At 47.4% G+C, this 105,516-nt stretch carries 101 protein-coding genes, 1 tRNA gene and 3 pseudogenes (1 of these 105 running past the window's edge); 46 read left to right on the forward strand and 59 right to left on the reverse strand.

Annotation, left to right across the window (positions count from 1 at the left end; translation table 11 throughout):
• The 4 genes from G5S52_RS02370 to G5S52_RS02380 all read left to right on the forward strand — a co-directional run.
• Positions 1–972, forward strand: partial view of a xanthine dehydrogenase family protein molybdopterin-binding subunit gene (locus G5S52_RS02370; RefSeq protein WP_165011623.1) — the end only. It extends 1,233 nt beyond the left edge of the window; the window shows 972 of its 2,205 coding nt (coding positions 1,234–2,205); its start codon lies off the left edge, out of view; the stop codon is at positions 970–972.
• A 24-nt stretch (positions 973–996) separates the two neighbouring features.
• The gene (locus G5S52_RS23730; protein ID WP_235956052.1) at positions 997–1,518 is read left to right on the forward strand and encodes an XdhC family protein; all 522 of its coding nucleotides are present in this window, start codon (positions 997–999) and stop codon (positions 1,516–1,518) included.
• A 62-nt stretch (positions 1,519–1,580) separates the two neighbouring features.
• Positions 1,581–2,018, forward strand: a complete 438-nt coding sequence (locus tag G5S52_RS23735; protein WP_368737442.1) for an XdhC family protein — start codon at positions 1,581–1,583, stop codon at positions 2,016–2,018.
• Between the two features lie 2 nt (positions 2,019–2,020).
• On the forward strand, positions 2,021–2,629 hold the full coding sequence (locus G5S52_RS02380) for a nucleotidyltransferase family protein (protein ID WP_046305360.1): 609 nt from the start codon (positions 2,021–2,023) through the stop codon (positions 2,627–2,629).
• A gap of 18 nt (positions 2,630–2,647) precedes the next feature.
• On the opposite strand, the gene G5S52_RS02385 is transcribed toward G5S52_RS02380, so the two are convergent.
• The 6 genes from G5S52_RS02385 to G5S52_RS02410 form a co-directional block, all read right to left on the reverse strand.
• Positions 2,648–4,183 (reverse strand): BCCT family transporter, encoded by a 1,536-nt coding sequence (locus G5S52_RS02385; protein ID WP_165011624.1) that lies wholly within the window; start codon positions 4,181–4,183, stop codon positions 2,648–2,650.
• Positions 4,184–4,453: 270 nt separating this feature from the next.
• Entirely contained in the window at positions 4,454–4,888 is a 435-nt protein-coding gene (locus G5S52_RS02390; RefSeq protein ID WP_002536029.1) for a hypothetical protein, read from the reverse strand.
• A 249-nt stretch (positions 4,889–5,137) separates the two neighbouring features.
• A complete protein-coding gene (gene modC, locus G5S52_RS02395; RefSeq protein WP_165011625.1) occupies positions 5,138–6,244 on the reverse strand; it encodes a molybdenum ABC transporter ATP-binding protein ModC in 1,107 nt (368 codons plus the stop codon).
• Positions 6,241–6,933, reverse strand: coding sequence for a molybdate ABC transporter permease subunit (gene modB, locus G5S52_RS02400; protein WP_002536033.1), 693 nt, complete (start codon positions 6,931–6,933; stop codon positions 6,241–6,243). Before modB ends, modC begins: the two co-directional genes overlap by 4 nt.
• Complete coding sequence (modA, locus tag G5S52_RS02405) at positions 6,933–7,703, reverse strand: molybdate ABC transporter substrate-binding protein (protein ID WP_165011626.1); 771 nt, start codon at positions 7,701–7,703, stop codon at positions 6,933–6,935. The genes modB and modA overlap by 1 nt, the downstream gene beginning before the upstream one ends.
• A gap of 123 nt (positions 7,704–7,826) precedes the next feature.
• A complete protein-coding gene (locus tag G5S52_RS02410) occupies positions 7,827–8,126 on the reverse strand; it encodes a DUF6916 family protein (protein WP_002536037.1) in 300 nt (99 codons plus the stop codon).
• Between the two features lie 211 nt (positions 8,127–8,337).
• On the opposite strand from G5S52_RS02410, the gene G5S52_RS24150 reads away from it, so the two are divergent.
• The 3 genes from G5S52_RS24150 (at position 8,338) to G5S52_RS02420 (ending at position 10,880) form a co-directional block, all read left to right on the forward strand.
• Positions 8,338–8,460 carry a hypothetical protein gene (locus tag G5S52_RS24150; RefSeq protein WP_268895496.1) on the forward strand — a complete coding sequence of 41 codons (123 nt, stop codon included), beginning with the start codon at positions 8,338–8,340 and terminating at the stop codon, positions 8,458–8,460.
• Positions 8,461–8,916: 456 nt separating this feature from the next.
• Positions 8,917–9,348 carry an RNA-binding S4 domain-containing protein gene (locus tag G5S52_RS02415; protein ID WP_165011627.1) on the forward strand — a complete coding sequence of 144 codons (432 nt, stop codon included), beginning with the start codon at positions 8,917–8,919 and terminating at the stop codon, positions 9,346–9,348.
• Between the two features lie 581 nt (positions 9,349–9,929).
• On the forward strand, positions 9,930–10,880 hold the full coding sequence (locus tag G5S52_RS02420) for a TDT family transporter (protein WP_165011628.1): 951 nt from the start codon (positions 9,930–9,932) through the stop codon (positions 10,878–10,880).
• Between the two features lie 50 nt (positions 10,881–10,930).
• Here G5S52_RS02420 and G5S52_RS02425 read toward each other — a convergent pair whose 3' ends face one another.
• Positions 10,931–11,827: a LysR family transcriptional regulator gene (locus tag G5S52_RS02425; RefSeq protein ID WP_165011629.1), complete on the reverse strand. Its 897-nt coding sequence runs from the start codon at positions 11,825–11,827 to the stop codon at positions 10,931–10,933.
• 200 nt (positions 11,828–12,027) lie between these two features.
• Here G5S52_RS02425 and G5S52_RS02430 point away from each other — a divergent pair, with 200 nt between their 5' ends.
• Complete coding sequence (locus tag G5S52_RS02430) at positions 12,028–12,555, forward strand: NADPH-dependent FMN reductase (protein ID WP_165011630.1); 528 nt, start codon at positions 12,028–12,030, stop codon at positions 12,553–12,555.
• Positions 12,556–12,579: 24 nt separating this feature from the next.
• Here G5S52_RS02430 and ureG read toward each other — a convergent pair whose 3' ends face one another.
• The 13 genes from ureG to urtA all read right to left on the reverse strand — a co-directional run bounded on the left by ureG (position 12,580) and on the right by urtA (position 23,695).
• Positions 12,580–13,200 carry an urease accessory protein UreG gene (gene ureG / locus G5S52_RS02435; RefSeq protein ID WP_046305351.1) on the reverse strand — a complete coding sequence of 207 codons (621 nt, stop codon included), beginning with the start codon at positions 13,198–13,200 and terminating at the stop codon, positions 12,580–12,582.
• Between the two features lie 11 nt (positions 13,201–13,211).
• Positions 13,212–13,880, reverse strand: a complete 669-nt coding sequence (locus G5S52_RS02440; protein WP_165011631.1) for an urease accessory protein UreF — start codon at positions 13,878–13,880, stop codon at positions 13,212–13,214.
• A gap of 2 nt (positions 13,881–13,882) precedes the next feature.
• Positions 13,883–14,074 carry a hypothetical protein gene (locus tag G5S52_RS02445; protein ID WP_046305348.1) on the reverse strand — a complete coding sequence of 64 codons (192 nt, stop codon included), beginning with the start codon at positions 14,072–14,074 and terminating at the stop codon, positions 13,883–13,885.
• Positions 14,075–14,111: 37 nt separating this feature from the next.
• Positions 14,112–14,579, reverse strand: coding sequence for an urease accessory protein UreE (gene ureE, locus G5S52_RS02450; RefSeq protein ID WP_002536048.1), 468 nt, complete (start codon positions 14,577–14,579; stop codon positions 14,112–14,114).
• A gap of 8 nt (positions 14,580–14,587) precedes the next feature.
• The gene (gene ureC / locus G5S52_RS02455; protein ID WP_062664477.1) at positions 14,588–16,294 is read right to left on the reverse strand and encodes an urease subunit alpha; all 1,707 of its coding nucleotides are present in this window, start codon (positions 16,292–16,294) and stop codon (positions 14,588–14,590) included.
• Position 16,295: 1 nt separating this feature from the next.
• Positions 16,296–16,652 (reverse strand): urease subunit beta, encoded by a 357-nt coding sequence (locus G5S52_RS02460; protein WP_165011632.1) that lies wholly within the window; start codon positions 16,650–16,652, stop codon positions 16,296–16,298.
• A gap of 9 nt (positions 16,653–16,661) precedes the next feature.
• Positions 16,662–16,964 carry an urease subunit gamma gene (ureA, locus tag G5S52_RS02465; protein WP_002536054.1) on the reverse strand — a complete coding sequence of 101 codons (303 nt, stop codon included), beginning with the start codon at positions 16,962–16,964 and terminating at the stop codon, positions 16,662–16,664.
• Positions 16,965–17,035: 71 nt separating this feature from the next.
• A complete protein-coding gene (locus G5S52_RS02470) occupies positions 17,036–17,911 on the reverse strand; it encodes an urease accessory protein UreD (protein WP_165011633.1) in 876 nt (291 codons plus the stop codon).
• A 10-nt stretch (positions 17,912–17,921) separates the two neighbouring features.
• A complete protein-coding gene (gene urtE / locus G5S52_RS02475) occupies positions 17,922–18,617 on the reverse strand; it encodes an urea ABC transporter ATP-binding subunit UrtE (RefSeq protein ID WP_165011634.1) in 696 nt (231 codons plus the stop codon).
• Positions 18,618–18,628: 11 nt separating this feature from the next.
• The gene (gene urtD, locus G5S52_RS02480; protein ID WP_062664485.1) at positions 18,629–19,522 is read right to left on the reverse strand and encodes an urea ABC transporter ATP-binding protein UrtD; all 894 of its coding nucleotides are present in this window, start codon (positions 19,520–19,522) and stop codon (positions 18,629–18,631) included.
• Positions 19,519–20,598 carry an urea ABC transporter permease subunit UrtC gene (urtC, locus tag G5S52_RS02485; RefSeq protein ID WP_205743737.1) on the reverse strand — a complete coding sequence of 360 codons (1,080 nt, stop codon included), beginning with the start codon at positions 20,596–20,598 and terminating at the stop codon, positions 19,519–19,521. The genes urtD and urtC overlap by 4 nt, the downstream gene beginning before the upstream one ends.
• Positions 20,599–22,263 (reverse strand): urea ABC transporter permease subunit UrtB, encoded by a 1,665-nt coding sequence (gene urtB / locus G5S52_RS02490; protein ID WP_165011635.1) that lies wholly within the window; start codon positions 22,261–22,263, stop codon positions 20,599–20,601.
• Between the two features lie 136 nt (positions 22,264–22,399).
• Complete coding sequence (gene urtA / locus G5S52_RS02495; RefSeq protein WP_165011636.1) at positions 22,400–23,695, reverse strand: urea ABC transporter substrate-binding protein; 1,296 nt, start codon at positions 23,693–23,695, stop codon at positions 22,400–22,402.
• A 334-nt stretch (positions 23,696–24,029) separates the two neighbouring features.
• Here urtA and G5S52_RS02500 point away from each other — a divergent pair, with 334 nt between their 5' ends.
• Entirely contained in the window at positions 24,030–24,476 is a 447-nt protein-coding gene (locus G5S52_RS02500) for a DUF4174 domain-containing protein (protein WP_165011637.1), read from the forward strand.
• A 59-nt stretch (positions 24,477–24,535) separates the two neighbouring features.
• On the opposite strand, the gene G5S52_RS02505 is transcribed toward G5S52_RS02500, so the two are convergent.
• Both G5S52_RS02505 and phhA read right to left on the reverse strand, forming a co-directional pair.
• Entirely contained in the window at positions 24,536–24,877 is a 342-nt protein-coding gene (locus G5S52_RS02505) for a 4a-hydroxytetrahydrobiopterin dehydratase (RefSeq protein WP_165011638.1), read from the reverse strand.
• Between the two features lie 10 nt (positions 24,878–24,887).
• Positions 24,888–25,679 carry a phenylalanine 4-monooxygenase gene (gene phhA / locus G5S52_RS02510; RefSeq protein WP_046305326.1) on the reverse strand — a complete coding sequence of 264 codons (792 nt, stop codon included), beginning with the start codon at positions 25,677–25,679 and terminating at the stop codon, positions 24,888–24,890.
• Between the two features lie 432 nt (positions 25,680–26,111).
• Between phhA and G5S52_RS02515 the strand changes: the two genes are divergently transcribed.
• Together G5S52_RS02515 and ylqF are read left to right on the forward strand one after the other, a co-directional pair.
• On the forward strand, positions 26,112–26,876 hold the full coding sequence (locus G5S52_RS02515; RefSeq protein WP_235956053.1) for an EAL domain-containing protein: 765 nt from the start codon (positions 26,112–26,114) through the stop codon (positions 26,874–26,876).
• A 147-nt stretch (positions 26,877–27,023) separates the two neighbouring features.
• Positions 27,024–27,968 (forward strand): ribosome biogenesis GTPase YlqF, encoded by a 945-nt coding sequence (gene ylqF, locus G5S52_RS02520; RefSeq protein WP_046305320.1) that lies wholly within the window; start codon positions 27,024–27,026, stop codon positions 27,966–27,968.
• A gap of 195 nt (positions 27,969–28,163) precedes the next feature.
• On the opposite strand, the gene G5S52_RS02525 is transcribed toward ylqF, so the two are convergent.
• From G5S52_RS02525 to G5S52_RS02605, 15 genes are all read right to left on the reverse strand, one after another.
• A complete protein-coding gene (locus tag G5S52_RS02525) occupies positions 28,164–28,577 on the reverse strand; it encodes a GNAT family N-acetyltransferase (protein WP_165011640.1) in 414 nt (137 codons plus the stop codon).
• Between the two features lie 172 nt (positions 28,578–28,749).
• The gene (locus G5S52_RS02535; protein ID WP_165011642.1) at positions 28,750–29,865 is read right to left on the reverse strand and encodes an FRG domain-containing protein; all 1,116 of its coding nucleotides are present in this window, start codon (positions 29,863–29,865) and stop codon (positions 28,750–28,752) included.
• 91 nt (positions 29,866–29,956) lie between these two features.
• Complete coding sequence (locus G5S52_RS02540; RefSeq protein ID WP_165011643.1) at positions 29,957–31,228, reverse strand: DUF6602 domain-containing protein; 1,272 nt, start codon at positions 31,226–31,228, stop codon at positions 29,957–29,959.
• A gap of 523 nt (positions 31,229–31,751) precedes the next feature.
• Complete coding sequence (locus G5S52_RS02545; protein WP_165011644.1) at positions 31,752–32,168, reverse strand: SMI1/KNR4 family protein; 417 nt, start codon at positions 32,166–32,168, stop codon at positions 31,752–31,754.
• A 133-nt stretch (positions 32,169–32,301) separates the two neighbouring features.
• Positions 32,302–32,694 (reverse strand): DUF5958 family protein, encoded by a 393-nt coding sequence (locus G5S52_RS24335; RefSeq protein WP_368737437.1) that lies wholly within the window; start codon positions 32,692–32,694, stop codon positions 32,302–32,304.
• A 600-nt stretch (positions 32,695–33,294) separates the two neighbouring features.
• Positions 33,295–33,645, reverse strand: a complete 351-nt coding sequence (locus G5S52_RS02550) for a toll/interleukin-1 receptor domain-containing protein (protein WP_235956054.1) — start codon at positions 33,643–33,645, stop codon at positions 33,295–33,297.
• A complete protein-coding gene (locus tag G5S52_RS02555; protein ID WP_165011250.1) occupies positions 33,642–34,103 on the reverse strand; it encodes a hypothetical protein in 462 nt (153 codons plus the stop codon). Before G5S52_RS02555 ends, G5S52_RS02550 begins: the two co-directional genes overlap by 4 nt.
• A gap of 172 nt (positions 34,104–34,275) precedes the next feature.
• The gene (locus tag G5S52_RS02560) at positions 34,276–34,563 is read right to left on the reverse strand and encodes a ribonuclease E inhibitor RraB (protein WP_235956055.1); all 288 of its coding nucleotides are present in this window, start codon (positions 34,561–34,563) and stop codon (positions 34,276–34,278) included.
• A 161-nt stretch (positions 34,564–34,724) separates the two neighbouring features.
• Positions 34,725–35,015 (reverse strand): hypothetical protein, encoded by a 291-nt coding sequence (locus tag G5S52_RS02565; protein ID WP_165011646.1) that lies wholly within the window; start codon positions 35,013–35,015, stop codon positions 34,725–34,727.
• A 143-nt stretch (positions 35,016–35,158) separates the two neighbouring features.
• A complete protein-coding gene (locus G5S52_RS02575; protein WP_165011647.1) occupies positions 35,159–35,941 on the reverse strand; it encodes a hypothetical protein in 783 nt (260 codons plus the stop codon).
• Positions 35,942–36,092: 151 nt separating this feature from the next.
• Positions 36,093–36,437, reverse strand: coding sequence for an antibiotic biosynthesis monooxygenase family protein (locus tag G5S52_RS02585; protein ID WP_165011648.1), 345 nt, complete (start codon positions 36,435–36,437; stop codon positions 36,093–36,095).
• A 185-nt stretch (positions 36,438–36,622) separates the two neighbouring features.
• Complete coding sequence (locus tag G5S52_RS02590) at positions 36,623–36,907, reverse strand: DUF7684 family protein (RefSeq protein ID WP_205743740.1); 285 nt, start codon at positions 36,905–36,907, stop codon at positions 36,623–36,625.
• Positions 36,908–37,350: 443 nt separating this feature from the next.
• Positions 37,351–38,178 (reverse strand): helix-turn-helix transcriptional regulator, encoded by an 828-nt coding sequence (locus tag G5S52_RS02595; protein ID WP_165011649.1) that lies wholly within the window; start codon positions 38,176–38,178, stop codon positions 37,351–37,353.
• Positions 38,179–38,295: 117 nt separating this feature from the next.
• Entirely contained in the window at positions 38,296–38,610 is a 315-nt protein-coding gene (locus G5S52_RS02600) for a PTS fructose-like transporter subunit IIB (RefSeq protein WP_039849953.1), read from the reverse strand.
• Positions 38,611–38,646: 36 nt separating this feature from the next.
• Positions 38,647–39,699, reverse strand: a complete 1,053-nt coding sequence (locus G5S52_RS02605; protein WP_046303262.1) for a PTS fructose transporter subunit EIIC — start codon at positions 39,697–39,699, stop codon at positions 38,647–38,649.
• A gap of 349 nt (positions 39,700–40,048) precedes the next feature.
• Here G5S52_RS02605 and kdgK point away from each other — a divergent pair, with 349 nt between their 5' ends.
• Together kdgK and G5S52_RS02615 are read left to right on the forward strand one after the other, a co-directional pair.
• Entirely contained in the window at positions 40,049–40,963 is a 915-nt protein-coding gene (kdgK, locus tag G5S52_RS02610) for a 2-dehydro-3-deoxygluconokinase (RefSeq protein WP_165011650.1), read from the forward strand.
• A gap of 9 nt (positions 40,964–40,972) precedes the next feature.
• Positions 40,973–41,596, forward strand: a complete 624-nt coding sequence (locus G5S52_RS02615) for a bifunctional 4-hydroxy-2-oxoglutarate aldolase/2-dehydro-3-deoxy-phosphogluconate aldolase (RefSeq protein ID WP_165011651.1) — start codon at positions 40,973–40,975, stop codon at positions 41,594–41,596.
• A 46-nt stretch (positions 41,597–41,642) separates the two neighbouring features.
• On the opposite strand, the gene G5S52_RS02620 is transcribed toward G5S52_RS02615, so the two are convergent.
• Positions 41,643–42,257: a cytochrome b/b6 domain-containing protein gene (locus tag G5S52_RS02620; RefSeq protein ID WP_165011652.1), complete on the reverse strand. Its 615-nt coding sequence runs from the start codon at positions 42,255–42,257 to the stop codon at positions 41,643–41,645.
• A gap of 150 nt (positions 42,258–42,407) precedes the next feature.
• Between G5S52_RS02620 and G5S52_RS02625 the strand changes: the two genes are divergently transcribed.
• Positions 42,408–42,863, forward strand: a complete 456-nt coding sequence (locus G5S52_RS02625; protein ID WP_368737438.1) for a c-type cytochrome — start codon at positions 42,408–42,410, stop codon at positions 42,861–42,863.
• Positions 42,864–43,091: 228 nt separating this feature from the next.
• On the opposite strand, the pseudogene G5S52_RS02630 reads toward G5S52_RS02625, so the two are convergent.
• The 4 genes and pseudogenes from G5S52_RS02630 to G5S52_RS02645 form a co-directional block, all read right to left on the reverse strand.
• Positions 43,092–44,251, reverse strand: a pseudogene (locus G5S52_RS02630) (MalY/PatB family protein).
• Positions 44,252–44,384: 133 nt separating this feature from the next.
• Positions 44,385–45,368 (reverse strand): alpha-L-glutamate ligase-like protein, encoded by a 984-nt coding sequence (locus G5S52_RS02635; protein ID WP_165011653.1) that lies wholly within the window; start codon positions 45,366–45,368, stop codon positions 44,385–44,387.
• Positions 45,369–45,371: 3 nt separating this feature from the next.
• On the reverse strand, positions 45,372–46,877 hold the full coding sequence (locus G5S52_RS02640) for an inactive transglutaminase family protein (protein WP_165011654.1): 1,506 nt from the start codon (positions 46,875–46,877) through the stop codon (positions 45,372–45,374).
• A 41-nt stretch (positions 46,878–46,918) separates the two neighbouring features.
• The gene (locus G5S52_RS02645; protein ID WP_165011655.1) at positions 46,919–47,680 is read right to left on the reverse strand and encodes an ATP-dependent zinc protease family protein; all 762 of its coding nucleotides are present in this window, start codon (positions 47,678–47,680) and stop codon (positions 46,919–46,921) included.
• Positions 47,681–48,434: 754 nt separating this feature from the next.
• Here G5S52_RS02645 and kdgR point away from each other — a divergent pair.
• Complete coding sequence (kdgR, locus tag G5S52_RS02650; RefSeq protein WP_165011656.1) at positions 48,435–49,214, forward strand: DNA-binding transcriptional regulator KdgR; 780 nt, start codon at positions 48,435–48,437, stop codon at positions 49,212–49,214.
• Between the two features lie 255 nt (positions 49,215–49,469).
• Here the strand turns inward: kdgR and G5S52_RS02655 are convergent, their stop codons facing one another.
• The 3 genes from G5S52_RS02655 to cmoA form a co-directional block, all read right to left on the reverse strand.
• Complete coding sequence (locus G5S52_RS02655) at positions 49,470–50,453, reverse strand: porin (RefSeq protein ID WP_165011657.1); 984 nt, start codon at positions 50,451–50,453, stop codon at positions 49,470–49,472.
• 345 nt (positions 50,454–50,798) lie between these two features.
• Positions 50,799–51,770 (reverse strand): tRNA 5-methoxyuridine(34)/uridine 5-oxyacetic acid(34) synthase CmoB, encoded by a 972-nt coding sequence (gene cmoB / locus G5S52_RS02660; protein WP_165011658.1) that lies wholly within the window; start codon positions 51,768–51,770, stop codon positions 50,799–50,801.
• Positions 51,771–51,872: 102 nt separating this feature from the next.
• Positions 51,873–52,601, reverse strand: a complete 729-nt coding sequence (cmoA, locus tag G5S52_RS02665) for a carboxy-S-adenosyl-L-methionine synthase CmoA (protein ID WP_165011659.1) — start codon at positions 52,599–52,601, stop codon at positions 51,873–51,875.
• A gap of 277 nt (positions 52,602–52,878) precedes the next feature.
• Between cmoA and G5S52_RS02670 the strand changes: the two genes are divergently transcribed.
• From G5S52_RS02670 to G5S52_RS02685, 4 genes are all read left to right on the forward strand, one after another.
• A complete protein-coding gene (locus G5S52_RS02670; protein WP_165011660.1) occupies positions 52,879–53,664 on the forward strand; it encodes a TetR/AcrR family transcriptional regulator in 786 nt (261 codons plus the stop codon).
• Between the two features lie 247 nt (positions 53,665–53,911).
• Positions 53,912–56,233, forward strand: a complete 2,322-nt coding sequence (locus G5S52_RS02675) for an efflux RND transporter permease subunit (RefSeq protein ID WP_165011661.1) — start codon at positions 53,912–53,914, stop codon at positions 56,231–56,233.
• Positions 56,234–56,280: 47 nt separating this feature from the next.
• A complete protein-coding gene (locus G5S52_RS02680; protein WP_205743756.1) occupies positions 56,281–57,066 on the forward strand; it encodes an outer membrane lipoprotein-sorting protein in 786 nt (261 codons plus the stop codon).
• Positions 57,067–57,074: 8 nt separating this feature from the next.
• Positions 57,075–58,250: a hypothetical protein gene (locus G5S52_RS02685; protein ID WP_165011663.1), complete on the forward strand. Its 1,176-nt coding sequence runs from the start codon at positions 57,075–57,077 to the stop codon at positions 58,248–58,250.
• 111 nt (positions 58,251–58,361) lie between these two features.
• Here the strand turns inward: G5S52_RS02685 and G5S52_RS02690 are convergent, their stop codons facing one another.
• On the reverse strand, positions 58,362–59,231 hold the full coding sequence (locus G5S52_RS02690) for a DUF72 domain-containing protein (RefSeq protein WP_165011718.1): 870 nt from the start codon (positions 59,229–59,231) through the stop codon (positions 58,362–58,364).
• A 471-nt stretch (positions 59,232–59,702) separates the two neighbouring features.
• Between G5S52_RS02690 and aspS the strand changes: the two genes are divergently transcribed.
• From aspS to ruvC, 3 genes are all read left to right on the forward strand, one after another.
• Positions 59,703–61,487: an aspartate--tRNA ligase gene (gene aspS, locus G5S52_RS02695; RefSeq protein ID WP_165011664.1), complete on the forward strand. Its 1,785-nt coding sequence runs from the start codon at positions 59,703–59,705 to the stop codon at positions 61,485–61,487.
• A 177-nt stretch (positions 61,488–61,664) separates the two neighbouring features.
• Positions 61,665–62,411, forward strand: a complete 747-nt coding sequence (locus tag G5S52_RS02700) for a YebC/PmpR family DNA-binding transcriptional regulator (RefSeq protein ID WP_165011665.1) — start codon at positions 61,665–61,667, stop codon at positions 62,409–62,411.
• Positions 62,412–62,417: 6 nt separating this feature from the next.
• Positions 62,418–62,939: a crossover junction endodeoxyribonuclease RuvC gene (gene ruvC, locus G5S52_RS02705; RefSeq protein ID WP_165011666.1), complete on the forward strand. Its 522-nt coding sequence runs from the start codon at positions 62,418–62,420 to the stop codon at positions 62,937–62,939.
• 26 nt (positions 62,940–62,965) lie between these two features.
• On the opposite strand, the gene G5S52_RS02710 is transcribed toward ruvC, so the two are convergent.
• Positions 62,966–64,246, reverse strand: coding sequence for a leucine-rich repeat domain-containing protein (locus G5S52_RS02710; protein ID WP_165011667.1), 1,281 nt, complete (start codon positions 64,244–64,246; stop codon positions 62,966–62,968).
• 295 nt (positions 64,247–64,541) lie between these two features.
• Here G5S52_RS02710 and G5S52_RS02715 point away from each other — a divergent pair, with 295 nt between their 5' ends.
• From G5S52_RS02715 to G5S52_RS02815, 21 genes and pseudogenes are all read left to right on the forward strand, one after another.
• Positions 64,542–64,967: a hypothetical protein gene (locus G5S52_RS02715; RefSeq protein WP_165011668.1), complete on the forward strand. Its 426-nt coding sequence runs from the start codon at positions 64,542–64,544 to the stop codon at positions 64,965–64,967.
• A gap of 73 nt (positions 64,968–65,040) precedes the next feature.
• The gene (locus G5S52_RS02720) at positions 65,041–66,852 is read left to right on the forward strand and encodes an ABC transporter transmembrane domain-containing protein (RefSeq protein ID WP_368737439.1); all 1,812 of its coding nucleotides are present in this window, start codon (positions 65,041–65,043) and stop codon (positions 66,850–66,852) included.
• Between the two features lie 93 nt (positions 66,853–66,945).
• Complete coding sequence (locus G5S52_RS02725) at positions 66,946–67,104, forward strand: DUF3012 domain-containing protein (RefSeq protein ID WP_002538453.1); 159 nt, start codon at positions 66,946–66,948, stop codon at positions 67,102–67,104.
• Positions 67,105–67,268: 164 nt separating this feature from the next.
• Positions 67,269–68,683: pseudogene (locus tag G5S52_RS02730) on the forward strand (cytochrome ubiquinol oxidase subunit I).
• A complete protein-coding gene (cydB, locus tag G5S52_RS02735) occupies positions 68,683–69,681 on the forward strand; it encodes a cytochrome d ubiquinol oxidase subunit II (RefSeq protein ID WP_165011670.1) in 999 nt (332 codons plus the stop codon). Before G5S52_RS02730 ends, cydB (G5S52_RS02735) begins: the two are co-directional and overlap by 1 nt.
• Complete coding sequence (locus G5S52_RS02740; protein ID WP_165011671.1) at positions 69,674–69,793, forward strand: DUF2474 family protein; 120 nt, start codon at positions 69,674–69,676, stop codon at positions 69,791–69,793. Before cydB (G5S52_RS02735) ends, G5S52_RS02740 begins: the two co-directional genes overlap by 8 nt.
• Positions 69,794–69,895: 102 nt before the next feature.
• Entirely contained in the window at positions 69,896–70,525 is a 630-nt protein-coding gene (gene ruvA / locus G5S52_RS02745; protein WP_062662400.1) for a Holliday junction branch migration protein RuvA, read from the forward strand.
• A 14-nt stretch (positions 70,526–70,539) separates the two neighbouring features.
• Positions 70,540–71,547 (forward strand): Holliday junction branch migration DNA helicase RuvB, encoded by a 1,008-nt coding sequence (gene ruvB, locus G5S52_RS02750; RefSeq protein ID WP_002538447.1) that lies wholly within the window; start codon positions 70,540–70,542, stop codon positions 71,545–71,547.
• A gap of 458 nt (positions 71,548–72,005) precedes the next feature.
• Entirely contained in the window at positions 72,006–73,592 is a 1,587-nt protein-coding gene (gene cydA / locus G5S52_RS02755) for a cytochrome ubiquinol oxidase subunit I (protein WP_165011672.1), read from the forward strand.
• A 14-nt stretch (positions 73,593–73,606) separates the two neighbouring features.
• On the forward strand, positions 73,607–74,743 hold the full coding sequence (gene cydB, locus G5S52_RS02760; protein ID WP_002538445.1) for a cytochrome d ubiquinol oxidase subunit II: 1,137 nt from the start codon (positions 73,607–73,609) through the stop codon (positions 74,741–74,743).
• 15 nt (positions 74,744–74,758) lie between these two features.
• Positions 74,759–74,869, forward strand: coding sequence for a cytochrome bd-I oxidase subunit CydX (cydX, locus tag G5S52_RS02765; protein ID WP_039849945.1), 111 nt, complete (start codon positions 74,759–74,761; stop codon positions 74,867–74,869).
• Positions 74,870–74,879: 10 nt separating this feature from the next.
• Positions 74,880–75,164, forward strand: coding sequence for a cyd operon YbgE family protein (locus G5S52_RS02770; RefSeq protein WP_002538444.1), 285 nt, complete (start codon positions 74,880–74,882; stop codon positions 75,162–75,164).
• Positions 75,165–75,330: 166 nt separating this feature from the next.
• Positions 75,331–75,744, forward strand: coding sequence for a tol-pal system-associated acyl-CoA thioesterase (gene ybgC, locus G5S52_RS02775; protein WP_046306750.1), 414 nt, complete (start codon positions 75,331–75,333; stop codon positions 75,742–75,744).
• Entirely contained in the window at positions 75,734–76,420 is a 687-nt protein-coding gene (tolQ, locus tag G5S52_RS02780) for a protein TolQ (RefSeq protein WP_046306749.1), read from the forward strand. The genes ybgC and tolQ overlap by 11 nt, the downstream gene beginning before the upstream one ends.
• A 3-nt stretch (positions 76,421–76,423) precedes the next feature.
• Positions 76,424–76,870, forward strand: a complete 447-nt coding sequence (gene tolR / locus G5S52_RS02785) for a protein TolR (RefSeq protein ID WP_165011673.1) — start codon at positions 76,424–76,426, stop codon at positions 76,868–76,870.
• A gap of 8 nt (positions 76,871–76,878) precedes the next feature.
• Positions 76,879–77,973, forward strand: coding sequence for a cell envelope integrity protein TolA (tolA, locus tag G5S52_RS02790; protein ID WP_165011674.1), 1,095 nt, complete (start codon positions 76,879–76,881; stop codon positions 77,971–77,973).
• A gap of 12 nt (positions 77,974–77,985) precedes the next feature.
• Positions 77,986–79,338, forward strand: a complete 1,353-nt coding sequence (gene tolB / locus G5S52_RS02795; protein ID WP_039849943.1) for a Tol-Pal system beta propeller repeat protein TolB — start codon at positions 77,986–77,988, stop codon at positions 79,336–79,338.
• Between the two features lie 32 nt (positions 79,339–79,370).
• Entirely contained in the window at positions 79,371–79,892 is a 522-nt protein-coding gene (gene pal, locus G5S52_RS02800) for a peptidoglycan-associated lipoprotein Pal (RefSeq protein WP_002538438.1), read from the forward strand.
• Positions 79,893–79,907: 15 nt separating this feature from the next.
• A complete protein-coding gene (ybgF, locus tag G5S52_RS02805; RefSeq protein WP_165011675.1) occupies positions 79,908–80,642 on the forward strand; it encodes a tol-pal system protein YbgF in 735 nt (244 codons plus the stop codon).
• 155 nt (positions 80,643–80,797) lie between these two features.
• A complete protein-coding gene (nadA, locus tag G5S52_RS02810; RefSeq protein ID WP_165011676.1) occupies positions 80,798–81,859 on the forward strand; it encodes a quinolinate synthase NadA in 1,062 nt (353 codons plus the stop codon).
• 71 nt (positions 81,860–81,930) lie between these two features.
• On the forward strand, positions 81,931–82,788 hold the full coding sequence (locus G5S52_RS02815) for a bile acid:sodium symporter family protein (protein ID WP_165011677.1): 858 nt from the start codon (positions 81,931–81,933) through the stop codon (positions 82,786–82,788).
• Between the two features lie 45 nt (positions 82,789–82,833).
• Here the strand turns inward: G5S52_RS02815 and G5S52_RS02820 are convergent, their stop codons facing one another.
• Together G5S52_RS02820 and G5S52_RS02825 are read right to left on the reverse strand one after the other, a co-directional pair.
• Positions 82,834–84,327, reverse strand: a complete 1,494-nt coding sequence (locus G5S52_RS02820) for a CoA-acylating methylmalonate-semialdehyde dehydrogenase (RefSeq protein WP_165011678.1) — start codon at positions 84,325–84,327, stop codon at positions 82,834–82,836.
• Positions 84,328–84,338: 11 nt separating this feature from the next.
• Positions 84,339–85,499 carry an iron-containing alcohol dehydrogenase gene (locus tag G5S52_RS02825; RefSeq protein ID WP_165011679.1) on the reverse strand — a complete coding sequence of 387 codons (1,161 nt, stop codon included), beginning with the start codon at positions 85,497–85,499 and terminating at the stop codon, positions 84,339–84,341.
• A 413-nt stretch (positions 85,500–85,912) separates the two neighbouring features.
• Here G5S52_RS02825 and G5S52_RS02830 point away from each other — a divergent pair, with 413 nt between their 5' ends.
• The gene (locus G5S52_RS02830; RefSeq protein ID WP_235956057.1) at positions 85,913–86,926 is read left to right on the forward strand and encodes a LysR substrate-binding domain-containing protein; all 1,014 of its coding nucleotides are present in this window, start codon (positions 85,913–85,915) and stop codon (positions 86,924–86,926) included.
• Between the two features lie 148 nt (positions 86,927–87,074).
• The gene (locus tag G5S52_RS02835) at positions 87,075–89,573 is read left to right on the forward strand and encodes a CoA transferase (RefSeq protein ID WP_165011680.1); all 2,499 of its coding nucleotides are present in this window, start codon (positions 87,075–87,077) and stop codon (positions 89,571–89,573) included.
• A gap of 66 nt (positions 89,574–89,639) precedes the next feature.
• On the opposite strand, the gene dbpA is transcribed toward G5S52_RS02835, so the two are convergent.
• Together dbpA and G5S52_RS02845 are read right to left on the reverse strand one after the other, a co-directional pair.
• Entirely contained in the window at positions 89,640–91,025 is a 1,386-nt protein-coding gene (gene dbpA, locus G5S52_RS02840; RefSeq protein WP_165011681.1) for an ATP-dependent RNA helicase DbpA, read from the reverse strand.
• 147 nt (positions 91,026–91,172) lie between these two features.
• A complete protein-coding gene (locus G5S52_RS02845) occupies positions 91,173–91,748 on the reverse strand; it encodes a UPF0149 family protein (RefSeq protein WP_165011682.1) in 576 nt (191 codons plus the stop codon).
• Between the two features lie 204 nt (positions 91,749–91,952).
• Here G5S52_RS02845 and G5S52_RS02850 point away from each other — a divergent pair.
• Positions 91,953–92,040, forward strand: a tRNA-Ser gene (locus G5S52_RS02850).
• Positions 92,041–92,175: 135 nt separating this feature from the next.
• Here the strand turns inward: G5S52_RS02850 and G5S52_RS02855 are convergent.
• The 8 genes and pseudogenes from G5S52_RS02855 to G5S52_RS02890 form a co-directional block, all read right to left on the reverse strand.
• The gene (locus G5S52_RS02855) at positions 92,176–93,558 is read right to left on the reverse strand and encodes an O-antigen ligase family protein (RefSeq protein WP_165011683.1); all 1,383 of its coding nucleotides are present in this window, start codon (positions 93,556–93,558) and stop codon (positions 92,176–92,178) included.
• Between the two features lie 61 nt (positions 93,559–93,619).
• Positions 93,620–94,642: a hypothetical protein gene (locus G5S52_RS02860; protein WP_165011684.1), complete on the reverse strand. Its 1,023-nt coding sequence runs from the start codon at positions 94,640–94,642 to the stop codon at positions 93,620–93,622.
• The gene (locus G5S52_RS02865) at positions 94,632–95,441 is read right to left on the reverse strand and encodes a tyrosine-protein phosphatase (protein ID WP_165011685.1); all 810 of its coding nucleotides are present in this window, start codon (positions 95,439–95,441) and stop codon (positions 94,632–94,634) included. The genes G5S52_RS02860 and G5S52_RS02865 overlap by 11 nt, the downstream gene beginning before the upstream one ends.
• Positions 95,434–96,129: a hypothetical protein gene (locus G5S52_RS02870; protein WP_165011686.1), complete on the reverse strand. Its 696-nt coding sequence runs from the start codon at positions 96,127–96,129 to the stop codon at positions 95,434–95,436. Before G5S52_RS02870 ends, G5S52_RS02865 begins: the two co-directional genes overlap by 8 nt.
• Positions 96,129–98,336 carry a GumC family protein gene (locus G5S52_RS24340; protein ID WP_165011687.1) on the reverse strand — a complete coding sequence of 736 codons (2,208 nt, stop codon included), beginning with the start codon at positions 98,334–98,336 and terminating at the stop codon, positions 96,129–96,131. Before G5S52_RS24340 ends, G5S52_RS02870 begins: the two co-directional genes overlap by 1 nt.
• 18 nt (positions 98,337–98,354) lie before the next feature.
• Positions 98,355–98,905, reverse strand: a pseudogene (locus tag G5S52_RS02880) (polysaccharide biosynthesis/export family protein).
• A gap of 13 nt (positions 98,906–98,918) precedes the next feature.
• Positions 98,919–100,166, reverse strand: coding sequence for an outer membrane beta-barrel protein (locus G5S52_RS02885; RefSeq protein WP_165011688.1), 1,248 nt, complete (start codon positions 100,164–100,166; stop codon positions 98,919–98,921).
• 982 nt (positions 100,167–101,148) lie between these two features.
• The coding region (locus G5S52_RS02890) for a beta strand repeat-containing protein (protein WP_165011689.1) at positions 101,149–105,516 on the reverse strand (4,368 nt) is incomplete at its 5' end.

The following is a 105,516-nucleotide window of genomic DNA, read 5'->3' on the forward strand; positions in this document are numbered from 1 at the left end:
AGTTTCGGACGTCGAGCTAACCCTCAGGCAGACTACGTTGTTGAAGCGACAATGATTGCCAAAACGCAGCCTGGTGTGCCCGTCAAATTAGTGTGGACGCGTGAAGATGACATGCGCGCAGGTTATTACCGCCCAATGTATATTCACAAAATTCGTGGTGCCGTCGACAATGAAGGCAACATCACGGCATGGGAACAACGTATTGTTGGACAATCTATCGCCGCAGGTACCGCATTTGAGGACTTCATGGTGAAAGATGGTGTCGACTCATCTTCGGTCGAAGGTGCCTCTACCCTGCCTTATGCTATTCCCAACTTAGCCGTTGAGCTGCATACCGTTCAGCAACCTGTTCCTGTTTTGTGGTGGCGCTCAGTGGGACATACGCACACCGCATTTTCAACCGAAACCTTCTTTGATGAACTGGCATACAAAGCAGGGAAAGATCCGGTCGAACTGCGCCGAGCTTTGCTCAAAAACCATCCTCGACATCTTGGTGTTCTGAATCTGGCCGTTGAAAAGTCAGACTGGGGCAAACCACTACCGAAAGGTAAAGGCCGCGGCGTTGCCGTTCATGAGTCGTTCCGCACCTTTGTTGCTCAGGTTGTCGACGTCACCGTCGAAAATGGCCAAATCACTGTCGACAAGGTCGTTTGTGCCGTTGATTGCGGCGTTGCCATCAACCCGGACATCATCAAAACCCAGATGCAAGGCGGTATTGGCTTTGGTCTGTCACCTGCGCTTGTCAGCGAAATAACACTACAAGATGGCGCCACGGTGCAGTCAAATTTCCATGACTATCTGGTGCTAAGGGAAATGCAGATGCCAGAGATTGAGGTACACATAGTACCGTCAGCCGAAGCACCAACCGGTGTTGGTGAACCTGGCACACCACCTATCGCCCCCGCTGTCGCAAACGCCGTGTTTGTTGCAACAGGCCAGCGATTACACGATCTGCCAATGAAGCTGTCTTAATCTCAACGTCATCAAGGAAGGATAATGGCAAACCACCTACATTACTTGCTGAACGAGTGGTATCCGGAGAGAGACAATGCCGAGTGGGTACTCGGCACGGTTTATGAAACGGAAGGACCTTGTTACCGAAAAGCCGGTGCAATGATGCTTTTCAGTAGTTTGGGTCAACAACTCGGTATGCTTAGCGGAGGATGTCTGGAATCAGACATCCAACGTCATGCCAAAAAGGTGATGATGACAGGTGAAGCCTGCACGTTAACTTATGACAGCCAGGATGAAGACGATTTGTCTTTCCAACTTGGTATTGGCTGTGGCGGCACCGTTCATATCATGCTGCAGCCAATCCACGCGGGTAACGGCTATTTAAGCCTCGATGTTATTCGCGCTCAGTTGGAACAAAGAAGATCCGGCTTCTACTATCAGCGTATCGTCACGAACGGCGCTGAAATTGAAGCGAACTATATCCCCTCAGAGAAGATTCACCAGCTAGAGGCTGATAAAACACCATTGGTGAACGACTTGATGAAGGTGATCAGCGCTGGCTGAAAACCTTCATTCAACCCCCTACTCACCTTCTTGTTTGTGGTGGAGGGTTTGATGCCAAGCCGATAGTCTCCCTTGCTCATCAATTAGGTTGGCGCGTCACGCTTTGGGACCCCCGTCCTGCAAATGCAAGACGCGATTACTTTCGAACCGCGCATCACATCCTGCGAGAAGAAGCAGAGACCTTGGGGTATTTCTGCAACGAAAAGCATGTCGATGCTGCAGTAGTGATGACGCACAGTGTTTCTCTCGACGCCTCCGTGTTGAAATCGCTCACGGATACGCGTCTACGTTATCTTGCCCTACTTGGCCCAACGCATAGAAAAGAAGACGTTCTGCAAACCGCAGAGTTACAGGAATCACAATTACCGTGCAAACTTGCAGGACCAGCAGGGTTGCAACTGGGTGCAGCATTGCCAGAAGGGATTGGACTTTCTATTCTGTCAGAATGTATGGCGGCTCTTAACGATTCAAACGCCAAATCTTTCAGTGGAATATTATAAGAATGATAAAACTTGCCGCAGTGATCCTCGCTGCTGGCCGCGCTTCACGTTTTCGCGAATGTAAAGCGCTGGCTGAAATCAATGGCTCTCCGCTCATCAGCTTCCCTATCAACGCAGCGGTTCCAGTCACTCAAGACATATTCATCACAACAGGGTTTTGGCATAAGGAACTTGAAGCTGCCTGCAAAGACAACGATTGGCCAGCAGAAATCTTATATATCGACTGCTGGAAAGAAGGGATTGGCAGCGTGATATCTTCTGTGACCGAGAAGCTTGAGAACGACTATGATGCCATTTTATTTATGCTTGCCGATCAACCTGCAGTAAGCAGTGACAACGTCGAACTGCTTTGGAAAGTCTTTATCGAACACATTAACGACGCAGTTTGTTGCCAGTATCACGATACAGTGGGTGTGCCTGCAATTGCATCGAAAACCATGTTTGAAGAGCTTAAAACATTGAAAGGCGATGCGGGCGCAAAACATCTTCTAAACAATGGCAAGCATGTGGTGAATGTGGTTGCTATTGATCAATGCAACATAGATATCGACACTCAGGAAGACCTAGATAACTACATTCATTACCTGAATCACATGGCGTCGCTGTGGTAACGACGCCATATGAGAGTATTAAGCGCTCCCTTCCTGACGCAAGATTTTAGCCGCTGACATACCCTTCAACGCCACTGGCGCAGAAATCAGTGTCGTGGCTATCAACAACGAAACTGGCACAGCTGTAATCACGATAAATGACTGCAATGCCGCCAAGCCACCGTTTCCAGCTGTTAGCAATACGGCTGCAACCACACCCAGCATCACCGCCCAAAACAGTCGCTGATACTTTGATGGTGCCGCATCTTCGGACGTGACGACAGCAATGGAATACGCCATAGAATCGCCCGTTGTCGCCACAAAGGTCGTGGTGAGAATCAGGAATGCAGGCACCAATATAAATTGCAGTGGGAGTTGCTGAAGCGTCGCAATCAACACACCGGGTAAACCCGCGCCTTCCATTGGGCCGGATATCGCGCCCGGATTGGTCAGCTCAAAAAAGATGCCCGTCCCACCCAGTGCAGTAAACCAGAAGTTAGTCACGATTGGAGACCCAACAGCGACCGCCAGGATCAACATGCGAATACTCCTGCCACGAGAGATCTTCGCAATGAAAATCGCCATCATGGGCGCGAAGCCAATGAACCATCCCCAAAAAAACCACGTCCAATTGGTCATCCAAGCTACTTTTTCAGTATCCAGACTCATGGAAGAAAAATGCTCTAAATAACTACCAAATGCGGTGACAAACGAACCGAAGATGAAAGACGTCGGCCCCAATGCCAATACAAACAGAAGCAAAGCCAACGCGCCAAGCACATTGAGTTTAGAAAGCCACTGAAGTCCCTTATCCATTCCCGTAAAGGCAGACAGCGAGTAAATGGCTACAACCGCCATAAGAATCATCACTTGTGTGCTCATGGTGTTTTCGATGCCAAATAAAGCTTCAATACTGAAACCCAATTGGCTCGCCAAAAAACCGATGGGACCAATGGTCCCTGCTGCCACACCGACAATAGAACAAGCATCTACGACAGCACCAAACCAATGCTTTTCGAAACGTTCGCCAAACAGGGGATATAGCAATGCGCGGGGCCTTAGTTTCAGTCCCTTTTCATAATGGGCATGCATCAAAACAATTGTTGCAAGCGTGCCTAAAACCGCCCAAGCGAGAAATCCCCAATGAAGAAAGCTCTGACTCAGGGCTGCAGTTGCTGCGGCTTCGGTGTGCTGTTCAATGCCAGAATAGGAGGGAGAAGGCGAAAGGAAGTGATACACCGGCTCAGCGGCTGACCAAAATACGCCCCCACCAGCCAGTAGGGTACACATGATCATCGAGATCCAGCGAAACGCGCTGATATCCGGTTTTTGTTTATCGCCAAGCTTCAACTTACCAAATGGAGAAACAGCAATAAGCAAAGCCAGAGCGAGGTTTGCTACCATCAGCCATTGCCAGAAAACGCCGAATTCATTTGCCGCTAACCAGAATATTTGGTTGATGGTCTGAGAGAAGAGCGACATGTCATAGATGGCCGCAAAGAGGAACAGCGCGAAAAAGCTAATGGTCAGTGTCGACACCAGCTTCTCGGCCTTAAAAAGAGAAGTAAAAGTCATTGTGCTCTCACATTGTGTGTGAGGGGCGACACCTTAGCAAAACCATTATGTGATATCTATCACTTTTATTTGATCACTAAGCTTTCCATTACATTGGGATTCCAGAACAATAAACCCATATATATTTTAACTCATTGTATTTATGTGGATTAATGAACTCGTAGCGTTTATCACCTAAGTCAAAAAGGAAGATAAACACCTCGCTCTCTAACGATTTATGATGAGCCGATATGGTGGGCATTTGGGAGCATACATAAAAAGCCTGATTCCTCAGGCTTTTTCTTTGGTCTTTTTCTTCTTCGAGCTCGCGTGAGCTTCAATAATTTGTTTGTGAAGCGAGGTGGCTGCGCGGACCAACCTAGGATGAATCTGCACTTTCTTTCCTTCCAGCAGCATCTTGTTGTAATTGATGACAGATGCCGTCAGACACGCCGCAACTTTGATCTGGTTAAGCTTGTGCGCATACATCGCGGTCTTAATCGCAATAAACGCACGCTGGTCGTCCTTCTTGTAGCTTTGAATAGCAAAGCGTTCGAATCGCTGAAAGTCTTTGTGATAAGACTGATGGATACGGGTGACATGCTTGTCATAGTACTCGCTATATTTTCCGTAGCTACCAGAACGATTGGCTTGCATGAGCTTCTTAACCCAATCCGTAGACTTGAGCTTTTCTTTCTTAAACAGGCCGGTTAGCCATGCAAACATTTATCTCTCCTACTACTCATCACGAGCCATCTACTCAACGAGAGTATCTAATCTGCTCATGAAAATTATGCTGTTGCTTGTTTTTAGGAGGTATTTTTGCGACGCATGATACAAGTCGCCCTCCCAGCGCGTTTCATTCGCACACCTTATCGTTTAACAGCAAAAAATACAGTTAACGAATGTCACACGGTATACGGCAAACACTGAGGAATTCTACTTCAATTTGCGATAGAAACGGCATAGAAATTATTAAAAATTCTTGTGCTGGTATGCCAAATCGCCTTTGGTTACGCTCACGCCCTTAAGCTGCGCATAGACTGTATCGCCTTGTGATAGATGAAGATCATCGACTGCCCATTGGGTTATATTTGCCAGTAATCTTTGGTTACCAATTCGTAACGCGACCTGACAATATCCCGAGGCATTCTCTTCGCACTCGGACACACACACGTCTTCGACGATAGCGGGCAGTACATTTCGGATACTGGTATCGACAGGGCGGGATTTCACAATAGAAATGTCATTGGCAAAAATCCGAAGGCGAAGCAAGGCACCTTCCGCATCGTCAACCTTAGTGACCCAAATGGTCTCACCTTCCAAGTCCAATTGAGCCATCCCATAAGTAGCGTGATGCCCTACCAACTTCGCGCTGACAAGAGCACTCTGTTCTTTCGCCGAAAGCCAAGGGCGCATTGGCGCAGAGCCCCATACATCATGAAGCGGTCCATTGGCAACAACCTGACCTTCATTCAAGATCAGCATATTGTCTGCAATCTGAAGGATTTCATCCAAACTGTGACTAACGTAGAGCACAGGAATATTTAACGAAGCCGCCAATCGGAGCAAATACTGAATCAATTCTTGCCGACGCGGCCCGTCCAGGGAAGCAGTCGGCTCATCCATGATCAAGAGTTCAGGTTCAGACAAAAGCGCGCGCCCAATCGCCACGCGTTGTTTTTCACCACCAGATAGCACGGCGGGATGCCTTTTCAGTAAGTGTTCAATCCCCAACAACTCGGTGACTTCTTCAAACTTAGCGCGGTTTTCTTTTGGCTGACCGTATTTGAGGTTCTTCTCGACCGACATGTGAGGGAACAGACGCGCTTCTTGAAACACATAACCGATACGTCTGCGCTCAGGTGCGAGGTCAATGTTGGCTGCGCTATCGAACAGCACTTTATCCCCAAGCGCTATTTGTCCGGATTCAGGTTTGACCAAACCACTGATGGCATTGATGAGTGACGTTTTACCCGCGCCGGAACGACCAAAAACCGCGGTAATACCCGATGAGGGGATCGTTTCATTCACCCTAAGCCGAAAAGGCTTGTGATCAACGTTTAGCGACAGCGTAATCATGACAGCCCCATCTTCTTTTTCATTCGACGGCTCAGCCATTCAGAGCCAAACAGCGACAGTAACGCAATCACAATAGAAAGGATGCAAAGACGTGCCACGCTCTCTTCTGCTCCGGGCGTTTCAAGAAACGCAAACATCGCCAAAGGAATGGTTTGGGTTTCTCCGGGAATGTTCGACACAAAGGTAATCGTCGCACCAAACTCCCCCAAACTGCGGGCAAAAGCTAACACCACACCAGAGAGAATACCCGGTGCGATAAGTGGCAACGTAATGGTGAAAAACACACGCCAGGGAGATGCCCCCAAGGTGCGGGCAGCTTGTTCAAGCTTGCTATCCACCAGCTCAATGGAGAGCCTGACAGCGCGCACCAATAGTGGAAATGCCACCACAGCAGACGCTAATGCAGCGCCTTTCCAACTGAACGAAAAAGAAATGCCAAAGGTGTCATACAACCAACTTCCCACCGCGCCACGACGTCCCATCACAACCAATAGCAAGTAACCAATCACGACAGGTGGCAGCACCAAAGGCAGGTGGATAAAGCCATCTAACAGAGATTTTCCTGCAAACTCTTTTCTTGCCAATAACCAAGCCATCGCGATGCCCAATGGCAAACTTGCAGCCACAGCGACAAACGATATTTTCAGGCTGAGTGTCAGCGCTTCCCATTCAACAGGTGTAAGTAACATTAGTGATCATTGCTCTGTTTTGGCGTCACCACAAAGCCATTGTGGGTGACAATTTTCGTCGCAGCATCTGAATTCAAAAATCGGAAGAAGGCCTCAGCCTCTGAGTTTGCTTCTTTCGTTAGCGCTTTAGGGAATACGATAGGCGCGTGCGCGTTGGCAGGGATCTCAGCGGCAATTTTCACCTGCGAAGAAGCATTAGCATCAGAAAAATACACAATACCAAGCGGCGCCTCGCCTCGCTCAACCAGCGCTAGTGTGGCTCTGACACTGTTAGAAAGAGCCAGCTTATTTTTCAGGCTATTCCAAAGACCCAGTGTTTCCAGCGATTCTTTGGCATAGATGCCCGCAGGCACATGACCAGGGTCTGACATTGCCAGTCGACTATTGTCGATGGCAGCAACAAGATCTTGCTGATTGAGGCCATCGAGGGTTTTACCATCACGTCCTGCCACGAAAACCAATTGGTTTTCCACCCAAGGTGTTACCGCAGTGGGTTCAATCACGCCTTGCTCAACGGCATAAGCCATCCACTTTTCATTCGCCGAAATATAGATATCTGCTGGTGCACCATAGGTCAGCTGCCTTGCAAGTGCTGAAGAAGAAGCATAAGAAACAACCACCTTCTTTCCTGTTTCAAGCTCGTATTGATCAACAATGTCATTCAGCGCTGTTGTCATTGAAGAAGCCGCAAATACCAAGACCTCTTCGCGGGCGAAGACCGGAGAAGACAACAGAGTGAGCGAGAGAAAACTGAGAAGAATGCGTTGCATACCGCCTCTGGTAAATTGAAGACAGAAAGGCAGTATCATAACAACGAATCTATCAAGACGGGAATTCAATACGAGAGACAACAACTTACTTGGCGAGTAAGCGTACAAAAGAGGCGTAAGCCTTTACGCCTCGGTGTTAATAGTGATGGTGTAGCGATTGTTACCAGCTTGCATCATATAAAGAATTTGCTGTCCCATTGAGTGGTGGGAAATCAGATAATTCCCTTGAGGAAATTCAGTTTCATCAGGGCCAACCAGTACCATGGTGAAGTTTTCAACAAGACGGTCATTTTTCGTCGTGCCATTGCCTTCGCCTTCATTGACGGCCTCAACCAACACATCGTATTCGTTTTCTGCACCATCGATCAGTTGAACAGTATGTCCGGCTAACTTGGAGATATTCTCCCAAGACAATACATTCATTTTCTCTCTCCCGACATCCATGTTAGTTATTGTGTTGCGTCCTGATTGAATCGCTATTTTTGTGTATCAACAGGTATGGTTAAAGTGTAGCCAGCAACGGGTTGGGATACTGATTTTAAATAGAATTTTCTGACAGTTGCCCCACTTTTTCTCTGCAAGTATCAATAAAGCGAGGATGTAATCGGGATAGAGAGAAATTTGGAGGGAGTTTATGGAACCAGAAACGCCGCATGGCGTTTCTGGTATCTTTGCGATTAACGCAGTTTTGATGGACGCGTCTTTTGCGTTTTACTTTGATGGTAAAACCACAGGCGTCTTGCTTTATTACTCATAGAGAACACCTCTTTTTTTTATCAGGTTAAAATGAGCCGACCTCCTTGAACGAAGGTGCGCACGCATTACATTCCTGAGTGTTTAAAATACACTTCATCCGCATTTGCCAGCTTATTGGCTGTCTCCCCTTATTCGTTTACCTCAAGGAGCACACTTCTTAAGAATGAAAGATTCATTCATAGATGCAGGATGAAGCTAATGATATGACAGTGGAAATTGAAAAAAATTCCAGAACTTGTCACAACGAAAGTATTTTTATTACATCCCTTTTCAAGTTTCAAGAGATTCCGAACGTGTGCATGACGTACAGGTCACAGTTCTGTGCCACTGCAGCTCACCTGAATAAAGTATCATTAATTCTATCTATACCACGTCATTCGTACGTTTCAGAGTGCACAGGCATCGAATCTTACGCTAAACTCCCAGCGAGCAAATTACAAAGAAATGAGTAGCGAACATGTCGCACGAAGAAATTGAAGTAGAAGCGCTAGGTATCGAAGTCTCCTCCCAGCCAGTAGAACTTTATAAAGTATTAAAGATCGCCAACGCCGTTAGCGGTGGTGGTGAAGCCAAAATGGCGATCGCTGAAGGCTATGTCTTTGTGAACGGCGAAGTAGAAACACGTAAACGTTGCAAAATCTATGATGGCGACGTGATTGCTTTTAACGAAGAGTTTTACGTGGTGCTTTGTGACACGCCACCTGCACCGATTGAACCAAAGCAGAAAAAGCCTAAACAGCAGCAACCACAACAGGCAATTCAAAAGCCAAAAGCACACAAGCAAACAGCTAAAAAGCAAACGGCAAAACCAACAAAACCAGCAAAAGGAAAAGCGAAGCCTCAAAACGAAGAGCGCGCGGAAAACGGCAGAAGACGCATTTCTTTCTGAATCCCAACTTTACAAAGAAACACCACACGAAGAAAAGCCACCTACACGGTGGCTTTTTGCTTAACTCTAAAGGTTGAAATCGAATACTGTGGTGTTGTCGTAGATATAGCGTGCCTCACATTGCTCACTACGTTGAGCTACCGTGCCTCGTGCATTTGCATCTCATGGGCTATGTGGTATGTAAGGACTTTTTCAGTTTTGGTGTATTTCTACACGGGTGTAACATTCCAAATTGTTGTGCGACCCAAACTCGTCGCCAGCACTCTTTTGCCCGGCGAACTCGAGCTTCAAAGCTCATCCTCATTCGTCTAAATTTCTGGGTGCAATTTGAGTATAGGTAACCTTGACGAAGGGGCTAGATTGCATTTCTGTGATTGTGATCAGGTTTCCGCTTTCGACAATATCAGTCTTTTGGGGTGATTTTTCGGCAGGAATTATGCTTTAAACCCTTGCCACACAAGGCCTGAACGACATCCTCGGAAATTCTCTGCCCCTATTGTTTGAAATTAATAAAGAAATTTCGCAAACCCACTCACAACCATAAATCAGCAGGCGTATAATGCCCACTCAGTAACAAGCGCATGGATGTTAGATTGACGGCTTTTCACTCCCCATTTCGATTTATACCTACCGCCCAGTCATCCCTTGCGATGGCATTTTTTGGGCTAGGTGTCGCATGGTCTCTCTACCACCCAATAACTGGGCATCTCACCCGCCCCATTCTTTCGACAATCGGCATTTTGTTGATTGGTCCTGTTTGGCTCAAATATATCTTTGAGCCAAAGCGTTTCTTCCAGGATCTCAGAGACCCGCTTTACGGTAGCTTGATGGCGCCCATGACTATGTCGCTATTGTTGATGGCAGATTTTCTGGCGGAAGTGAATGTCAGCGTGGCAGCCGTTGTCTGGTATCCCGCGATGGCGATGCACATCTTCATGATGTGTTATTTCTTCTTTCACCAGTTGAAGAACTTCGAGAAGTGCAACATCTACCCAAGTTGGTTCCTATATCCAGTCGGGTTAATCAGCAGCACATTAGCAGGCCCAAAGCTGGGATTTGACAACGAGTCTGCCCTACTCGCTCACATCTGCATCGGTGCGTATTTCTCCATGCTGCCGTTTGTGCTTTACCGACTTTGCTTTTTGGAAAGTTTGCCGAGGAACTCACGTCCGGTACTGGCGATCATGGCGGCACCGGTGAACCTCGCACTCACCGCTTATTTGGTGAACATGCCATCCCCTGATCCTGTCTTGGCTGGCGCGTTGGCGGGAGTGGGTATCATGATGACCCTGTTCGTCTATCTCTGCTATATCGACCTACTCAAAGAGCCCTTCCAGCCCACGCTCGCAGCACTGACGTTTCCTTCCGTTATCAGCGCCGTCGCCATGGAAAGATTGATTCTTTGGCTCGGAAAGGACTTTCCCCATTGGACCTGGTTAGAACGTTTGGGACTCGTCGAACTGACGGTCGCAACATTACTGGTGAGTTGGGTGAGTTTCTGTTACTTACGCCACTATGGCTTTGGTAAGTAGATTAAGTCCCTCATGAAAACGACTACCCCTCCCAATGCGGAGGGTTAGTTCTATTCGCCAATCTCCTCGAGGACGAAATCAATAAAGCTACGCACTTTAGAAGACATGTGTTTTCGACTTGGATAAACCAAATTCATTTCTACATTCACTCGCTGGTAATTAGTAAACAACTCCACCAACTCACCGGATTCTAATTCCCCGTTCAGGTTAAACAGCGGCATTCTTGTAATCCCAAGCCCCGCGACACATAGTGCCACTTCCAGTTGCGAACTGTTGGTTGTGACGAAACTATCCAACTCCACCTCGACCACATTGCCATCTTGTTCGATGTAGCGCCAAACTTCGTAGTTGGTCAGGTTGCTGTAGCAGAGTACTTTGTGGTTTTTTAGCTCATGAGGATGGGTCGGAGTGCCGTTCTTCGCTAAATAGCCTGGTGAAGCGATAGTGACTCCTTGAAAAGTCTTTATCTTGCGGCTAATCAGGCTGGAATCGTTCATGAACTGAGAGGCACGAATAGCCACATCAATTCCTTCAGCCACCAAATCGACTTTCCTGTCATTGAGGTCAACATCAAAGGTGACATCTGGGTACTTCTCTGAAAACTTCGCAAGAAGAGGCGTCAAGGTGTTTAAACCAAAATTGGTCGGACAACTTATCTTAAGGTTTCCTTTAGGAATGGTTTGATGCCCTAGCATCGCACTCTCTAGCGTTTCTGCATCTTCAACTATCTGTCTGCACTGGGCGTGATAGATTTCGCCTTCTGCCGTTAGATTAAGCGTTCTCGTGGTACGGTGTAAAAGCCGGACACCCAACCTTTCTTCCAGCTTGTTGATTTCCTTACTGATGTAAGAGGTCGAATGCCCGGTTTTGTCTGCGGCTTTAGTGAAACTCCCGCACTTAACGACTTCGTTAAACACCACCATGCCATCAAGAAGTTGTGTGTTCATTTCGTGTTTCCAAATTGGCTTTAATCTTTACCACCATAATTGATTAAGTGTCATATGGAAACAATGCTTATCCGTTCACCCCATTAATCAACGAACGGAAAGGACGTAAAGTTAACCCATCAAAACGAACTCTTCGTTAGCGGGAATTCCCATCACGGGTAAGGCGTTAACGAACAATCAGGTTTTATTAAGGGGTCACTATGAAAGTTCTCGCATTTGCCGCATCAAGCAGCACCCAATCTATCAATAAACAACTGGCACTTTACGCAGCGGGCTTTCTGGAAGGCGCTGAAGTAGAAACATTGGATCTGAATGATTTCGAAATGCCCATCTACAGCTCAGATCGTGAAACGAACGAAGGTATTCCAGAACAAGCAAAAGCTTTCTACAACAAGATTGGCGAAGCAGATGCGATTATCGTGTCTCTGGCTGAGCACAATGTTACTTATAGTTCCGCATATAAGAACATTTTTGACTGGGCATCGCGCATTGATATGAAGGTGTATCAGGATAAGCCTGTAGTGTATCTAGCAACTTCTCCTGGTCCACGCGGCGCGGCATTTGTGTTGGATTTCGCGAAGAACACCGCGCCATTCTTCGGTGTGGATTTGAAAGGCACGCTGTCTATTCCTAGCTTCTTCGATAACTTCGACATGGAGAAACAGGAACTGCGTAACCCTGAACTTTTAGAAGCGTTGAAAACCACCGTTAGCGCCCTGAAAGCATAATCGGCATAAAGAAAAAGCGGGTTATCAACCCGCTTTTTTCAACATTCCTTCCGTCTCGAGAAAGTGAATCACTTCCGCCAACCCCACACCCTCTTTGAGGTTGGAGAAGACATAAGGTTTCACCGGACGCATTCTTTTGGTGTCTGAATCCATCACATCGAGGTTCGCGCCAACGTAGGGTGCCAAGTCGATTTTGTTGATAACCAGTAAGTCAGAACGCGTAATTCCTGGTCCACCTTTGCGTGGGATCTTCTCTCCTTCTGCCACATCAATTACGTAGATTGTCAGATCAGCGAGTTCAGGGCTAAACGTGGCACTCAGGTTATCGCCACCGCTTTCGATAAATACCAAATCCAGATCTTTGTGAAGCTTCGCCAACCCCTCAACAGCTTCAAGGTTCATTGATGCATCTTCACGAATCGCGGTGTGCGGACAACCGCCTGTTTCCACCCCAACAATGCGTTCTGCAGGTAACGCCTCGGCCTCGGTCAGAATGCGCTGATCTTCACGGGTATAAATATCATTGGTGACGACAGCCACTGAATAAGTATCACGCATGGCTTTACATAGCACTTCTAAAAGCGCCGTTTTTCCTGACCCAACCGGGCCACCCACACCGACTCTTAGCGGTTGTTTATAATCCATCTTCATTCTCCTTATGAGCGGAATAGCCGCGTGTATTGTGTTTCATGGCAGCTCGACGCGATGGCCTGTGCAGGTGCAAAAGAGCCAACCTGTTCGTCAGCGATGAAACGCGACGCTTCGACGACTTCCTGCAACGCATCTGCCACTTCCATCAACACACGCTGTCCCGCGGTCTGTCCTAACGGCACCATTTTCACGCCAGCGACGACACAGTTTTCCAACCAGCTCCATGCATAACCGTGGCAAAGGGCTTCTTCTTCTATGCCCCATTTCATTCCGGCATACGCAAAGCCAGCGACCTGACTTTTCGACAACACCACATCCAACTGGCTTTCGGCTTCAACCAGCTCAAGCTGCTGTAACAGCTTCAGCATGGTGCGTCCACGCTGAAGCTCTTCCGTTCTTAGTTCCATCGTTTCGCGGCTGGCATACAGCCAATCACACCAATGATTTGCCGTCACAACGTCATCTAACTTCAATGCAGCGAAAACGCGGCGCAGCACGGGCAGTTCGAGCTGTTGCAAACTGTCTGTTGCCAAACTCACCAGCCAGTCCTTCAATGCAGATTCACTGTCGACCCAGCCTGTTTCTATCGCCCACTCCAAACCTTGTGAGTAGCTAAATGCCCCCACAGGCAAAGAAGGGCTAATCAGTTGAAACAGACGATAATCGGATTGCATGACTAGCGGCCGTTGAACATGCGGTGAATCATGTAGCCAATACCTGCCGCAGCCACCAGCATTAATACAGTTTCAAATGGGTGTGCCTGCGCGGTGGCCAAGATATGATGCGGCGTCTCAGCATGTGGTTCGCCAGTGATGTGTGCAAACGCGGGAAATGGCAATGCCAACGCAGCGATAAGTAATTTTTTCATATTCCTGTCTCCTTTACTGAATGTGTTAAATCTAAAATCAATGATGATGGTGATGACCGGATGAGTGGCCGCCATAAGCGCCCGCCTCTGGCTCAAAAGGGGCCATTTCAACTACCACACGGCCTCCGAGTAATCCCACCATTTCGTCTAAAACGTGGTCATGCTGATAACGTACCCACCAATCACCCACTTGCAGCGGCACATGGCGGTTACCCAAGTGGTAAGCGAGTCTTGCCAATAAAACGCCATCATCAGCGTGTACGGTTGATACTTTTTCCTCTGCCGCGATAACACGAACTTGGTGGCCGCAGGTTGATACCAATACATCACCACCGCGAAGCGTTTGCCCACGAGGAAGAAACAACCCAGCCTCACTGCCGTTGTCCAACGTGACGCGGATACGGCTTTTTATTCTTGAATCAATGCCCAGGTGAATGGTCGCCAATTCGGTGATATCACTTTCCCTGACATCCGATGCTTTGATGATTTCTGTAAATTCGATCATTTTTCACCTCAGAACAGGAAGTAACGTTGCGCCATCGGCAACACATCAGCAGGCTGACAAACCAGTAACTGTCCATCTGCACGCACCTCATAGGTTTGAGGATCCACTTCGATCGTTGGCTGCCAATCGTTCAGTTTCATGTCTTTCTTGCGTATGTTTCTGCAGTTCTTCACCGCCACTGCACCACTCTTCAGATCCAGCATTTCCGGTACACCGTTATCAATCGACATCTGAGACATAAACAACAGCGAGCTCTGCGCTGGGCCAGCACCAAATGAACCAAACATCGGGCGGTAATGCACAGGTTGAGGCGTTGGAATGGAGCCATTTGGATCGCCCATAGGCGCGGTAGCAATTAATCCGCCTTTGATCACCAGCGACGGTTTCACACCAAAGAAAGCTGGCTTCCAAAGTACCAGGTCCGCCAATTTGCCTTTTTCAATTGAGCCCACTTCATGGGCGACGCCATGAGTAATCGCCGGGTTGATAGTGTATTTCGCCACATAGCGTTTAATGCGCGCGTTATCGCTATAGCTGCTGTCGCCTTCCAACGCACCAAACTGCACTTTCATCTTGTGCGCGGTTTGCCAGGTACGAAGGATGACTTCACCGACTCGCCCCATGGCTTGCGAGTCCGACGAAATCATCGAAAACGCGCCCATGTCATGAAGCATGTCTTCCGCCGCAATGGTTTCGCGGCGAATTCGGGATTCCGCGAACGCGATGTCTTCGGCGATTGAAGGAGAAAGGTGGTGACACACCATCAACATGTCGAGGTGTTCATCCACCGTATTGACCGTGTAAGGACGGGTTGGGTTAGTCGAAGACGGCAACACGTTAGCCAAACCTGCCGCTTTGATGATGTCCGGCGCGTGACCACCGCCCGCTCCTTCAGTGTGATAGGTATGGATGACGCGATCGCCAATCGCATTCAGCGTCGATTCCACAAAGCCACACTCGTTGAGTGTATCGGTATGAATCGCGACCTGAGTATCGGTCACTTCCGCCACGCTTAAACAGCAATCAATCGCTGCTGGCGTTGAGCCCCAGTCTTCGTGCAGTTTCAAGCCACAGGCACCCGCAGCAATTTGCTCGTCCAGCGCGTCCGGTAAGCTCGCGTTACCTTTACCCAACAAACCGAAGTTCATCGGGAACGCATCCAGCGATTCGAGCATGCGGTGAATGTTCCAGGGTCCCGGCGTACAAGTTGTCGCATTGGTGCCCGTCGCTGGGCCAGTGCCGCCCCCAATCATGGTAGTGACGCCCGAGGTCAACGCTTCATCGATTTGCTGCGGGCAGATAAAGTGGATGTGAGAATCAATGCCGCCCGCTGTCAGGATTTGGCCTTCACCCGCCACCACTTCAGTACCCGGGCCAATGATGATATCGACGTTATCCTGAATGTCCGGGTTACCGGCTTTACCAATACCCGCAATGCGACCGCCTTTTACAGCCACATCTGCTTTTACGATGCCCCAGTAATCGAGTACCACAACATTGGTGATCACCATGTCCGGTGTTTCACTACTCGGGCGCTGACTTTGCCCCATACCATCGCGGATGGTTTTACCGCCGCCGAATTTCACTTCGTCGCCGTAAACCGTGAAGTCTTTTTCCACTTCCAGCCAGAGTTCAGTGTCGGCCAAACGCACACAGTCGCCTGTAGTTGGACCGAACATTTCTGCATAAGCGCTTCGGGATATTTTCTTACTCATCTCAATCATCCTTATCGCTGTTTGAAGCGCCATCTATCGGACCCATACAGCGCCCTTGAAAGCCATACACCTCGCGAGAACCCGCGTAAGCTACCAGTTCTACCGAGCGGCTTTGACCGGGTTCGAAACGCACCGCTGTGCCTGAAGGAATGTTGAGGCGAAATCCTTTTGTCATGTTGCGATCAAAAACCAGCGCGTCATTCACTTCGAAAAAGTGATAGTGAGAACCAACCTGAACTGGTCTGTCGCCTGTGTTTGCCACATCAACGGAAACAGTTGGACGACCTGCATTGAGTTCGATCTCTCCGTCTGCTGCGCGAATTTCACCCGGCGTAAAGGAACCTGTTTTTAGTTTCATTTTGGCCTCCTACACAATCGGATCGTGAACGGTGACGAGCTTGGTGCCATCAGGGAAGGTCGCTTCCACCTGCACGTCGTGGATCATCTCTGGCACCCCTTCCATCACGTCATTGACGGTCAGGATAGTGCGACCGTAATCCATCAACTCCGCCACGGTTCGACCGTCTCGCGCACCTTCCATAATGGCAGCACTGATCAAGGCGACAGATTCGGGATAGTTCAACTTCAAGCCGCGTTCTTTACGTCGTTCGGCAAGTAAAGCAGCGGTAAACAGCAGCAGCTTGTCCTTTTCTCTCGGGGTTAACTCCATGTGTTGACTCCTCGCAGTTTTCGCGGTCAATACACCGCTATAAATCAGTTACGCCAGAACACCGCTATACATCAGGTACGCCAGATCCTCGGCACATCAGGGGTTGTGCCAGTCCAGTGTTTTCGAATTCTTAGCCAGCATTCCGTCAGACTGTGGAACAGGGTTTCTGTGTTTGATGCCAATGCCCGCACAGCCAATAAACCATCGATATAGGTAATGCCGAGTTCCAACTCTTTCGGTTTGTCCTTCTCAGCCCACCAGCTTTTAAGAAGCTCAGACAAAGCCTCTGCGTCGCCATACACGAACATCGAACCGACAACGGGATAACCACGAAGCGCCGCAGCAGAGTGTTGTAGCGTGGCTGGATTGACGCGCAGGCGCTCGCAGAGGACGAGCTTGTCGTCAATAGAAATCGTGGTCATTCCATCAATCACCCCTTTATCAAAGGCTTGGTTGGAAACAGGTTGTCCCAAAGTCCATATTTCCCAGCCTGCAAAGCGCGCATGAGAGGAAATTTGAATATCCGTGCGGGTGACAAGATGGGCATTCGGAAACGCGATGTTTTCCAACTGCAACCACTCAAGACGACTGTCTTCACCCACTTTCAGCGATTGGTTTAACATCGCGACACGACCATCAGAGCGATAAAAACGGGTTGCGCCAGGAGTAGTAATCAAAGCTTCTGCGCCGTCTTTGGCCTCGACAAACACATTCAGGCTATCGCCACCCACCACACCACCCGGCGGATGCAACAAATGGCTGTGGCATACGCCGCCTTCCGGATACAAAGCGCGCTGTACCGCCAAAGGGCCACGGTGCAGGCAATCACGCAATACCGTTCGGGTACCGTTATGCTGATAGCCGAGGCGAAGCTCCGCTTCCCATCGGCCGTGAGACTGGGTGTTCAGGACATTGCTTTCATAAACATCAGAGAGCGTTTGTGCCATGCCATCACTCCTACACCGTCAGATACTGTCGGATCAGATCGTCAGAAAGCTCGTCCATTTCACCGCTGGCCACACTTCTTCCCCGATCAAGCAAACAGAATCTGTCGCCGACTTTGCGTGCAAATGGCAACTTCTGCTCAACGAGAATGACAGTGAGACCCATCTCCTGATTGAGCTTGCAGATGATGTCGCCAATTTCCTGCACGATGTTTGGCTGAATGCCTTCTGTTGGCTCATCCAAAAGCAACAGTTTGGGGTCGATCACCAAAGCGCGGGCGATCGCCAACTGCTGTTGCTGACCACCTGATAGATCCCCGCCAAAGCGACGCTTCATTTCCGCCAGAACAGGAAACAACTCATAGATATAATCCGGGATTTTCCTGTCGTTCTTTGGGCGAATTGGCAGGCCGATTTCCAGATTTTCCTCAACCGTTAATCGTGGGAAGATCTGACGCCCCTGCGGCACGTAGCCCACACCCGCCCGCGGTCTGTGTTCCGCGCGGCGCGGGGCAAGGTCATTGCCTTCCATCAGGATTTGGCCAGTATCAACTTTCAACAGCCCCATGATGCTTTGCAACAAGGTGGTTTTTCCGACGCCATTGCGTCCCATCACCACGGTGCATTGTCCTTTTGGCGCTTCAATAGAAAGATCCCAGAGTGTCTGACTCTCTCCGTAACGCTGATTTAATCCATTTACTGTCAGCATTAAGCTCTCTCCTATTGGCCCAAGTAGACTTCGCGAACACGCTGGTCATCCTGTATCGATTTCATCGATCCTTCTGCCAGCACATGTCCTTGGTGAAGCACAGTCACTGTCGACGCAATACTGCGAACAAAATCCATGTCGTGTTCAACCACCATGATCGAATGTTCACCCGCCAGCGATAGCAGCAATTCGGCGGTACGATCCATCTCCTGATGCGTCATGCCCGCCACAGGCTCATCCACCAACAACAACTTAGGTTTCTGCATCAGCAACATGCCGATTTCCAGCCACTGTTTCTGGCCATGGGAAAGCTTGCCCGCCAACATTCTGGACTGTGTTTCTAAGCCTATTAGTTCGAGCACTCTTTCTATGTCGCATTTCTGCTCACCGGATAAAACGGCGCGGAACAGATGCCAGGTGGATTTTTCACCCGCCATGGCGAGCTCAAGGTTTTCCCAAACTGACAACGCTTCAAATACGGTAGGTTTCTGGAATTTACGGCCAATGCCCGCATTGGCAATTTCCGCTTCATCCATCTTGAGCAGGTTCAATTGCTGACCGAGCCAAACATCACCGACATCCGGTCTGGTCTTCCCCGTAATAATGTCCATCATGGTGGTTTTACCCGCGCCATTTGGACCGATGATGCAACGAAGTTCGCCCTCTTTGATATACAGGTTCAAATCGTTAATCGCTTTGAACCCATCGAAAGATACCGATACGCCTTCGACGTAAAGCAACATGCCATTTTTCACGTCGACTTTGGGGTTGTATTGAGGCTTCAGGAAGCTGAATACCTGATCACGTCGGGTGATTTCATTCAGCAGCTCCGCCGTAGGATTGGTTTCAGGCAGTTGTTCTTTTTGGTGGTTCATGCCTTCTGCCACCAGCGTTCTCGACATCATGCGTTTGCCTCCTTGCGAAACAGTCCACTTACGCCTTTTGGCAGATACAAGGTGGCGAGTACAAACAACGCTCCCAACGCAAACAGCCACACTTCTGGAAATTCAACGGTGAACCAGCTTTTCGCGTAGTTCACCAACACGGCACCAATAACAGAGCCATAAAGGGTCGCGCGACCGCCTAGTGCTACCCAAACCACGATTTCAATCGAGTTCAGCGGCGCAAATTCCCCTGGGTTAATGATGCCCACTTGCGGGACGTACAAGGCTCCTGCCACACCTGCGATGGCAGCAGACAACACGAATAACCAGAGCTTGCTGTTCTCAACGCGATATCCAACAAATCGGGCGCGGGATTCAGCATCGCGAATGGCGATCGTCAATGCACCCAATCGGCTAACAACCACCGCACGGCACAACAAGTAAGCCAGCAACAACGCCATCACGGTCGCCGTGAATAATCCAATTCGGGAGGCATCGCTTTGAAGGCTGAAACCGAGAATGTCTTTGAAATCCGTCAGGCCGTTGTTGCCGCCAAATCCCATTTCATTGCGGAAGAAAGCCAGCATCAAAGCGAACGTCATCGCCTGCGTCATGATGGATAGATAAACCCCCGATACACGCGAGCGGAATGCCAGCCAGCCGAATACAAAGGCCAACAAACCCGGTACGGCGACCGCCATCAAACAGGCAAACCAGAATTGGTCGAAGCCAAACCAGAACCACGGTAATTCCTGCCAGTTAAGGAACACCATAAAGTCAGGCAGTTCTGGGTTACCGTAAACACCGCGATCACCAATCTGGCGCATCAGGTACATACCCATGGCATAACCGCCGAGTGCGAAGAATGCGCCGTGACCCAGACTCAAAATACCGAGGTAGCCCCAGACCAAATCGACGGAAAGCGCGAGAATGGCGAAGCAGAGATATTTGCCGAGCAAAGAAACGGTATAGGTTTCGAGATGAAAAACGCTACCTGCCGGTACCACCAGATTCAGGATAGGCACCAGAAAACCGATGCCCAGCAGCACCACAATCATCATGACCGTTGAGCGGTCGAAAAGAGATTTAGTGACCATTTAGTTGTCCTCCGCCATGCGTCCACGTTGCGGGAACAAACCTTTAGGACGTTTCTGAATAAAGAGGATGATGAACACCAGAACGAGGATCTTCGCCAATACAGCGCCCGCCCAAGGTTCCAAGACTTTGTTGAACACGCCGAGGCTCAAGCCTGCAGCCAGCGTTCCCCATAGGTTTCCAACACCGCCGAAGACCACCACCATGAACGAGTCAATGATGTAAGCCTGACCCATGTTCGGGCCCACATTAGTGAGCTGGGAAAGCGCCACGCCCGCCACACCGGCGATGCCAGAGCCCAAACCAAAGGTCGCCATGTCGACCCATTCTGAGCGCACACCCATCGCGCGGGCCATTGCACGGTTTTGCGACACGGCGCGAACCTGTAAGCCCAGCGGCGTGCGTTTCAAAATAAACAGTAGTGCAAAGAAGACCATCAGGCAGAACACCATGATGTACATGCGACTGGCCGTCAGCTCTAGCATTGGAGTGACTTCAATCATGCCGCTCATAAAATCAGGCGTACTGACGGAACGGTTAAGCGGCGAGAAGATACTACGGACGGCTTGTTGCAGAATAAGGCTGATGCCGAAAGTCGCCAGTAGGGTTTCCAATGGTCGACCGTAAAGATGTCGAATCACCGAACGTTCAATCGCCATGCCCACCAAACCAGAAACCACAAAGGCGCAAGGAATAGAAAGCAGCAGCGCTATGCCGGTTTGCGCAGGAAAAAGTTGTTGCAGCACATAGGTGGTATACGCACCGATCATGATCAGCTCACCGTGTGCCATGTTAATCACGCCCATCACACCAAACGTGATGGCAAGGCCAATCCCGGCGAGCACTAATACTGAACCCAGGCTTAAACCGAAATACAGGGTTTGGGCGGCGTTCACGACACGCTGACTTTGTTCGTATTCAGTGATTGCCTTATCCAGTGCCGCGATGGTTTCAACATCATCACTTTGCACATTCGCTCTTGATGCTTGCAGTGCATCGAAAGCTTCAGGCAAACCAACGCCAGACAGAAAAGCAATGGCTTCCAGGGCCTGCTTTGCTTCGCTGCCTTCTGTCACTGCATAAACAGAAATCGCCGTCGATAAGTACTTTTTAGTGACAGTGTCACTCTCATCATCGCGTATCGAAACGATGGCAGGCAGTAAGGAGGCATCAAGCTCACCAATCATGCGCCTAGCCGCGGTTTGTCGGGTTTCTGCATCAGCACTGGATAGCGCGGCTGTCGCCAAGGCGGTCTTTATCTGACTACGGATTTTGTTATTGATGGTCACCGCACGGTACTGGCGTTTCTTTTCTACCGTCACAGTGTCGCCAGAGAGGATATTGGTCAGCTCGCTGCCTTTCACCAATGGCGGCTCGGCAAGATACCAAATGGATTTGGCTTTCTTTTCGTAAACCACCTGCTTATTCAGCAAGCCTTCGAGAAGTTGTGTGTTTGAAATGTCAGATGATTCTGACAAGTCAGCGGATGCAATAAATGCGATCGCTGCTTCTTTATTTTTGAATGATTTGCCTGCAAGTGCGCTTGCGGCTTGCGACATCTCCGAAATGTCGGCATTCGCCTGTGCTGTTATCAGCGCCCCGCTCATTAAAACAAGGACACGGCTTAACCACAGCAGACGATTCACTATTGCTGTCAAACGAAACATGAATCGATCCTTCGAAAAAGTCCTGCCAGTGCGGTTCAGATGCAAGGAGACGGCACCGCAAAGGCAGGTAAACTGGAAGTAATCTTCCGGGCTGGAGTCTCTCCGGACTCCATACCCTGACTGATGAGGTTAAAACTTATTCAGCAACACCTGAGCATTGGCCCGTGGTGACATTGAAACTGCCGCAAGACATTGGTTTCAGCCAGCTTGCAAACAGGTCTTTTGAGCCCGTGAGGTAATCAGACCACGCATCACCCGCGACAACATCTGGGGTTTCCCACACGGTCACGAACTGGCCGTCGTCCTGAATCTCTCCAATCAATACAGGTTTAGTGATGTGGTGGTTAGGCATCATGGTTGCGAAACCGCCAGTCAGGTTTGGTACCGTTACACCAATGATCGATTCCTGAACGGCTTCAGAATCTGTGGTACCTGCTTTCTCAACCGCTTTCGCCCACATGTTGAAACCAAGGTAAGTCGCTTCCATGGGGTCGTTAGTCACGCGCTTGTCGTCTTTGATGTAGGCATGCCACTTCTCAACGAATTCGTCGTTGGTGTCAGTTTCCACACTCATGAAGTAGTTCCATGCGGCCAGGTGACCCACCAGCGCAGAAGTGTCCATACCAGACAGTTCTTCTTCACCGACTGAGAACGCCACGACAGGAATGTCTTCCGCTTCTACGCCCTGAGCAGCAAGCTCTTTGTAGAACGGCACGTTGGCGTCACCGTTGATGGTAGAGACCACTGCGGTTTTCTTACCGGCAGCGCCAAATTTCTTGATGTCAGCAACGATTGACTGCCAATCAGAGTGACCAAATGGGGTGTAATTGATCATGATGTCTTCTTTCGCGACACCACTATCAATCAAATAGGCCTCGAGGATTTTGTTGGTCGTTCGTGGGTAAACATAGTCAGTACCTGCGAGTACCCAGCGCTCAACGCCAAGGTCTTTTTTCAGGTAATCAACAGCAGGAATTGCCTGCTGGTTAGGCGCAGCGCCAGTGTAGAACACGTTTTTCGAGGACTCTTCACCCTCGTACTGAACAGGATAAAACAGCAGGCTGTTAAGTTCTTCGAATACAGGTAAGACAGATTTACGTGAAACGGATGTCCAGCAGCCAAACACCACGTCTACTTCTTCTTTCTCAATCAGTTCGCGTGCTTTTTCTGCAAACAGCGGCCAGTTTGAAGCTGGGTCAACCACAACAGCTTCCAGCTTCTTGCCGAGCAAACCGCCTTTCTTGTTTTGCTCGTCCACCATCATCAACACGGTGTCTTTCAACGTCGTTTCACTGATCGCCATCGTGCCAGATAGCGAATGCAAGACACCCACTTTGATGGTGTCTTCTTCAGCGACAACCTGAAATGAAATGCCAGCACCAGCGATAGCCGCAGCACTTACCCAATTTAATGCAAACTTCTTCCCATTCATTGCAAAAGCTCCTTTTGAGTATCTGGGATACCCTTGAGCAAGAGCCTTGCCATAAACGAGATATTGCTCGCAAATAAATCTCAACCAGATGAAATAAAACAGGTTTTATACAGAGCATCAAACGTTATAGACGCGAATACAAAATTCAATATGCATAAAAATGGTGCATAGAAATCCGCCCAACGCACTACATTAGTCACTTCTTAGCTAGCAATGACGCGACGCACTTATATGGAGCATCGTTCTGTATTTTTTAGTACAGGCAGGAGAGATCAATCCGGACGAACTATGCTTACGTAGTAGCAAACATGTTCTTTGTGGAAGGGCGTGTATCATGAAAACGTTAACTTATCTTGGGGTGGCTCTGACTGGGCTGTTGTTCAGCACAAACATACTCGCCTACCCGATGTACGGTCTGATTGAACCCCACCGAACACTTATTTATTTTTCAAAAGGTTTCGATGAGAACGTCGCCTCTTTTGAACGTCAGTTACTGGTTCATCGCTGCCAGATTGATGACAGAGACCTCCATACCCTCATTTTAGACATGAACGATCTGTCCGACTCCCGCGGCCTATTCTCTTCTCAGGAAATCATCAAACTAATGAATAAATACCGCATAAAAAACAGCGAGCATACTGCTGTTTTAATCGGTAAAGATGGCACCGAAAAAGCGCGCTGGCGTCAGGGCTTCGATATCAATGAGATGGTGCAGATCATCGATGAGATGCCCATGCGGAAGGCGGAAATAAGGGAGAGAGGATTGAGGTGCAGTATTTAGCTGTTGCTGTTCCGTCTATAAAGGGGCATTGCGCCCCTTTCTTATTTGTCCAGCGAAGATCAGTCTTCACACAGCAAATCTGTCTTGGCTGCACAGATAAAATCATTTTTGTGCAAACCTTTAATTTTGTGGGTCCACCAGGTAACTGAACAGCTTCCCCACTCAAGTAGAATCGCAGGGTGATGCCCTTCCGCTTCTGCTAACTCCGCCACTTTGTCAGCAAATGCCCACGCCAATTTGAAGTTGCGGAACTTATAAACGCGTTGTAATTGGTTGATGCCATCCACCTCCAACAGTTGCCACTCAGGAAGCGTGGACATCAAGCTTGCCGCTTCATCACCATCCACTCTTGGCGCATCTGCACGGCAGGCTTCACATTGCAGTTCTGACAATTGTTCCATTTCATTCTCCCTATTGTGCGATTTTCTGAGGGTAAAGTGGCGCATGCAGACCAAGAGCTTTTGCCCTGTTCACACACGCAAGCAAGTCGAGTTTCTCGAGTTCGTAAAGTTCATCGAGCGTACTTAAATAAAAGTAGATCGGTTGCAGAATGTCGATGCGATAAGGCGTTCTCATTACGTCGATCACATCCAGCTTCTTCCGAACCGGTTCATCGCTATTAAAGGCATACTCGGTTTCCGCAGGTGAAGACAAAATCCCACCGCCGTATATTGATAGCCCCTCGTCGTTTTGAACCAACCCAAACTCAACCGTAAACCAGTACAACCTTGCAAGATATACGCGATCTGCCTTCGATGCGTTCACTCCCAGCTTGCCATAATGTTGGGTAAATGAAGCAAACGCTGGATGCGTCAACATGGCGCAATGACCGAAAATTTCGTGGAAGAAGTCAGGCTCTTGTAGATAGTCAAAGTCCTGCTGAGTGCGAAGAAAGGTCGCGACAGGAAACCGTTTTGATGCAAGCAGCGCGAAGAAATGGTCGAAATCAATCAAAGCCGGCACAGGCTCCAGTTGCCAACCCGTTGTTTCTGCCAGAACACGGTTGATGGAAGATATCTGTGGCGCACAATTTGTGGGCAAATCCAACAATGCCAGCCCATCAAAATACTCACGACACGCCTTGCCCTTGATGCAGTCTAACTGTCTGGCGACAAGCTGCGTCCAGACTTCATGTTCGTCATCCGTCCAAGCGATCTGACCTTTAGAATCCAACGGCTTAGATTCGTATTGATGCTGTTTCATCGCCACGCCTCCCTGTTTCGTCTCTACAAAAAACGATAGCGGTTCAACAGAGAGAGGAAAACACCCGGGCGGGTTTTACAGAACACCAGTGCGTAACATTTTATTTACATCCCGCTTTTACGCGAGCGGTGAGTGGAAGATGATTTTTGTCTCCCTCATCTTGCACGTCATTGCGATTAAGACAAAGATAACAATTGTAAGAGAAGGCAGACATTACGTGGCTTTCAGCGAGGTTCCCAAGCGCAAAAAAGCGTCTCACCTCGGAGAAGATCACATTAATCTAGCATGCAAGCTAATGATTGATTTGCCGATAGTACGCTTTCGCGTAACATCGGTCAGGTCTGATTGAGAGGTAAGGTAGTCGTGGTTAAGCACTTGAGGACACAATCTGAATTTGAGGAATGCCTGCGCACCGATACAAATGGTGACGTGATGGCTGTCTTCAATGGATTGGAACTTCGCAGTGTCTTTCAGCCTATCTTCCGGGCAAATGGTACGGTACTTGGGTTTGAAGCACTGGTGCGGGCCAGACAAACGGATGGAGAGCCAGCCTGCCCTGCACATCTTTTCAGAAAGCTCGATCACGACCATCCGGACTTTATAAACCAAATCAGTATCGACAAACTTGCCCGCGTTATCCATCTCCGAAACTTTTCATCCTTTGCTGGCAATCACTCAATCTTCCTCAACATGCTGCCGTCTTCCGCTGTCGCTTCTATTGAAACCTTCTCCAACCAGAATCTGATAGTTAAGCGCCTCGCCGAATTGGGAATCCCCCGCCATCATGTTGTGTTGGAAGTTGTCGAACACCTGCATGCCGACACCCTCTCGCTCTCCGTTGCCATTACACAATCTATTAATAACGGCTTCCAAATCGCAGTAGATGACTACGGCGTAGAGGGCTCAGAGGAAATGCGTGTACGTATGATTCGCCCAAGCCTAATTAAGATCGACCGTTCTTTAGTGCAACGTTATGTAGAAGGCGAAGTAGAAACCATGCTGCGTGCTGTTGCCCTCGCCAACGAAGTGAATGCTGAAATATTAGTGGAAGGCATCGAGAATCAGGAAGAATACGAAGCCATGCGCGCCCTGCACATCAATTACTTCCAGGGTTTCTATTTGGGCATGCCACAGCGCTTGGAAGATTTCTTTGCTGCCAACCCAGGCAAGCGCGGGCCGACCCAGAAGGTCGAATAAGAAAATCGGCTAATCTCTCACCACTCTCCCCCTGTTCTTCCAGTTATTTTTTATCAAGCCTCCGTTAAGTGCTAAAATCGCCGACAACTTTTCGCCTCAGCGCATGCTGACAGGCGTTTATACAGAATTACAAAGGCAATCATTCGCATGATTAACAATTCCATCCAGTGGTTTCCGGGCCACATGCACAAAGCGCGCAAAGAAATCGAAGAAGTGGTACCAAAAATCGATGTGATCATCGAGGTACTCGACGCGCGCATTCCATTTAGCAGCGAAAACCCAATGATTCGCCGCATCCGCAAAGATAAGCCAGTGATTAAAGTGCTGAACAAGCGCGATCTGGCTGACCCGGAGATGACTGCCCTGTGGCTTGATCACCTTGAGAAAGAGCAAGGCGTAAAAGCGATGGCGATCACCACTGAGCAAATCAGTGAAGTGAACAAAATCATGGATCTTTGCCGTAAGCTTGCCCCTCACCGTGAAGAAATGGGCAAAAACATTCGCACCATGATCATGGGTATTCCGAACGTCGGTAAATCCACCATCATTAACACACTGGCTGGCCGTGTCGTCGCGAAAACCGGTAACCAACCGGCTGTGACCCGTCAACAGCAACGCATTAACCTGCAAAACGGTGTGGTACTTTCTGACACCCCAGGGATCCTGTGGCCAAAAGTGGAAAACCCACACAGTGGCTTCCGGCTTGCAGCGACTGGCGCAGTAAAAGATACCGCGATGGAATATGACGAAGTGGCATTCTACACCGTGGAATATCTCGCAAGCGCGTACCCAGAACTGCTGAAAAAGCGCTACAACATCGAAGAGCTACCGGAAACTGAAGTGGAACTGATGGAAGCGATTGGCGAGAAGCGCGGCTGTTTGCGTGCTGGCGGCCGTATCGACCTGCACAAAGCCTCAGAGATTCTGATTAACGATCTTCGCAACGGCGCACTGGGTCTCATCACGCTGGAGCACCCAGACATGATCAGCCAGGAACTGGTTGAAGTAGAAGAAGCCGCAGCACAGAAAGCAGAAGAAAAAGCGAAACACAAAGAAGAGCGTCGTAAACGTTATTTGAAGAATAAGCGCTAAGGCAAGATTCGAGATAAGAGTTTCGAGAGTTGAGATTGAAAAGCCCTGCGAATGCGGGGCTTTTTGTTTTGGCTTTTGGTTCTTTCACTCCTTAGAACAGCGGAGGAATGCTGTGAACACAAATCAGGCTAAGCGTCGAGCTTCAAACATGAAGCTATTTTTTTGGCCATTAATTATTGTGAAAGCTTTAACACTTCACATGGAATGGCTATTAAATTTGGTTATCACCTTGAACCCTTCACTCTCATACAGGTTCCTGGCATACAAGTTACCTTCAAGCACATAAGTTTCTGCTTTATCGCGGATTTTTTCCAACCCATGCTTAAGTAGTTGACGCCCAATTCCCTTATGAAACTCATTAGGGTCAACATACAACCATGTCACTTCACAGTCCCTTATGCCGACGAAACCAACAACTTGCTCGTTGATGCATGCCACGAACTTTTGAGATAAAGTGAAACTTTCCAAGTCATTAACATCTTCCGCTAGCGGTACGAATGCCTTTTCGTCACATGTTCCTTTGAGTTCAATTGCCCTCGCCCTATCATGAATGCTACAAGTAACAAGCCAGTCACTATCTTCGTATTCCCGTATAGCTACTCTGCACAAAACTCAATTTCCTTGTGATAGATTTATTGAAATCACTGAAAAACATAGCCCTGTTGAGGGGTGAGCAACGCAATACCAAAGCCGCCGCATGCTACCTTAAACACTGAGCGCAACGCATAGTAAAAATGCCACGCGTTGCGAATCACTCTTAAACAGTTTGTTAAGTTTATTCTCACTCAAACATTTTTTCCTTAAGCTCTTCACATGTCCCATCTAACCCAGGAAACAAAGAGCCTGCTGTTAACCCCATTAAGGTCAACTCTCTTACAACTGAATTACGTTCGCTCCACGGAATATCTATTACTTGTAGAAACTTATTGCCACTTTCTTTCTCACTATCAATTATTAGAGATTCAATGTCAGCAACGTTCGTAACAGTAGTAGTTGCTTGCTGCGGTACCATTCTGTTGTTTTCTATAGCTAGTAAATCGATAACAGACAAATGCATTTGCCCCGTAAGCATGTTTTGATTTTGAACCCAGCTTTTTCTCCACTGAATTGAGTCAAAGATATAAATCCTAGCTTTTTTATTTGGGTTTTGTTCCGCTTGATGCTTTGATATGCCTCGGAAAGCAAAGAAGGCGGCTACATATGGGGAGTGAGACCAATCGAGCAGCGGGGTTGGATAACCATGATGTTGTGCCAGATTCAAAAAAGCGCCATGCTCTTGAGGGTTTGATAAATTAAATACATGTTGAGTTTTAGAACTTAGTGCTCTATGGAGCTGAGGTATATCTTCTACTTGATACCTTGTAAGGTCATACCTACCTCGGCGATGGAAACTTGTTTGGAGTTTCCAAGGTTCATTTTGACCACGATAGATAAATTCTTTTTGGTTTGTTAAAACAAACAACTTGAACTCATCCCAAGACATCTCTGTTACTTGGAGTTCTGACGCAGCATCCAAGGACGAAATTGAAAATATACCTTCAACTTCAGTGTCAATCTCCGTTTTCGCGCATACTTTAAGCTCGCTTCCTACCCGCTCGAAGGATATGTTTATCGTCTTTGGAAACGTAACATTGGGGTAAAACTGTTTTACAGCATCCCAAGTAACTTCAGTAAATGAGCCTGGTTGTAAAGGGTTTATCCAATTACTCTTACACTCACCAATACCTGACGAGATGTTACATTTTTCAATTTCAAAATGAGCTGTAAGCATAGGCTTGCTTGCATCGTAGTCAAAGAAGTATGCTACGCCACTAAAAGCTTCCAATTTTTCATCTATGTTAATAACAGCTTTGCCACTATTAGTGCCTTTAAATTCACCTACCCACTGACCTTTCATTGATACCTCATTATAAACTTAACGCCTTGCTCACCGGATAATTAAGAGCGAAGCGAGTAATTATTCCGAGTGCAGCAACTTGTTATATTTTCTAGTAATTACTCGCCAACCAAGCGTCAAACCGCCCCGAATTGTTTTCAGCAAGGACAAAACGACCATCAGGTAATACTGCGGCAATAAGATTTTCAGAGTTTAATGATAAACTTTCACCATCGTAAGTTGCAAAATTAGTAGAAGTGATTTGATCTATAAAATCACTGACACTTCCCGCTTCTTTTTCTGCAAACTCTATAAAATCAAGCTCTTTAGTGTAGACATCGCTTTTAGTTAGTTGATGGAATATTGCGTATACAGAAGAAGTAACTTCGACTGGCTCCCACTCGATAGTAGATGTTCTGGATTCCAGAGTTTCTTTTGATAACTCATCATACTTAAACATCCAGCCACCTTGATCTTCTTTGATAACAGCTTTCGCTCTTAGGAACTCATTTAGTCCCTCCATTTCAAGGTCATCACCCCACGGCATTCCCACATCAAACTCAAGCGAGATCTTTGTCCAAATAAATTCAAGCATAAAAAGTACTGGGTTTGCCTTGCTAGACAACATGAAATCCCAATAACCATCCCTTAAAGGTGATAAATACGGTCTTCCATTTCCCTTAACCAATGAATGTTCACCACAGATAATTAATTGTGGAAATGAAGGGACGCCATAACCTGCACCAGTTCCTTCTTCCTCTAAGAATTTTATAAGACCTTCTCTTAAACCAAATTCAGAAGAGAAACCATCATAACCAAGCACAATTTTAACGGGCATTAATTGCTCCATGAAAATGGTGGTGTATATTAATTCGTTCTCTTTAGAGAGAGTTTCCCTATTATGGTAATTTGGTGCCGTAATCCCCGTAAGTTGTGAGAATGTTTTGTAAGAAGGAGATAAGTCTATTGCTTCATTTTCCTTATGTTCTCCTTCAAATAGGTACTTAGAGTAACTTTCAGAAACTTGTCTTAATTTATAAAATGAATTGATTAAATCTTTTGAGTACAAATTTTTCTTTACTTCAAACACAGCAAGCACATCTTTAACGTGCCATTTGAACGATTTAGTATACGGAATTTGCTCGCCTTCACCGCGAACTAACATACAATCCATTTGACCAGATAAGATTTCACCTCCATCCGTTATGAAGCCATCTACGATTTGTAAATTTAGCTGTGGTGGGATAGCTCTATTCAATAGGTCTGCTGATAAACCTTCATACATATCTCCAATCGTTGGGCCATGTTTCAATTCGTACGCATTTAGCTTGTCTGACTCTTCTTTCATGAAGCCTTGCAACAATTCTGCGACATTTTTTATCATTTTCGACTGCCTATGGGGAAAATATAACGTTGCAATAACGGGCGCTTACCAAACCGCCCAAACTGCTTTAGTTCTTTGTATTCACAACACTTTAAATAGCTGCCGCATTGAAAAAGCGTCCCTGTTTATAGCCTTGTTATACGCTACCAAAAGACTTTCGCGGCTTGCCGCCAATCACCTTTTGAACAAGACTTTCTCACTTGAGCCCAAACCGAAAAGCTTTGACAAACCACCAAGAAAAAGCCTTTTCGTTTGAACACAACACCGAACATTGCAAAACAGACACTTTAACCGAACTGCCTGGCGGCAATTCAAAGCCAAACCATTTTAAACCGCCTGCTATGAAAAACGGGTTAGCTTGCCAAACCTCAGACTGAGTACACGCAAATGATAAAGCGATATAACGTTCGAATAACGGGCGTTTACTAACCCAAACCGATTGAAACTCCTGAATCACAGAGTTTCGAAGGAAAAATGCGCTACGAGTAAACGTCCCTCGTTCATTCGCTTGTTAGTTTTTAGCTTACTTCCAAGACCTTACCTCATTAGAGGTGTCAATAAAGTGCTTGTACAGTCCGTGTATGTCCGATGCCAAACACTCCAATCCGCCTGATTCATGGTCAAAGAAGTGAACCGGCGCAGGAGTTCTCGTTGTGTCTAAAAAGTAGTAGTTACCACACCCGTCTGACCCAACAAGCAAGAAGTGCTTACCCCATGCTAAAGTAATATCGAAAGTTTCCTGTACCAGTTCCAACAATTCATCTCGGAAAAATTCGTTGTCACGAATTACTGTTTCAGAATCCCGAAAGATCGTCTCTTCAAGGTACTTTTGTTCTTCCGAATCAGGTAACTTTGGATATGACAGAATGAAATTTACGTATTCACTTGGAAGCTTTAGATTTAGTTTTTCCTCTATCGCTCTCAATCCTTCGAAGTCCACACGACCTCCTCCATGAAAACTAACGTCGCAATAACGGGCGCTTATCAAACCGCCCAAACCGCTTTAATCCCTTGTATTCACAACACTTTGAAAAGCTTCCGCAGTGACAAGGCGTCCCTCGTTGATTGCCTTGTTATACCGATTTTAGGTTGTGCCACCAGTGCCTACACCCTTTCCCACATGACAGCTTTCTTCGGCGAGAGTCACTTATAGTGAATAGCGACATAAGCAAACACCAAGATTTATCAATCTCGATATCTGGCAACAAATTTATCTTGTGCAAAGCATCACTGAGATCAAACTTACTTATTAACACGCATGGTGTGAAGTTTGGGTTTAGCCCAGACATAACAATTGCCTTGCTTACTTCTTCATTTGTCGGGTGTGACTGAGTTATAAACTTAGATAAAGAACTCAGAGCTTCTGACTTTTCCCGATTTTTCAGATTGTTGAACCACAGTTTTCCCTGCTCTCTCGTAAGAAAACCTTGGGCAATTTCATTTATTTTCAGCTCAATCTCACTCATATAATCCTGAGGTATAACGTTCTAATAACGGGCGTTTACTAGCCCAAACTGATTGAGGCGCCTAAATCACAGCGTTTCTATGTAAAAATGCGCCACGAGTAAACGTCCCTCGTTGATTTGCTTGTTAGTTTTCATAAGGCTCGTAGTAAATATCAGTGCCCTCAAACCTAAACGGTGTAGTCGTCGGAGATACGCTCGCAGGAAAACTTAGTACCAATTCATCGGAGTTGTTCCAATACAAGCTCATTGGAGAATTTGAGCTATACACGGCTTTGAATACTTCGATATAACGTTCTTCATTACCACTAAGCCTCAACATTACTGTCATTGTACTAGGCTCGTCCCTGCAGTAAGTATAACTTGCAATTGCTACTTTCTGCCCATCGGGAGATGGGACGTTAGCATATGGTTGTGTAGAGCAACTGTTAAATGGTAGTTGTTCAGAGACATTAACAGCGCATGTATAAAGGCCAAGCAATGCGAATAGATGAACCACCACTAGATACGCTTTTTTATACACTTACCCTCCTTGAATACTAACGCCTCACTCACCGGAATTTTAGGAGCGCAGCGAGTAAAATTTCCGTGTGTAGTGACTTGTTAAGCACTTAGAACTCTTTTCACAGCATTAGCAATTTCGGGTAACGCTGAGCTGTTATTCCATGTTAAGTATTTATATGACTTCATCATTGCGTGCATTTTATCAGGCGATACACCTGCATTTATCATTAAAACCTTTTTATTTGATTTCATCATCTCCATAAAAAATGTAGAGAATTCAGATAATGGCCAACCGCTTTCACTATCAAAAAAATTGTCAGTCAAAACAAATAGCCCAACATCCGAATTTTCTATTCCTTCATTTACTTTTAAGTAAATATTGTCCCCATAGTCGATCTCATAGCTATCGAGCCAGGTAGCGATATCATTTGCTTGAAAGTAGGAATTCATCGGATTGACAATAAGTTCTTTGTCTTTTGAAGAGTGACTGATAAAAACTCTAGATTCATTTTTTTCATACATGCATACTGTGGATTTTTTTCTTCAAAATACTCTTGCTCTGGCCACAAAAAAGGCGGCTCACCACCTTCTTTAGTTAAAGCGAAGTCAACCACTTCTTCGTCTACAAAGGTCACAACGTTGTATAAAAATGTATCTCTAAGAAAAACGTTGTGACGCTTAATTTTTTCTGGATAGTGATCCCTAAGCCATGACTCAAAATTAACCGGGTCATCTTGGAGGTTTACTGCGACGTGAAACGATAAACAGTAGGGATTATTATTTACTACTACTCCAACCATCGTGGCATAGTCCTTGTCGAAGTTTCTGAGGATGTCTTTTATAAAAGCTCGCTCTTTTACTCGATCACCATAATCACATTCAAATACATACATGTAATTGTGTACCACCGTCTCTCCTTGTGCTTAACGTTCGAATAACGGGCGTTTACTAGCCCAGGTAGGTTGAAACGCGTGAATCACAGCATTTCCATGAAAAAATACGCCACGAGTAAACGTCCCTCGTTCATTCGCTTGTTATACAGCTACTCCTGCATTACACCCCAACCATCAAAGTAGCCTTTCACCATGGCAACCCTCTCGGCCAAAAGCTTCTGAAGTTCAAATATTGACTCATACGTAACAAGCATCTTTTAGAGATCTCTAGTTCCATCCCACCCTCTTCATATGGGCGAGTCTCAATATTCACATATCGGCATTCATCTGCAACGAACATCCTGGCAATTCTATCAGCCTCTTCTTTAGTGGCAAAAACAGCGTAAAAATCGACGATATGCTCTTTAGAGAAATCAAACTTGCTTGCCTCCATTCTACGAAATACATCGCCAATATCGTCATCAGGATATTCCATAAACTCCCCTACTGTATAACGTCGCAATAACGGGCGCTTACCAAACCACCTGAAACTGCTTAATCCTTTGTATTCACCACTTTGAAAAGCTGCCGCAGTGACAAAGCGTCCCGTTTATAGCCTTGTTATGTTGACCAACTTACCGGTGCAATTTAAAGACACTACGACATGATAGCTTTGCTTTTGAATAGAGTCTTTCTGCAGGATAAACAAATGTGTTTGTAACGAGGGTCTTCATGAGTGGTCAAAGGCTGAAAGATAACCTTATCAGAACCACAACTGAAACATTTTGCATTCTCAGGATCATCTGCTCTGCATTCAGGGTGAGTTGATAAGTATTCAGAAAGTGTTGGTAATTTTTGCCAGTCATCGTCCTGTGGCTTTGAGTACAATACGAAGTAGTAAAATGCTGCTGCGGCTATGAGAATTAGGGCTGCGATACCAAAATCCATTTATTACTCCTACATCAAAGAAAACATAACGCTCTGTTAAGGTGTGAGCAACGCAATACCGAAGCTGCCGCATACCACCTTAAACACTAAAACCAACGCATAGTAAAAATGCCACGCGTTGCGAATCACTCTTAAACAGTTTGTTAGGTGCGTTTGCACAGTTTTTCAAAAAGCTCTCTTTCTTTAGCTGCAAATTCATGTCGTATTGACTCCGCAACCATTTCAGCTTCACTGGAAAACTTATCAAGTTCCGACTTAGTAATTACAGTTACTGTCGTAGACACTCTCTCAGGATGGTAGGAGCTAAATTGAAAACAACTGCGCTGTACTTCCTGAAGTTCTAACTCGCCATCTTGATTAAGCGAACATTCAAACAATGGGGAATCCACCACGATTACAGGAAAACAATAACATAACCTGTCTGGCATGTTACATGTGCGGTCTTTTATATAACCCAAACAAGCCTTGATTACCCCAACCGCTGCACCATAGGCTGGGTCATGATCACCTCCCATAGCCTGTCGAAAGTCATAACCTGCATATTTCGATTTCTCTGTATAATCTCGGATATACGATAACTCGCCGTTAACTAGTTTATCCGCAAAGGCTTCTCTTCCGGCATCTGAAGCTATACAGAAAGAATTTAATCGGTGGTAACTATCTGACAAAGTGTCGCCTTTGAGCACAACCCAAGGCTTTTTAGATGCTTTGCATTCCATGACATAAGCAATGTCTACTATACCTGTGCTGTTTTGATCTATATGTAATGCCAATACATCAATTTCTCGACTTTTATCAGATTCAAAGTCTTTGTAGTAATGCGATTGATAAACGTCGAAGCTTTGTTTTCGGAAGCTAAGAGCTGTTTTCATTTCTAGTGGAAAGCCAGTTTTATTCATCCACTCTAGAACTTTGTTCGACAACATTTAATTATTTCCTCTTAGCACCTAACGCCCTGTTAAGGTGTGAGCAAACGCAATACTAATGCCGCCGCATACCACCTTAAACACTAAACGCAACGCATAGCAAAAATGCCACGCGTTGCGAATCACTCTTAAACAGTTTGTTATGTGAATTTTAGCCGTGTGCCTCAATACTATCTTTTGGGGCTTCTGAACGTATGTCCATGCCATAGTCTCTGATGACACCCGCAACTCTGAGTCTGTAGCTTTCAAAAACTCCACCACGACCTTTTAATTGAGCAAATCGGTGAGATTCTAGATTGCGCCACTCTTGAATTGCTTCTTCGTCACGCCAAAATGACAAAGATAGAACCTTGCTGTCATTTGTTAGACTTTGGAAACGCTCGATTGAGATAAAACCATCAATATCTGATAGCAGCGGTTTTAGTTCACTTGCAATATCTAGATATTCAGAAGTTTTACCCTCAGCTACCTGTACTTCAAAAATTACTGCGATCATCACTCACCAGACTGCGACTAATATATTCGAGCATTTTACCGAATTGGAGCTGCTGTAAATATGAGTTGTAGCAAGAAGTTAGAGATTAGATTCTGTGATTTTTCGCCATTCACATAACGCTGCCATAAACGGCGAGCGATTTTTGCGAGTCCAGCGCCCGCAGGGCGCGATGTTTGATGGCTTTGTTATATTTGGACGATATCAATATCTGAAGCGACGGATGTTGAAAGTGCTTTTGCGAACTCAACTACATCTTCAACTGATTCGTCAGGATGGCTAGTAGTAACAATAAACTTGGGGTCCGTTCCGTCGCCTACAGCAAGTTCATCGATTACATCTTCCCAATGTTGGCATCCCTGACCTACCACACAGACCAACTCATAACCTTTGTTTATTAGAGATATAAGTTGATCATCGTACATTGGTGAGTATCGACTTTGACATATGAGAACAACTTTTAAATTTGTCATCGATAGCTCCAAAGCATATAACAACTTATTAGCGGGCATAAAGCCCGTTTAGTCCAAAACCGAGACGCCCGTTTAGTCCGCGTACACTTAAGTCACTTTACCATATAGCTTAGTAGAATCAGTGGATTGACTTATATGCTTGTGGCCCAAAAATGAGAAATCGGGCGTCCCGTATTAAAAGCGTTCATATTTTTACTATATACATAATTCTGTACTTTTATACAGTGGAAATGCCTAAGAAAAATTCAGGCTTTTTGGGATGATTCGAGCACTCAGATGGTCGAAACGCTAACTCACTTTGGGGCAAAAACGTTTTAAAAACGAAAGCTCTGATTAGGATTGGTTAAAAGTTGCTTACTACGCCTTCAATTGTTATCGAAGGCTTTCGAGAATGGCGTGGTTCGTGGTTGGAATCGCTTTGTCTAAAATGTGTGGCCGGAGCGTTATACGGCCCCCAACCGATACTCACTCGGCGTTTTCCCTGTTTTCTGCTTAAACACCCGGCAAAAGTAATTGGTGTCTTTAAACCCGCAGCGGTGGGCGATCTCATCCACTTTAAAGTTGTACTTTTTGAGCATAAATTTGGCGCGGTCGAGTCGGACGTAAGTGACGTAATCGGCGTATTTCACTGAGCCTTCTTGATTGAACAGGCGGGAGACATGCGCAGAGGAAACACCAAAACGGCTGGCTACGGAGACGCGGGTGATGTCTTTGTGGAAGTTTTCCTGTACGTAAATACACATACTTCGGTAAAGCTTCTCGCCACGGCTGACTTTTTCTTGCTGTGGGCCTTGCAGTAGTTCATTGCAGTAAACCAACAACGCATTGGCGAGGTGGTCGGCCATCACGACTGAGCGGCTTTCATCGGTCATGCTGTTGAGTGCATCCAGAACATGTTCAACTGCCATGGATGTGGGGAGAGGCATGGCGTGCTTTTGCACATCGACGTAGCCTTCGTTTTCATCAAAATGCACGAAGCTAAAGCCAACCTGATGCTTGCCGAACAGTATCGACATCATCTTGCAGCTGTTTTCCCATGTGGGTTTGCTCCAGGCATTGGAAGGGATGTAGACCATCTCTCCTTGTTGTAATTCCAGCGTCTTCTCGCCGTTTCTTGAATCCACAATCAGGTCGTATTTCCCTTCCAGAATCACTTCCAGACGGTTGAAGTTTACCTGGTACGCGCCCTCTGGCGGGGTGTTTTCACTGCAACATACCTTGGCAAGCGTGCCATGAAAGTTGCTAAGGGAAGCGGCGATATTGTGTTGCATGGATGGAGCCTTCTAAAACGAAGCGTAAAGCGTGGAAAAGGGGATTAAAAAGGATGTGCCTTACGAGCCTGAACGGGAAAACCGCGGCAGGGGAACCTTACCGCGGTTTGTTTTTACTTACGCTTGCGCCAGCATGCTTTCCAGCTTGGCGATAATTTCAGGGGCTTGCTTTGCCGCTTGAGTCACAGTGACTCGAACAATTTTCTTACCCGCGAAGCGCTCTTCTTTCTTGATAGCGATGTCTTTTGTCAGGACAACCACATCAGCAGCTTCGATTTCAGCAGCGGTCAATTCGTTTTCGATACCAATCGCGCCTTGGGTTTCAATCTTCGCGTCCCAGCCTTTTGCTTTTGCTGCTGTTTCCAGTGCTTCGGCTGCCATGTAAGTGTGTGCTACGCCAGAAGGGCAAGAAGTTACACCAATCAATTTCATATTCATTTACCTATGTATTTCTTATTGCTTTGTTCGTTAATCGAAGGACAGTTCCAGTTCTTCGGTTTGTGCTTGTTTTTCTTCTTCGCGGTCAGCGACAGGCTTCTTCAGTGCGTTCACAATCAGTGCTGTGGTTGCTGCACCGGCGATGACCGCGACGACATACATCATTCGACCTTCGACAACCGGGAGGACAATCAGACCACCCCATGGTGCGTGGTTCAGAACACCCGCCATAAAGGCCACGATGTTACCGACCATACCGCCTGCCACGATGGCTGGAATAACGCGCGCTGGGTCGTTTGCTGCAAATGGGATAGCACCTTCAGTGATCCCGATACAGCCCATGATTGCCGCTGCTTTACCCGCTTCCTGTTCTTCCGCAGAGTACTTCTTAGGCGCCAGGAAAGTTGCCAGTGCCATACCCAGTGGTGGAACACAGATTGCTACACCTACGCCGCCCATCAGCCATGGCTGCGTGCCAACCTGAGTTTGTGCGAACAGGGTGGCAACTTTGTTGATTGGACCGCCCATATCGAATGCTGTCATACCGCCAAGTACCGCACCCAGAATCGCTTTAGAAGCGCCAGCCATGGATTGCAGACCTTCGTTCATGAATGCCATGAATGCTGCGATTGGTTGACCGATAACCCATACCACCAGTGCAGATACAATGAAGGTACCGCCGATAGGGATAATGAAGTAGGTAGACAGCGCTTTAAGCTTGTTGGAAAGAGGGATGCGCTTCAGTTGCAGAACGACGTAACCGGCGATGAAACCCACCACGATAGCGCCAAGAAAGCCAGCTTGAACCTGGTTAGCCAGGTAAGCACCAATCATACCCGGTGCCAGCGCAGGGCGGTCAGCGATAGAGTAAGCAATGTAGCCACCCAGCACTGGTACAAACAGGGTGAAACCTGCGATACCCATGTCCCACAGACCTTCCAGGAATACACCTTCTGGCACTGCACCTTTACCGTTCAGCATCACTGACAGAGCCAGCAGAACACCACCTGCAACAACGAATGGAAGCATGTGGCTGGTGCCGGTGAGAAGGTGCCGTTTTAGTTCAGCAATATTCGTTTTCATGATTCAGACCTTTAAGTTCGGTTTATAGATTTGTGTTTTGAGTTGGTCTGATTATGCGCCCGGCATTTTGCTTAATATATTGGACAAATAAGCCCTTTACTGGAGAAATGTTGCATCTTGATTCGACTGAGAAGGCAATCACATATCGCTATAGATCAGTGTCTTACGAGGCTAAAAATGAGAGAGCAATAGCAGATAGGAAGCATGAAATATGCTCCCCATAGAGTTAACCCTCGTTAAAACAATGTGTTCCATCACAGATGAAAGATGTGTGGCGGCCTTGGAATGTCATATGCAAAGGCTTTATGCCATAGTTGGCGTTCGATTTTCGTGGAGACTTCAGAACGTTATGACACTGCGCATCGCACTCATTGGTGAATGCATGGTAGAGCTCAGTCGCCAAGGCGATGCGCTTGTGCAAGGAATGGGTGGAGACACGCTGAATACCGCAGTTTACCTGAGTCGGTTGCTTCCAGATGCGGACATTGCCTATCTCACTGGTTTAGGCCTAGATCCTTTCAGTGAAGAGTTGCTCGCACGCTGGAAAGCGGAAGGCATCAACACCCAATACGTTCATCGCAGCGCGACCAAACTTCCCGGCCTTTACAGTATTTCCACTGACCCAAATGGCGAGCGGCATTTCCATTATTGGCGCAATGACTCCGCGGCAAAGTTTTGGCTGAATGAAACCGATACTGAGGCGCTCAAAGCCAGTCTGAAGAGCTTTGACCTCGTCTATTTAAGCGGTATCAGCCTGGCTATTTTGCCGCATGAAGCGCGGCAGACGTTGTTCTCTTTTCTTTCCGCTATCAAACCTCATTGCAGGGTGGTGTTCGACAATAACTTCCGGCCGGTGCTGTGGGATTCTTTTGATGAAGCTCAGGCTACCTATCGAGAAATGTTAGTGCTTACTGACATTGCCATGCTGACATTTGATGATGAACAGGCGCTCTGGGGAGATGAAACGGTTGAAGCGTCATTGCTGCGTACTCAAAGCCTTGGTGTCAGCGAAGTGGTTTATAAGCATGGTGCTAAACCTTGCGAAGTGTTCACCCACCAGAAACGCACAGAAGTCTCTGCAGAGAAAGTGATTCAGGTGGTTGATACGACCGCAGCGGGGGACTCTTTCAGTGCAGGGTATATCGCTAAACGATTAACTGGCGGTGGCGTGGAAGCGGCCGCTCAAGCTGGTCACAAGCTGGCTGGACAAGTGATTCAACATCATGGTGCAATCATTCCATTAAGCGCCATGCCGACGATTTAAGGTAGAACGATGACTGAGATTGAAAAGAAACTTGATGCCATCAAAGTGGTGCCAGTAATTGCTATCAGCGACGCATCAAAAGCGGCGAAACTGGCAGAAGTGCTCATTGAAAATGGGTTACCGTGCGCAGAAGTGACTTTCCGCACCGAGCAGGCGGCGCAGGCCATGCGCAACATGAGAGATGCATTTCCTGACATGCTGATTGGTGCAGGTACCGTGCTCAATAAGGAACAAGTCGATGCTGCCATCGAAGCGGGTGTCGATTTTGTGGTGAGTCCGGGCTTCAACCCGACCACGGTGAAGTACTGTCAGGAAAAAGGTATGGCGATTGTACCGGGCGTGAATAATCCAAGTCTGGTTGAACAGGCGATGGAAATGGGTCTGAAAACCTTGAAATTCTTCCCTGCAGAAGCCTCTGGCGGTGTCGCCATGCTGAAAGCCATGTCTGCCGTGTATCCAGTGAAGTTTATGCCGACGGGTGGTGTGAGCCCTAAGAATGTGAAGGATTACTTAGCGGTATCTTCTGTGATTGCCTGTGGCGGAACCTGGATGGTGCCAAACAATCTGATTGATGAGGCTCGCTGGGATGAATTGGCCGTGCTGGTTCGTGAAGTGGCTGGCATCATTGCTTAACCGACAATTGAATAAAAAACAGCGCCTACTTGGCGCTGTTTTTGTATCAACCAGAAACGAAGTAAGTGAGAAATCCACCTATCCCGAGCAGTATCGCACCTGCCCGTTTGTTTGACCGGAAGAACAGGGAGGTGGGTTGCAACTGGGATTGCCTTCCCGTAATCATCGCTTTCACCAATGATTTTCCTTTTGCGCTGTAAATGGCGATGGCGGCGAGGTGCACACCAACTAACCCCATCAACAAATACGCGCCATAAAGGTGGAGAGCAGCCAGAAGATCGATGTCATACAGCCAGCTTTCGTCGCTGATGTAATCATCAAAATACCCGGCTTGGGCCATCCCGATAAAACACTGAAATACCAACAATGACAGCATGATAATTACCATGAGCCCACCGGCAGGGTTATGGCCGACACCGTCATGCTCCTCTTTACCGAGGAGGTAGTTCACGGCTGAACGCGGTGATTTCACAAAATGCAGAAATCGGCTGGTCTTGCTGCCCACTAAACCCCATAGGATCCGCCAAACCAGCAATGCAGCGAGTACGAGGCCAATGGTCAGGTGTGGACCTTCTTGAAGAAATCCGGTCACACACATCGCCGTAAACAATACAGCTTGTAGCCAATGATAAATGCGGGTAGGTGCGTCCCATATCTTCATGATTTGTTCCTGATTCTCCCGGAAAATGTAGGCTTGGAGTTTAACGCGAAACGTTACAATTTTTCTGTCGAGTTTTAACAGAAATATCCATAAAATTGTTAGGTTTTATGATGTTATTCGTCGATTCAACAGCATTACAGGGATAAAGTCGTGAAAAGAATTGCAACAAGAAGTAAAGCAATCGGGTTGGTCAGTGCTCTGCTGATGGTATCTGGTGCAGCAATTGCGCAGGATTTTTCTGAAGTGATTGATAATCGCCAGCAAAACTTCCTCTCTATTGCAGACACATTCAAGAGCTTGAAGAAAGCCGAAGATGGCAGTGACTCGGATTGGGAAACCATCCGTAATCTGGCAATCAAAAACGCCGATACAATTGGTGCACTGAAAGGAATGTTCCCGGAAGGCAGTAGCTTTGACAGCCGCAGTAAGCCAGCAGTTTGGACTAAGTGGGATAAGTTTGAATCTGGCCTTGATGGCCTGCAAACCAGCTTTGTTTCCATGGCTGATGCAGCCGTCGCGCAAGATGATGATGCTCTGGAAGCGGCAATCAAAAGTGCCGACCGCTCCTGTAAAGCGTGTCACCGAGGTTTTCGTACCAAGCGCTAATGATACCAATCGTAGTAAATATCTGCTCATCCTAGCTTGTTAAAATGCTCGATAACTGCGTTAAAAAATTTGATTGTAGAATAACTACTGATCGAAATTTTCCGCCTTGTTCTCGAGTATTTTTCCTGCGCTATTTCCGATCATCTATCTACTGTGATTGGTATTGGCGTTATAACGAACAGACAAAAACAGCGCCTTTTGGCGCTGTTTTTCTTTGAGCCGAAGTGGTTAAGAAAGTGAGCTGACTGCAGCTTTCATTCTACGCACTGCTTCTTCCAGCGTTTTTCGGTGCACCCGAAGTTCAGTCTGACGAATTTGCGGTTACCAAAGTCCAGCCCGGGGGAAAGCCCCACGCCCGCTTCCTCAAAGAAACGATGAGCGTTATCGACGGGCAATTCACTACAATCAATCCAGGCAAGGTAAGTGGCTTCGATGTGTTCCAGCTTCATACCGGGTAAGGCATTGATTTCCTGCATCAGGTAATCGCGGTGGCCTGCGAGATAGCAAAGTTGCTCTTGCAGCCAAGCTTCGCCATGTTGATAAGCTGCTTCGGCAGCGGTGAAAGCCAGCACATTAACGCCCGGAACGATGCCGCGCTTTATCTTGCTAAAGCGCTGGCGAAGCTTCGCATTGGGGATAATAGCGATAGACGCTCCAAGGCCAGCGATGTTGAAGGTTTTGCTCGGTGCCATGAGCGTCACGCTGCGCTGCTCGGCACTTTCATTGATGCTTGCGAATGGAATATGTTGCTTGTCGCCATCCAGAATCAAGTCGCAATGGATCTCGTCTGAACACACGAACAAGTCATGTTTTTCCGCAAATGCGAGTGTCGCTTCCAATTCCTCGCGGGTATACACCGTTCCACCCGGGTTCAGAGGGTTACACATTTGCAGTAAACCGCCTTTACCTGAGACTTGTTCCCCTGCTTCTTCCAAATCCGGCATCCAGCGGCCATCTGTCAGCTTCACTGTGGCTTTCACTAAAGGGCGTTCAGCAAACTTGGCGGAAGAAATGAAAGGTGGATAGATTGGGCTAGGGCTGATGATGGTTTGGCCTTCATCCGTTAAAGCACGGGCGGCGATGTTGAGTCCGCATACCAAGCCCGGAAGATAGACCACCCACTCAGGTTGAATGTCCCAGTTGTAGCGTGACTTCATGCGGGCGACGAAAATCTCCGTCAGGGTTTCTGATGCATGGGTATAGCCGAAAACACCATGAGATACGCGCTCCTGTAGCGCTTCGATTACCGCCGGTGGGGATTGGAAATCACTGTCTGCAACCCACATTGGAAGGATGTCCTGACCTTTGTATTTGTCCCATTTGTCGCTATGGCTTTTTGTGCGGTCGACTTCTTTATCAAAATCAAATTGGTGGGTTGATGCATCCATTCTTTGTGTCCATAGGGTCTGTGATAAAGGTGAATCATCCTAGCTTACTGAAACTAGATAGGAATGGGAAAGGGGGAGTCGTTGCCTGAAATAAAAATCGGGCCGAAGCCCGATTGACGTGTCTTGTTTGAACTTAATGTCCTGGCGTATGCGTGCCGCAGAAATTCTTGGCAGCATAAGCCACACGCTCTTCCGGTGTCGAGAGGTGAGCAGTTTCTCCCATGGCTTCGATATGACGAAGTCTTGGCAGTAATCCGCAGCCGTTAGCAATTTGAATCGCCAGACCAGGACGGGCATTGAGTTCCAGCACCATTGGACCTTTTTCTTTGTCGAGCACCATATCCGTGCCGAGATAACCAAGGCCTGTCATTTCCCACGCGCTTGCAGCGAGAGTCAGCAATAGCTCCCAATGAGGCACTTGAAGCTCACTCAGCAGACGACCTGTGTCAGGGTGATGCTCAATAGGGCGGTTAAACTGCACAGCGCGCAACGCTTTACCCGTTGCGATATCAATACCGACACCCACCGCACCTTGGTGAAGGTTGGCTTTACCATCGGAAGCGGCAGTAGAAAGACGCATCATCGCCATCACAGGGTAACCTTTAAATACGATAACGCGGATATCCGGCACACCTTCGTAGCTGAAGCCATCAAACACGTCATCGAACTGGATCAGGTTTTCTACGACAGCGACGTCGTTTTTACCACCCAGCGAGAACAAGCCCGCCAGGGTGTTGGTGATGTGGCGTTCCACTTCTTCTTTACTGACCTCAGAGCCAGATGGCTTTTTGTAAACGCTATCTTTGTTTGAGGTCACTACCAGAATGCCTTTGCCGCCCGAGCCCTGAGCGGGCTTTATCACAAATCCTGGCCAGTCTTTAACCATCTCGTGGATAGATGGGACATCGTGCTGTTCACTGATCACACCAATAAGCTCGGGTACCGTTGCACCGGCACGCTGCGCAATCTGTTTAGTTTTAAGCTTGTTATCCACCAGAGGGAAAAGACTACGCTTGTTGTATCGGCCGATATAGCTGATATTCCGGCGGTTCATTCCCATGATACCTGCACCGTGCAGCTTAAAAGGCGATGTGTATTTCTTTAGGAAATCCAGCATGCCTTAATCCTTCACCAGTGGCTTGAATCGTTTCAATTCGCTCAGGCGGTAGCCGGTATAGTTACCCAGCATCAGGATCAGTGCCAGAATCACGAGTTGAATGCCAACGAAGTTAAAGGTGATATGTCGGACGAAATCATTGGTCATTGCGAGGTAAACCAACACGGCCGTCAACAGCGAGCCGCCACCCTGAATGAGTACCTGCTTCGCGCCTTCTTCTTCCCAAAGGATCGACATACGTTCGATGGTCCAGGAAAGAATAATCATTGGGAAGAAGGTGATTGTCAGACCTTCAACCAATCCAATCTTGAACGCGACGACAGTGAAGACGGAGATAATCATGATCACCGTGATGATCACCGCGGATATCCTCGCCACGAGTAGGAGGTTGAGCCTTGAGAGGTAACTTCGGATAACCAGACCGGTACCGACAATTAACAAGAAGCCCACCAGGCCCGGTACTAACTGTGTTTGAACAAAGGCAACAGCGATCAGCACGGGCATGAAGGTACCTGAGGTTTTCAGACCCACCAGCACGCGTAGCAACACCACAATCAGGGCACCGATTGGGATCAGCATGATGGTTTTAAACATCGCCTGCTCTTCAATAGGCAGGCTGTGAATAGAGAAATTCAACAGGCTTTCGGCCTGTATTTTCTCGTCAGTTGCCTGTTGAGGGCTGATATCCTGCGCGATGATGGAGAAGCTGACCTGGCTGTTGGTGCCACCCATGACTTCAAGTAAAGGCGTGCCTTTTTGATTCCAGATCAATAGATTGTCGAAAGAGTCTTCTGTTCCGGTATCTAGGTTAAACAATTGCCACTCTTCGCTGTTCCAAATCTCGACCATTGGAATAACGCTTTGGCGACGACGTCCATCTTCCAGCTGCAACGCACCAACCACACGGGCGTGGATGCCTTCCAACGACAAAATAGCCACAATAGCGTCCGCCTTGCTCATCTCTTTGGTAAGGAGCGCGGCGTTTTGGCTTTCTTTGTCGTTGAACTGTTTGATGAGTTCCCGTGCCAGCGTGACATTATCAGCTGAGCGTTGTCTTGCTTGTTCGAGAAGGGCATCTGCCGCCGTTTTTATCGGGCCATCAAGCACGGCTGGTGTCACATCACCGAGCGGGGGCTCAGTCGGGTAGTTGGCGTTTTCATCAACCAGCATTTGGTTTTTGAAATAAAGGATTTGTTGCCCGCTCGCTTCGCGCTTGCTCCACTCTGCTCTGCGGCCATCTTCGGTATTGATCAATGCAAACCCGTAGCCCGGTGAGCTGGTGTTTTCATTAATGAGGGTAAAGCCTTCCTGGGTATCCGGTGTAGCCAGTGACACTTTGACTGGCTCGCCTTTGGCTTGGAATTCAACGCGGGCTTCCACTTCCCACACTTGGTGTTTTTGTCCCGCTGTCCAGGGCACACCGTAGACGTTATGGCGGTAGATACTCATGCTCATGCCGACAATGATCAGCAGGCTAATGAGTAAATATAAAGGAACGCGTGAAGTCATTCTTTCCTCGTTATTGGCACTGTGGGGTGAAGTTCAGTGCGCTATTTCTTTTCGGCAACAAACTTTGGATGGATGTAAGACTGAGAGACGTCAACGACGGCTATGTCTTTAAAGAACTCACGGCCCAGAAGAACCGGAAATTCCATATGCGAACGGTCAGCCAGCGTAAATTGCGTTTTTTCATGCAGTTCACCCAGTCTGACACGCAGTTCTACAACCGGACGACGCTCCAGATCTTCAGTAGAAGCTTGACGGATCTTCACCCAGCGGGTCACTGGTGCTTCAATCGTTGCCAGCGGCTCGGACTCACCCTCGCCATTTTGGGTATGCGCAAGACTGAAGCGGACCCAAGTTTTACCGTCGCGTTCAAACTCCTGAATGTCAGTTGCATTTAGGGAAGACGTCGTTGCGCCGGTGTCTACACGGGCCTTGTAGTTGGAGCCTGCTGCATCAATCCAAACCCACTCTTGCTCACCTAGCACAGCTTTATCGGATTTTTGTGGCACAGGCACTTCTTTCTCGACGTAGACCACTTGCGGTTCAGCTCGGTTCGCAGCTTCACGGGCTTGATTCTGACGCATGATTTTGAGTGTGTCAGACATATCAGCAACCTGTTGTTCAAGGGTTGCGATTTGTTCTTGCTGTGTTTGAACACTTTGGTTTAGCGACGAGTAGTCACTCTGAATGTTGGTCTCTATGTTACTGATTGCATTCAGGGTTTGCTGGTGCTGTTCCTGAGATGTAATGCTGCAGCCAGAGAGGACAGCAGAGAAAAGAATCAGCAATCCGCTGCGAGTTAGCATGTGGAGCTCCGTGCTGGGTGGTTAAGGCGTTGAAAATAGGAGTGTAGTTTATCCCGAAAAAAACGAAGCGAGAAGGGTGATTTGTCATATCTGAGTCAGGATTGTCGCTAATCTGAACATGCTGTTTTGTTGCAAACTTTCCGAAATTTATAATTGGGATTTCAGTCGCAAAAATTAGTGCCGGCGAATTAAACTGTCTTTGTGATTATTGTTGGCATGAAAAATCCGAACAGAATTTTATTACGTTCTCTGTAGACAGGCCTAAATTGTCTCTCGGTGCCGTGCTCGTGGTGTCTGAGCGGCTAGTGATATCGGACACGGTGGCGTAACTAAAGTGCTGGGCTTGTTAATTTATCTGACACTTTCCCCTGTGTTTTTCTTTGTAAAACGCCTTTTTATTATTTCTGGCGATGGTTTTCCATGCTTACATTCAGGATGGTAATTCATGCGCACGGAACCTTACTCTCTTGATCCTCGTACTCAAATTTTTGAGGGATTAATCGCCTTAAACCCCATGCTTCAATAAACGGTTTATAAAAGGAAGTTGTTAATAAATAAACGTGAATCGAAAACAGTGAACTCTGACGAAATTAAAGAATATTCTAATGGAACGCTGTTTCACTTTATTTATGATTGAAAGCCTATAGTGAATATCCATTCGCTTGAGATGTTTGATTGACAACCCTAATGGGTGCAAGCTCCTCAAGAGGCGATCTTTTGTTCCAAATATTGAGAATGTGAAGGTGTCCGTGTTATGGCGTTAAACAATCAGCCCGAGTCAGTTTCATCTGTGCTGAAAACATTTGCGATTTTGCAGGCGTTGAGTTCGCAAAAAGACATTGGCGTGAGTGAGCTGGCGCAGAGACTCATGATGTCGAAAAGTACGGTATATCGTTTTCTCCAAACCATGAAGACGTTAGGGATCGTGTCGCAGGAGGGCGATTCAGAGCGCTATTCGCTGACGTTAAAGCTGTTCGAAATGGGAGCAGCTGCGCTTGAATACGTTGACTTGGTAGAGATCGCAAACGCTGAGATGAGTAATGTAGCGACTGTATCAGGAGAAGCAGTGAGTCTCGGGATAGAGGATGGCGACAGCTTTGTGTACGTTCATAAACTCGATGCTTCGCACAGCCTTGGTGTTCAGGCTCGCATAGGTAGCCGGCATTCGTTGGTTGATGCTGCGTTGGGTAACGTATTTTTGGCTCAAAAGAGCGAATCTGAAACAAAAAGGATCTGGCAAGAAACGGGTAGAGATGATCCTAGCTTAGCTGCCTTGATGATAAAACTCGAAGCAGTCCGTAAGAAAGGGTATGCGTTCGATAGAGAAGAACATGAGGCCGGGGTGATCGCTTTGGCGGTGCCTGTCTACGACAGATTCAACAGAGCGGTCGCCTCGTTGTCAGTTGATATACCAACTGTCCGCTACTCACAGGAGGTCTGCGACCGTTACAAAGAAGCGTTGCTTCAGGCCGCTGTAGCCATATCGTCAAAGCTGGGTTGCGCGAAATATCCTTATCAGCAAGCTGTGGCCTAGGGGCAGAACCCTTCGGGCAGCGATTGAGGGGAATTCCTGCTGCGTTATCGGCTTCTCATGTAGGCTAGCTACACGTCGAAGCCTCTGCCTTGCATGAAGTCCCCACAAACTGCTGCAAGAATCATCACCAAAGATCAACAGCCCCTAACAGATAAAAAAAGTGCTATCACCAAGGTGATAGCACAAAAGGAGTCGTAAAAATAAAAAAGAAATTAGCAGTGCATTGTGGGGCCGGCCTGCCCCACGGGTTATCCGTTAGAACGTGAGTTTCACGCCCAAACGAATGACGTCACCCTCTTTACGGTCTGTACCGTCTTTACCTTCACCTACCTGATAGTTCGCCCAAGTAGTGAAGTTATCGCTTACCTTGTAAGTCAGGCCAGTCGCGTAAGTGTCGATATCGAACGCTTTATCCACTGCCTTACCTTTTGCATGTTGGTAGGTGGCAAAAAGCGCCAAATCATCGAGGGTATAAATTGAGGTCAAGGCGTATGTTTCACCGCTGTTTGGTGTGTTCAGGTCGATAGCATCAACATCAGCGTTAACAGTCAAAGAGCCCGCATTTTGGAAGTCAACGTAGGCAGCACCTACCTTCAGAGATCCAAACGTCACGTCTGCTCCAACACCATAGGATTGTGCATCGTCGCCATCTGAGCCATAAACTGCTGCAACTGAGAAGTTGCTTCCGCCATAATTAACTGACGCTGCGTAGTTTGAAGGATCTTTCTCGCCATTGTCGTTTACCTGGCTTTCTTTTGCTTCATAGTTTGCTGAGAAGTCGAAGTCACCGACGGACTTGGTGTAACGAACACCATTTTGACCTACACCACCTTGGCTCACTGCGTAGATATTGGTGATTTCCAGACCGTTCGCCTTTTCCAGTGCACCGAAAGAGCTGCCAGTATCACCCAGAGAAAGCACGCCATACTTGGTATGTGAACCCGATAGCTTAAAGCCTTCTAGACCGTCACTGCCGTTGATATAAGCAGAACCTGTCAGTTTAACGTCGTCGTTCAATTGGTAAGCCGCACTAAAAGAAACTTCACCACTTGATGTAACGTGGAATTCTTTTTTCTTAGTAGACTCACCATTTTTCTTAGCGTTTGATGAAGTGCTGTTCGCTTTTACGTGACCCGAAACGGAAAGGGTTAAAGTATCATTCTTGTATACATCCGCAGCCACTACTGCGTTCGAAGCCAAAATTGCTGGGATAATAAGGCCAAGAGTTTTTAGTTTCATTATTCGTTCCTTTTGCGTACGTATCTCACAGGACACATCCAATACATGCTGCTTGTGTCTCGAATTAAATATTCACGAAACGAATATGAGATTAAATTGAAATAATGTTTCAAAATATTCCGAACAATGACTTACAAATCATCTTGGATTTCTAGTGGGGTTTGACTCGAAATTATTTGAATGGGAATGAAATTAATTGGTTTTTTGTGTGATCAAAATCACTATTAATTTTGGGGTGGGATTGACTCGAAGTGACGCTAAGTTGTCGGAAAATTTAACTATTTGATTCGAATATACGACAAAAGGCAGCCGGGGCTGCCTTTTTAATATCAGGAAGGTGTTATTTCAATCTGGGTTACGTGCAACCAAAATGGCGCGTTTTGGTGCCGGATAACCTTCAACCGTTTTTGTTGGATCATTCGGGTCAAGATAATCAGGCAGCGAATTGTGCGTCATCCAATCTGTTGTCCGCTGTTCGTCTGTTGTCGTTACACATTCATCAACAATACGCACGTCCACGAAACCAACTTTTTCAAGCCACACTTTCAGCGCTTTCGCGGAAGGGAAGAAGTAGACATTGTGCATTTGCGCGTAACGACTAAATGGCACCAGCACCGCGTTTTCATCGCCATCAATTACCAGCGTTTCCAATACGAGTTCGCCATTTTTCACCAATTGGTTTTTCAGTTGGATCAAATGATCAAGCGGTGAGCGGCGGTGGTACAGCACGCCCATGCTGAATACGGTATCGAATGCTTTCAGCTCTGGCAGCTTTTCAATACCCAGAGGAAGCAGGTGAGCACGTTGGTCTTTGCCCATCATGCGGCGAATTGCTTCAAACTGGACGAGGAACAATTCAGAAGGATCGATACCTACTGTCAGCTCTGCACCTTCACCCAGCATGCGCCACATGTGGTAGCCGTTTCCACAGCCTACATCCAATACATAGCGGCCTTTCAGTGGAGAGATATGCGGTAGCACACGATCCCATTTCCAATCCGAGCGCCACTCGGTATCTATATTGATGCCATGAACATTGTAAGGACCTTTGCGCCACGGGTGGAAAGCGCGTAGCAGGTTTTCAATCTTCGCACGCTGGCCAGCCGGCAATTCGTCTTCTGTACCAATGGTCACGCTATCTTTCAGGTCAATCGTAGAAGGCGCATCCATTGGGATCTTCTTCAGCACGCGCATCCATTTTGGCAGATCACCATGTGGCTGGTTTTGCCAGTCCGTCAATTGCGCTGGCAATACATTCAGCCAGTTCTGCAGACGGTTTTTAGCAATCAATTGGTAGAAGTCAGAAAAATCGAACATAGGTATCGTCTTATGGTTTTTCGTATTGCGCCAGCTTACCTAACGCGATGAATTTGTTTAGCTAGGGTCAAAAAGACCCTAGGGGCTGTTGACCTTTGGTGGTTACTTGATGGCAAACATGGAGCCGAAGTTAAAGCATTGGAACCAAACCGCCACACTGCTGAAACCAATGTCAGTCAGACGATGTTTGTGGGTATCAATGCTGTCTGGCTTCATCACGTTTTCCAATGCGCTGCGCTTTTGGCTGATTTCCAGCTCGCTATAACCGTTGGCGCGTTTGAAATCGTGGTGCAGGTCGATGAGCAGCTCGTTTGCGGTTTCGTCGGCAAAGTTGTATTTCTCAGAGATAATAAGAATGCCACCTGGCTTGAGGCCTGCGAAGATTTTCTCAAGCAATGCCTGACGATCGTCTGGGGTCAAAAACTGCAAGGTAAAGTTCAGCACAACCACAGAAGCGTTTTGGATATCGACATTACGGATATCGTCTTCAATGATTTGTACATCAGTGTCTGAGCGGTAAGCATTGACGTGCAGTTTGCAGCGTTCAACCATGGCGGGTGAGTTATCAACGCCAATAATGGTGCAGTTTTGCGCTTTAATATGACGGCGCATAGACAGTGTTGCTGCGCCCAGCGAGCAACCTAAATCGTAAACACGACTACCATCAGTGGCGAAACGCTCAGCGAGCATACCAATCGCAGATATGATGTTGCTATAACCCGGCACCGAGCGTTGAATCATATCCGGAAAAACTTCGGCGACGTTTTCGTCGAACGTAAAGTCACCCAGTTTTTCAATTGGCGCAGCAAAAATATTGTCGCGATTTGCCATCTGAACCTGCCTAAAAAGAACCATTTACCGTCAATCTCTGCATTCCTGAGATTCGGCATTACTACACTCGTTGATGCCAGTTTCCATCCAGCATCGAAAGGGCGCGTATTGTAGAGAATTTTGCTTCGCTTGTCTCTATCCTGCTTGTATTGAGCTCAATGTATGAATTGTCGGGTCATTGAATTTCGTCAAGTTGTCGGCTTTTAAATACAGCGACCGTTTTCCGTTTTGTCATGTTCCATGCTATAAGTGAGCTGATCTTGTTCAGGAAGTGATTATGTTAGAGCAAACCATCGAAAACAGAATGTCCGCGATTTACAACGTCGATACTTCGTCTTTGAGCCGCAAGCAGCTTGCCATGCGTGACAGAGAGAAAGAGCTGTTGGAAATCGCGCGTGATGTTGTGATGCGTGAAGGCTTTGCTCAACTGACTATGGATAAAGTGGCTGCAGCTAGCTCGTACTCCAAGGGAACAATTTATAATCACTTTAACAGCAAAGAAGACCTCATTGCGGCTCTGGCGATTGAAGCGCTAAGTCGTGAGCTACCAATGTTTAAACGTTCTTTGGCATTTGATGGCTCCAGCCGCGAGAAATGTATCGCCATGCATGCAGGCTACTTCGTTTTCTCCCAACTCGAGCCCATTCTCTCCATGTGTGCCATGGTCAGCCGCACGCCTGCTGTGACAGAAAAAAGTGCGCCTGAGCGCCTGCAAAAACTCAATGAGCTGGAAGAAATAGCGGTATCTATTGGTGATGCGTTCATCCAAAACGGTATTAATTCGGGTGAGCTGGTGTTGAATCCTGGTGTCACATCAGACAACGTTGTGTTTGCTAACTGGGCGATGGGGTTTGGTACCAACGCCTTGGTTCATAACGCGGAACACAGCACTTGTGTGTCACGCCAATTGAATCACAATATTGTCCTTCAAAACATTAACTTCCTACTGGATGGTCTTGGTTGGAAGCCGTTGTCGACTGAGTTCGACTATGAGCAAACCTGGGCCCGTGCAAGGAAAGAACTCTTCTCTGAGGAACTTGCTCTTCTCGGGCAAGAAGCCTAATTCTGACGAATCGTCAAAAAATACTTTCAATGTGATACTGGTTGATCTATATTGACGAAACGTCATTTATGACGGATCGTCAACTTCCTGTTGTTTGGAATGTTGTCTTGGCGCATGAGCGCCTTTTAATTTTTCCAATTTTGACGTTTCGTCAAGGTTGGTTCGGAAATCTGTTGAGTCTTACTAAGCCACTGTGTTGGCTTTTTAAAGCGGATTTATTGACGAATCGTCACAAACGGAGCCTGTGATGAACAGAGACCTTTCCCAATGGCCAACCTTAAGGCCATGGTTGTTTTTAATCCTAAGTGTTTTGATTTCCCTGCTCGCGGCGTTTGGTGCTTCCAAACTGTATTTCCGCGGCGATTACCAAATCTTCTTTGATGAAGGAAACCCTCAGCTTCAGGCGTTTAAAGAGCTGGAGGCCACCTTCAACAAAACCGATACCCTATCCATCGTGATTGCACCTGCTAATGGTGACGTCTTCACTGAAGAAAATCTGTCACTGGTAAAGCAACTGACCGATGAAGCCTGGCAAACCCCTTATGCCAGCCGTGTTGATTCCATTACCAACTACCAGCATACGTCAGCAGAAGAAGATGATTTGTTGGTCGAGGACTTGGCAGCGGATTACATCGAGTTGGATGCATCACGTCTCGCCTATATCCGAGATGTGGCATTGAACGAACCGCGACTTGTGGGTTCAAGTGTGTCACAGGATGGCAGTGTCGCTGTCGTGATGATTACATTCCAACTTCCTGACGGTGACCAGAGTGTTGAAGTCAATGAAATCTCAGTTTTTACTGACCAGTTGCTCGACAGAGTTAGCCAGTCACACAGCGATGTAGAGTTTCATCTTGGCGGGATCATTGCCCTGAACAATGCCTTTGCTCTCGCTGCCATGGATGACGGCAATACATTGGTACCTATGATGTTCTTGGTGATTCTGGTCTTTCTGGGTTTCATGCTGCGTTCGTGGAAGTTTGTTTTTGCCACGCTGGTGGTCATCGTACTCACCATCGCCAGCACAATGGGATTACTTGGCTGGGTGGGGCACTACCTCAATAACGGTACCGTGAACGTACCGACGCTGATCATGACGTTGGCGGTGGCGGACTGTGTTCACCTGATTACGTCTTATGCTCATGCGCTTCGTGAAGGAAAAGCGAAATCTGAGGCTATCAGCTATGCCTTGAAGCTGAACTTCCTTGCACTGTTGATCACCTCGGTCACCACTTCTATCGGTTTCCTGATGATGAATGCATCGAACTCGCCGGTACTTCGTGACATGGGTAACTTGGCAGCGGTGGGTGTGATGATTGCGTTCTTCCTCTCCGTGACCTTGCTACCGGCATTGCTACAACTGATGCCAGTGAAAGTGAAGCAATCGCAAAGCTCGGGCAAGAAGGTGATGGGCTGGATTGCTGATTCAGTCATTCGCCACCACAAAATGATTTTGCCTGTCAGTGCTGTTGTGGTGGTACTGAGCAGCATGTTGCTGGTTCAGAACCAAGTGAACGATAACTCAGTGGAGTACTTTGGCCCTGAAAACACCTTCCGTCAGGCAGCTGACTTTATGGAAGAGAACATCAGCGGTACAACGGCCATCAGCTTGTCGATTAAATCTGGCCAGCCTCAAGGCATCACCCAGCCTGAGTTCTTACAAGCCGTGAACGGTTTTACGGATTGGCTGCGTATTCAGCCGGAAGTCGACCATGTTGCGTCTATCTCAGACACGTTCAAGCGTTTGAACAAAAACATGCATGGCGATGATGAAGCCTACTATCAATTGCCGACCGATCCCGAGCTAGCGGCCCAATACCTGCTGCTTTATGAGATGTCGCTGCCTTACGGCCTCGACCTCAACAACGAAATAAACATTGATAAATCGGCAGTGAAGTTGCTGCTTACTGTCGACAACTTGGGCAGCGTTGAACTCATCGATCTTGAGCAGCGCATGGATAAATGGTTTGCCGCTAATGCGCCGCAGTTCGACATGACCTCTTCCGGTCCGAACCTGATGTTTGCCCACATTGGCGAAACCAATATGGAAAGCATGCTCAAGACCTTGCCGATTGCACTGGTGCTGATTTCTGGTCTGCTGGTCTTTGCGCTGCGTTCATGGCGACTGGGTGCGATCAGTCTGGTGCCTAACCTTGCTCCTGCCATTATCGGCTTTGGTTTGTGGGCTGTGATTTCAGGTGAAATCAATCTGGGACTTTCTATTGTCGTGACCCTCACGCTTGGCATCGTGGTGGATGACACGGTTCACTTCCTATCCAAGTATCGCTATGCGCGCCTTCAAGGACGCAATGTTGAAGAAGGTATCCGTTACGCATTCAGCACCGTTGGCCGTGCACTGTGGATCACCACAGTCGTGCTGGTGGCAGGCTTCAGTGTGCTGGCAACGTCTGTATTCCGCTTAAACGCTGATATGGGCATGTTGAGTGCCATGGTGATATTCATTGCGCTGATGGTCGATTTCATTCTTCTGCCTGCAGTATTGCTGGTTGCCGACCGCAAGCCCTACGCCAGTGAATCGGAAAATCTGGTGGCACAAACCGCCCAATAGACGAACAGACAAAAGACAAAAATATCAAGGAGAGAAAGATGAGCACGATGAAGAAGTTAAGTCAGGCGGTGGTGGTGTCATTGAGCCTGTTTAGCGTATCAATGCCGCTGATGGCAGATGAAGCACGCGGCTTGGAAATTGCTCAAGAGCGCAAAAAGCGCGATGAAGGGTGGGGCGATAGTGCTTCCACCCTGACGATGGTGCTGCAAAATGCCAATGGTGATACTAGTGAGCGCAAACTGCGCATCAACACATTGGAAGTGGCAGATGACGGAGATAAAGGCCTGACGATTTTTGATGAGCCGCGCGATGTGCGAGGCACAGTATTTCTGAACTATTCGCATGTGACAGGCCCAGATGACCAGTGGCTATATCTGCCAGCGCTTAAACGCACTAAGCGAATTGCATCGCGCAACAAATCAGGTCCATTTATGGGCAGTGAGTTTGCCTATGAAGATCTGAGTTCATTTGAACTGGAAAAATACCGCTTTAACTATTTAGGTGATGAGTCTGTCGAAGGCCTGGATAGCTTTGTGGTGGAGCAAATTCCAACTGACAAATATTCCGGTTATACCCGTCAGAAAGTGTGGCTGGATAAAGAGCACTATCGCCCGCTGAAAATCGAGTTTTACGACCGTCGTGACACTTTGCTGAAAACACTGAGCTTCGCGGACTACCAGCAGTATATGGACCAGTATTGGCGTGCACTTGAAATGGTGATGGAAAACCACCAGACCGGAAAAGTCACCACATTGACCACTAGCAAACTGGCATTCAACACGGGGCTTGAAGAAAAAGATTTCTCCAAATCCAGCCTGAAACGTGCGCGCTAGGAGGTTGGATGAAATCAGCAGTATTGGGGGCAGCACTGGCGCTGACAGCGCTTCCCCTTTCTGCCTTCGAGCATTTTGAGGCAGAAGGTGAAATCTCGTTCCAGCAGCGTCAGTTTGCAGAAACCGGCTTGTTGGGACAAAGCAAAAGCCAGACTTCGGTGGCGATAGAGCCAGAGCTTTATTGGGAAACCGAAGAGGGGAATTCGAGCTTTGTGTTCTCACCGTTTTTCCGTTGGGATTCAATGGATGACGACCGCACTCATGGTGATGTTCGCGAAGCCTTGTGGCGACACTATGATAGCAATTATGAAATTCGTGCAGGGGTCGGCATTGTCTTCTGGGGCGTGACAGAGTCACAACATTTAGTCGATGTGATTAACCAAACCGACGCAGTAGAGGCGATTGATGGTGAAGTAAAACTCGGGCAACCCATGGTGAGCGTGGGTTGGGAGTTTGATGACAGCCTGCTCGATCTGTACCTGCTTCCTTACTTTCGGGAACGAACCTTCGCCAGCAATGATGGCAGACTGGCTTTCCCGGGGTTGGGTGATACAGAAGCGCAATACGAATCTAGACATGAAGAGTGGTATCCGGACTTGGCGGGGCGTTACTCGCTAATGTGGGACCAATGGGACTTTGGAGTAAGTGCTTTTCATGGCACTAATCGGGATCCATATTTTGTGCAGGGTTTGTCGAATTCTGTGCAACCGTATTACGCCTTGATGAGTCAGGTTGGACTAGATGTGCAGGCGATTTTCGGAGACTGGCTGTGGAAAGCAGAAGCTATTAGAAGATTCAGCTTAGACAATCACACGGCGTTTACTGGCGGCTTTGAATACACCTATGTTGGTGTAAACGACGGCATAACCGACCTTGGTTTTTTGGTGGAATACCTTTATGACAACCGCGGTGAAAAAGCGCCAGTGGCAGGTCAGAATGATGTGTTTGCCGGACTTCGTTGGGTGTTGAACGATTTAGACGGCACCGAGTTTCTGGTGGGTGGCACGCTGGATTTGGACAACTCTGATTCTGTCACCGTGAGGCTCGAATCCAGTGGGCGTTTCAGTAACGACTGGAGCTGGACAGTCACAGGTTGGATGTTTGATTCTGATACCCCATCGGACCCTGTTTACTCGCTCCGCAAAGACGATTTTCTGGAAGCGGAAATCAGTTGGTATTTTTAACGAAGGTCCTAGGAAGAGCAAAGAGCGGTCCTAGGTCCTGGATCCTAGGAAAAGCAAAAGCTTGAAGTGGCGGCTGTGACATAAAAAACTTTGCAGGTTCCAAGACCCGCTCTAAAGCAAACTCATCTGGCTGCTGTTAGGTTGCTCCGGCATTAAGGGCGCTAACGGTGGCAAGGTAATGTGCTCACACAGCTTTTCGTAATAACGCGCCGCTAACTGCGGCGCTTCGTCGTTATTGGCGGTGTGAATAAAGAGATAAGGCGTTTTACCTTCATTTATCCATACCGGGATTTTTTTTAGCCAGTTGGCAAAGAACTTATCGTTTCGCTCAAGCGTTGGGTCTCCGATAAATCGCACCATGGGGGTTTCTGCTGTCGAAATGGCATGCACTGGCACTTTGGGTTTCTTCTGCTGGGCATCAAGCAAGGCGTCGGTATCGGGTGGAACCGCGAAAACAGGGCGGCTGTCCATGATGATGCGGTTGGCACCAAGCTCCATCAGCATCGCATTCAACGCGCGTTCTTCTTCACCTTTGGCAAAAAACGCGAGATGACGAACTTCCACACCCAGTTTAAAGCCTTTTGGCATTGCGCTCAGAAAGCGTTTGAGGTCGGGCAAATTCTCAGGCCCAAACGCTGCAGGAAGCTGAATTTTCCAAAGCCCAATACGCTCATGGAGTGGCTGCATCAGGGTAATAAACTCTGACACCATTTCATCGGAATGGCGCAGCATCATTTGGTGCGTCACGGGTTGGGGAAACTTAAAGGTAAAGCTGAATGCATCGCTGGTGGCCGCTTTCCAGTTCGCCACCGTGGCGTGGGAAGGACTCGCGTAAAAGGTGGTGTTTCCTTCCACAGAATTGAACACTTCTGCGTAACGGGCCAGTCGTTCGCCGCTTTTTGTGCCAGAAGGGTAGAACACACGCTGCCATGAATTGTGTGACCATTGAGTCATACCAAGGCGGATTGGCGGTGAAGTCATTTGGGAAAGCGGCGTTTGCAAACCTAGAGTCCTTTCTGTTGTTTGAGCGGCTATTGTGGAATTAATACCAATCGTAGTAAATATCTGCTCATCCTAGCTTGTTAAAATGCTCGATAACTGCGTTGAAAAATTTGATTGTAGAATAACTACGTATCGAAATTTTTTGCCTTGTTCTCGAGCATTTTTCCTGCGCTATTTCTGATCAGCTACCTACTGTGATTGGTATAACACTGGCGAGAGGTCAATCTTTGCTGCTTTTTTGCGCAGTTGCGACGATTTCCCTCCTTAGTCTGGCTACGATTTACCGCAGGCTCATTTTTTCCTTTATAATGCGCCGTCTTTTTGAAATATTTAGAGGTTCGCTGGTGCAGTTTTTCCAGCGGGCATCAGCAGTGAAAGCTGCAAACCCTCATTCGATACTTTGCGTCTTGTGGCGTAAAAGGACAGTAAGTAACAGATCGGGAAATTCATATGCGCACCCAATATTGTGGTCACCTGAACAAAGCCCTCGCAGGGCAAACTGTAGAACTATGCGGCTGGGTTAACCGTCGTCGCGATTTAGGCGGTCTTATCTTCATCGATATGCGAGATCGTGAAGGTATCGTTCAGGTAGTTGTAGACCCAGATATGAAAGATATCTTCGAGGTTGCTAACCAACTGCGTAACGAATTCTGTATCAAAATCACCGGTGAAGTGCGTCTGCGTCCTGACAGCCAAATCAACAAAGGTATGGCGACGGGTGAAGTAGAAGTGCTGGCGCGTGGCGTTGAGATCATCAACCGTGCAGCTCCACTTCCACTGGACTTCAACCAGAACAACTCTGAAGAACAGCGTCTGAAGCACCGCTACCTTGACCTGCGTCGTCCTGAAATGAGTGACCGCATCAAGCTGCGTGCAAAAGCGTCGAGCTTTGTTCGCCGCTTCCTGGATGACAACGGCTTCCTGGACATCGAAACGCCAGTATTGACCAAAGCGACCCCGGAAGGCGCGCGTGACTACTTGGTACCAAGCCGTGTTCACAAAGGTAGCTTCTACGCGCTGCCTCAGTCTCCACAGTTGTTCAAACAGCTGCTGATGATGTCTGGTTTCGACCGTTACTACCAAATCGTTAAGTGTTTCCGTGACGAAGACCTGCGTGCAGACCGTCAGCCAGAATTCACCCAAATCGATATCGAAACCTCGTTCATGAACGCAGAACAAGTGCGCGAAGTGACTGAGCGTATGGTTCGTGACATGTGGCAAGAGCTGCTTAACGTTGATTTGGGCGCTTTCCCACAAATGACTTTCGCTGAAGCGATGCGTCGTTTCGGTTCTGACAAACCAGACCTGCGTAACCCGCTGGAAATGGTTGATGTAGCTGATCTGCTGAAAGACGTTGAATTCAAAGTCTTCTCTGGCCCTGCAAACGATCCGAAAGGCCGTGTTGCAGTCATCCGTGTACCGGGTGGTGCTGAGCTTTCTCGTAAACAAATTGACGACTACACCAAGTTCGTTGGTATTTACGGCGCGAAAGGTCTGGCATGGGTGAAAGTGAACGACCGTGCAGCAGGCATGGAAGGCATTCAGTCTCCGGTTGCCAAATTCCTGACGGAAGATGTGGTTAACGGCATTCTTGAGCGCACTGGCGCAGAGTCTGGCGACATCATCCTGTTCGGTGCTGACAGCAAGAGAGTGGTAACTGAAGCGATGGGTGCACTGCGTCTGAAGCTGGGTACCGATCTGGGTCTGACTGACACCAGCAAGTGGGCACCACTGTGGGTTGTTGATTTCCCAATGTTCGAAGAAGACGACGAAGGTAACCTGCACGCGATGCACCACCCGTTTACGTCTCCACTGAACGTGTCTCCTGAAGAGCTGAAAGCGAACCCAGAGAGTGTAAATTCTAACGCTTACGACATGGTTCTGAATGGCTACGAAGTGGGCGGTGGTTCTGTTCGTATCCACAACCCTGAAATGCAAACGGCGGTATTTGACCTGCTGGGCATCGAAGCGGAAGAGCAAAAAGTGAAGTTCGGCTTCCTGCTTGAAGCGTTGAAGTACGGTACACCACCACACGCGGGTCTGGCATTCGGTCTTGACCGTCTTGTTATGCTGCTATGTGGCACCGAAAACATCCGTGATGTTATCGCGTTCCCGAAAACCACTGCAGCAGCATGTCTGTTGACTGATGCACCAAGTGAAGCAAACCCAGCAGCACTGGAAGAGCTTGCGCTGGCAATCACAGCAGCAGCTAAGAAAGAAGAAAACGACGCATAAGTCGTTACTCTTTAAGAACAATAAGGCCAGATTATCTGGCCTTATTTGTTTCTGAAACCAAGTTATAAAGCCAGCAGATATGGTCTTTCTCTCAGAAAGGTTTTATCTGTTTTGCTATAAAACCATGACTGAATAATAACGTCAGTGGTATGTCGGCCGCTGATAGAGGAGTGAGAAATGGCAGGTCATAGTAAGTTCGCCAACATCAAACACCGTAAGGCTGCGCAAGATGCTAAGCGCGGTAAAATTTTTACCAAGCTAATTCGTGAAATCGTGGTTGCGACTAAAGAAGGCGGTCCTGAGCCAGAGAACAACCCTCGTTTGCGCGCTGCGATTGATAAAGCACTGTCAAACAACATGACCCGAGACACCGTTAACCGCGCTGTTACGCGTGGAGCGGGTGGTGAAGGCGAAGAGAACATGGAAACCGTGATCTATGAAGGTTACGGTCCTGCGGGTACTGCAGTCATGGTTGAATGTATGACCGATAACCGTAACCGCACCGTTTCCGGTGTTCGTCATGCGTTTTCTAAAGCGGGCGGAAACCTTGGCACTGACGGAAGCGTGAGCTACCTGTTCGACAAAAAAGGTGTCATTTCTTATGCGGCAGGTCTGGATGAAGACTCAGTGATGGAAGCAGCACTGGAAGGTGGTGCGGATGACGTTGAGACTCATGAAGATGGTTCGATGGACGTTTACACAACGCCAGCAGAGTTCGGAGCGGTGAAAGATGCGCTGGATGCAGCGGGTTTTGAAGCGCAAAACGCAGAAGTTACGCTCGTCCCTTCAACCAAAGCAGACTTAGACGAAACCACCGCACCTAAACTGCTTCGTTTGATTGATGCACTTGAAGATCTTGATGACGTTCAAGAGGTCTACCACAACGGCGATATTTCTGACGAAGTCGCAGCAACACTGGAATAATCATACGTGGCTATTATTCTCGGGATTGACCCGGGTTCGCGGATCACTGGCTACGGCGTGATCCGCCATCAAGGCAGGCATCTGGAATATCTTGGCAGCGGTTGTATCCGAACAGATTCTGAAGATTTGGCCGGGCGATTAGGCCAGATTTATGCTGGTGTCGGTGAAGTGATTACCCAGTTTCAGCCGGATACTTTCGCCATCGAGCAGGTGTTTATGGCGCGCAACGCGGATTCAGCACTTAAGCTCGGCCAGGCACGTGGAAGCGCGATTGTTGCCGCCGTCAATGCGGGTTTACCTGTTTCTGAGTACGCTGCCCGTTTGATCAAGCAGGCCGTGGTTGGCAAAGGCAGTGCAGATAAGAAGCAGGTTCAGCACATGGTCGTTCATATGCTGAAACTGCCATCTACCCCACAAGCCGATGCGGCAGATGCCTTAGCCGTCGCGATTTGTCATGCCCACACCAACCATACGCTGGTGGCTATGGCTGGGCAGGCGAAGAGCGCAAGGCGCGGGCGTTATAGATAAAATCATGGGGCTTATGCCCCTTGTCGTTAGTACACAATTAGCCGGTCTTGAGTTTTAAGATTTTCTAGGTATGTCTCGGTCTGAGAAGTTAATGGATTGAATGTAAGCGACACGTACTCAATTCTGGGGTTGAGTTCAAAATCCACTGAACTGAAATTATTATAATCTCCATAAAACCTTGTTAAATTAGGATTCTGACTGAGGTCAATTTCAGTAATATCATTACTAATAATATATAACTCGGATAGATTTTCATTTGAACTTAAATCAAGAAATCTAAGGTTGTTTGAAGCTAAGCCAACTTCGGTTAAATTTGTGTTCTTTGAAAGATCAATCTCTGTCAATTCGTTAATGTTTGCAATGAGTTCTTCAAGTAATAGGTTTGATGATAAATCAAGATTTGTCAGCAGGTTATATTCGATATCCAAATGTTGAAGCTTTGATAATTTATCAATATTTATCTCTGTTAAACTCAATCTCGATGCTTCTAAAAAATTGATATTTGGATAAGAGTTATAATCTATTGCTGGGAAATTATTTCTCCCAGATTGGAAAAATACAAGATGATCGCTTGGAGGATAATTTAGGGTCTCCATGTCATTTCCAAAGATAGATAGCGAGCTGATTTTTTCATTTGAAGTTAAGTCTAGGCTATTTATGTCGTTACCTATTATAGATAGCGATTCTAGGTTTGGAACTTCTTCTAGTTGAATTGATCTTAATGAATTTAAGCCAAGGCCTAGATGGGCTAGTCTATCGTTGTCTTCTAGAACTATGCTGGTTACATTATTGTATGTGAACTCAGCCCATTCTATATTAGGGACACCAGACAAATCGACACTCATGATCTTGTTGAATCCGAACCATAAGCTCCTCAGGTTTTTACTTTCTGGAAGAATTAATACTTGAGAATTACTATCTGACATACTGATATAAGTGGCGGAATTTGCCCAACTAAAATCCGCAACAGTAATGTTGTTGTCACTTAGAAAAAAGCTATTTGTATATATGAACTGCTCTAAACCATCCATTGTTTCAATGTCCATATCTTCACACATTATTGAGTAGACACGTTCCAAATATTGATAGTTTTCATTCTCTATGCAACTGCGCAATGAGTCATCTTTGATTAAAGATAGTTTGATAGGAGTTCTAGTTTCTATGAACTCAGGAGGGGGTGAAATTTGAGCGGGTTGGTCATCATCTCCAGCATTAATGACATTTGAATCGCCTCCGCCTCCGCCTCCGCCTCCACAGCCAGCTAACGTAGTAACAAGTCCTAATAACAGTATTTTTATCATTTTCATTTATTGGATCATCCATTTATCCATACAACAAAGAAACCGTAACTGATTTCGTTACACTGAACTGACGCGTATATGAGACTCATCAGTTTCGTCTTAATAGCGAGTCAATGTTGCTACTCAGGTGCGTGGTCTGTGCGCAGGGAGTCTGTGGCAACGTTTTCGCCAAAGTTTTCTGATGAATGGCAAAAAAACCTATGCCTCTCTTTCTTAACTTTTGGGTGAAATTGATTAGAGAAATCCCCGTTCTTTTCTATGGTTGTCTAAGGGATATCTATGTTTTCGAATGGGAAAATCTATGAAATACATCAAAACAGGCTTGTGCATCTTTATCGCGTTTGTGTTTATTCAGTCGCTGTTCTTCAAGTTTTCGGGTTCACCGGAAACGGAATTTATCTTCGGCACACTGGGTGAGTGGTCTGGGCAGGCTTGGTTCGGCAAATACGGCGCTTATATGGTAGGTATTGTTGAACTGATCGCCTCGATTCTGCTTTTTACACGCCTTCATGCTTTGGGCGCTTTTTTAGCAGTCGGTACTATGACTGGCGCTATTTTCTTCCACTTGTTTACACCAATCGGAGTTGCGCAGCCTGCGTTTAATGAAGCAGGTGAGGTGGTCGGTAACGATGGCGGCACACTATTTGTGATGGCATGTTTGGTTTGGCTTTCGGCGGCATTCTTGCTGTATCAAACAAGAAAAGGTGACCGCGAAGAAGTCGATTAATCTCGGCTTACTCTCTCGCTGAGCATCGCAACTTGTTGTAACGTGGTAACCAATAGCGATAGAAAGCGAGAGAGTGATTATCTTGTCCCAGCAAAACTCCCAACAATCTTCGAGCACGCGGTCAGTCCTTAAATGGATTGCCGCTTATCTTCTGCCTTATCGCAGCAAAGTCATTGGTGCTGTCTTCTTTCTTTTCCTTGGCTCTTTGAGCTGGCTGGCGCTTGGGCAGGCTGTGAAGCTTGTGGTTGATGAAGGCTTTCTCTCAGGGAATGCCACCGAGTTGAATAAGCTAGTTCTGGTTATTCTAGGTATTACGGTGGTCAGTGGCTTTGCAACCTTCTGTCGTTTCTATCTGATGAGCTGGCTCGGCGAGCGCGTCAGTGCGGATATCCGCATGACTGTATATCACCATCTTCTCAAACTTTCACCTTCGTTTTATGCCAAAGAAAGAACGGGTGAAGTCATCAGTCGATTTACCGCAGACACGACGCTGCTGCAGACGGTAGTGGGTTCCAGTCTTTCAATGGCGCTGCGTTCTGGCGTCTCTGTGATTGGTGGTCTAATCATGATGGCGTTCACCAGTATCACTTTAACAGGGCTAGTATTGCTGGCGGTCCCTGTGGTGCTGGTTCCCATTTTCGTACTGGGACGAAAAGTGCGTCGATTGGCACGTGTGAGTCAGGACCGGGTGGCTGATCTTGGCGCCCACGTAGATGAAACGCTCCACGAAATTCGCACTGTCCAATCTTACAACCATGAAGACGCTGATGCGCATCATTTCAATGGTCGCGTTGAATCGGTTATGGATGCTGCTAAAACGCGTATCCGCTACCGCGCGACCTTAATGGGCTCCGTGGTGTTTCTCTCTATAGTGGCCATTGTGCTGGTCACTTGGGTTGGCGCATTGAGCGTTTTGGACGGCTCATTGACCGCAGGCCAGCTGTCAGCCTTTATGTTTTATGCCTTGTTAGTGGCGGGTGGTGTGGCCACCATTGGCGAAGTGATTGGGGACATTCAACGTGCAGCCGGTGCGACTGAACGCCTGATTGAATTATCCCAAATGAAGCAGGACATTCAGGAGCCACAGAGGCCCCGCCAGTTACCGGAGCCCGTTTCCGGCGTAGTCCGTTTTGATGGTATCTCTTTCTCCTATCCCGGTGGTGAAAACCTTCCGGTATTTCATTCACTCTCTTTTGATGTAAAAGCGGGTGAGCGCATCGCGCTGGTTGGCCCAAGCGGGGCCGGGAAAAGTACTGTTTTTGCTCTGCTTCAACGCTTTTTTGATGTTCAGGAAGGGCACATTGATATTGATGGTGTCAGCATTTCAGACCTCTCGATTGAAACCTTGAGAAAGCAGTTTGCGCTGGTGCCGCAAGAGTCAGTGATTTTCGCGACCACTGTACTTGAGAACGTGCGTTACGGCGCACCTGAAGCCAGCGAAGAAGCCGTGATAGCTGCCTGTAAAGCGGCGAGAGCGCATGACTTTATCGTGGAGTTTCCTGATGGTTATCATACTGAATTGGGCGAACGTGGCGTGCGTTTATCAGGTGGTCAGAAGCAACGTATTTCAATAGCTCGCGCGATATTGGCAGACCGCCCAATTCTCCTTCTCGATGAAGCCACTAGTGCGCTGGATGCCGTGAGTGAACACAAAGTGAAATCAGCGCTTGATGAGCTTATGTCGCACAAAACATCGATAGTAATTGCTCATCGTCTCGCTACCGTGGTCAACGCAGACAAGATCCTGGTAATGGATAAAGGGCAAATTGTCGCCACAGGAACACATGATGAATTGATGGCTTCGTCTCCGCTTTATCGCGAATTTGCTGCGTTGCAGTTGGTGTCTGCTACCGAGGAAATGCCAGCAAAAATTGTTGGTGAATGACGGGTGAATTCCATGACTTATCTGAGTGACTTTACAGATTAGTCGTTAGTCTGATGCAGTGTTGAAAATAACTCGAAAGGATAGGACTCTAAAATGAAAAAGCTACTAGCCGTATTTGCAGTATTATTTGTGATTGCTGGCTGTTCACCGGAAGTGGGCAGTGAAGAGTGGTGCAAAGAGCTAAAAGAAAAACCAAAAGGCGATTGGTCGACCAACGAAGCGACTGATTTTGCAAAACACTGCATTTTCTAAGCTAAGCACTAAGCCTCAACCTGACACTAAAAAGCGAGCGTGGCTCGCTTTTTTTATTCCTCTATTAGGTAAGCCGCCTCTGGTGATGAATTCTCCATAAAAGTGATCTCAGGCGTAAAGCTTGACGTTCCAACTAGGGTCACTCACGTTTCGTGGAGTTGGGTATGTCGGAGCTTGCCATAGACCTGGCGCGAATTCAGTTTGCGTTCACTGTGTCTTTTCACATCATATTCCCTGCCTTTTCTATCGGGCTTGCCAGCTATATCACGGTGCTGGAAGCGCTGCACTTGAAAACCAAGCAGCATCAATACCTTGAGCTTTCAAAGTACTGGACGAAAATTTTTGCTGTGACGTTTGGTATGGGTGTAGTGAGCGGTATCGTCATGAGTTACCAGTTCGGCACGAACTGGGGTGTCTTCTCCGACAAAACCGGCCCAGTGCTCGGGCCTTTGATGGGTTATGAAGTGCTTACCGCGTTTTTCCTCGAAGCGGGTTTCCTCGGCATCATGCTTTTCGGTCGCGAGCGAGTCGGTCCTAAACTTCATTTCCTGGCCGTTGCAGTCGTCGCATTTGGCACTTTACTATCCGCCACTTGGATACTGTCAGTAAACAGTTGGATGCAAACACCTGCAGGGTTTGATTTCAATGACAAAGGCCAATTTATCGTCACGGACTGGTTTGAAGTCGTGTTCAATCCGTCCTTCCCGTACCGCCTGGTTCACATGGTCATTGCTGCGTATCTGACAACGGCCTTTATGGTTGCAGGTGTCGGTGCTTGGCATTTACTGCGCGCGCTCACAATGAGCTGGGCCGGATAAGCCTTTCGATGGGCATGTGGATGGCGGTTTTGGTTACACCAATTCAAATTGTGGCCGGTGACCTTCATGGGCTTAACACGTTGGAACACCAGCCTATGAAAGTAGCGGCGATGGAAGGACACTTCGAAACCCAAAAAGGTGCGCCGCTTATCCTGTTTGGTATTCCAAATGAAGAGACCGAAACGGTTGACTACAAAGTTGAAATTCCAAAATTGGGTAGCATTATTCTTACCCATTCCATTGATGGCGAGATCAAAGGTCTTAAGTCGGTTCCGCCTGAAGAAAGGCCGCCTGTTGCTACTGTGTTCTGGAGTTTCCGAATTATGGTGGCTATTGGTTTTTTAATGCTGGGAATGGGGTTGGTGTCCCTGTGGCTACGTTACAAGAAAACCTTGTATGAAACGGCTTGGTTCCTAAGGACCTGCGTATATGCCGCGCCTTGTGGCTTTTTGGCGATATTGGCGGGATGGGTGACTACCGAAGTAGGGCGTCAGCCATACACGGTATACGGATTACTCCGAACCTCAGAATCCGTGTCGCCGATTGATGCCAGTGCGGTCGGTGCTTCGCTCGCCGTGTTCGTGGTGGTCTATTTCGTGATATTTGGTGCGGGTATCTACTACTTACTGAAACTGATGAGAAAATCGCCGACCAAGTACGAGCAGGATTTGGACGGGCGCATTGTTACCCGACTTTCACATGGTAACTCAACCAAAGATCTTACTGTGAATCCAGAGCCCGCTTCAGGTAAGGAGTCATAATGGATTACGCACTTATCTGGGCGGTGATAATCGCTTTTGCCGTATTCGCTTATGTCATTCTTGATGGCTTCGACCTTGGTGTTGGCATACTTTTCCCCTCGTTAAATGACGACGAGAAAGATGCCGCGATGAACTCCATCGCACCTATTTGGGATGGTAATGAAACTTGGCTGGTATTGGGTGGGGGAGGACTGTTTGCGGTCTTCCCTTTGGCGTATGCCATCATCATGCCTGCTGTCTACGCACCCATTATTGCAATGCTGATTGGTCTGATATTTCGTGGTGTTGCGTTTGAGTATCGCTATCGTACCAAAAAGGGTCGTTACCTATGGGACTGGTCTTTCGCGGGTGGCTCGATGGTGGCAACCTTTTCCCAAGGGATGATCCTCGGCACCCTGTTGCAAGGAATTGAAGTTGCCGATAGACAATACGCAGGGGGCTGGTTTGACTGGCTGACGCCTTTTTCCCTCTTCTGTGGTCTTGCAGTAACCGCAGGATATACCTTGCTCGGTGGCTGCTGGCTGCTAATTAAGACTTCCGGGAGTATCGAAGAAAAACTCTTTCCAAAGTGCAAAAAACTCACCTTCTTGTTCCTCGGAGCCATTGGTGTGGTGAGTGTTTGGCTTCCGTTTATCTCCAGCGATATCGCCGCGAGATGGTTTACTTTCCCGAATGCTGCGGGCTTTTTCCTTATTCCGGCCATTTCAGCGTTCGCGGCTTACCAACTCTGGCACTCCTTGAGTTTGCGTCGCGCTGGAGCAGCGTACTGCTGGACACTCATGATATATCTGATGGCATTTGCCGGTTTTGCCATCAGCATATTCCCTTACATGGTGCCTAGAGCAGTGACCCTTTGGGATGCGGCTGCACCAGACAATAGCCTTGCATTCCTGTTCGCTGGCGCTGTGGTTTTGCTGCCAATCATCATCATTTATTCGGCATATTCCTACTGGGTGTTCCGCGGGAAGGTCAGAGCTGACGAGGGGTATCATGAATAAACAGGGCAAAGCGTTTGCGTGGTTTGTCGGCCTTTGGCTAGCGGGTGTGCTAGCAGTGACGGCACTTGCCTATTTCATTCGTTACACGATGCAGTGGGTCGGATTAGTCTGATCGCATAGCCATTTCAATTACACGCTCGGCTTTAAAACTGGATATCTATCCAGTTGTTCATTATCCTAACCACAATTATTAGCAACAATTTGAGTTTTGATTGTGATTGGCCGATTACGCGGAATTTTGCTTGAAAAGCAACCCCCTGAAATCCTGCTGGAAGTTAATGGCGTGGGTTACGAAGTCAGTATGCCTATGAGCTGCTTCTATGAATTGCCAGAAGTGGGTGAAGAAGCGATTGTTTACACTCACTTCGTCGTACGTGAAGACGCGCAACTCCTCTATGGGTTTAACACCACCATCGAACGTGCTTTATTCCGCGAAGTCATCAAAGCCAATGGCGTCGGTCCTAAATTGGGTCTGGCGATTCTTTCCGGTATGACGGCAACTCAATTTGTCGACAGCGTAGAACGTGAAGATGTCTCAACGCTGGTGAAAATCCCTGGCGTAGGTAAGAAAACCGCAGAGCGTTTGGTGATCGAAATGCGTGATCGCCTGAAAAACTGGCATGCCTTCGACCTGTTTACCCCACATGCCGATGCAGCGGCCCGCCGTGCGGCAAGCAATGAAACCGTCGTTGCTGCATCGAATGATCCGAAAGATGAAGCGATAAGTGCGCTTATCGCGCTGGGCTACAAAGCTGCACAGGCTGAGAAAGTGGTCAAGCAAGTGGCCGTTGATGGCATGAAGAGCGAGGCGATCATCCGTGATGCGCTGCGTTCAATGGTCTAATAGGGTGATTTGGAATGATTGAAGCTGATCGACTGATGGGCACGGTACCCCCGAGCCGCGAAGACGACGTCATTGACCGCGCTATTCGCCCAAAGATGCTGTCGGATTATCAAGGTCAGGATCACGTCCGTGATCAGATGGAAATCTTTATTCATGCGGCGCGTAAACGTGAAGAAGCCCTCGACCATTTGCTGATCTTTGGGCCTCCAGGTCTGGGTAAAACCACGTTGGCAAATATTGTTGCTAACGAGATGGAAGTGAATATCCGCACGACTTCCGGGCCTGTCCTTGAAAAAGCAGGTGATTTGGCGGCGCTTCTGACCAATCTTGAGCCAAACGATGTGCTTTTCATTGATGAAATTCACCGCTTGAGTCCGGTGGTGGAAGAAGTGTTGTATCCAGCGATGGAAGACTACCAACTGGATATCATGATTGGTGAAGGCCCGGCTGCGCGTTCTATCAAGATTGACTTGCCACCATTTACGCTAGTGGGCGCAACGACACGTGCTGGCTCATTGACCTCGCCACTGCGTGACCGCTTCGGCATTACTCAGCGCCTTGAGTACTACAACATTGCCGACCTCAAAGGGATCGTTCAACGCAGCGCGAATTGCCTGAATCTGGATATGGATGAAGAAGGTGCATTTGAAATCGCGAGACGTGCCCGCGGTACACCGCGTATTGCGAACCGTCTGCTTCGCCGTGTTCGCGACTATGCCGAGGTTAAAGCTGATGGTCGTATCAATGCGGATGTGGCATCAAAAGCGTTGGACATGTTGGATGTAGATAACCAAGGTTTCGATTACATGGACAGAAAGCTTCTCACTGCAATTATCGAGAAGTTTGACGGCGGTCCGGTTGGTTTGGATAACCTTGCCGCGGCAATTGGTGAAGCCAAAGACACAATCGAAGATGTGTTAGAGCCTTATCTTATCCAACAAGGCTACTTGCAGCGCACCCCAAGAGGGCGTATTGCAAGTCAGCGAGCATATCTTCATTTTGGATTTGATATGCCTGAGTGAGCAAGCACCACTATCTTCCTCTTTTCAAAGGCTGGCCTAGTGTCAGCCTTTGCTATTTTTCCTCCCTGAACAATACTTCTAGTGCAAATGTCGCGTGCTAGAAGATTTCAATATCTGCCAACGTCTAATTTGGGTTTTGTTTTGATCTGGATCTTGAATTCAAACGATTTAAACGCCCGGAGTTGATTAATTTGACAGCAGTCAATGTGAGATCGCTCCAAAGGCTTTGAAGCTCGTCCCCAGAATGTTTAGTATTAGCTGGCACTATATTAGGAGATGCTTAACAAAATCCTAACCAGTGCGGCACATTCGTGCAACATAAAGAGGGATGGCTGTTTACACAGTCCCCGTAAGGAAGCTCAGTTAAGCGCGAGCTGTATGGCTCGCAGGTGATTAAGCATTTACTTAACGATACGTAAGTGTCGTGCGTCAGTCAGCCTGACGATGAAGGAGTTACTATGTTAACTGATATTGTTGATCTGTCGCGGTTACAGTTTGCACTGACTGCGATGTATCACTTCTTGTTTGTCCCACTGACTCTGGGTATGGCATTCCTGCTAGCCATCATGGAGTCGTTGTATGTGATGACCGATAAGCAGATCTACAAGGACATGACCAAGTTCTGGGGTAAGCTGTTTGGTATTAACTTCGCGTTGGGCGTCGCTACCGGCCTCACCATGGAGTTCCAGTTTGGTACTAACTGGGCATACTATTCTCACTATGTCGGCGATATTTTCGGTGCCCCTCTGGCGATCGAAGCGCTGATGGCCTTCTTCCTGGAATCTACCCTTGTCGGTATGTTCTTCTTCGGTTGGGACCGTCTCTCCAAGCGCCAACACCTTACTGTCACTTGGCTGACCGCCATTGGCTCCAACTTTTCTGCGCTTTGGATTCTCGTCGCTAACGGCTGGATGCAAAATCCTGTGGGTGCAGAGTTCAACTTCGAAAGCATGCGAATGGAAATGGTGAGCTTTGCTGAAGTTGTACTTAACCCGGTTGCGCAGGTGAAATTTGTTCACACTGTTGCTGCAGGTTACACCACAGGTGCTATGTTCGTTCTGGGTATCAGTGCTTACTACCTGCTGAAAGGTCGTGACGTTGCGTTTGCTCGTCGCTCTTTCGCGATTGCTGCTTCATTTGGTATGGCGGGCATTCTGTCTACTATCGTACTGGGTGACGAATCTGGCTATGAGTTGGGCGACGTTCAGAAAGTCAAACTGGCCGCCATCGAAGCAGAATGGCACACAGAGCCAGCACCAGCTGCTTTCACCGTATTTGGTTTCCCTAACCAAGAGACCATGGAAACCGATTACGCGATTAAAATCCCATACGTGATGGGTATCATCGCGACACGTTCTTTCGACAAGCAAGTAACGGGTCTACATGACATCGTTGATGAGCACGAAGCACGTATCCGTAACGGTATGATTGCTTACGGTTTGCTTGAGAAACTGCGTGCAGGTGAAAGAACACCTGAAAACCTGGCTGCGTTTGATGACGTGAAGAAAGACCTAGGTTTTGGTCTCCTGCTAAAACAACAAACACCAAACGTTGTTGATGCGACAGAAGCACAAATCAAACAAGCGGCAAAAGACTCTATTCCTCAGGTAGCACCGCTATTCTGGAGCTTCCGCATCATGGTAGCGTGTGGCTTCGCCATGCTGTTCATCTTCGGTATGGCGTTCTACCAGACTTGTCGCCAGAAAATCGATGAAAAACCATGGCTTCTAAAACTGGCTCTGTTTGGTATTCCATTGCCGTGGATTGCCTGTGAAGCAGGTTGGTTCGTTGCTGAGTATGGTCGTCAGCCTTGGGCGGTGGGTGAAATTCTGCCAGTGCACATGGCAGCATCTAATCTTCCTGCGTCAGAAATCATCACTTCACTGGTTGCGATCGTTGCACTGTACACAGTGTTCTTGATTGCTGAAGTGTACCTGATGGTTAAATTCGCGCGCTTAGGCCCTAGCAGCCTAAAAACAGGCCGTTATCACTTTGAAAAGCTAAAGAGCCCGGAAACGGATCTTGCGCGTCAAGTTGAAGCATAAGGAGAGCGTGAGACATGTTTGAATACGAGATTCTACGTCTGATCTGGTGGGCACTGATTGGTGTTCTGCTGATCGGCTTCGCGATTACCGATGGCTTTGATATGGGTGTCGGCGCGTTGGTGCCAGTTATTGGTAAAACCGATAACGAGCGTCGCGTAATGATTAACTCCATTGCGCCTCATTGGGATGGTAACCAAGTTTGGTTGATCACCGCTGGTGGTGCGCTGTTCGCAGCGTGGCCGTTGGTCTATGCAGTGTCGTTCTCAGGTTTCTACCTGGCTATGATTCTGACACTGGCGGCTTTGTGGTTCCGTCCTATTGGTTTTGACTACCGTTCGAAAATTGAAGACCCACGCTGGCGTAAAACCTGGGACTGGGGCATTTTTGTGGGTAGCTTCGTGCCGCCAATCATCTTTGGTGTGGCATTTGGTAACTTGCTGCAAGGGGTACCGTTTGAACTGAACGAGTTCCTGATCCCAACTTACCGTGGTTCTTTCTTTGGCCTGCTGAATCCGTTTGCGATTCTATGTGGCTTGGTCAGCTTGTTCATGATCGTGACGCAAGGCGCGACTTACCTTCAGATGAAAACCACCGATGCGCTGCACGTCCGCGCACGTAACGTGGCGCAGATTTCTGCGATTCTGACTGCGGTATGTTTTGCACTTGCTGGCTTCTGGGCGCAAAGCATTGAAGGCTATGTGATCACCAGCGAAATCATGACCAATGCAACGTCGAACCCATTGAACAAAGAAGTGATGACCTTAACTGGTGCACTGTTCAATAACTACGAAGCTTACCCGCTACTGTGGGCTGCACCGGCGTTGGCGGTATTTATGCCACTGTTGGTTGCTGTATGTGCGCGTTTCGAGCGTGACGGTTTTGCGTTCTTGTTCAACAGCCTTGCAATTGCGGGTGTGATTTTGACGGCAGGTTTTGCGATGTTCCCATTCGTGATGCCTTCTAGCTTGTTCCCAGATCACAGCCTAACAATGTGGGATGCGACGTCGAGCGAGTTGACGCTGAACATTATGACGGGCGTAGCGATTGTGATGGTGCCAATCATCCTGTCTTACACCGCATGGTGTTACTACAAGATGTTCGGCCGTCTTGATGACAAGTTCATCGAAGAAAACAAAACCTCACTGTACTAAGAGAAGGAGTTAACCATGTGGTATTTCGCTTGGATTCTGGGTGTATTGCTGGCGTGCTCGTTCGGTATTATCAATGCGCTTTGGTTAGAACACACTGAAGCCATGGATCGTGACAGTGAAGAATAAGTTCACGACTATGCTAGACGGTCTGCATGACCGTCTTCATATCCGTGTGCTCATGCTGTTATCGCTGGCAATGGCGCTAACATGCGGCGGGTTAGTCATGTGGGATCCTCAGACTTTCGCAGATAAGATTGGGGGCTTCACTGTTGCCAACGGTCCTGCACTGATTTGGGCAACCTGTACCGGAATGATCCACGGTATGGCGTTCAAACCACGATTCTGGCTTTGGCAGCTCGTTTTCTTTCCACCGTTTGCGTGGGTAGTGATGAGTTTTGTGCTTGTAAAAGCATTTCTTTGACATCCCGTTGTAACACTCTGTTACCGACAGCCCGGCTTAAAACAGCTGGGCTGTTTTATTTTGCGCCATTCGTGACCAGCCTCGTCGCTTGGTGCTTTTATTACACTGAGTAAGTCAGTTATAGTATTTCGCTAAACCTTACTATGGATTTCAGGTAATTATCAGGATGAGGAGTCTCCATCCGTTCTGCTGGCCTGTTCGCATCTACTACGAAGACACCGATACTGGTGGGATCGTCTATCATGCGAACTACCTCAAATACTTCGAGCGTGCGAGAACAGAACTTCTGCGCAGCATTGGTGTCCATCAACATACGTTATTTGAAGAACATACGGCGTTTGTCGTACGTCATATGGACATCGATTTCCTCAAAGGCGCAAGGCTTGACGAAGAACTTACCGTTCAAACAACGGTACCTGAAGTTCGTCGGGCGACCCTCACATTCTGTCAAGATTTGGTGAATTCAGAAGGCGATGTGTTGTGTCGTGCCACCGTTAAGGTAGCCTGTGTCGATTCTGAGAAAATGAAGCCGAAATCCATCCCTAAATCGATTCAATCGGAGATTTTAAGTGAGCGCTGAACTTTCAATTCTTGATCTGTTCTTGCAGGCGAGTCTGCTGGTTAAAGCAGTCATGTTGGTTCTGCTGGGCATGTCTGTCGTGTCTTGGGCAATGATCATTAAGCGTTCGCAGGTGCTTTCAGAAGCGTCATCGAAAGCGGAGCGTTTTGAAGACAGATTCTGGTCCGGGATGGACTTGTCTCAACTGTTTCAGGAAGTGCAGGCTCGCAAAGACAACCTGTCAGGCAGTGAGCAAATCTTCTACTCTGGCTTTAAAGAATTTGCCCGTCTTCACCGTAGCAACGGCAAAGTGCCGGAAGCGGTGATGGAAGGCACCTCCCGTGCCATGCGCGTATCTCTCTCTAAAGAAGTGGAATCGTTGGAAACCAATCTGCCATTCCTTGCAACGGTCGGTTCAATCACGCCATACATCGGCCTCTTTGGTACGGTTTGGGGCATCATGCACGCATTTATCGCGCTGGGCGCGGTTAAGCAAGCGACCCTTGCCATGGTTGCACCGGGTATCGCGGAAGCACTTGTTGCAACTGCAATGGGTCTGTTTGCTGCTATCCCAGCGGTGATGGCGTACAACCGATTTACTGCGAAAGTGGGCAAGCTTGAGAACAACTACATCAACTTCATGGAAGAGTTTTCGAGCATTCTTCACCGTCAGGCGTTTGCTTCACCGAAGGAGTAATGTATGCCTTACCAGCGTAAACGGCGGAAAATGAACGCCGAAATCAACGTGGTGCCATACATTGACGTGATGTTGGTACTCTTGATTATTTTCATGGTGACAGCGCCTTTCGTGACGCAGGGTGTGGATGTGGATCTTCCACAAACATCGAATGCTAAAACGGCAGCGGAGCTTGCAAAAGAAGAAGACAGCGGCGCGTTTATTATTGTAGAAGTTGATCTGAACGGCGGTTTGGGACTTTCCGTGAATAACGGAGACATGCAACGCGGTCTGTCACTTCAGGATCTACTTATCCGCGTGAAGGCAGAGCTAGAAATTAACCCTAAATCACCTGTGCTTGTCGGTGGTGATGGACGCGTGCCGTATTCAGAAATCATTCTCACCTTGGATGCATTGAACCAAGCTGGGGTTTCATCAGTCGGCTTGATGACGGAACCGCTTGATTCATGAGAGATGGAATGAAGAAAACTCAGAAGTCGAGTTACACGGGCGCAACTTTCGTTTCTGTACTGCTGCATGCTGCATTATTCGGTGGCTTGCTTTGGGGGGCGGACTTTACGAAAGTCTCGCATCAACCTGTAGGGCAAAGCATTGAAGCTGTCGTCATAGACCCAAGTGTGGTGAACGAGCAGGCAAGAAAAATTCGCCAGCAGCGGGATGAAGCTAAACGTCAGGAAGATGATCGTCTTCGTCGTTTGGAACAGCAAGCTGATTTGCTTGAACAACAGCGTGAGCAGGAAGAAAAACGTCTGCGTGAGCTGAGAGCAGAAAAACTGGCTGCTGAGAAAGAGGCTCGTGAAGCAGAAGTTGAGCGCAAGCGCATTGCTGATGCCAAGAAAAAAGCCGCTGAAGAACAGCGCAAAGCTGAAGAAGCTACACGTATTGCTCAGGAAAAAGCGGCTGCGGCTGAAGCTGAGCGTGTTCGTCGCGTAGAGGAGCAACGCAAAGCCGAAGAAGCGGCGAAGAAAGCAGAAGCAGACCGTCAGCGCGCCGTGGAAGAGCAGCGTAAAGCTGAGGAAGAACGTCAACGTAAACTGGCTGAAAAGCAGCGTGCTGAAGAAGAAGCACGCAAAGCGGAAGAAGAACGCCAGCGTAAGTTAGCCGAGAAGAAAAAAGCTGAAGAGGAAGCCCGCAAAGCCGAAGCTGCGCGCAAAGAAGCTGAGCGTAAAGCAGCAGAAGCGAAGCGTAAGCAGGCAGAGCAGGAGGCTGCCCTCAACGAGCTTTTTAGCGGTCTCGAGTCGGAATCCGCCACGCGCGATACGGCTCGAGGACGTTTTGTGAATGATGAAGTAGCCCGCTATGGCTCCATCTATACACAAATGATTAAGCAAAATTTGCTGGTAGATGACAATCTCCGCGGGCAGGAATGTATCGTTAAAATGCGCATTTCTGGCACTGGTTTGTTGTTGGACGTATCAGAGGTAGGTGGCAATCGTTCACTTTGCCGTGCGACCAAAACTGCAGTTTTAAAAGTGTCATCTTTCCCAATGCCAGATGACAAAGATATCGCAGCTGAGCTCCAGAATATCGAGCTGACTGTGAAACCAGAGTAAGAGGGATCCTTCATGTTGAAACGAGTACTCTTCGGAGCAGTAGTGATGATGCTAGCCGTGATTCAACCTGCACATGCAGAGTTGAAGCTGGTCATCACCGAAGGGGTAAACTCCGCGCGCCCAATTGCCATTGTTCCTTTCAAATGGGAAGGTGAGGGCAAGCTTCCTACGGATGTTTCAGCGGTCGTGGCTTCGGATTTACAACGAAGCGGCAAGTTTAGCCCAGTACCAACCGACAAAATGCCACAAACGCCTTACAACGATGAGCAGGTGGACTTTAACGACTGGACTGCAATGGGTGTGGATGCGTTGGTTACAGGTACCATCAGCCCAACGGCTGATGGCAAGTACCTTATCAATTATCAACTGATTGATATTGTTCGCGGCCAGTTAACCGGTGGCCAGAGCAAAGGGCTGTCTACAACGGGTGAATTGGTCTTGACTAAAGATCACCTGCTGTTGAATAACCGCAAAGTGGTTGGTGACAAACAGCTTCGTCAATACGCCCACCGTATTTCTGATTTGGTTTACGAAAAACTGACCGGTGAAAAAGGTGCGTTTCTGACGCGCATTGCGTACGTGGTTATCGATGATAAAGCTGAACACCCCTACCAACTTCGTATCGCTGACTACGATGGCTACAACGAATTGTTGGTACTTCGTTCCAAGCAGCCACTGATGTCACCAGCATGGTCGCCTGACGGCAAGCAGTTGGCTTACGTGAGTTTCGAGAATGGTCAGGCGCAGATTTTCCTGATGAATATCTACACCGGTGAACGTGAAATGATTTCGTCATTCCCACGTCACAACGGTTCGCCACGCTTCTCTCCGGACGGCAGCAAACTGGCGATGGTACTGTCGAAAACTGGCAGCCTTCAGGTTTACGTGTTGGATTTGAAGACCCGCAAGATGGACCAGATCACTAAAGGCCGTGCGAATAACACCGAACCATTCTGGGATCCAGACGGGCAGTCTTTGATCTTTACCTCAGACCGGGGTGGTAAACCACAGATTTATCGAGTAAATTTAGCCGATGGTTCTACCAATAGGATTACATGGCAAGGTAGCCAGAACCTCGGCGGTCAACTTACCCCGGATGGTAGATACCTGGTGATGGTTCACCGCTCGGACTCAGGCTACAACATTGCAAAACAAGATTTGCAAACGGGTGCTGTTGAGATTCTAACGAAAACTATGTTGGATGAATCTCCAAGCCTTGCGCCAAACGGCAGTATGGTCATTTACAGCTCAGTTTACGGGCGTAATAACGTGCTTTCTTTGGTGTCCATTGATGGACGCTTCAAAGCGAGACTACCCGCTACCAATGGCCGGGTGAGAGCCCCAGCATGGTCCCCGTTCCAATAATATTTGCGCTTATTTGATATAAGGAAAACAAGATGCAAGTTAATAAAGTACTTAAGGGTTTGGCTGTAGCGCTGCCTATGTTTACTCTGGCGGCATGTAGCTCAAGTGACAGCTCTACCGACAGCACTGGCACTGAAACTAACAACGGTTCTCAAACCACTGTTGTGACTCCAGTTGATGGCGGTCAAGGTGGCCTGACTGAGCAAGAGATCCGTAACAACGAGTTGCGTCAGTCTCAAACTGTTTACTTCAGCTTCGACGACTACTCTGTTCTGCCACAGTTTGAAGATATGCTGGATGCACACGCAGAATTCCTGCGCGCTAACGCAGACATCAAAGTGGTTGTAGAAGGTCACGCAGATGAGCGTGGTACTCCTGAGTACAACATCGCGCTGGGCGAGCGTCGTGCAAATGCAGTTGCTAAGTACCTGCAAGCACTGGGCGTACCAGCATCTCAAATCTCTATCGTAAGCTACGGTGAAGAAAAGCCACTGGTTCTTGGCCAGGGTGAAGAAGCTTACGCGAAGAACCGTCGTGCGGTTCTGGTTTACTAATTAAAGGTAAATCTTATGAACAGTAACACTTTGCGTGCTCTATCGCTGGCGTTACTGGTGAGTGCGGCAGCCCCTGTGGCTGCCGCACCTGCTCCGGTGACTGAGTTGGGCGGTAGTGGTAGCTCTGTTGAGCGCTTGGAGCGAATGCTGGAAGCTCGAAACCAGATGCAAATCGACATGCAGCGCCAACTTGACCAGATGGCGAGCGAACTCGATGAGTTGCGTGGCACGGTCGAAAGAAATAATTACGAATTAAATCAGATGCTGGAACGTCAGCGCGATCTCTACCGCGAGATTGATTCGCTGAGAAATGCGAAACCGGCACCTGCTGTTGAAACTAAGCCTCAAGAAAATGCTTCAACGGAAAAATACTCAGCGAATCAGTCTGAGAATGCGGAATATGATGCGGCAGTCAATCTCATTCTGAAAGAGAAAAACTACGCCGGCGCGACAGAAGCGTTCAACGCATTCCTGGCTAAATACCCTGAATCAATTTACAAACCAAACGCACACTACTGGCTGGGTCAATTGTACTTCTCAAAAAGCCAGTTAGACGATGCGAAGAAAAACTTCACTGCCGTTAGCCAGTTTGCCAAATCAAGCAAACGTGCCGATGCACTGTTGAAGTTGGGCATTATTGCTGACCGCCAGAAAGATACAGCAACAGCTAAAACTCTCTTTGAACAAGTTGTGAAGGAATATCCCGGCACAACCACGGCAAAACAAGCTGAGAAGCAGTTGAGCCAATAATTTCTAAAAGCGTCGCTCACGAAAGCCAGCATGATTGCTGGCTTTCTTATATCTAAAATGACGCATTTCAGCGTAAACGATCTGTCATAAAAGATGAAAACTCGATACCAAGCTGGGTATAATGACCGGATTGGAAGCCAAATCTGAGTAAGTTGATGAGCCAGATTATTAATACTGCAGAGACAGTATATCCTTTCCCTCCGAAGCCGGAGGCCTTGTCCGAGCAACAGAAAACTGACTACATCGCGAGCATCAAGCAATTGCTCAAGGAAAAAGATGCAGTGATGATTGCTCACTACTATACCGACCCTGAAATCCAGGCGCTGGCCGAAGAAACCGGTGGTTTCGTTGGTGACTCTCTGGAAATGGCGAAGTTTGGTAACAAACATCCTGCTAAGACCCTTCTGGTTGCTGGCGTTCGCTTTATGGGCGAAAGCGCCAAAATCCTTACTCCAGAAAAGACCGTTCTGATGCCAACGCTTGAAGCAGAGTGTTCATTGGATTTGGGCTGCCCAGAAGATCGCTTCACTGAATTCTGCGATGCTCACCCTGACCATACGGTTGTGGTTTACGCTAATACTTCTGCAGCTGTTAAAGCCCGTGCGGATTGGGTAGTCACTTCGTCTATCGCGTTGGAAATCGTTGAACACCTCGACGCTGAAGATAAGAAAATTATCTGGGGTCCTGACCGCCATTTAGGCTCATACATCGCGAATAAGACCGGTGCAGAAATGCTGCTTTGGCAAGGCGAGTGTGTGGTGCACGATGAGTTTTCAGCGAAAGCGTTGAGAGACATGAAAGCTGTCTACCCAGACGCTGCGATTCTTGTTCACCCAGAATCCCCAGCCAGTGTTGTAGAGCTTGCAGACGCTGTCGGTTCAACCAGCCAGCTGATCAAAGCTGCAAAAGAGTTGCCAAACAAGCAACTGGTGGTCGCGACTGACAAAGGCATCTTTTTCAAGATGCAGCAAATGGTGCCGGAAAAAGAGCTGATTGAAGCGCCAACCGCCGGTGCTGGCGCAACATGCCGAAGCTGTGCACATTGCCCTTGGATGGCAATGAACGGCTTGAAGGCAATCGAACTGGCATTGCGTGAGGGTGGCGAAGAGCATGAAATCTTCGTTGACGAAGCGATCCGAGTGAAATCTCTTGTTCCACTGAACCGTATGCTGGATTTTGCTGCTTCTCTGCAGTTGCAGGTTAAAGGCAACGCGTAAGGTCAAAGAAAGTTATTCAAAAGGCGGGCATGATGTTCGCCTTTTTTGTTTTCAAACGTTGAGGAATAAACATGGCACAAGCAATGTTAACCATAGGGCTTCCAATCGCACTGGCTTGGATGATGTTCTGTGTCGGCATTACCTTGTCATTGACTGATTTCAAACGCGTGGCGGAGTACCCGGGAAAAATTGCAGCTGGACTAACGGCGCAGCTTGTTGGCTTGCCGCTCATTGCCTACATCCTCATTCATGTTTTTGCATTGCCAGAAGTGGTTGCTGTGGGCCTTTGGATTCTGGCACTGGCTCCGGGTGGAGCTTCCTCCAACGCGATAAGTCATTTGGCAGGCGGAGACTCTGCGCTCTCTATCACCATGACAGCGGTCAGCAGCCTGATTATTCCTTTCAGCTTACCTCTGATGCTGTCTTTGGTACTCTCAGATGTCTCTGCAGTGATTCCGGTCAAAACGGCCATCCTGCAGCTTATCGCTGTCACTTTGTTGCCAGTGACTATTGGCATGTTACTCAATCACTTTGTGAAAGGAGAAGGCTTTACACGTTTCTCTGTTTTGGCAGGTAAATCAGCTTTGTGGGCGCTGTTCTTTACGGTGGCAGTGACGCTTGCCGCTAACACGGCCGTGTTCTCTCAACTCTTCTCCGTTGCATCCGTGATGGTGCTGTTACTGTGTTTGTTGGGAATGGGCTTGGGGGTTGCCGTGTCAAAGCTGTTTTCAGGCGATAGAAAGCTCACACGAACTTTTGCTATTGAGGTCGGTATTCAGAATGCAGGCACAGCTATATTCGTCGCAGTCGTCCAACTTCAACAGCCTGAACTGGCATTGACGCCTTTACTTTACGGGGTGTTGATGAATATTCCAGCTGTGATATTGATTGTGCTGAATAAACGCAGGCAAGACTCTGTAACGGCCTAAAAAGAGCTGCCATCGGCAGCTCTTTTTGCTTTGTGTGTTTTCAAATTACAGCGTCGGCATAGAGAAAGATGTACTTTCACGCACACTGGCTGATGGCCAACGTTGGGTGATGGTTTTGCGTCGGGTATAAAACTTCACCGAATCTGGCCCATACGCATGAAGGTCACCAAAGAGTGATTGCTTCCAGCCGCCAAAGCTGTGATAAGCCACGGGAACGGGCAGGGGAATGTTGATCCCGACCATGCCGACTTTGATGTGATCAGAGAAATAACGCGCTGCTTCACCATCACGGGTGAAGATGCAGGTGCCGTTGCCATATCTATGATCGTTGATGAGTGTCATGGCTTCTTCCATGGAATTCACTCGAACGACCTGTAGCACTGGGCCAAAGATCTCTTCCTGATAGCTGACCATGTCTGGCCTAACATTGTCGATAAGTGTTGCACCCACATAGAAGCCATTTTCATAGCCTTCAACATGAGGGTTTCGTCCATCAACCACGAGTCTCGCGCCATCTTCTGCAGCAGAAGCGATGTAAGCTTCGACTTTCTCTTTGTGCTCTTGAGTGATGACAGGGCCGAAATCATTGTCGTTGTCATAGAAAGGACCAACGCGCAGTGATGAGAGCTTCTCTGCGAGACTGCCGATTAATCTGTCCGCCGCGTCATCACCGACTGCGACTGCCACAGATAGCGCCATACAGCGCTCTCCGCTAGATCCAAATGCAGCACCAAGTAACTGGTTCACCGCGTTTTCCATGTCGCAATCTGGCATGACAATCGCGTGATTTTTCGCGCCGCCGAGAGCCTGACAGCGTTTGCCGGACTGACTCGCCTTTTCGTAGATGTACTGCGCAATCGGCGTGCTGCCAACAAAGCTGACGGCTTCTATGCCTTTGCTTTCCAGCAGTCTGTCTACCACGGTTTTATCGCCTTGGATGACCTGCATGACACCGTCTGGCAATCCTGCTTCTTTCAGGAGTTCAGCTATATATAGTGCTGCGCTAGGGTCGCGTTCAGACGGCTTGAGGATGAAGCAGTTACCGCAAACTAATGCCATAGGGAACATCCAAAGCGGTACCATGGCGGGGAAGTTGAAGGGGGTAATACCTGCAACGACACCGAGTGGCTGATGTTCAGACCAAGAGTCGATACCTGCGCCGACGTTTTTGCTGAACTCACCTTTCAACAGTTCTGTAGCGGAACAAGCATATTCGACATTTTCGATACCGCGTTGAAGCTCGCCCATTGCGTCATGCTGAATTTTCCCATGCTCTTCACCAATCAGCCGACAAATCGTTTCCTTGTTGTCTTCGAGCAACTGCTTGTAACGGAACATAATACGTGCACGTTTAATGGCAGGTGTGTTGCGCCACTCTGGGAATGCAGCATTTGCGATGTCGACCGCTTCATCCACCAGCTCTACGGGCGCTATTAATACATCCTTAGCGTGCTCCCCCGTTGCTGGGTTGTACACTGCTTGCTTTCTGGAACAAGTTTCTCTGATCTCTCCGTTGATCAAATGCCCGATATCCGTCATTTATCTTTCTCCTATTTCCAGAGGCTGGTGTAGAGTGTTTTCATCTCGTCTTCAGTTGGCACTCTTGGGTTATTCCCTGGGGAACCAGATCCAAAAGCCTGCTGAATCATGGTGTCGAGCACGGCGTCAAAATCATCTTTTACCACACCGAACTCTTCCAATGTGGGGACTTTTAGTTCTTCGTTGAGTGCCAGCAACTCTTGTTGCAAGCGGTTATTGGCTCCTTCAACACTGGCAGACTCATCAACCAATCCCATCGCTTTTGAGCACTGTGCGTAGCGCTCAGGGCAAGCTGGAATGGAAAAGGCGGTAATACTTGGCAGCAACATGGCATTGGACAATCCGTGTGGTACATGGAAAAACGCGCCAATAGGCCGGCTCATACCGTGAACCAAGGCAACTGAGGCATTGGAAAAGGCAATGCCTGCGAGTGTGGAGCCCATCATCATTTTCTGACGTGCTTCGACATTTTGACCGTCGTGGTAGGCCTTGCGTAGGTTTGGCGCGATAAGACGCATCGCTTCCAACGCGTTGTAATCGCTGAATGGGTTTCCTTTCTTACTCACATAAGCTTCGATGGCATGAGTAAGGGCGTCGATCCCTGTGTCCGCGGTGATACGAGGGGGCAGGGACATGGTCAACTTGTAGTCCACCAAAGCAGCTACCGGAAGAAAGCCCAGGCCAATACAGAGCATTTTTTCATCGGTTTCTGAGTCCGTGATGATGGTGAACTTGGTGACTTCCGAACCAGTACCCGCAGTGGTTGGAATTGCTACCACCGGAATACCAGTTTCATTAACGATGCGAGGCGCTTTGTAATCACGCATGATGCCGCCGTGACTGGCAAGCATACTAATCGCCTTAGCGCTGTCGATGGCACTGCCGCCTCCAAGGGCCACAATGCAGTCAGTTTGACTATCGCGTGTCACTGATACCGCTTCTTCAATCGATTGTGAGGTCGGCTCTGGAATGGTATCAGCGTAGATATGGCTTTGAATCCCAGCTTCTGACAGCAGTTCTGTCACCATGGCGGCATAGCCCATCTGTACCATGGTTTTGTCTGTAAGGATCAGGACGCGAGAAGCGTTAAATCCTTTCACGATATCCGGCAGCCGTTTGGTGGCGTCTTCGCCGAACTCCATCATCCGTGGCATAGCAACTGAAGTGCTCATTTTAAGGCTCCTACTGTATTGATATCTGGTTTTCGGGTAATAGCGCTCTACAGGATCCCCACTGGGAATTAGGCGCGATGAAAATATTGCTTCCCTCTATAGAATTAAGCTCTGAGCTGATTGCAATGCTCCTCTTTAAAATGCTAGAAAATTAGTAAGATTTATTGTTTTTACTAATTTGCTTTCTCGACATTTTAAATTTACTTATTTGCGACTTATATATGTCGCATTTAGGTAAGTAAGGCGTTTTTTACCCGAGGTAGTAACCTTTCACAATTCAACACTTTCCATCAATTAATAAATTTATAGTCATTGGTATAAAAATAATTATGCATTAAAGATGTGTGTCACTATTTTTACATTCTGACCATTTCTTTCTGTGTTGGTTAGGTGTAAATAGTGAATTTATAAAAATGAAAATTCGGCACTTTTTGATGTCGGCAAGATGGATTTTTCTCAAAAAAACTGTTGGTTTTAACGTGATGCAAGGAACACAACACATGAAGAAACGGCTACCTCCGCTGAACTGGCTTAGGTCGTTTGAAGCTGCGGCAAGGCATCTTAGCTTTACCCATGCCTCTCAGGAATTACACATAACGCAGGCCGCGATGAGTCAGCAGATCAAAGCACTGGAAAGCCAGCTCGGTACTATGCTGTTCGTCAGGTTGCCGAGAGGTTTAGAGTTGACCGAAGCGGGCGCTGCATACTTACCTGTGCTTCATGAGTCTATTGAAAAAATGAACGAGGTGACTGATGAACTGTTTGGTAAAGGAAGAAATAAGCTACTGAATGTTAGAGTTAATCTTGTCTTTTTTGTTAACTGGCTTGCTCCGCGTTTGCCCGATTTTTATGAGCAGTACCCGGATATCAACCTCAAGATCACTAGCAATATTTGGGTGAATAGCCAACAGAAGGCGCCTGATTGTGATCTCGAGATTATCTACGGCAACGGCCGATGGCAGCAGTATGAAGCTCGCCGACTTACATGGGATCTGCTCCAACCGGTTTGCAGCCCAAACTACGCTTCCCGTTTCCAAGGAAAACCCGTCCCTGAAGATATCGTCAATGAGAATCTGATACACGTTATCGGTTACGAGGACGGCTGGAATAGATGGTTTCAGTCGATTGGTATGCCATACACCGATTTTAACCTTGGCAGTCAGTTTGATACTTTAATCAATGCCTTTGAAGTGGCGGCTAACGGCGGTGGTATAGTTTTGGGGAGGAGTAGTTTACTTCAAGGGTATTTCGAAAATGAAAAGCTTATCTCCTTATTTGAACAGGAAGTTTTAACAACAGAAGCTTTCTATTTGGTTAATCATAAATCCCGTTTCTTGCATCCCCATGCCGAAGCTTTTATTAACTGGGTAATGGAAGAGGTTAATAACGATGAAGTAAATAACATACATCGCCCGCTTTATAACTAGTCATCCATAGGCGCATTAAAAAATTTATGACGAGACCAAATTTAAATTAATAGTCGATAAAGTTTAAAGTTATTAATATCCGGCAATGAATTCACCTTTCGGTGGTTCTCATTCAATGATTATGTCTCTTTAGCAAGGAGCGAGATAAATGAGAAATGCATTGCCGTTTTCAGGTCTAAATGTTGTCGATTTTGGTCAGTATGTTTCTGGCCCAGCCGTCGCCATGATCCTTGCCGACTTGGGTGCCAATGTGGTTCATATTGACCCGCCTAACGGACCACTTTGGAAACATTCGGCCAACGCTGTTCTTAATCGGAATAAAACCAATATTCGGCTGGACCTAAAATCTGGCTTGGATCTCGACAGGGCTTTGTCCTTGTGTTCACAGGCTGATGTAATCATTGAAAACTTCCGTCCTGGTACGATGAAGAAGCTGGGTATCGATTTAGACACTCTGCGTGAAACAAACCCCAGCTTGATTACGCTTTCTCTGCCTGGCTTTGCATCAAATGACCAACTACGCAAACAATGGAAAGCAACGGAAGCTGTGATTGCTGCTTCTTCCGGAGCTTTTACCGATATGGGTTACAACCGGGTATTAATGGGGTGTGATCCGAGCTTTTCTCCGCTCACGCTGGGTTCTGCTTACGCTACCATGTTGGCGGCAAGTGGTGTTTCATTGGCATTGTTTGATAGAGAGAAAAGTGGCCAGGGAGATCATATTGAAGTACCAGTGGCTGCAGCACTCATGGAAGGCCTCTCTTACAACTCCATCAATATTGAGGGCATGCCAGAGCGCTACCACACGATGAGGGAAAAAGAGATTGCACGTCGCCGCGACGCAGGGCTCCCTATGGACGTCTCCTATGATGAGCTTCAGGAGTACCTTGACCCCTTTTTCCGTACCTACAAATGCAAAGATGGCCGCTATTTCTATGTGGTCTGTCCGTCACACCGTAACCATGCCCGTCGCTGCCTTGAGCTTGCTGGCATTTATGATGAGCTGGTGGCTGAAGGTCTACCAGACGTTGAAAACCTCTATCTTCCGCATTCTCAATGGGAAGCTGAAACGTCCATTGGTGTTTACCCTTTACCTGCAAACTGGGCTGCCAAAATCTCTGAGAAAATGAAGCGTGTCTTCATCACCAAAACATCTGAAGAATGGGGCAAGCTCTTTGGCGAAGGGGGAATTCCAGGCGCGCCGCACCGCTCGACGCAAGAGTGGGTCAATGCGCCTTATTCGCTGGAAAGCGGCCTTATTGTAGAAGTGAATGATCCTGAATATGGCGTAATGAAACAGCCTGGCCCTCTGGTGTGGTTTGAAGAGTTGGGTGAAGAGCTATGCGAGATAGTCCCGCGGAAATTTGCGGAATATCACGATGCGGAAAGGCTTTTTAGCCAAGCTGGACTGCCCAAGAACTACGGAGCTTCACCCAATGTCGAGCCCGACCGCCAATGGCTCAAGGGCGTTCGTGTTCTCGACCTGACAAACGTTATTGCAGGGCCACATTCCACGGCATTTTTATCGCGATTTGGGGCAGAAGTTATCAAGCTGGATCCGACCAAGCCAATGTATGATCCGCTGATTGGTGTGTTCTTCAGTTATCTCTCCAATATCGGGAAGAAGAGCTTGCTGCTCGATATGCTGACTGACGAAGGCAAACCCATTTTCGAAGCTTTGGTGAAGACCTGCGATATCGTCGTTATCAATGCGCCTTCACGTCAGGTTGAACCTCTCGGTTTGAACGAAGAGCGCTTAAAAGCGATTAACCCCGATGTAATTTTCTGCCGCTTGGATTGTCTTGGAGGGCCTAAGCGCGGGGAGAAAACGGATTACATTGGCTATGACGATATCATTCAAGCAAACAGTGGCATCATGACCCGCTTTGGCGGCGCGGAGACACCAGAAGAACATGCTCACCTTGGAACGCTGGATGTAAATTGTGGCTTCGCTGCTGGGCTCGCAATGTCTGTTGCTTTGTATGTGCGGGCGAAAACAGGACAAGTACTGCGCCCCAGAACGTCATTGTCATCGACAACCAATCTGGCACAGATTAAATACAGCCATGATTACGAAGGTGCGCCGAGAGACGAGCCATCTGGTCGCGAAGCGTTGGGTTATGATGCCTTGTCGCACTTCTATCAAACTCATGATGGCTGGCTATATCTTGATGCGACGGAAACCGATATCAATAAACTCGAAATGCTTGAAGAGCTCCGAGGTATCTCTACTTGCGACGAGGCAGGGCGCAAGGCCTTGCTTGCGAATCAATTTAAACGTAAGCCCAACGATGTTTGGCTGAATAAACTGTCCCAGTTAGACGTTGCGGCAGCGCAAACACGCAGCATTGAATGGCTCAGAAAGCGTTACAGCCGCCCACAGGATGGGCAGGTCGGGTTTGATTCTGGCAGTTATGCGTTTTCGACCCATGACGAACACCCGAGCGGCTATGTCACGACTATGGTTGATCACTATTCGATTCGTCCAAAAGAAGCAAAGATTATCGCGGCCCCGCAAACTGAACGTTTCGGGCGTTCTAGCCGGAGAGTGTTAGGTGAGCTTGGATTTGGTGAGTCAGATATCCAGAGTTTGATAGACAAAGGTATCGTGAGTGATGGCTGGTCACAAGAATTCCTGCCAAGCTAACTCATGGGTAAAGGTGACAGAGACTAAAAAGCCGTCGTTAAGACGGCTTTTGTTATTTTATTGGTTTTAGCGAAGCTGCCAAACGCGGTAGGTTTTACCTTTGATTTTACCGCTGGAGAGCTTCTTCAAGGCTTTCTTCGCTACGTTGCGCTCAACGGCAACATAAGAACGGTAATCGGTGACTTTGATTTTGCCGACTTGTTTACCTTCAATACTATTTTCACCGGTCAACGCGCCAAGAATGTCACCAGGGCGAACCTTGCTTTTCTTACCACCATCAATGTGCAGTGTCACCATGGCAGGAGTGCGCGGTACATTGTTCAATACGCTGGAATCCGGCAATGCTGAAGGTTTGATATCGCGCTCAAGATGATCTTCCAGCAATGCAACACGATAACCATCCTCATCACCGAAGAACGTATACGCAGCACCTTCGCTGCCTGCACGACCCGTGCGGCCGATACGGTGAATATGAACTTCGGTATCAAACGCCATGTGATAGTTAATCACCGCATCTAATGCTTCGATATCCAAACCACGTGCAGCAACGTCCGTCGCCACCATGATGTTGGTACTCTTGTTAGCAAACTTCAAAAGCATTTGGTCGCGGTCGCGTTGCTCTAAATCACCATGTAGCGCAACCACAGAGAAGCCTTCGTTATCCAGTACTGCAGCCACGTCTTTCACGTCGCGCTTGGTGTTACAGAACACCACCGCACTTTCAGGCTGATGCTTCAGCAGCAAAAGCTGAAGTGCTTCCATACGCTCGCGATTATTTGCACAGCGGTAGAAATGTTGGGTAATACTGGTGTCATCATGGTTTGATTCCACTTTCACCATCACTGGGTTTGCCATGATTTGCTTGCTGATGCTCTGGATTTGCGCCGGGTAAGTGGCACTGAACAGCAGCGTCTGACGGTCAGATGGTACCTGGTCAAAAATAGCATCGAGAGCAGGTTGGAAACCCATTTCCAGCATGCGGTCTGCTTCATCCAGAATCAGTGTGTTCACTTCTTCCAGAGATAGGCGGCCTTTTTCCATATGGTCCAGAATACGGCCAGGTGTGCCTACGATAATGTGCGCACCATGTTCCAATGATCCGATTTGAGGACCCATAGGAACACCGCCACACAGTGTTAGCACTTTGATGTTATGAATGCCACGTGCCAGCTTGCGGATTTCAATGGCGACTTGATCGGCCAGCTCTCTGGTAGGGCAGAGCACCAGTGATTGAACGCGAAAACGTTTGACGTTGAGTCGGTTCAGCAATCCAAGACCAAAAGCTGCAGTTTTGCCTGAGCCTGTTTTTCCCTGACCGATGACATCTTTCCCATCAAGTATGGAAGGCAGGCTCTGGGCCTGAATTGGCGTCATGGTTTTGTAGCCAATGTCATTGAGCGTAGAAAGCAATTCATCTTTCAACGGAAGTGTTGAGAATACTTGATTCGTCACAGGGAGAGTCTCGTTGTCAGTGCCGTTTGAGCGGCGAGTAAATTCAGGGGCGCGACTATATCAGGAATGGTTGAAAACTGCGCGAAAACTTTGAAATAAAAAAAGCGGTCATAGACCGCTTTTTAATGATGCGAAAATAATGGCGGATTATTGTGCTTCAACCATTTGCATGGCGCGCATCGTCAGGCCACAAAGCATTACCGGCATGCCATTGAACACTTCCTCAAACTGTGCAAGTTCCGCAGCGCCCTGTTCTTCCATCACAGCCAATGCAGACTCAGGATCAAACAGCAGGCTGATAGAAAGCAGGACACCGCCCAGAAGCGCGTTTTCTTGCGAGTCTTCAGGCATCAGTGTTTCCCAGTCATCACGGCAAAGGGTCCAGCCCTGCAGCATGCCTTCACAGTATTCGCGCGTCGCTTCGTTAACGATCTCGCTTTCGCTCAGTGCACAAGGTTCAGGCCATTGCCATTCGTTTGAAAGCAAAGCACCACGCTGTTCGTTCCACATTTCAACAATGATGTTGGCGTATTGTTCAAGTTGTTCATGGCTACCAAACGGCGCTTCTTCTTCACCACCCCACATAAATGCAAGCCATTCACTTGGGTCGATAAGGTGTGGGGCTGCAGCCATTGCAGTCACAAAGCCTTCTGTTTGCGTGGCGGAAAGCAGTTTTGGCTCCAATCCGTTTTCGGTAATAAATTGCGATAGCGAGATAGACATGAAAAACTCTCTTTTCCTATTGAGCTGCTTATTCTAGCAGTGTGTGGAGATTTCTGAGAGAGAAAAGCGGTTTCGAGTTCAATACTGAACCAAAGCGCTTGAAAGATAGCCACTTGCGCGCTTTTTTCAGAAATATTATTGACGCTCTAGGCCTCTTTCCCTATAGTAGCGCCCCGTTGGGACGAGAAGTCCGACAAACAATTTGGTGAGGTGTCCGAGTGGCTGAAGGAGCACGCCTGGAAAGTGTGTATACGGCAACGTATCGAGGGTTCGAATCCCTCCCTCACCGCCATATTCAAAACCCGAGCAGAGATGCTCGGGTTTTCTCGTTTCTGGCTTATGAAAATATTTGAGGGAGGGTGAGAGCCTTCAAAATTTTTAATCTCATAGATCTAGCTCTGTTGATATTAAATCGATCCTCGCCCATTTATTGGGACTCGTAACCATTGCGAGGCATTTTCGCAACGATACAGGCCAGCGTGAGGACGAGAATGAAGAGAGTCGCGTTTGCAGCAGGTCTTAGGTTAAAGTCTACCGTAATATGAGTCAGCATTCCTATGATTGCCATCAAGCATCCAAGGGCTGTCCCCTTCATCAGCGCACTCTCCCTTGTTCTTAAAGTTCTCACACTAAGGTAAATTGGGTAAGTCACCGCAAAAACCAATAATAGCGGCGCAAAGACCCCATATTCCGCGAGAAATTGAACGTACTCGTTGTGAGCATGGTCAACAAATACGCTGATATAGTGCTGGTGATAACTTGGAAATATGCCATAGAAACTACCTGCGCCAGACCCGAATAAAGGGAAATCCTTAACAATTTCAATACTCCACGCAAAGATCTCGGGTCGTGCCTCGGTTTCTATAGCTGTTTGCTGGATTCGTTGTTTCACTTTCTCCAAACCAAATATTGCCCCCATTATCAGTGAATCAATGATAATGACACTCACCATTAACATTGTGAGGGATCTAGGTCTGTTTCGGTAGGCAATCAAAGCGATTGCGGCGCCAGCAATTGTAAGGATAACCAGAGCGCTATTTCCCATTCTGGAGCGTGTCATGACTAATGCGATAACCATGATAATGAGACATAAGCGCACGAGTAACTTAACGCTCAATAAATTCAGAACAATCCGTTTTAGCCTTGATTGCCAATCATAGGATCTTGTTACTGACAGCTGAGCGACAATGCACCCAAGCCCAAGAGAAACGCACAGAAGTAGGTAATTGGCTAGATGGTTTCTATAGACGAAAGAGCCGGTTGCCCCGTTTTTAGCAGGAAATCCGAATATTGGGCTATCAGGTATATCTGATAAAACTAGCATTGCGGCGTAAAACGCCTGTAAAGTTCCGCTAACGATTGTGGCATAGATGACTGCCTGTAACCTTTGCCTAGAGTTAATCACCGATGCAGTAATCAGAATAAATAAACAGTATGTGATACCCAGCATTAACGAGATTTCTGTTTGGGCTGGATCCAATGATATTGGGTGTTTGCCAACGTCTACATGAGAGTATATTTCTGCGGTTTTTGGTGAAATTAGGGTAAGTAGCTCAAAGGGAATTGGAACTAACTGAAGAGCTGTGAACAGTTGAAAGCAAGCCAATGAGATAAACAATGGCAATATAGGTTTTAACCTCTCAATTGGGAATTGATATCGATAAGCCCAACAAAGCATGATTGTTTGTATTGCTATCCAAAATTGAAAAATTGACCAAGCCCATGGTCGGTTGGAGCCTAATGGAACAGGTAACCAGATGATAAGTGCCAACAACAAATAGAAGCTGACACTTTCCAAGCGATTTGACACTTAAATGCCCTTATTAAAAAAGCGAGCGCTGGGCTCGCCAAAACTTAACAAATTCTCTAGATCAGTTTGGAGAAGCAAGACCACCACCACCACCACCGGTACCTCCGCTACCTGTTCCGGGTGTAACGGGGGCAACAGGAGGTGCTGGTGGGGAGGTGTTTCCTTCCAGTACTTCTGTAACTACATCTGCTGCTGGCGTGTCTGCAGTGTTTTCAATAGCATTATCTGAAGAGTTTGATGGACCTGCCGCAGTTTCAATATCTTGCAGAGATGTCGGGTCGACCCCATTGACGAGAGCAATACCAATAATTTCTTCAACATTTTGCGACGCGTTGACTGCACCTTGGACAATGTCACTTGCCGATTCGGGATTGCTCCGAAGGGCAGAAGATACAATGTTACCTTGTTGTTCAGGGGCTGCTTTAACAGCATTTGCTACTATTTCTGAGGCATTGGCAGGGCTCGCTTTTAACGCGATTGAGACGATTTCTACGGCCGACTCTGGGCTTGCTTTGACTGCGCCGGATACAATTTGGGCAGCTACTTTTGGGGCGACGACGACGGCTTCAGCTGCAATTTCTGTCACGCTGCGGTTACTTGCCTTTGCAGCGGCCAATAATACAGTGCTGCCACTTTCTGGTGCTGCTGTTACAGCGCTGGCGATGATGTTTCCAACGTTTTCTGGACTCGCTATTGTGGCGGCCTCAACCACGGTAGAAGAAAGCTCTGGTGCTACTATCAGCACACTGAGTGTAATGTCTGCACTTTGATCTGGTGCCTGAGAAACCACTTTTTCAACAAGCTCCGAAGCCATATCCGGCGCTAAAGGAATGACATAACTCGCTATTTCAGCGGCCCTTTCCGGAGAAAGACTAGCTAGCTGAGCTGCTATGTCTGCTAATCGTTCGGGGGCATTTTTTACAACGGTCGACAAAATCTCTTGTGTGCTGAGGCCGTCAGACTGTGCCTGACGTATTACCGCTTGTAAGTCAGGGTTATTGCTCAGCTCACTGCTTAGATCTGCATTTGCAGACAGCGACGTTGAAGCGAGTGCGGTTGCTAATACGAGCTGTTTAATCTTCATCGTTTTTCCCTAAAAAATAATCACTCGTCACTGCTTTTTGAGTGCAAATTGTGGATATGGATGTGTCAAAGGGAATACCTGGACACATTGCGAATATCTTTTGCGGCATGTCTATGAATAGTTGGTTGGCGGTTTTTTGGTCTGTAAACCGTTTAGCTTCCTCGTAGGCTGCAGATAAATTAGGAGCTCGACTTTTTAGGTTATGCGAATCTGATGCGAACCACGTTGCTTTCTTCTCTACAATCATTGCTCTGGCCAAACTCTGCGCTTCTTGCCGAAATTTTCCAATTAACGAAGAAGCTGTTATTTGGAATTCACATCCAAGTCTTGAAAATTGTGCAATATCCACTCTGGATCGTTGAAAATAACGATATCTTTCTGGATGAGCTATGACTGGCGTAATTCCTTTATCAAGCAAACACCTACACTTTGCTAAAGCTCCATGAGGATAGTTGGTCGTGGAAAATTCAATTAAAAGCCTTTTTTGTCCCCTGTCTTCAGTGAGGAATGGTATTTGTTCCGCCGCGAGCATATAGTCAATCTCAGGGCATAGTCTGACTTCCGACGAATAGCGAAGCTTAAAATTGATTTGATGCCTGACAAGTGAGTTTGCAAAAGTGTCTGCCGAAGCACTAATGCTATTTAGATTGTTGTCGAAACGGCCAGGGTTGATGTGAGGTGTCGCTATTGAACCATGTATCCCATCATGTAACGCCATAGTCGCCATTTCAATAGCTTCTCGTTCATTTTTCGCGCCATCATCGAGTCCAGGGAGGATATGGCAATGGGTATCAATCATCACATGGCCCTTTACTAGAGCGACCTGTCGCTGCCAAAAATCGGCATATTTTTACCTTTCCGGGAGATACAGTAACAATGGGAGTCAATTGAGCCCTTAAATTTCCAGTGTCAGTACCCGCAAGCAGATATTTGACACTATCTCGCTTTTGCTGAGGAGATAGTTCTTGCCAACTCCCGAAACCTATTTCTACGTGCGCCATATATGTCTCGTTAACGTAACGACCATATTTGTTGGTTAAGCTGAGCCAAACAGAAAATGGCTCATCACGATAGTATGCAATCCTGGCTAAGGAAGCGGAGGTGGGAGTCCATAAAGGTCTACTATGAAAACTCCTTAATGCGTTGTCATGTGCAAGTTCAAGATACTGAGCTCTTTTTAAAGGTTGTAGAATGGACATCCAAATATAAGCAGACGCATTCAATGATGCATAGTGAGGATGGTCACCATGAAGCGTATCCAAGGTACTAATCAGACTTTTCGCGTTATTAATATCTTCTGGCTGCACATGGTTTCCAACGGCGTAGTCTCCTTGCCAGCGAACAATAGAATGATTGAGCGCTTGTGACGCAATATTGGCTGCACCAAATCGAGCAGCGGAGAAGGCTAACCAGACTGCAAGACAAAGGAAACATAACAACACTAACTTTTGAATGAGAGAATTAACCCGTATATTTGGCCGATACATTAGGATTTTGCGCCATAGTAAGAACCGTACTCACCGTAATATGCAGAACTCTGACTTTGTTTCTTGGAAACGCGGTTAAGGACGATGCCATCGAGATTAATTTTATGGTGGATGAACTTGCCAATCGTTTTTTGAACTTGCTCGGTTCTTGTTTGGTTCGCTTTAACGACAATGATGGCCCCACCACAGATATCCCCGACGACCAGAGAATCACTAAAAAGCAATGTAGGTGGAGTGTCTATAATAATCCGATCGTACTTTAGTGTGAGCTTATCAACGAGAACTTTGAAAGCTTGAGATGAAAGCACTTCAAGCGGATTTGGAGGAATCATTCCTGCTGGCAATACATCAACCTTTGAAACTTCATCATGGAAAATACAAGATTCTAAATCTTGGTTCATAAGCAAATGATGTGTAAGCCCCGACTGAGATTGTGGAGCGCCAAAACGTGTCATAAGTGATGGCTTGCGTAAGTCAGCGTCAATGATGAGCACTTTTTCCATTGTGGCTAGTGATGTAGCAATGTTGATAGCAGAAGTTGTCTTCCCCTCACTTGGCATAGACGATGCGATGGCAATCAATTTACGAGATTGATAAGCCTGATTGAGGAGAAGCGATGTTCTGATTTGACGGAAGGCTTCGGAGAAACCGGCATTACTGTCTTCAAAGAATACACTTGGAGAAATTCCATTCTTCTTAAATTTTCGTCCTTTAAGCATTGGCACCGTACCAAGTGGAGCTACTCCCAACCTTTCCTCTACATCCTCTGGTTTTTCGAATGTCTGTTTGAATGCTTCAATTAACAATGCGAAAGCTACTGAAACCATTAATCCCATAAGTGATGCTAGAACAATTATTAATTTTTTCTTTGGCTTTGATGGAGTGAGTGGTTGCAAAGCTTCGTCTGTAAATCTTGCGTTAACGGGGGTAAAGTCACTCGTAGCTGTTGTTTCTTTCTGACGAGTTAAAAATAGGTCGTATAAGTCACGGTTAGTTTTAACCTCACGCTTTAGTACATCATAGCGAGCGCGCTTAACTGCTATTCCCTGAAACTCATCTTTTTTGTCTCTCATTTCCCTTCTTAGTGCAGATTCCAACTCCCTTGCACTTTGAAGTTCTTTCTCTATCCCATTTGCAAGTTGAGTGAGAAATTTATCCGAACGTTGTTTTATGGCGTTGTATTGTGCCATTGCATGAATCATTTTGTCATGTTTAGGCCCATAACGTTTTGACAGCTCGGTTATGCGTTCCTCTACAGAACTTTGAGATGCTAATATTCCTTTCACCTGCGGGTGATTGGCTATTTCAGTTACGGAAGCCAAGCTAGATATATCAGTGTCTTTATTTGAACGCAGAACAGCAAAGAGGGATTCTGCCGCAACCCTTCTGTCTCTCGCTTCGGAAAGGCGCAATGTTAAAGTTTCTAGTTCGGTGGTTGTGAGGTTGTCTATGCCGCTAGAGTCAATAAGTCCTTCTTGGGTTAGAAACCTCGTCAAAGCACTCTCAGAATGTTCAAGCTGAAATTTTAGCTCTTTGGCTCTTTTAGTCAGCCAAGCTGATGCTTCCTGAGTGGCACTTATTCTGGCATCCAAATTTTGCTCTATATAAGATTGTCCAACAGCGTTGGCTATTTTAGCTGCAAGCTTAGAGTCAAAGGACGTAAAACTTATTCTAACCAATTGAGTCTTACCAACAGCTGATACATTCAATTTGGACCTAAAGTTGTTTAGTACACGTTGACGTAAGATTTCATTTTGCTGTTCGATATCGATTACTTTGTTAGTTACAAAGACCGCCTTGTATATTGGTAGTGACTGATAGATTTCCTTAATTTTATCTCTTAAAGTGGGCTTTGCATTTGGGTCGAGGCCATTAAACTCTGGAAGCTCATCAAGATGCAATTCCAAAATAACTCGCTCTGCTAATGCATTTGATTTCAATACTTCTAGTTGTGTTAAGAAGTACTCTTGCTTAGTACTATCAATTCCTACTACATCCTCAATAGAAACCGTATTTTTTTTCTGTGTTTCAATAAGTATGGTAGCTGTTGCTTGAAATTGAGGCTTAATAGAATAGACCAGTAATGTAGCTATTGCCGTAACTAATACAGTAAATATTATGATGCTCAACATGCTCTTTCTAATGATGGAGAAGAGCTTTTGAATGTCAATTTCATCTGATGTATCTTCAATTTTACTATGGTTCACAACTTTTCCTTAGATATATCAGAAAAATGTTTGATCGATGACAATAATGTCACCTGGCAAAACAGATGCGTTGAGCTTGGCAATTTTTGTGGTCTTCTTGTTTTTTATACTCGATGTTACTTGAATGCTTCCTTTTGCCGCGCGGTCGGTAAAACCACCTGCTAAGGCTATTGCTTTTTCTACAGTTAGTCCTGGTTGATAATTATATCCACCTGGTTTTTTACCTCACCATTGACATAAATATGGCGGAATGATGTGACGTTAACTCGAACTTTGGGATTAATAAGATAATCTCCTTTTAATCCTTTTTGTATTGACGTTTTTAGCTGATTAACGGACAGTCCGGAAGCGAATATTTGACCTAAATAGGGATAATCGAATGATCCACTAGAGTCTAGTAATAACTCCATTGAAAGGTCATTCTCGCCATATACCTGTATCTTTATTGAATCTCCCGGCCCTAATACATAGTTACTGTCGCTGGTAGCAAAAGCCGAGTTCATGAATAATAGGGGTATTGCTAATGTTAAAATATAGAAGCTATTGAAACTAATTTTATATTTTTTCATTTCTTAACGTCTCTTATAACGACATCGTTACCGCTGTGTAAGCGACTAATTGGTCATAAGCTATGTTTTCTTCTGAGGATGACTTATCTGTCACGTCCACTCCAAATGAAATACTGAGCCATCGCCGAATATCATAATTTGCTGATACGCCATAAGTGATAGTGTCATCAGTTCGTGAATCACTATTGAATTTTTCATTGTTACTTGTTAATGAAAATCGAGTATTCAGTCGCTCTAACCAATGATGTTGCCAAAATATTCCGTATTTTATGGTATCGTTGTAGCCGGAAATAGCACTTGGGTCTTCAGCTATACGGCTAGAGTCAAATCCAATAGTCGCGTGCTCCGACGGGTTCCACGTGAGACCTATGTTCCAGCTGAAACTAGAAAAGTCGTTTGACTGATTTGAAAACTTTTTATCTTGGTAGCCAAATTTTGCAAAACCAGAGGTTTTCCCAGTTAGGTCCCAGTTCGCACCCAAGTAATACAAATTGAGGCGGTTGTTTTGGTTTTTACTAAATGTATAGTCAGTTTTCTTTGAGCGAACCTCAAGAAACGAATTTAGTGCTGAGTGTGCTTTGATAGTTAGAGCTCCTGTTAGCTCAACAGCATCAAAGTCTTTAAATCTAGTTGACCTTGCCTGATTCGGGCCGTTTAGGACTCTATAATTCTGGTATACTACTTCTTCAAATCCAGCACCAAATGAAAGTTTTCCTTTTGCTTCTTCGGCTCCATAACTATAGATGCCATCAAAGGTCACTCGATCTAGTTCAATCGGTTGAATCAGCAGGTTACCTGCACCTTCACTGATGCCATCACCTCTGGATTCATGTTCTCTTTTAAAGCTCGCCTCTATGTCTAACGCTTGCTTTGCGCCCAAATTTAAATTTGCCCCAACATTGGCGAAATAGTCGAAATAGTCATCTTCTCTGCTACTTGTATACCGGCCGTATCCAGCACCTATTGAAGAGTAAATCTCATGATTTCTGACTTCTCCAATTAAAGCTATGGAAGGTTCGACTGTATACAGAAATGAAGATATTGAATCGCTTTCTTTGCCTTGGCTTGTGATGTTGTCGTCATGGCTTATACCCAGTATTAGAGTCGGTGTTGCGGCTATACCATTATCAAAAACAATTGGTGCGGGCTCGACACTAGCTACTGAATATAATGGAAATGAAGCGCTTCCTAGAATACAAAACTTAATAAGTCTGTGTGTATTCAGTCCATTTCTTTGCAGTAGTTGTTGAACTAATTTCACTTGGTTTACCTTCTCGAAGATTCAAGTTTAAAATTTCTAATAGAGCTACGACCAGATAGTTCTTATAATGGTTTAGTGGTCTAGATCGACAGAGCAATTTATAGCGGTGATTCATTTCCTGCATGAATGCTTGAGTGTTTGTGGAGGTGCTTTGCAATTGCATGTGTCAAGGTTGTTACAATTTCCTCTGAGAATGTTTCAGATCGCAATAATTTGTGAATAACTAACTTCTTAGACAGTAGTGGTTTTGATGTTGCGAAGGATTTACTCTGCTTTCTCAATCCTTTTCAGCAATTAGTGACGATTAGTCAATGTTCGTGAGGGCTTTTAAGTCATTTTTTAGGTAGTGCTATCTGGGAAACGTGGAAAAATACAGAAAATAGTTCTAACTTCAACGAGGTTGTGGAAATTTTTGTTTGCTGCGAGCATAGGGAGTGGCTGAATACTTTGTAATCCCTCACTCACCGCCATATCCAAAACCCGAGCAGAAATGCTCGGGTTTTCTCGTTTTGGGGTTTTAAAAAGATAGAGTTTTCTCGCTCGAAAAGGTCCGGATTCACCTTTCAATACCCCAGACAGACAAAACCCGGCTTATGCCGGGTTTCTCGAATATCGTCCTGTAGGAGGCTAGCACTCCATTTGCTACTTATTGTGCCTTATAGCACACCGCCCCAGTACATTGCATTCATCAGCGTGAAAGCTGTCGTTACACCCATCAGGATGAACAGTGGTACATAGTTTGAAATTTTAGCGGCGATCTTGTTTGACACAGTAGGTACCTCGTGATGATTTGTTGCGCAAATTATGCACAATATTGTGACTTGTATCAATATTAAATGAATGGTGTTTTATATTTTATTTGCGAGGTGTGGTGGTAGGTAAGTCTGCGTAAAGTTACGTGAGTGTTAAGGAATGGCCATTTATTCTCAGCATGAAAAAGCCAGCGGATTAATCGCTGGCTTTTCAATAGATTATGGAAAGATCAATCGATGATGATTTTCGATTGTGTGATCATTGCATCGATGACAGCGGAACTCATTTGATCGTTGCTCAGACCCGTCGAATCGACACCATAGGCCGAAGCTAAGTCAGTAACAGAGATATTATCTAGGGTGATCGTCTGGTCAGTGTCTGCACCTGTCGAAGCGATGTTGATAACCGCTTCTCCATTCGCGTCATCAAAGACAGAAAGATAATCCCCAATGTTGGTTTCGCTTTCTCCTTGCAGAAGATCAGCAAGATCTAAACGGTCCAATGCTGTATCAAAGTCTGCAATGAGATCTTGGGCGGGTGAACTGCTGGTTCCTTGATCGCCAGACATATAAGCGAATGTGTCATTGCCTGCTCCACCAAACAGAATGTCGTCTCCTTTACCGCCGATGAGAATGTCATCGCCGATGCCTCCATCCAGCGCATCTTTACCAGCAGCGCCATTAAGAGTGTCGTTGCCGGCAAGTCCAAGCATGATGTCATCATCCCCAAGCCCTGACAGAAGATCATCTCCATCAGTGCCGAACGCTGAAGTTTGGCTAAGATCGACCAAATCACTCAGTCCTTCGGTGGCGCTGGTGGCGTAGAAAGACGATATGTTGGTGCCTGATTCACCGATGACAATGTGGATGTCCGATGTCGTGCCATCATTGGCAGTGAATGTGATAGTGTCTTGAAGCGTTTCTCCCTCTGGGATATCTGTCAGACGGGTTGGATCCAGGGTATATGTCCAAGTGCCATTGACCAGTTGCGCCGAGCCATACTGACCTTGTTCTGTCGTGTCTGGGAATATCCCCGTGGTTGCGCCGTTGGAATCTGCGAGAAGCAGTGTGCCGGAAGCTGATGGTGCTGTTCTAGGTTCAGCAGTGTCGCTGATCGCGTCTCCTAATGTCACAGTGGCAACGTCACTCTCATTGCCTAACGAATTGATTGCTGTATAGGTAAATGACGTATCTGTGGTATCCACTGCAGTAGTCGAAACGCTGGTAACAGTGAGGTTACTGTTGACGGATGCAGAGATATACATCCGTAATTCATCATAACCATTGGCATCACTCACATTAATTGTTGCGTTACCGGTTAAGCCTGACGCCTCCCAGACGTTTTCAAAAGTAAATTCGTTGACGACTTGGCCGTCTTTCAAGGCAATGAAATTGACGGTGGCGTTTGCTGGGCGGGTATTCGAGAAATTACCATATGCACTGGCAACGGATATATCTGTGCTTGTGACATCAAGACCTCCCGTAAAATTGAAGATCATGACTTCGCTGTTGGAAGAGTCAAGCTCCCTGTCTGTACCTATACCAATACCAGTTTCACCATTTGTAAATTCCCATATAACCGGAGCATCTGTAATGGTGCTAGCCAGGTCAGGCTTGGTTCCAGTAAAGGTACCTCCTGACACCGTCATACCGTCAGTCACAATCGTGGTTTGAGTGGAGCTCGTAATATCAGAGGCAGAAAACGTTTTAGAGACTTTATCTGGTTCGAAGACGAAATTGGTATTGTCCGGTAATGTGTCTCCGACAGAAACAGCGACTGAGTTTCCATTGGTATCAAGATAGTAAAGCGTACCATTGTCTGGCAGAGAAGTGATGTTGATGGAGGTAGTGAGGGAATCTCCATCGTTTGCGTCATCCACTATATCGGATGTGTAATCCGCCAGAGAGAATGAAACGGTGCCGTCAGATGGATCTTCCTCAAAACCCGGTGATGCAGCATCAGGCGACAAATTAACGATAACACTGTCAGTATTGGTTCCATGAACAAACTGTTCAAACGGTTGGTGCCCGGTAACATCAATAACAATGTCTTGTGTCGTTCCATCCGTGGCGGTCAGTGTGATGATATCCTGAGCTACTTCATCGTTGTCCAGACTGGATGCTTTGTCCTTATCAAGTGTATACGTCCAGTTGCCGTCAATAAGCTCCAATGTCCCATATTTGCCTTCCACCACAGCATTCTCGAACGCTGGTTGATCATTGGTATCGATATCGGAGATCGCAATTGAGCCTGATACGGTAATTTCTTCCTGATTTCCAATATTCAGTTTTACCGTTGCCGTGTTTCCGTCAGCATCTACCAGATAATAAGAGCCATCTTGAGTCTGAACGATAACGGGAGGGGTTCGGTCACCGCTAATATCGGTGATTGTGAATTGCAGTACAAAGCTACCACTGCTGTCGATGGTGTAAAGGTCAACGCCACCGCTAGTACTTGGCATGACAAACACTGGTTCTCCATTGATATAGCTTGCTGAGGAGAAGTAATGGCCGGCTCCAGAAACAGTATCAGTGAGGGTTAAATTACCTGTGCTTCCTACCTCATAGATGGTTGCGACATCTGAAGACGTATTTGTGTAAATGGCATAGAGGCGCCCATCGCTGGTTTCATAAAAGTTCGCTGAGTTGCCGCTGCCTACATTCACTGATTCTGAATCAACAAATGTCAGCGTTCCATCTGTCGCATTGACGCTGTAAATACGCACTTGGTCATTGGAAGAAGCGACCAGCCAAGTGTTGTAGTTATTGTCTGTATATATGTCGATTGAGGATACAAGATCCCCACCAAAAACGGCGCGATTGAGGTTAGTAAAATCGCCGCTAATTGGATCATAAGTTAATGTGGAGATGTTATCTGTCCCAGGGCGAGTGACAAATACATACTCTGTGCCATCTTCACCTTCGAATACCACGTTTTCTCGGATATAGCTCAGCCCATCAGTGGCGGTGATATTACTCACGCCACCGTTTATCGACAGCGTTCCGTCTGTGGCAATCTCCCAAGCTGTCAGTGAATGGCTATTTTGGGAAGTAACAAACAGTGTTGGGCTTCCATCAATATCCGATATGTTGGATTGAGTCAGCCCGTTCCCCAAAGACCCTGGATTGATCCCCAGCGCGACTAAGTCTGCTGTGATATCTCCACCGGAACTGGTGGTTACAGTATTGGTAGATTGATCGTAGGTAATTCGGTCCGTTTCAGTGAGTGAGCCGTCATTGTTCACCTTATAAATGAAGGTAGAAACGCTGATTCCCCACTGGGTTGAGACAACATAGGGCACGCCATTGATTGTGGTTGATGTTGTTGTCCAGCCCGAATTAGTGGGGCCTGAGATAGCCGCTCCCTCTGCGGTCAAGCTCTCGGCATTGTCTGTATCAAGATAGAAGCCTACCGCGTCCACACTGCTAGTCAGGGTACCTGTTACTTCTGGAGCATCTTCTGTACCAGTGATCGAGACTGTTATTTGGTGTGTCGAACCGTCGGTCGCAGTTAATGTAATGGTATCGCTGACGACTTCTCCTTCATCCAATGTCTGTGCATTGGCACCCAGTGTGTAAGTCCATGCTCCGTTCACTAGCGCGAGTTGGCCATAGCTTCCTGATGTCGTTGTGTCTCCAAACTCAATAGGGGTAACACCGTCGGCTGCGAAGATTTGTAACTCACCGGAGACAGATTGGTCACCAATATCCTCAATCAGTGCCGCGGTATCATTGTCTGTGATAGAGGTTTCAAGTGCGTTTGGCTGTGTAGGTTGGGCTTCAAAACCACCTCCGGATGTCGCACTCACTGAAACGGTGAAAACATCATCATCAGACAGTTCGACAAGCTGGTCATCCAAAGTGTCAACATTAAACGACTGCGATAGCGATCCCGCAGGGATCACCACATCACGGGTGACTGGCGTGACATCGCCATCTTCCGAGGTCTTGTGACCCACTACGATGGTCACGGTGAAGTCCGCTGTTGGCGCTTCACTGAGCGTCAAGGTGTAACTGGCCGCTTCACCTTCATTCACTGAGGCATCACCCATCAATGTCAGGGTTGGCGCCTCCGTGGTGGTGCCATCATTGATGGTAGTTTCCACCGCAGCTGGTGCGGTGGGCTGCGCTTCAAAGTCACCGCCAGCGGTGGCATCCACCGAGACGGTAAACACATCGTCATCCGCCGATTCATTCAGGCTGTCATCAAGCGTGTCCACGGTGAAATCGATGGAAGTGGTGTTCGCAGCGATCACCACATCGCGGGTGACCGGCGTGATATCGCCATCTTCCGAGGTCTTGTGACCCACTACGATGGTCACGGTGAAGTCCGCTGTTGGCGCTTCACTGAGCGTCAAGGTGTAACTGGCCGCTTCACCTTCATTCACTGAGGCATCACCCGTCAATGTCAGGGTTGGCGCATCCGTAGTGGTGCCGTCATTGATGGTAGTTTCCACCGCAGCTGGTGCGGTGGGCTGCGCTTCAAAGTCACCACCGGATGTTGAATCTACAGACACAGTAAAGACATCGTCATCTGCCGATTCGTTGAGGCTGTCATCCAGGGTGTCGACGGTGAAGTCAGTGGACGTGGTGCCTGC

Origin of the sequence: Grimontia sedimenti, assembly GCF_011045095.1 — a bacterium.
GTDB lineage: Bacteria > Pseudomonadota > Gammaproteobacteria > Enterobacterales > Vibrionaceae > Enterovibrio > Enterovibrio sedimenti.

Bases quoted from the DNA above. Each gene is read 5' to 3' on its own strand.
- G5S52_RS23730 (WP_235956052.1), top strand. From the start codon at position 997: ATGGCAAACCACCTACATTACTTGCTGAACGAGTGGTATCCGGAGAGA.
- G5S52_RS02380 (WP_046305360.1), top strand. From the start codon at position 2,021: ATGATAAAACTTGCCGCAGTGATCCTCGCTGCTGGCCGCGCTTCACGT.
- G5S52_RS02385 (WP_165011624.1), bottom strand. From the start codon at position 4,183: ATGACTTTTACTTCTCTTTTTAAGGCCGAGAAGCTGGTGTCGACACTG.
- G5S52_RS02390 (WP_002536029.1), bottom strand. From the start codon at position 4,888: ATGTTTGCATGGCTAACCGGCCTGTTTAAGAAAGAAAAGCTCAAGTCT.
- modC (WP_165011625.1), bottom strand. From the start codon at position 6,244: ATGATTACGCTGTCGCTAAACGTTGATCACAAGCCTTTTCGGCTTAGG.
- modB (WP_002536033.1), bottom strand. From the start codon at position 6,933: ATGTTACTTACACCTGTTGAATGGGAAGCGCTGACACTCAGCCTGAAA.
- modA (WP_165011626.1), bottom strand. From the start codon at position 7,703: ATGCAACGCATTCTTCTCAGTTTTCTCTCGCTCACTCTGTTGTCTTCT.
- G5S52_RS02410 (WP_002536037.1), bottom strand. From the start codon at position 8,126: ATGAATGTATTGTCTTGGGAGAATATCTCCAAGTTAGCCGGACATACT.
- G5S52_RS24150 (WP_268895496.1), top strand. From the start codon at position 8,338: ATGGAACCAGAAACGCCGCATGGCGTTTCTGGTATCTTTGCGATTAAC.
- G5S52_RS02415 (WP_165011627.1), top strand. From the start codon at position 8,917: ATGTCGCACGAAGAAATTGAAGTAGAAGCGCTAGGTATCGAAGTCTCC.
- G5S52_RS02420 (WP_165011628.1), top strand. From the start codon at position 9,930: ATGGATGTTAGATTGACGGCTTTTCACTCCCCATTTCGATTTATACCT.
- G5S52_RS02425 (WP_165011629.1), bottom strand. From the start codon at position 11,827: ATGAACACACAACTTCTTGATGGCATGGTGGTGTTTAACGAAGTCGTT.
- G5S52_RS02430 (WP_165011630.1), top strand. From the start codon at position 12,028: ATGAAAGTTCTCGCATTTGCCGCATCAAGCAGCACCCAATCTATCAAT.
- ureG (WP_046305351.1), bottom strand. From the start codon at position 13,200: ATGGATTATAAACAACCGCTAAGAGTCGGTGTGGGTGGCCCGGTTGGG.
- G5S52_RS02440 (WP_165011631.1), bottom strand. From the start codon at position 13,880: ATGCAATCCGATTATCGTCTGTTTCAACTGATTAGCCCTTCTTTGCCT.
- G5S52_RS02445 (WP_046305348.1), bottom strand. From the start codon at position 14,074: ATGAAAAAATTACTTATCGCTGCGTTGGCATTGCCATTTCCCGCGTTT.
- ureE (WP_002536048.1), bottom strand. From the start codon at position 14,579: ATGATCGAATTTACAGAAATCATCAAAGCATCGGATGTCAGGGAAAGT.
- ureC (WP_062664477.1), bottom strand. From the start codon at position 16,294: ATGAGTAAGAAAATATCCCGAAGCGCTTATGCAGAAATGTTCGGTCCA.
- G5S52_RS02460 (WP_165011632.1), bottom strand. From the start codon at position 16,652: ATGAAACTAAAAACAGGTTCCTTTACGCCGGGTGAAATTCGCGCAGCA.
- ureA (WP_002536054.1), bottom strand. From the start codon at position 16,964: ATGGAGTTAACCCCGAGAGAAAAGGACAAGCTGCTGCTGTTTACCGCT.
- G5S52_RS02470 (WP_165011633.1), bottom strand. From the start codon at position 17,911: ATGGCACAAACGCTCTCTGATGTTTATGAAAGCAATGTCCTGAACACC.
- urtE (WP_165011634.1), bottom strand. From the start codon at position 18,617: ATGCTGACAGTAAATGGATTAAATCAGCGTTACGGAGAGAGTCAGACA.
- urtD (WP_062664485.1), bottom strand. From the start codon at position 19,522: ATGATGTCGAGAACGCTGGTGGCAGAAGGCATGAACCACCAAAAAGAA.
- urtC (WP_205743737.1), bottom strand. From the start codon at position 20,598: ATGGTCACTAAATCTCTTTTCGACCGCTCAACGGTCATGATGATTGTG.
- urtB (WP_165011635.1), bottom strand. From the start codon at position 22,263: ATGTTTCGTTTGACAGCAATAGTGAATCGTCTGCTGTGGTTAAGCCGT.
- urtA (WP_165011636.1), bottom strand. From the start codon at position 23,695: ATGAATGGGAAGAAGTTTGCATTAAATTGGGTAAGTGCTGCGGCTATC.
- G5S52_RS02500 (WP_165011637.1), top strand. From the start codon at position 24,030: ATGAAAACGTTAACTTATCTTGGGGTGGCTCTGACTGGGCTGTTGTTC.
- G5S52_RS02505 (WP_165011638.1), bottom strand. From the start codon at position 24,877: ATGGAACAATTGTCAGAACTGCAATGTGAAGCCTGCCGTGCAGATGCG.
- phhA (WP_046305326.1), bottom strand. From the start codon at position 25,679: ATGAAACAGCATCAATACGAATCTAAGCCGTTGGATTCTAAAGGTCAG.
- G5S52_RS02515 (WP_235956053.1), top strand. From the start codon at position 26,112: ATGGCTGTCTTCAATGGATTGGAACTTCGCAGTGTCTTTCAGCCTATC.
- ylqF (WP_046305320.1), top strand. From the start codon at position 27,024: ATGATTAACAATTCCATCCAGTGGTTTCCGGGCCACATGCACAAAGCG.
- G5S52_RS02535 (WP_165011642.1), bottom strand. From the start codon at position 29,865: ATGAAAGGTCAGTGGGTAGGTGAATTTAAAGGCACTAATAGTGGCAAA.
- G5S52_RS02540 (WP_165011643.1), bottom strand. From the start codon at position 31,228: ATGATAAAAAATGTCGCAGAATTGTTGCAAGGCTTCATGAAAGAAGAG.
- G5S52_RS24335 (WP_368737437.1), bottom strand. From the start codon at position 32,694: ATGAGTGAGATTGAGCTGAAAATAAATGAAATTGCCCAAGGTTTTCTT.
- G5S52_RS02550 (WP_235956054.1), bottom strand. From the start codon at position 33,645: ATGAATTCCTACTTTCAAGCAAATGATATCGCTACCTGGCTCGATAGC.
- G5S52_RS02560 (WP_235956055.1), bottom strand. From the start codon at position 34,563: ATGGAATATCCTGATGACGATATTGGCGATGTATTTCGTAGAATGGAG.
- G5S52_RS02565 (WP_165011646.1), bottom strand. From the start codon at position 35,015: ATGGATTTTGGTATCGCAGCCCTAATTCTCATAGCCGCAGCAGCATTT.
- G5S52_RS02575 (WP_165011647.1), bottom strand. From the start codon at position 35,941: ATGTTGTCGAACAAAGTTCTAGAGTGGATGAATAAAACTGGCTTTCCA.
- G5S52_RS02585 (WP_165011648.1), bottom strand. From the start codon at position 36,437: ATGATCGCAGTAATTTTTGAAGTACAGGTAGCTGAGGGTAAAACTTCT.
- G5S52_RS02590 (WP_205743740.1), bottom strand. From the start codon at position 36,907: ATGACAAATTTAAAAGTTGTTCTCATATGTCAAAGTCGATACTCACCA.
- G5S52_RS02595 (WP_165011649.1), bottom strand. From the start codon at position 38,178: ATGCAACACAATATCGCCGCTTCCCTTAGCAACTTTCATGGCACGCTT.
- G5S52_RS02600 (WP_039849953.1), bottom strand. From the start codon at position 38,610: ATGAAATTGATTGGTGTAACTTCTTGCCCTTCTGGCGTAGCACACACT.
- G5S52_RS02605 (WP_046303262.1), bottom strand. From the start codon at position 39,699: ATGAAAACGAATATTGCTGAACTAAAACGGCACCTTCTCACCGGCACC.
- kdgK (WP_165011650.1), top strand. From the start codon at position 40,049: ATGACACTGCGCATCGCACTCATTGGTGAATGCATGGTAGAGCTCAGT.
- G5S52_RS02615 (WP_165011651.1), top strand. From the start codon at position 40,973: ATGACTGAGATTGAAAAGAAACTTGATGCCATCAAAGTGGTGCCAGTA.
- G5S52_RS02620 (WP_165011652.1), bottom strand. From the start codon at position 42,257: ATGAAGATATGGGACGCACCTACCCGCATTTATCATTGGCTACAAGCT.
- G5S52_RS02635 (WP_165011653.1), bottom strand. From the start codon at position 45,368: ATGCTGGATTTCCTAAAGAAATACACATCGCCTTTTAAGCTGCACGGT.
- G5S52_RS02640 (WP_165011654.1), bottom strand. From the start codon at position 46,877: ATGACTTCACGCGTTCCTTTATATTTACTCATTAGCCTGCTGATCATT.
- G5S52_RS02645 (WP_165011655.1), bottom strand. From the start codon at position 47,680: ATGCTAACTCGCAGCGGATTGCTGATTCTTTTCTCTGCTGTCCTCTCT.
- kdgR (WP_165011656.1), top strand. From the start codon at position 48,435: ATGGCGTTAAACAATCAGCCCGAGTCAGTTTCATCTGTGCTGAAAACA.
- G5S52_RS02655 (WP_165011657.1), bottom strand. From the start codon at position 50,453: ATGAAACTAAAAACTCTTGGCCTTATTATCCCAGCAATTTTGGCTTCG.
- cmoB (WP_165011658.1), bottom strand. From the start codon at position 51,770: ATGTTCGATTTTTCTGACTTCTACCAATTGATTGCTAAAAACCGTCTG.
- cmoA (WP_165011659.1), bottom strand. From the start codon at position 52,601: ATGGCAAATCGCGACAATATTTTTGCTGCGCCAATTGAAAAACTGGGT.
- G5S52_RS02670 (WP_165011660.1), top strand. From the start codon at position 52,879: ATGTTAGAGCAAACCATCGAAAACAGAATGTCCGCGATTTACAACGTC.
- G5S52_RS02675 (WP_165011661.1), top strand. From the start codon at position 53,912: ATGAACAGAGACCTTTCCCAATGGCCAACCTTAAGGCCATGGTTGTTT.
- G5S52_RS02680 (WP_205743756.1), top strand. From the start codon at position 56,281: ATGAAGAAGTTAAGTCAGGCGGTGGTGGTGTCATTGAGCCTGTTTAGC.
- G5S52_RS02685 (WP_165011663.1), top strand. From the start codon at position 57,075: ATGAAATCAGCAGTATTGGGGGCAGCACTGGCGCTGACAGCGCTTCCC.
- G5S52_RS02690 (WP_165011718.1), bottom strand. From the start codon at position 59,231: ATGACTTCACCGCCAATCCGCCTTGGTATGACTCAATGGTCACACAAT.
- aspS (WP_165011664.1), top strand. From the start codon at position 59,703: ATGCGCACCCAATATTGTGGTCACCTGAACAAAGCCCTCGCAGGGCAA.
- G5S52_RS02700 (WP_165011665.1), top strand. From the start codon at position 61,665: ATGGCAGGTCATAGTAAGTTCGCCAACATCAAACACCGTAAGGCTGCG.
- G5S52_RS02710 (WP_165011667.1), bottom strand. From the start codon at position 64,246: ATGAAAATGATAAAAATACTGTTATTAGGACTTGTTACTACGTTAGCT.
- G5S52_RS02715 (WP_165011668.1), top strand. From the start codon at position 64,542: ATGAAATACATCAAAACAGGCTTGTGCATCTTTATCGCGTTTGTGTTT.
- G5S52_RS02725 (WP_002538453.1), top strand. From the start codon at position 66,946: ATGAAAAAGCTACTAGCCGTATTTGCAGTATTATTTGTGATTGCTGGC.
- cydB (WP_165011670.1), top strand. From the start codon at position 68,683: ATGGATTACGCACTTATCTGGGCGGTGATAATCGCTTTTGCCGTATTC.
- G5S52_RS02740 (WP_165011671.1), top strand. From the start codon at position 69,674: ATGAATAAACAGGGCAAAGCGTTTGCGTGGTTTGTCGGCCTTTGGCTA.
- ruvB (WP_002538447.1), top strand. From the start codon at position 70,540: ATGATTGAAGCTGATCGACTGATGGGCACGGTACCCCCGAGCCGCGAA.
- cydA (WP_165011672.1), top strand. From the start codon at position 72,006: ATGTTAACTGATATTGTTGATCTGTCGCGGTTACAGTTTGCACTGACT.
- cydB (WP_002538445.1), top strand. From the start codon at position 73,607: ATGTTTGAATACGAGATTCTACGTCTGATCTGGTGGGCACTGATTGGT.
- cydX (WP_039849945.1), top strand. From the start codon at position 74,759: ATGTGGTATTTCGCTTGGATTCTGGGTGTATTGCTGGCGTGCTCGTTC.
- G5S52_RS02770 (WP_002538444.1), top strand. From the start codon at position 74,880: ATGCTAGACGGTCTGCATGACCGTCTTCATATCCGTGTGCTCATGCTG.
- ybgC (WP_046306750.1), top strand. From the start codon at position 75,331: ATGAGGAGTCTCCATCCGTTCTGCTGGCCTGTTCGCATCTACTACGAA.
- tolR (WP_165011673.1), top strand. From the start codon at position 76,424: ATGCCTTACCAGCGTAAACGGCGGAAAATGAACGCCGAAATCAACGTG.
- tolA (WP_165011674.1), top strand. From the start codon at position 76,879: ATGAAGAAAACTCAGAAGTCGAGTTACACGGGCGCAACTTTCGTTTCT.
- tolB (WP_039849943.1), top strand. From the start codon at position 77,986: ATGTTGAAACGAGTACTCTTCGGAGCAGTAGTGATGATGCTAGCCGTG.
- pal (WP_002538438.1), top strand. From the start codon at position 79,371: ATGCAAGTTAATAAAGTACTTAAGGGTTTGGCTGTAGCGCTGCCTATG.
- ybgF (WP_165011675.1), top strand. From the start codon at position 79,908: ATGAACAGTAACACTTTGCGTGCTCTATCGCTGGCGTTACTGGTGAGT.
- nadA (WP_165011676.1), top strand. From the start codon at position 80,798: ATGAGCCAGATTATTAATACTGCAGAGACAGTATATCCTTTCCCTCCG.
- G5S52_RS02815 (WP_165011677.1), top strand. From the start codon at position 81,931: ATGGCACAAGCAATGTTAACCATAGGGCTTCCAATCGCACTGGCTTGG.
- G5S52_RS02820 (WP_165011678.1), bottom strand. From the start codon at position 84,327: ATGACGGATATCGGGCATTTGATCAACGGAGAGATCAGAGAAACTTGT.
- G5S52_RS02825 (WP_165011679.1), bottom strand. From the start codon at position 85,499: ATGAGCACTTCAGTTGCTATGCCACGGATGATGGAGTTCGGCGAAGAC.
- G5S52_RS02830 (WP_235956057.1), top strand. From the start codon at position 85,913: ATGAAAATTCGGCACTTTTTGATGTCGGCAAGATGGATTTTTCTCAAA.
- G5S52_RS02835 (WP_165011680.1), top strand. From the start codon at position 87,075: ATGAGAAATGCATTGCCGTTTTCAGGTCTAAATGTTGTCGATTTTGGT.
- G5S52_RS02845 (WP_165011682.1), bottom strand. From the start codon at position 91,748: ATGTCTATCTCGCTATCGCAATTTATTACCGAAAACGGATTGGAGCCA.
- G5S52_RS02860 (WP_165011684.1), bottom strand. From the start codon at position 94,642: ATGAAGATTAAACAGCTCGTATTAGCAACCGCACTCGCTTCAACGTCG.
- G5S52_RS02865 (WP_165011685.1), bottom strand. From the start codon at position 95,441: ATGATTGATACCCATTGCCATATCCTCCCTGGACTCGATGATGGCGCG.
- G5S52_RS02870 (WP_165011686.1), bottom strand. From the start codon at position 96,129: ATGTATCGGCCAAATATACGGGTTAATTCTCTCATTCAAAAGTTAGTG.